Source organism: Kineococcus anabasis, from assembly GCF_054590795.1.
Genome location: NZ_BAAIHU010000007.1, coordinates 195061 through 308365, shown reverse-complemented (window position 1 = coordinate 308365; position 113305 = coordinate 195061). Strand labels below are relative to the sequence as shown.

Here is a 113305-nt window from a genome sequence, read left to right as displayed (position 1 = left end):
CCCCGCACCGCGCCAACCTCCTGAGCTGCCACCTGCGCGCCGTCGGCGTCGGGCTCGCCGGCGACCCCGGCGCCCCGTACTGGACCCTCGCCCTGGCCACCCCCCGCTGACCGGACGCTCCCGACGGCCCGCACCGGCGCCCGCGCCTACGATCGCCGGTGTGAGCCAGGAGCACAGCAGCGCGTTCGGCGAGGTCCGCCGCGGCACGGCGCGCCCGATCGTCCCCTACGGCACGCCCGTCCTGCACCGGCGCTGCGCGGAGGTCACCACCTTCGGCCCCGAGCTGCGCGGGCTCGTCGACGACATGTTCGCCAGCATGGCCGCCGCCGACGGGGTGGGGCTGGCCGCCAACCAGATCGGCGTCGACGCCCGCGTGTTCGTCGTCGACTGCCCCGACGACAGCGACGAGAACGTCGTCGCCCACGTCGTGAACCCCGTGCTGCACCTGCCCCGCGCGCTGCGCCGCCGCCTCGACCGCGACGAGGAGGGCTGCCTGTCCGTGCCGGGTGAGTTCACCGTGCTCGGCCGGCCCGCCCGCGCGGAGGTCACCGGTGTCGACGTCGAGGGCCGGCCCGTGCGCCTCGTGGGCACCGGCATGCTCGCCCGCTGCCTGCAGCACGAGGTCGACCACCTCGAGGGCACCGTCTACGTCGACCGGCTCCCCGAGGCCGAGCGCGTGCGCATCCTCACCGCCGCCGGCCTGCCCACCGCGATCCCCGGAGGAGAGCGCCCGTGACGGTCGTGCTGGGCATCGAGACCTCCTGCGACGAGACCGGCGCCGGGCTGGTCGCCGAGGGCCGCCTCCTCGGCGACGCCCTGTCCTCCTCCATGTCCGAGCACGCCCGCTTCGGCGGCGTCGTGCCCGAGATCGCCGCGCGCGCCCACCTGCACGCCATGGTGCCCGTCGTGCGGCAGGCCCTGGCCGCGGCGGGCCTGGGCCTGTCCGACGTCGGCGCGGTCGCCGTCACCGCAGGGCCGGGGCTCTCCACCGCCGTGCAGGTCGGCCTCGCCTCCGCCAAGGCGTTCGCCTTCGCGCTCGACGTGCCCCTGTACGGGGTGCACCACCTCGCCGGGCATGCCGCGGTGGACGTCCTGGAGCACGGCCCGCTGCCGCAGCGGTGCGTCGCGCTCGTCGTCTCCGGCGGGCACACCTCCCTGCTGCTGCTCGGCGACCTCGCCCGCGACCCGATCGTCCACCTCGGCGACACCACCGACGACGCCGCCGGGGAGGCGTTCGACAAGGTCGCGCGCATCCTCGGCCTGCCCTACCCGGGTGGGCCCTCCGTCGACCGCGCCGCCCGTGACGGCGATCCCCGCGCTATCGCCTTCCCCCGGCCCCTGACGCGCCCGTCGGACCCCCGCTACGGGTTCTCCTTCTCCGGCCTGAAGACGGCCGTCGCGCGCCGGGTCGAGGCGTACGGCGAGGGCGAGGTGCCGGTCGCCGACGTCGCCGCGTCCTTCCAGGAGGCCGTCGCGGACACCGTGACCCGCAAGGCCGTGGCCGCCTGCACCGACCACGGCGTGGACACCCTGCTCGTCGTGGGCGGTGTGGCGGCCAACTCGCGGGTCCGGGCCCTGGCCGAGGAGCGCTGTGCGGCCGCGGGCATCGAGCTGCGCATCCCGCCGATGCGGCTGTGCACCGACAACGGCGCGATGATCGCCGCGGTGGGGGACCTGCTGGTGCGGGCCGGGGCGCCCGCCTCGGACCTGCGCCTGGCGGCGGACCCGTCCGCGCCGCTGACGGGCGCGCTGCTCGCCGGCCCCTGGCGCTGAGGGGGGCGGCCGCGGGACCGTCCTTCAGCGCCCCGCCGACGCCCGCTTGTCCGAGTACATCCGCCCGTCCGCCTCGGCCAGCAGCGCCTCGGCGCCCGTGCCCGGCCCGCCCAGCGCCGTGCCCGCGCTCGTGCCCACCCGCACCGGGTGCCCGGCGACGGTGAACCCCCCCGCCAGCGCCGCGCGGATGCGCCCGACCAGCGCCGCCAGCGACGCCGCGTCCGCGCCCGCGGGCACCAGGACGGTGAACTCGTCCCCGCCGAGGCGGGCGACCGTGTCCTGCGGGCGCACACAGGCGCGCAGCCGCGCCGCCACCTGCACCAGCAGCTCGTCGCCTGCGGCGTGCCCGAGGCCGTCGTTGACCGCCTTGAAGCCGTTCAGGTCGCAGAACACCACGCCCACCTCCTGGCCGGTGGCGTCCTGCAGCGCCGCACCGAGCCGCGCGGTGAACGCCTTGCGGTTCAGCAGTCCAGTCAGCGCGTCGTGCTCGGCCTCGTACTGCAGCCGCGCCTGCTGCCGGCGGCGCTCGGTGATGTCGTGCAGGTGGACCACCACCGCGCCGATGGCCGGGTGGTCCGTGCGGTCCCGCAGCGAGGCGGACATCCAGCGCGGTGAGCCGTCGGCGGCCCGCAGCCGCAGCTCCACCCGCACCACGTCCCCACCGGCGGCGAGGCACCGTGCGAAGGCGGCCCGGGCCCCGTCGGCGTCCGCGGGGTCCAGCAGGTCGAGCACGCGCCGACCCAGCAGCTCCTCCGCCGGGACGCCCCGGTCCTCGGCGGCCGACGGGCTCGCGTAGGACAGCGTCCCGTCGCGCCGGACCGCCACGAACAGCTCCCGGGAGTCCTGCACGAGCGCGCGGAACCACGTCTCGGCGGCCCGCACGTCCGCCAGCAGCGCCCGCCGCTCGTCCTGGACGCGGGCCAGCGCCAGCAGCCACAGGAGGGAGAAGGCGCAGATCAGCAGGGTGATCCCGGGGGACCGCGCGGCGGGGACGGACGAGGGCAGCACCCCGGTCAGCAGCAGGGCCTGCTGGGCGGTGACCAGCACCGCCGCCGAGGCCGCCACCGGCCGCCAGGCGCGCCCGCCGCACTCGTCGATGTGCGGGGCCCCGACGCACAGGGCGGCCAGCGGCAGCAGGAACGGGGTGCCGCTGCAGGCGGTGACGACGGCGAACAGCGTCATCGCCCACGCCACCCGCAGGCCGAGGCGGCCCTCCGGGTCCGGCCCCGACACCAGCCGCTGCGCGCGGCTCTGCGCCGAGGCCCCCAGCAGCGCGCACGCGGCGACGAACACCCAGGCCGGCAGGACGAGGGTGCCCAGCCACGACAGCAGCGCCGCGACCGGCGTGGCCACGACCGACACCGCGGCCAGCGCGACGAGGGGGTGCGCGTCGGGCGCGAAGGGGGTGGCGGACCTGGCCGGGCGGGGGTGCGCGGCGGCCGGCTCCACGTCCCACCCCCCGTCCGTCCCCGCGCACGTCGTGCGCGCCTGCGCCCACCCCTGCGGTGTGCGTCCTCCGCAGGGACATCGGCCCCCGCCGGGGCCGTCTTGACGTCCACCGCGGGGTGCGCCCCGCGCGGCGGCGTTGCCCCGGCGCCCGCCGCCCCGGATGCTGGCACGGACAGCCACCCGGCCAGGAGGTCCCGTGCCCATCGACTACACCCGTCGCCCGACGCAGCCCGAGCCGGAGCCCGACGGCCCTCGCACGGGCCCCGGCGTCTCCCTCAGCAAGATCACCCTCACCAAGGCGGCGCCCGCCGTCTCCCTGACCAAGCAGGGCTCCACCGGCGGCGTCCTGCGCGTCAACCTCAACTGGACCGCCCGCCCGGCGGCCTCCGGCGGTGGCTTCCTGAGCAAGCTGAGGAGCGCTGCGGCCGGTGCGGTGGACCTCGACCTCGGTGCCCTCTACGAGTACTCCGACGGCAGCAAGGGCGCGGTGCAGGCCCTCGGCGGGGCGTTCGACGACCGCCGCCCGCAGCCCCTGGTGCGCCTCGACGGCGACGACCGCAGCGGCACCTCCACCGGCGGGGAGAACCTGCACGTCGACCTGCGCGACCCGCGCGCGATCCGCCGCGTCCTCGTCTACGCCTTCATCTACGAGGGCGTGCCGAACTGGGCCGCCGCCGACGCCGTCGTCACGCTCTTCCCCGCCGCCGGCCCCGAGGTCGAGGTGCGTCTCGACGAGCACGACCCCAGCTCCCCGATGTGCGCGGTGGTGCTGCTCTCCTCCGACGGCCGGGAGATCACCGTCCGGCGGGAGGTGCGCTACGTGCAGGGCGGGCAGCAGCAGCTCGACGAGGCCTACGGCTGGGGGATGCGCTGGCGCACCGGCCGCAAGTGAGGGCCCCCGCCGGGCGGGGCGGGCGGGTGAGAACCGGCTCCCGTGCTCAAGGGACGTCCCGCCCCTGACGACCCTTCACGGTGTGAGAACAGCCAGGGTGCGACCCGGGGCGCTCGTGGCGGCCGCCGCGGCGCCCCTCGTGGCGTACGCCGTCGTCTTCGCCGTCACCGGCTCCCACCTGGGGTGGGCGCGGGTGCTGTGGTGGGTCGGGCTGGCCGCCGTGGTCGCGCTGGCGGTGCTGCGGCCGCTGCGCCACGCCGAGGACCGCGCCGGGTGGATCGCCGTGGCCCTGGGGGTGGCCGCCTGGTTCGCCGGGGACCTCGCCGGCACCTACGGCGTGGCGCTGTCGGTGACGGGCCTGCCGTCCGTGGCCGACCTGGTGTTCTTCTCCATGTACCCGGTGCTGCTGGTGGGCGCCAGCCTCCTCTCCCACGGCGCCCACGACCTCCCCCGCGGGTCCGACTCGCCCCTGGACGGCAGCATCGCCGTGCTCGGGATCGCCGCCGTGGCCGTCTGCTTCGTCGTGGCGCCCGTGTGGGAGAACGTCGGTGCGGCCGCGACCACGATGCCGTTCGCGCTGGTGTACCCGGTCGCGGACCTCGCGCTGCTCGCGCAGTGCCTCATCGGCCTCGTCTGGGCGGGCGGCTACCGGCGCCGCGCGCTGGCCCTGCTGGCCACGGGCCTGCTCCTGATGGCAGCCGGCGACACCCGCTACCTCGTGCGGACCCTCAGCGACAGCGTCGGCAAGGACCTCACCTCCGACGTCCTGTGGGCCGCCGGCCTGCTGACCTTCGCCGCCGCCGGGCACCTCGTGCAGCGCCCCGGGCGCCCCCGCCGCGACACCACCCCGGTGCTGACCCTCGCCTCCGGCCTGATCGCCACCGCGGTCCTGCTCGCCGCGCACTTCGGGGGCGTGCCCACGGGTGCGGCCGTGCTGTCCGGGGTGGCCCTGTGCCTGTGCCTGGTGCGGCTCGTGGTCGCGCTGCGCGAGGCCCGCGCCCTGGCCAACGACCGGCGGCGCAGCCTGCAGGACGAGACCACGGGGCTGTCGACGTCCCGGGTCACCGAGGAGCGGATGGCGGTGCTGGTGGAGCGCCGGGTGCCGTTCGCGCTGGTCCTGCTCGACGTCTCCGGCTACAAGGAGCTGCGCCTGGCGCTGGGTCGCGACCTCGGCTCGGAGCTGCTCCTGCAGATCGCGCGCCGCCTGAGCGCGGGCGCCGCCGCCGGCGAGCTCGTGGCCCGCGCGGGGGAGGACGAGTTCAGCGTCCTCGTCCCGCTGGAGTCGCCCGACGCGACGGCCGGGGTGCGGCGCGCCGCGGAACTGGTGCGCTGCTTCGAGGACACGTTCGGCCTGGACGGGCTCAACGTCCACACCCGCGCGACCGCCGGGGTGGCGACCTTCCCCCGGGACGGGCGCTCGGCCGCGGAGCTCATGGCCGCGGTGGAGCTGAGCACCTCCCACGGCGCCGCCGGCGGCAAGGAGGTGTGCGCCTACTCGCAGACCATGGAGGACCAGGCCCGGGTGCGCCTGGCCCTGGCCGGGGAGATCGGGGAGGCCTTCGGCAGCGGCGAGGTCGTCGCCCACCTGCAGCCGCAGGTGCGCCTGGGTGACGGGCGGGTCGTGGGCGCGGAGGCGCTGGTGCGCTGGCAGCACCCCCGCCTGGGCGTGCTGACCCCGGACAAGTTCCTCCCCGCGATCGCGCACACCAACCTCATGCGCCGGGTCACGGACACGGTGCTGCGGCAGGCCGCGGCGCAGGCGGTGCAGTGGCGGCCGTGGGGGATGACGGTGGCCGTGAACCTGGCCCCGTCGGACCTGCTGGACCCCGAGCTGCCCGAGCGGGTGAGCCGCATCCTCCTGGAGACGGGCGCGTGCCCGCAGGAGCTGCGCCTGGAGGTCACCGAGGACGCGGTGATGGCGGACGCCGAGCGCATCGCGGAGATGCTGGCGGAGCTGCGCCGGCGCGGCCTGCGCATCGCGGTGGACGACTTCGGCCAGGGCCACTCGTCCCTGGCGCGCCTGCGGGACCTGCCCGTGGACGAGCTGAAGATCGACCGGGCGTTCCTGTGGCGCGTGGCGGACCCCTCGCCCGTGGAGACGGCCATCGTGCGCGCGGCCGTCGCGCTCGCCAAGGACCTGTCGCTGGAGGTGGTCGCCGAGGGGCTGGAGACGCCCGACGCGTGGCACCGGCTGCGCGACATGGGCTGCGACGCGGTGCAGGGCTACTGGGTGTCCCGGCCGCTGGCGCCGCAGGCGTTCGGGGACTTCCTCGCGGGCTGGCCGGAGCGCTCCCCCGTCGCGGGCGCCCACCTGCTGTCCTGACGCCCGGCGCCGCTGCGTGGTCGTCCGGCGTCCGCCCGGGGGGTTCCACGGCCGTTCCGCGTCCCTTCCGGTACGGGTTGCGGTCGCGCCCACTAGGGTCTGAGCCGCCGACGGTGGCGCCGCCACCGTCCGGTCCAGGACGTGCAGCGCAGCAACGCCGAGAGGACGCGGACGATGACCGACAGCCCTTCGCAGGCCATCCCGTCGCACGAGGGGCAGGCCGGCCACGCCCCCCACGCCGTCGCCCCCGACCCGGCCTTCGCCGCCGAGGCGGTCGCGACGGCCGGGTTGTACGAGGAGGCCGCGGCCGACCGCCTCGGCTTCTGGGCGCGGCAGGCCCGCGAGCTGCTGACGTGGGAGCAGGACTTCACCGAGACCCTCGACTGGTCCGGGGCCCCCTTCGCGAAGTGGTTCGTCGGGGGCCGCCTCAACGTCGCGCACAACTGCGCGGACCGCCACGTCGAGGCCGGCAACGGCGACCGCGTCGCGATCCACTTCGAGGGCGAGCCGGGCGACACCCGCGACATCACCTACGCCGAGCTCGCCCGGGACGTGCGCCGCGCCGCCAACGCGCTCACCGCCCTGGGCGTGCAGGCGGGCGACCGGGTGGCGATCTACCTGCCGATGATCCCCGAGGCGGTCGTGGCGATGCTGGCGTGCGCGCGCATCGGCGCCCCGCACGGCGTGGTCTTCGGCGGCTTCTCCGCCGACGCGCTGCGCAGCCGCATCGAAGACGCCGAGGCGAAGGTCGTCATCACCTGCGACGGCAGCTACCGCCGCGGCAAGGCCACCACCCTCAAGCCCGCCGTGGACGCGGCCCTGGCCAAGGGCGCGCCGAGCGTCACGAACGTCCTGGTGGTGCGGCGCAACTCCGAGCAGGTGGAGTGGACCGAGGGCCGCGACGTGTGGTGGCACGAGGCGCTGGGGGCGGCGTCCGACGAGCACGAGGCGCAGGCGTTCGACTCCGAGCACCCCCTGTACATCCTGTACACCTCCGGCACGACGGGGAAGCCCAAGGGCATCCTGCACACCACCGGCGGGTACCTGACGCAGGCGGCGTACACCTCCCGCAACGTCCTGGACCTCCAGCCCGGGCGGGACGTGTACTGGTGCACCGCCGACGTCGGCTGGGTCACCGGCCACAGCTACGTCGTGTACGGCCCGCTCGCCCTGGGTGCGACGCAGGTCGTGTACGAGGGCACGCCGGACACCCCCGACAAGGACCGCTGGTGGAGCATCGTCGCGAAGTACGGCGTGACGATCCTCTACACGGCGCCCACCGCGATCCGCACGTGCATGAAGTGGGGCGAGGAGTACCCCGCGCGCCACGACCTGTCCACGCTGCGCCTGCTGGGCAGCGTGGGGGAGAACATCAACCCCGAGGCGTGGTCCTGGTACCGCCGCGTCATCGGTGGCGGGAAGGCCCCGATCGTGGACACCTGGTGGCAGACGGAGACCGGCGGCCACATGATCTCCCCGCTGCCGGGGGTGACCACCTTGAAGCCGGGCTCGGCGCAGCAGCCGGTGCCGGGTGTCGTGGCGGACGTCGTGGACGACGCGGGCAACCCCGTCGCCAACGGCGAGTCCGGCTACCTGGTGATCACCGAGCCGTGGCCGTCGATGCTGCGCGGTCTGTGGGGCGACCCGCAGCGCTACAAGGACACGTACTGGTCGCGCTTCCCCGGCAAGTACTTCGCCGGTGACGGCGCCAAGCGCGACGAGGACGGCGACATCTGGCTGCTGGGCCGCGTCGACGACGTCATGAACGTCTCCGGGCACCGCCTGTCGACGGCGGAGATCGAGTCGGCGCTGGTGTCGCACCCGGCGGTCGCCGAGGCGGCCGTGGTGGGCGCCACCGACGAGACGACCGGGCAGGCCGTCGTGGCGTTCGTCATCCTGCGCGGGGGCCACGAGGAGGGACCGGGCACGGTCGCCGAGCTGCGCGACCACGTGGGTGCGGAGATCGGCCCGATCGCCAAGCCGAGGTCGATCATGATCGTGGCCGAGCTGCCGAAGACGCGCTCGGGCAAGATCATGCGCCGCCTGCTGCGGGACGTGGCGGAGAACCGCGCCACGGGTGACGTGACGACGCTGACGGACGCGAACGTCATGGACACGATCCGCGCGGGCATGACGAGGTCCACCGAGGACTGAGGCGCCGGCGGGCACGGGGCGGGGCGCGGCGGCGTGCCCGCCCCGGGTCCGCACCGGACCTGCACCGCGTCCGACGACCCGTCCCCCCGGGCGTGCACGCGGCTCGGGCAGGCTGGTGCGGTGCGCCTGACCCGGACCGTCCTGACCGCCGTCCCGGCCGCCGCCGTCGCGGCCGCCGCCGCCACCCTCGTGGCGCCCGGCTGGTTCGGCCTCGCGGCGACGCGGCCCTGGCTGTACGCGGCCGCCCTGCGCGTGCCGGTGCTGCTGGCCCTCGTGCTGGCCGCCGCCCTGGCCGCCCTGCTGGCGCTCGTGCTGCGCCGCCGCGCGGCGGGTGCGGCGGTGCGCGCCGTCGCCGCGGCTCTCGCGCTGGCCGCCGCCGCGTCGACGGTCGTGGTGCTCGGTCGCGGCGCGGGGGCCGGCTCCCTGCCCGCGCCACAGCCGGGGGACGTGACGGTCGTGGCCGCCAACACCCTCGTCTCCGGCGTGGAGGCTCAGGTCGTGGCGGACCTCGTGCTGCGCTCGGGCGCGGACGTCGTCGCGATGCCCGAGACCAGCCGGGAGCTCGCCCTGGCCGTGGCCGGTGCGGTCCGGCGCGGTGGCGGGCCCGTCATGCAGGTCCTCGACCGCCGGGAAGGGCGGTGGGGCACCCACTCCACCGCCCTGCTCGTCAGCGACCGGTGGGGGCAGTACCGCCAGCTGCCCCCGGAGGACCTGCCGATGCGGCTGGGTGCGGTGACGGCGCTGCCGGTGTCCGGGGACGGCCCGCCGCTGGCCGCGGTGCACCCGCTGGCGCCGCCGCCTCCGGAGACGCCCGAGGAGGAGGCCCGCGACATCATCGCGACGTGGCGGGCGGAGGGCCGCGCCGCCGTCGCGTGGTGCGCCGCGCACCCGGGTGCCCTGGTCGCCGGCGACTTCAACGCCACGCTGGACCACCCCTCCCTGTCCCGCCTCGGCGGCTGCGCCGACGTGTCCGCGGCCACGGGGACCGGGGCCCGCGGTACCTGGCACGCGCGCGTGCCGGCGCTGCTGGGCGCCCCCATCGACCACGTGCTCGCCGACTCCGCGCGCTGGCGGCCCGTGGCCAGCGAGGTGGTGGACCTACCGGGCAGCGACCACCGGGCCGTGGTGGCGCGGGTGCGCCCGGTGTGAGCGGGGCGCGGGTGCGCCCGGTGTGAGCGGGGCGGCGCTCCTACAGTGAGCGCATGGGGAGCTCCCACGGCCACGGCCACGGTCACGGCCACGGCGTCGCCACGGCGGCGGGGCGGCACCGCGGGCGCCTGCTCGTGGTGCTCGCCGTCACCGTCGCGGTGCTCGCCGTGGAGGTCGTCGGCGGTGTGCTGTCGGGGTCGCTGGCGCTGCTGGCCGACGCGGGGCACGTGCTCACCGACGCCGCGGGCCTGGCCCTGGCGCTGGTGGCGGTGCACCTGGCGCAGCGCCCGGCCACCGCTCGTCGCACGTGGGGCCTGGCCCGCGCGGAGGTGCTCGCCGCCGCGGCGAACGCCACGGTCCTCGGGGTCGTGGGCGTCCTGGTCGTCGTGGAGGCGGTGCACCGCCTGGCGGACCCGACCCCGGTGCACGCGGGGACGGTCCTGGTGTTCGGCGCGCTCGGCCTCGTCGGCAACGCGGTGGGCATCGTGCTGCTGGCGCGGGCGTCGCGGGAGAGCCTGAACGTGCGCGCGGCGTTCCTGGAGGTCGTCACCGACGCCGCGGCCAGCGCGGGGGTGCTCGTGTCCGCGGTGCTGCTGCACGTGACGGGCTGGCTGTGGCTGGACGCGGCGGTGGCGACGGCGATCGCGGTGCTGATCGTGCCGAGGGCGTGGCGGCTGCTGCGGGAGGCGGTGGACGTGCTCCTGGAGTCGGTGCCGCGGGGGCTGGACCTGGCGGAGGTCCGCGCGCACATCCTGCGGGTGCCGCACGTGGTGGACGTGCACGACCTGCACGCCTCGACGGTGACGTCGGGCCTGCCGGTGCTCTCGGTGCACGTCGGCGTGGAGGAGGGCTGCTTCCTGGACGGGCACGCGCCGCGGCTGCTGGACCAGCTGCAGCGGTGCATCGCGGAGCACTTCGACGTGGCGCACTCGACGATCCAGCTGGAGCCGGCGGGCCACGAGGGGCACGAGCGGCTGCTGCACGCCTGACCGTCCCGCCACGCTGCGTCGATGCCGGACCGGCGGTGGGTGAGGCCGGTGCGCCGCCCGGGTCCGGGTGGGCCGGGTGGTTCCCCCGCACGGGGCGACCCTGTGGGCAACCGGTCCCACGCAGGTCGTTGAGGGTCGTACCGTCTACCCGTCGCCCGCCGTCCCCCCGTCGGCAGGCGGCACGCACCGCCGCCGAGGCCCCCGTCGGCGGCGGTGCGCTGCACTCCCCCTCCTCCCCGTCCCGGCCAGATGACGCTCCGTGTCCGGGAGGGGCGTTCTGCGCTGGGGGGCCCTGGCCCCTATGGTCGTCCTCGCCGCTCCCGCCGAGGACGGCACGCAGCCAGCAGGAGCCCTGAGGAGCCCCCCATGAGCACCCCGACCCCCCGGCCCGGCATCCCGGGCGCCGAGCGCAGCATCGGCCAGCTCGTCGCCGACGCCAGCGCGGACATCTCGGACCTGGTGCGCCACGAGATCGCCCTGGCCAAGGCCGAGATCACCGCCGACGTGAAGAACGGCGCGCTGGGCGGCGCCCTGTTCGGCGCGGCCGCCTTCTTCGGCGCCATCGCCTTCATCATGCTGTGCATCGCCGCCGCCTTCGTCCTGGCGGTGTGGCTGCCGGAGTGGGCCGGGTTCCTCATCGTCGCCGTGGCGCTGCTCGCCGTCGCGGGCCTGCTCGCCCTCGTCGGCAAGGGCCGCATCTCCCGCGTCCGCCCGCCGGAGCGCACGATCCGCACCACCAAGGACACCGTCGCGATCCTCAAGGCCAGCGCCACCGGCGGGGGCGCGCCGCAGAACCCGGAGCAGCGTCAGCTGGACCGCGCCGGCCGCTCCTGAGCCCGGCCCCCCGTGCGCCCGGAGGACTCCGCGGACGCCTCGGCGGTCCTCGTCCACGGTCCCTGGCAGCACCGCTTCGTCGCCGCCCACGGGGCCCGCTTCCACGTCGTGGAGGCGGGTGAGGGGCCGCTGGTGGTCCTGCTGCACGGCTTCCCCCAGTTCTGGTGGGCGTGGCGCTGGCAGCTGTGCGACCTCGCCGACGCCGGCTACCGCGCCGTCGCCGTGGACCTGCGCGGCTTCGGCGCCTCGGACAAGCCGCCGCGCGGCTACGACACCCCCACCTCCGCCGGTGACGTGGCGGGCGTCGTGCGGGCGCTGGGGGAGACGCAGGCCTTCGTCGTCGGCCACGGCCTGGGCGGGCGCACGGCCTGGGCCATGCCCGCCCTGTACCCGCGGCTGACGCGCGGGGTGGGCGTGCTGGCCTGCGCCCACCCGCTGCTGTGGCGCGCGGCGCTGACCGGCTCGCTGCGCACGGCCGCGGGGCGGGGTGCGCTGGCCCTGTTCGCCGGGTGGCAGGTGCCGTCCCTGGGGGAGCGCCGGCTCGTGGCCGGCGACGCCGTGGACGAGGTGCTGGGTTCCTGGTCCGGGCCGGGGTGGCCCGACGAGGCGGCGCTGGAGCGCTACCGGGAGGCGGCGCGGGTGCCGTTCGTGGCGCACGCCGCGGGGGAGTACCACCGCTGGATCGCCCGCTCACCGCTCAGCGAGGAGGGACGCCGCTTCGCCGCGGCCCTGCGACGGGGCGTGGACTCCCCGGTGCTCCAGCTGCACGGCGAGCAGGACCCCACCCTGCCGGCGTCGGTGGTGCGGGCGGCGTCCGGCCTGGTCTCCGGCCCGCACCGGGTGCAGGAGATCCGCGGCGCCGGGCACTTCCTGCCCGAGGAGGCCTCCGACCACGTCAGCGCGGCGCTGCTGTCGTGGCTGGCCCGCTGGTGAGCCGGCCCGCTCAGCCGCCGGCGGCCTCGGAGGCCGCCTTCGTGCAGCCGCCGGTGGCGACGGGGCGCAGGGAGGGGTCGAGGGCCGCGAGCGCCTCCCCCATCTCGTCGGGCGTCAGCACGTAGCCGGTGTCGGGGTGCTCGACGGACCGGGCGAAGACCAGCCCGGCGACCTCGCCGGCCTCCGTGAGCATCGGGCCGCCGGAGTTGCCCGGCTCCACCGTCCCGTAGATCGCGTACACCTCGCGGACGACGTCGGCGCTGTCGTGGATGTCGCGGCCCGCGGCGTCGAGGATCTCCCGCACCCGCGCGGTGGCGAGGGTGTACGGCCCGTCGAGGGGGAAGCCGGCGACCACCCCGGGCGCGCCGCGCTCCAGGGTGGGCACCACCCGCAGCGCGGGGGCGTCCAGGCCCGCGACGTGCAGCACGGCCACGTCGCGGCCGGCGTCGAAGAGCACGACGCGCGCGCGGTGCCGCAGGCCGACGCCCTGGGGCTGCACGAGGGGCTCGGTGACGCCCGCGACGACGTGGGCGTTCGTCACGACCAGGGCGCTGTCGCCCTCCTGGCGCAGCACGAAGCCGCTGCCCTCCAGGCCGCGCGTGCAGGGCCGCGCCACACCGGTGACCTTCACGACGCTGCGCTGCGCCTCCCGCAGGCCCGGGGTCTGCGGGACCTGCGCGGCGGGCGGGTCCACGGGGCGGACCGTCTCCTCCTGCAGGGCCGTGAACACCCGCGGGAAACCCGTGTCGTCGGCGGAGGACCAGAACAGGTCGAGCACCTGGTAGGTGGACGGCGGCACGGCGGCCTCGACGGCGGCGACGACCCGGGAGCCGCCCACGGCGTCGGTGACGGCGGGCAGGGGGTAGCCGCGGGCGGCACCGGCGAGCACCCAGATCACCAGCACGGTCGTGACGGCGCCGGCGGTGGCGCCGAGGCCGGCGTCGGCGAGGCGCACGGGCTTCGAGCGCACCCCGCGGCGCAGCCGCACCCCGAGGCCGCCGGCGGCGAGCCTGCCGAGCAGCGCGAGGAGCACGACGCAGACGACGACGGCGAGGGTGCGGGTCGGGCCGGCCTCCCAGACGGCGAAGGCGCGCGGGGCGAGCAGGGCGCCGGCGGTGGCACCGGCGACGAGCCCGAGGAGGCCGAACGCGCCGACGACGAGACCCTCGCGGTAGCCGGCGGCGACCTGCGCCAGCAGCAGCGCGGCCAGCACGAGGTCCAGTGCGGTGGAGCCGGTCACGGGGCACCCCCGCCGGCGGCGAGCAGCGCGGCGTCCACGTCGGCGAGGGCGTCGGCGATCGGCACGGTGCGGGAGCGGTCCCAGGGACGCTCGAAGCCCCCGAGGGCCAGCACCCGGTGCAGCACCTCGGCGGTGAAACCCCACACGAGCAGCCCGCGCACCGCGAAGGCGGGGCCGGTGTAGCCGGAGGGGACGCGCACCTGGAAGCGGGCGGCGGGGTCGGTGAGCTCCGCGACGGGGACGACCTCCACGCGCGCGCACTCGGTGGGGTCGACGACCGCGACGGGCGAGGGGGTGCGCCACCACGCCAGGACGGGGGTCACCTCGTACCCGGAGACGGGGACGTGCACGGAGGGCAGGGTGCCGAGTACCTCCACCCCGGCCGGGTCCAGGCCGGTCTCCTCCGCGGCCTCGCGCAGCGCGGTGGCCGCGGGGCCGTCGTCGTCGGGGTCGGCGCCGCCGCCGGGGAAGGCGACCTGGCCGGAGTGCTTGCGCAGCCCCGCGGCGCGCTCGGTGAGCAGCAGCGCGGGGCCGTCGGGGCCGTCGGCCAGCAGCAGCAGGACCGCGGCGGGGCGGCGGGGGGCGGTGGGGTCCACCCGCACGGAGCGCGCGCCCCAGCCGGGTCCGCCGTCGCGCAGCCCGGGCAGGGCGGCGGTGAGGGGGGTGAGCCAGCGGGGCGGCCCGGCGCTCACCCGGCGCTCCCGGCGGTGCCGGTCCCACCGGCGGTGCCGGGGGTGCCGGTCCCACCGGCGGTGCCGGGGGTGTCGCGCACGAGGGCGGCGGCCCGGCGCGGGTCCGTCTCACCGGTCCCGTACGACGGGCACAGGGACGCCACGGGGCAGGCGCCGCAGGCGGGGCGGCGCGCGTGGCAGGTGCGGCGCCCGTGGAAGATCAGGCGGTGCGACAGGATCGTGTGGTCGCGGCGCGGGAACAGCGCGGCGAGGTCCTGCTCGACCTTCACGGGGTCCTCCCGGCTGGTGAGGCCCAGGCGGCGGGAGAGGCGTCCGACGTGGGTGTCGACGGTGAGGCCGGGGATGCCGAAGGCGTCGCCGAGGACGACGTTGGCGGTCTTGCGACCGACCCCGGGGAGCGTCACCAGGTCCTCCTGGCGCGGTGGCACCTCACCTGCGTAGTCCTCGACCAGCCGTGCGGCGAGCTTGAGGATCGCGTCCGACTTGGCGCGGAAGAACCCGGTGGGGCGCACCAGCTCCTCCAGCTCGGCCCGGTCCGCGGAGGCCAGCGCGGCCGCGTCGGGGTAGCGCGCGAACAGGGCGGGGGTGACCTGGTTGACCCGCTTGTCGGTGCACTGGGCGGACAGCACGGTCGCCACGAGCAGCTGCAGGGGGGTGCGGAACTCCAGCTCGCAGTGGGCGTCGGGGTAGCGCTCGGCCAGCAGCCGGTGGATGCGGCGCGCGCGCCGGGTGCGGGCCAGCGGGGTCTCGGCGGCCGCCGCGGGGGTGCCCGGCCGGGCCTGCGCCGGGAGGGGCGCGCGATGTGCGGGCACGGGGCGAGGGTACGTCGCCACCCGCCCCCCGGCACGGGGCGGGGAGCGGCCGGCACGAGGCCGGGTGCGGGCGGGGCGCGGGCGGGGTGCGGGCCCTCCGGTGGCGCTGCACCACGAGGGTGAGGCTGCCCCCGCCGGGTCAAGGCGCGCCGGTGGCGGGACGATCCCTGGTGCATGGTGAGCGGAGCGGGTGCGCAGGACGAGGTGGGGTCGGACCTGGTGGTCCTGGCGACCACCGGCGGGGGCGCGGAGCCCGCGCGCTCGCCGCGGCGGGAGCTGGAGGAGCTGTCCCTGCCGAGCCTGCGTGCGCGCCGGTGCGCGCTGCTGGCGGAGGCGGACGGCGCCGCCCGGTGGCAGCGGCTCGTGCGGGCGCGGCAGGACGTCGTGCTGGCCCTGGCCACGGGCCTGGAGGACCTGTCCGTGCCTCTGGAGGCGGCCTGCGCGGGTGGCCCCCTGGACGTGCACGCCGCCGCGGACCTCGCCGGGCACGGGCTGACGGAGCCGGGGCACGGCCTGCGCTCCCTGCTGCTGGCCGGTGCCCCCGCGGGCACCGCGCCGCCCGGGGGCCTGGAGGTGGAGCTGTCGCGGCTGCGGGAGGCCCGGCGGCGCCTGGCCGGGTACGAGGGGGCGCTGCGGGCGGAGCTGGCCGTGGTGACCGACGTGCTGGCGGAGCGCCGCACCGCGGCCCTGACGTCCGCCTGAGCATCCCCGCCCGGGCGCTCCGGGCGTCCGCCCGGGGTTCCTCCCGTCCCCGCCCGCGGCTCCCCCCGGGCCGGGTCGTGTGGTGTGCGGCACACTGACACCGGCCCCGTGGGCGGGTGCCGCCCGGTGCCGGACTGCTGGAAGGAAGCGCGACGTGGACGAGGAGCAGCGGGGCACCCCGCCCGGCGAGCGTGCCGGTGACCGGGGTGGTGACGTCGTCCGCCGCGCACCGCTGTTCGCGGCGCTGGACGACGAGGCCGCCGCGGAGCTGCTGTCCTCGATGGAGACGGTGCACCTGGACCGCGGGCAGGTCCTGTTCTCCGAGGGCGAGCCCGGGCACCGGGTGTACGTCATCCGCGAGGGCAAGATCAAGCTGGGCCGCAGCGCCCCGGACGGGCGGGAGAACCTGCTGGCCATCATGGGCCCGGGGGAGATGTTCGGGGAGCTGTCCCTCTTCGACCCGGGGCCGCGCACGAGCTCGGCGCGGGCGGTGGCGGAGACGGAGCTGCTGGCCCTGAGCCACGACGAGATGCTGGAGTGGCTTGCCCGCCGGCCCGAGGTCGCCCGGCACCTGCTGCAGGCGCTGGCGCAGCGGCTGCGCCGCACGAACGTCGCCCTGGCGGACCTGGTGTTCACGGACGTCCCGGGCCGGGTGGCGAAGGCGCTGCTGGACCTCTCGCGCCGCTTTGGCCGCCCGATCGGGGACGGGGTGCTCGTCGCGCACGACCTGACGCAGGAGGAGCTGGCGCAGCTCGTGGGCGCGTCGCGGGAGACGGTGAACAAGGCGCTGGCGGACTTCGCCTCGCGCGGCTGGCTGCGGCTGGAGGCCCGCGCGGTCGTCCTGCACGACGTGGAGCGCCTGACCCGCCGCGCCCGCTGACCGCCGCACGGGTGGTTCCTCCTCAGGGGAGGGGCCGGACGTGTCGATGCCGCAGGCATGAGCTCGACGTGGCAGGTCCCCCCGCTGGGCAGTCGTGAGGCGCGCCTCCTCGACGCCCGCATCAGCGGGGTGATGTGCCTCGTGGGCTCCACGATGGCGCTGACGGTGGTGGACTCGCCCTTCGTCGACGTCTTCGGCTGGTCGTGCGTCGTCCTCGGGGTGGTCACCCTGCTGGTGGCCCGCGACCTGCCCGCCGGTGTGCTCAGCGCCCTGACCCTCCCCGGTGTGGTCGGCATCGCCAACTACGCCGTGAACGGGCAGCAGACGAGCACCGCGACCGGCGGCGCCGTCCTGTTCGTGCAGCTGGTCCTGCAGCTGGGGCTGCTGCGCAGCCGCCGCGAGACGTGGGTGCAGCTGGTGGTCCTGCTCGCCGTCTACGCCGGTTTCCTCCTCGGTGCCGGGGCGGACGCGGCCGAGGTGGGCCAGGCGCTGGGCACGGTCGGGCTGAGCCTGGCGCTGCTGGCGCACGCGGTGACGTGGCTGCGCGCCCGCCTGGACTTCCTGCTGGTGGAGCTGCGGCTGCAGGCCACCGTGGACCCGCTGACGGGGGTGCTCAACCGCAACGGCCTGGCGCGCGCCGGGGAGGCCTGGCGGGCCGAGCACGGCGCCGCGGGGCAGCAGGCGGCGCTGCTGCTGCTGGACGTGGACCACTTCAAGAGGGTCAACGACACCGCCGGGCACGTGGCCGGTGACGCGGTCCTCGCCCGGCTGGGGGAGGTGCTGCGCGCGGGGGTGCCGAGGGGGGCGAACGTCGCCCGCCTGGGGGGCGAGGAGTTCCTCGTGGTGCTCCCGCGGGCGCGCGAGCGGCAGGCGCTGTTCGTGGCGGAGGAGCTGCGGGTGGCGGCCTCCAAGGCCGGGGGCGGGGACCTGCCCGCCTTCACGGTGAGCGTGGGGGTGGCCGCCGGGCACGTCGTCGACGACGTGGACGAGCTGTACCGCCGTGCCGACGGGGCGCTGTACCGGGCGAAGGCGAACGGCCGCGACCGCGTGGAGCTGTGCACGGGTGGGCCGGTGGCCGCGGAGGGGGGTGCGGCCGGCGCCGAGCCGGTGCCCGTCCCCGCCTGAGGAGCGCCGCACGGCCCGGCCGCGCCGACCGCCCTGGTACCGGTGCCGGTTCAGGTGCCGCGGATGCTCTCGTGGTGCCGGATCACCTCGGAGATGACGAAGGCGAGGAACTTCTCCGCGAAGGCGGGGTCGAGCTGGGCGTCGACGGCGAGCCGGCGCAGCCGCTCCATCTGCTGGGCCTCGCGCTCGGGGTCGGCGGGCGGCAGGGCGTGGGTGGCCTTGAGGACCCCGACGCGCTGGGTGAGCTTGAACCGCTCGGCGAGCAGGTGGACGAGGGCGGCGTCGAGGTTGTCGATGCTGTGCCGCAGCACCCCGAGCTCCCGCACGGCCGGGTGGTCGGCGGTGATCCCGCCGGTGGTGCCGGCTGCGTCCTGGGCCATGTGCTCCCTCCCCCGCCCGGTCCGCTGGAGCGGCCGGCGCCGGGCGAGCCTAGCAACGGGCCGGCCGCCTCCCCGGCGCCGTCCCGGGCTCAGGGCAGGGTGGCGCCGAGGTGCTCCAGCTGGGCGCGCACGGACCACGTCGCCGCCTGCAGCAGCTTGCCCTCCACGCCGGGGTAGACCCGCGCGAGGACGTCGGCGACGCTCGCCGCGCCGCCCTCCAGCGCCGCACGCACCTGCTCCAGCCGCTCCTCGCGGTGGGCGAGGTAGCGCCGCAGGACGTCCGCGGGGTCGGTGAGCACAGGGCCGTGGCCGGGCAGCAGCACGTCGAGGCCCGGCTGCTCGGGGGTGGGCGCGGCCAGGTCGGCGAGACGGTGCAGGGTGGTGAGGTGGTCGGTGAGGGAGCCGTCCTCCGCCAGGACGGTGGAGCCGCGCCCGAGCACGGTGTCGCCGGTGAGCAGGGCGCGGTCGGCGGGCACGGCGAAGCAGACGGAGTCCGCGGTGTGCCCGGGGGTGCGCAGGACGGTGAGCTGGAGACCTTCCACGTCCAGCGCCTCGCCGTCCGCCCAGCTCGCGGCGGGCACGACGTCGACCCCGGCGGAGGTGGCGAGCCGTTCCGCGGCCTCGGTGTGGTCGAGGTGGGAGTGGGTGAGCAGCACCACGGCCGGGCGGGCGCGGCGGCGGGCCAGGGCGGTGCGGATCGCCTGCAGGTGGTCCTCGTCGGCGGGGCCGGGGTCGACGACGACGGCGCGGGCGGAGCCGGGTTCGGACAGGACCCACGTGTTCGTGCCGTCGAGCGTCATGGGCCCGGGGTTGGGGGCGAGCACGCACGTGGCGCGGGGCGTCACCCTGCCCCCGCGCCACGGCGCCGGCGCGTCACCGTCCCGCTCCGGCGGGCGCGCGTCACCCTCCGGGCCCGTCGTCACGCGGGGCGCACCCGCACGACGAGCTCGACCTCCACGGGGGCGTCGAGGGGCAGCACGGTGACCCCGACGGCGCTGCGGGCGTGCACCCCGGCCTCGCCGAGGACGTCCGCGAGGAGCTGGCTGGCGCCGTTGACGACGGCGGGCTGGCCGGTGAAGGCGGGGTCGCTGGCGACGTAGCCGACGACCTTCACGACGCGCTCGACGAGGTCGAGGTCGCCGATCACGGCGGCCACGGCGGCCAGGGCGTTGAGGGCGCAGGTGCGGGCGAGCCCGGCGGCCTCGGCGGGCGGCACGAGCCCCGGCCCGTTCCCGACCTTGCCGCTGACGGGCAGCGACCCGCCCACGAGGGGCACCTGCCCGGACGTCCAGACGAGGTCGCCGTCGCGCACGGCGGGCACGTAGCTCGCCAGGGGAGCCGCCACCGGCGGCAGCTCCAGGCCCAGCTCCGCGAGGCGGGCGGCGACGCGGCCGGTGGCGGGGCTCACGCGGTGGGCCGCTTGAGGTAGGCGACGAGGCCGTTGCCGCCCGGGCCGGGGACGACCTGGACGAGCTCCCACCCGTCGGAGCCCCACTGGTCGAGGATCTGCTTGGTCGCGTGCACGATCAGCGGCACGGTCGCGTACTCCCACGTCGTCATGGGCGCCACCGTAGCCGTGCCCGCCCCGCGCGGTCCGGCACCTCGCGCCGCGCGCCCGGCCGGGGCGCGCGGCGGGACGCTCAGCCGGCGCGGGTGACGGGGCCGGCCACCGCGGCGGGGCGGCTGGCGGGTGCCCCGGTGACGGTCGTGGCGGCCTGCTCCAGGTGCTGGTCGCGGGCGACCTCCAGCAGCCGGCGCCAGGACTGCACGTTCGGCCTGCGCTTGAGGAGGGCGCGGCGCTCGCGCTCGGTCATGCCGCCCCAGACGCCGTACTCGACGCGGCTGTCCAGCGCGTCGGCCAGGCACTCGGTGCGGACGGGGCACCCCGCGCACACCGCCTTGGCCCTGTTCTGGGCGGAGCCCTGCACGAACAGCTCGTCGGCGGAGTTCGACGCACACGCGCCCCGGCCTGCCCACTCCAACGTCCACACCATCTCGGCGGTCCTTCCGCTCCACCGCCCACGGCCCGGCCTCTCGGCAGGGTCCCCCCACGGGCGGCGATCTGATATTTCCCCCAACACCCGGCGAGCGGGTGCGGTCCCAACGTAGACTCGGGCCCGACACCCCTCCCAGAGCACGTTGTGACGAACGCCCGTAGTCCCGAGTGACTAGTCCGGGCGGGGGCCGGAGCCCGCGGGAGGGCCCGTCGGGACCCCCGGCCGGTGGTGACCGTCCGGTTATCGGGTCGTGATGGTCCCGCGTGTGCGCCCCCGGTTCGTCCCCAGCGGGCGTGCGCGTTGTCTACCCTCCTGCTATGGCGAACCGCGGACCAGGCAACGCGCACCGTCCCGTCCTGCGTCTGCTGGGGGCCTTCGTCGCCGTCAGCACCGCTGCGGGCGTGCTCACGGCGGGGCTGGTCATGCCGGCCGTGGGGGCGACGGGCGCGGTGGCCCAGGAGGGCGTGAACGTCTTCGAGGACCTGCCCGTGGACCTCGGCGACGACACGCTGTCCCAGGCCACGACCATCCTGTACTCGGACGGCTCGGTCATGGCCCGGGTGTACGAGCAGAACCGCGTGGTGGTGCCGCTGGACGCGATCGCCCCGGTCATGCAGAAGGCGATCATCTCGATCGAGGACCACCGCTTCTACGAGCACGGCCCCGTGGACCTGGAGGGCATCGGCCGCGCGTTCGTCAGCAACCTCACCAGCGGCAGCACCTCCCAGGGCGCCTCCACGCTGACCCAGCAGTACGTCAAGAACGTCCTCGTGGAGCAGGCCGCCGCCAAGGGCGACAAGAAGGCCATCGCCGCGGCCATCACCTCCAAGGGCGCCGACGGCTACGCGCGCAAGCTGCGCGAGATGAAGATGGCCGTCGACGTCGAGGAGGAGATGTCGAAGGACGAGATCCTCACCGGCTACCTCAACATCACGTACTTCGCCAACCAGGTCTACGGCGTGGAGGCGGCCTCCCGCTTCTACTTCAACAAGCCCGCCCGGGACCTGCTGCTGCCCGAGGCGGCGCTGCTGGCGGGTCTGGTGCAGGACCCCAACGACCTGAACCCGCTGAAGCACCCCGACCGGGCCCTGCAGCGGCGCAACCTCGTCCTGAAGCGGATGCTGGAGCTCGGTCACATCCCGCAGGCCGAGCACGACGCGGCGGTGGCGGCCCCGCTGCCCACGCCGGAGTCGGTGCAGCGCAGCCAGCAGGGCTGCATGTCGGCGGGCAGCGCGGCCTACTTCTGCAACTACGTGACGGCCGTCGTCCGATCCGACCCGATGTACGGCAAGACCGCGGAGGACCGCGCCAAGCTGCTGCGCCGCGGGGGGCTGACGATCCGCACCACGCTGGACCGGCGGCTCCAGGACATCGCCAAGGCGGCCGTGGACGCCGGCGTGAACCCGGGGCAGGCGGCGCGCACGGCCACCTCGCTCGTGCAGCCGCGCACCGGGCAGATCCTCGCGATGGCGCAGAACACGACCTACTCCCCGGAGGAGGAGAAGATCGGGTTCACGGAGCTGAACTACAACGTCGACAAGGCCCACGGCGGCGCGGGCGGGTTCCAGGTGGGCTCGACCTTCAAGCCGTTCGTGCTGGCGGAGTGGCTGAAGTCCGGCAGGTCCCTGGACTCGATGGTGAACGCGCCGTCGAACAGCCTGGACCCGATGTCGGCGTTCACCGCCTGCGGGCAGAAGCTGCGGGGCGACCCCTACAAGTACAGCAACGCCGGCTCCGAGACGAACGTCACGGGCCGCATGTCCATCCGGGACGCCACCCGCAACTCCGTGAACACCGCCTACGTCAGCATGGTGAAGCAGCTCGACATCTGCCGGGTCGCCGAGACCGCGCAGTCCCTCGGGGTGTTCAAGGGCAGGGCCGCGCACAAGAACCAGGACAGGAGCACGCCGCTCACCACGGAGCTCGACAACGCCTTCCCCTCCTTCGTGCTCGGCACGCAGGAGGTCGCGCCCCTGGACATGGCCGGCGCGTACGCCGCGTTCGCCGCGGAGGGTCTGCACTGCAGGCCGGTCGCTCTGCTGGAGGTGCGCAACGCCAAGGGCGAGCCGCTGCCGGTGCCCGGCGCGGACTGCAAGCAGGCCCTGGAGCCGAACGTGGCGCGCAACGTGAACGAGGCCCTGCAGGGCACCTGGACGAGCGGCACCGCGAAGAACGTGCGGCGCATCGGCCGTCCCGTCGCGGGCAAGACGGGCACCACGAACGAGTCGAAGAACGTCTGGTTCAGCGGGTACACCCCGCACCTGGCCGCCTCGGTGTGGGTCGGTCACCACGAGGGCTACTCCAGCCTCAACCGCGAGCGCATCAACGGGAAGAGGTACCGCAACGTCTACGGCGCGACGATCCCCGCCCCGATCTGGGCGGACCTCGTCGGCAACGCCTCCAAGGTGCTGAACCTCCCGGCGGACGGGTTCGCGCCGGGCTCGGAGCAGAACCTGCGGGCCACCAACCCCGACGGGGCGACGCGCGTGCCGAACGTCTCCGGCCGCAGCGTGAGCGCCGCGCGGGCGACGCTGGAGGCCGCCGGCTTCTCGGTGGAGGTCTCCTCCAAGAGGGTCAACTCGGACAAGGTCCGCGCCGGCGCAGTCGTCAGCACCAGCCCCGGCGCCGGGCGCAGCGCGGACCCGGGCGACACGGTCACCATCGTCCGCAGCGCGGGCCCGGCCCCGAAGCCGAAGCCGAAGCCGTCCGCACCGGCGCCGAACCCGGCCCCGCCGGCCCCCGCCCCCGTGGCCCCGGCGCCGGCCCCGGCCGCGCCCGCGGGGGACGCCACCGCCGGCCCCGCCCCCGCGGGCTGAGACGCCGCGGGGCGGCACCCGCCCTCCGACGACGACAGGCCCCCACCGGCACGCGCCGGCGGGGGCCTGTCGTCGTCGGGGCGCGGCGCCCCGGCACGTCAGCCGCCCTGGAGCCGTGCCTTCACGGCCGCCGCGACCCGCCCGCCGTCGGCGCGCCCGGCGACGGTGCCGCGCACCGACTGCATCACCGCGCCCATGGCGCCCATCCCGGTCAGGCCCTCGCCCGTGGCGATCAGCACGGCGTCCTCCACGATCGAGCTCAGCTCCTCGTCGGAGAGCTGCGCGGGCAGGTAGCCCTCCAGCACACCCAGCTCGTCGCGCTCGCGCTGCGCGGACTCCGCGCGGCCCGCGCCGGCGAAGGCCTCCGCGGCCTCGCGGCGCTTCTTCGCCTCCCGCTGCAGGACCTTGAGGACCTCGTCGTCGGACAGCTCGCGGGCGGTCTTCCCGGCGACCTCCTCGCCCTTCACGGCGGTCAGCGCCATGCGCAGCGTGGCGGAGCGCAGCTCGTCGCGGGCGCGCATCGCGGCGGTCAGGTCGTTCTGGAGGGTGTCCTTCAGGGAGGTGCTCGGCATGTGCCGATCCTCGCACCGTCCGCCGCGCCCGCCCTTCGTGCACCCCGCCCCCCTCCGGGTCCGGGCGGTGCGCGGGGGTCTCGAGCCCGCCCTTCTCCGGGTCCGGGCGGTGCGCGCGGGGAGCAGGCGTGCCCGAACCCGGAGAAGGGCGGAACGGGCGGGCTGCCAGGATGTGCGGGTGCGCCAGTCCCTCGCCGTCCCCCTGCGCCTGCTGGGAGCCACCGCCGCCGTCGGTGCCGCCGGGTTCGCCTACGCCGCCGGCTACGAGGTGAACGCCTTCCGCCTGCGCCGCTTCGACGTGCCGGTCCTGCCCGCGGGCGCCGCCCCGATCAAGGTGCTGCACCTCTCGGACATCCACCTGCTGCCCACGCAGCGGCGCAAGCTCGACTGGCTGCGCGGCCTCGCGGAGCTGGAGCCGGACCTCGTCGTCGACACCGGCGACAACATCTCCTCCGCGCGCTCCATCGGCCCCCTGCTGGACGCCTTCGGGCCCCTGCTGCACCTGCCGGGCGTCTTCGTCATGGGGTCCAACGACTACTTCGCCCCCCGCCCCAAGAACTGGTCGCGGTACCTGTGGGCGCGCAGCGGCCCCAAGCACGTCGAGGGCACCCGCCTGCCCACGGGGGACCTCGCGCGCGGCCTCTCCGAGGCGGGCTGGGCGGACCTGACCAACGCCCGCGCCACCCGCCAGGTCGCCGGCCGCACCCTGGAGTTCGTCGGGGTGGACGACCCGCACCTGCGGTGGGACCGCTACGAGGAGGTCGCCGGCCCGGCCTCCCCGGGGGCCGACCTCACCATCGGCGTCGCCCACGCCCCCTACCGGCGCACCCTCGACGCGATGGTCGGCGACGGCTTCCCCCTCGTCCTCGCCGGCCACACCCACGGCGGGCAGCTGTGCGTACCCGGCTTCGGGGCGCTCGTCACCAACTGCGACCTGCCGCGCCAGCAGGCCAAGGGCCTGTCCCGGTGGAGCGCACCCGGCGGCCGCGAGGCGTGGCTGCACGTGTCCGCCGGGCTGGGCGCCTCGCCCTACGCGCCGATGCGCTTCGCCTGCCACCCCGAGGCCACCCTGCTCACCCTGGTGCCCGCCGCCGCGGGGTGACGCTGACGGGGCGGGGGACGAGGCGGGGTGATGTGGGGCGTCGGCAGCACCGCCCCGCGTCGGCTATCCTTGCGAGGCGCTCGCACGTCGGGCGTGATCGGGGTGTGGCGCAGCTTGGTAGCGCGCTTCGTTCGGGACGAAGAGGTCGCAGGTTCAAATCCTGTCACCCCGACCAGCAGGACCGCAGGCAAGAGGCCCTGGGCAGTCGCCCAGGGCCTCTTGCAAGTCTCTTGACGGGCCGCTGGGGTGTGACCTGTAGCGAGATGTGTAGCCATGCGAGCTGACTCGGGGCCGACGGCGGCCTCGGCAAAGCCGAAGAACAGGCTCAGAGCGCCCGTGGCTTCTTGCCACGTCCCCACGACTCAGGCGTGATTCTGAGCGCATGCTGCGCCCGATCTCCCGCGTCGACATCATTGCAGGGTGCGAGGTGGGCCAGCCGGCCTCAGGTCGGTGCGGCGGCGTATCCGCAGGTGCATCTCCGTCAGGGCGTTGATGTGGGGGCGGCTGCGCTGTTGAGCCGTGCGGGGGAGTGCCGATGGGTGGGCCGCGAACTTCCCCGCTGATCACCAGGTCGGCGGCGATGTCAGTGCAGGGCTGTCGCGCCGGCCATGTCGGCTCGTAGGAGGTCATAGCATCCGCAGGCACTGGCGTGGAGCTGGTCGCGGTCGCGGATGGTGAGGGTGCCGCGGATGTAGCGGATGCAGCCCTCGTCAGCGAGGGCTCTGGCGACCTGGCTGACCGAGGCCCGGCGCACGTTGAGCATCTGCGCCAGGAAGTGCTGGGTGAGATCGAAGGTCGGTCCGTCCATGCGGTCGGCGGTGGTGAGGAGCCAGCGGGCAGCGCGCTGGCGCACGGTGTGGGCGCGATTACAGGCGCTGTTGCGGGCGAGCTGGGTGAACATGACCTGGGTGTAGCGGCGCAGAGCCGCGTGCAGGGAGTCGTCGGTGGCCGCGGCCTCGTCGACGAGGTCGGCGTCCATGCTCAGCGCGTTGCCCTCGACCTGAACCATGGCCCGTTCTGTCGGGGTCTCGGCACCGAGCAGGACGGGAAGGCCGACCACCCCCTCGTGCCCCACGGTGGCCACCTCCACGACCTCCTCGTCCTCGAGCTCGGTGACGATGGACACCACGCCGAGGAGGGGGAAGTGGATGGTGCGCACAGGCTCGCCCGGTGCGTAGAGCACCGTCCCCAGGGTCAGCGGCACCTGGTGCAGGGAGGGGAGCAGTCGGTCGAGGCTTTCGGCGCTCAACGTGTCGAGGACGGCGTTGCGCCGAGCAGTCGGGGCATCGGACATGGGTCGTCTCCACAACAGCGTCCGACGATGCAGCCGAGAACAGCCTTGAACCAGGCACTGTCTTCGGGGGCTCCATCTCTGCTGATGGCGCCTCTCGCGTCGAGCGTCATCACTGTACGCCCGAAACGTCATCTCGCCCCTGCTCCCCACCGCGGATTCCGAGGGCGGCGAGCCTCGCGCGCACTCCGTCCCCTTCGGTGGACGAGGACGGACGCGGGACCTGCGCAGGCACTCGATCCGCGGGTCGATCGTGTGTTCGGTAGCGCGCATATGGAGTAGTCTGGACATCACCCGGGAGTGAGCAGCCACTGCCGGGGGCGTCCTGGCAGTCGGCAGCGGCGCTGTCGGTCTCTTTCTTCGGCGGCCTGGCGTGCGTGGCTCGCGCGGCGTGCTGGTGCGGAGGAGCTCTTCCTCTCGTGACTTGGAGCTGCAATGCCCGCCGAGGTCCCCCCTGCCCTTCCCCTCGCCGATGAGCTGGCGGGAGTCTTCGCGCGGATGTCGAACCTCCTGCTGTCCGAGGAGACGGTCGAGACCGCCCTGAGGTTGATCACCGCCTTGGCCGAGAGCACCCTGCCCGACACCATCGGGGCCGGCGTGAGCCTCATCGACGCACAGGGCCGCAAGACCTCCGCCGCGTCCTCGGACGCGCTGGTGGAGGAGGCCGACCGCCTGCAGTACGAGCTCAACGAAGGGCCGTGTCTGACCGCCTGGGCCCAGCGGGCCGTGGTGCGCGTCGACGACGTGGCGCTCGAGCAGCGCTGGGTGCGCTGGAGCGAGGCGGTGCAGTCCCTGCCGGTGCGTTCGGTCCTGAGCGCCCCGCTCCTCGCGGAGGACGTCCTCCTCGGCGCGATCAAGGTCTACGGGCAGCGTCCGGACGCCTACGACGAGCACTCCGAGCAGGTGCTGGCCATGTTCGGCACCCAGGCCGGGATCCTGATGGCCAACGTCAAGACCCTGGAGGACGCCCGCAAGCTGACCGAGCAGCTGAAGGACGCCCTGCGCACCCGGGACGCGATCAGCACCGCCAAGGGCATCCTCATCGCACGCGAGCACCTCGACGAGGACGGCGCCTTCGCCCGGCTGGTCAGCCTGTCCCAGCGGGAGGGGAAGAAACTGCGCGAGGTGGCCGAGACCCTCGTCCAGGCGGCCACGAGACGCAAGCGCTGAGCGGGTCAGCGATGCGCCGGGGGCACACCACCGACGATCAACGCAAGTCCCTGCAGACCGCCCTGCAACACAGCGGCCTGACGTTGGAGCAGCTGTGGCTGGCGTACTTCACCCTCGGTGGCGTCGCCGGCCTCGTGGAGGTCGAGGCCCACCTGCAAGGGCTCGTGGAGCTGCCCGCCGGGCAGGGCGACATGCTCGCCCACGCCCTCAACGAACACCTGGACGAGGTCCTGCTCGACCTGCGGGTGCCCTACAGCCGCGTGCTGCGCCCCCCGCCCCCGTCCTCCGGCCCGCTGGCGGCCCTGGCCGGTCTGCTCGACGGGATGACGCAGGCGCCACCCGAACGCCTGGTCGTGGAGGTCACCGCCGCCGGCGCCGCTCTCGGCGCCGGTGTCACCATCCACCTCGTCGACTACGGCCAGGATGTCCTGATCCCGCTCCGCTTCGATCCTGCTCACCCCGAGAGCATCCACGGCGGTCCTGCGGTGCCGGTGGGGTCCTCCCTGGCCGGGCAGGCCTTCCAGCGGGTGCGGTCCATCCCCAGCGAGGCCGACGGTCAGTCCCGGCTGTGGGTGCCGCTCCTGGACGGCACCGAACGCCTCGGAGTGCTGGAGTTCCGGTTCGCCGATCCCGCCGACCTGCACGACCCGCAGTTGCGGCAGGAGTGCCGCTGGCTGGGCCGGCTCGTCGGCCACCTCATCACCGCCACCACCGGATACGGCGATGCGTTCGACAGCCTGCGCCGCTGCCAGCCCCGCACCTCGGCGGCCGAGCTCATCTGGAACCTGCTGCCCCCGCTCACCGCGGCCACCGACCGCTGCGTCGTGGCCGGTCAGCTCGAACCCAGCGCCACCGTGGGTGGCGACGCCTTCGACTACGCCCTCTCCGAGAGCACCGCCCACCTGGCGATCTTCGACGCCACGGGGCACACCCTGGCCTCGGGCACGGTGGTCGCCGCCGCACTGGCCGCATCCCGCAGCGTGCGCCGCAACGGAGGTCGCATCCTCGAACAGGCCCGCGTCATCGAGGAGCTCGTCAGCAGCCAGTTCGCCGACCGGGGACTCTTCCTCACCGCCGTCCTGGCGGAGCTGGACCTGACCAGCGGACGGCTGCGCTACATCGTGGCCGGGCACCCCAAACCTCTCATCCTGCGGCAGGGCAGGGTCGTCAGAACCCTCACCGCCGGACACCGGCCCCTGTTCGGCGTCAACGACACCGCCGTCGCCGTCGGGGAGGAGACTCTGCAACCCGGTGACCAGATCGTCCTCTACACCGACGGAGTCACCGAGGCCCGCGACGAGAACGGCGACTTCTTCGGCTTCCAGCGCCTCACCACCTTCCTGCAGCGGGCCGCGGCCGCCACGTACCCACCCCCGGAGACCGTGCGCCGCCTCACCCGGGCCGTGATGGAGCACCAGCACGACCGCCTGCAGGACGACGCCACCGTCCTGCTGGCCTGCTGGCAGCCTCACGCCCCCCTCACAGAACCTCCGGCCGGCGATGCTTCCTCCGCCCGTGATACCGCAGCCGTACCCTCCAGCCAGCCATCCCACAGGACGCCGCTGCGTCATGAGATGGCTCCGGGGAAGACGATCGCCCCGCGCCCCGTGGACCGGCCGGTCACCGCCTCGCGGGCCGGGCCGGTCCTCCAGCAGGCGCTGCTCACCGCGCTCATGGGCGTCGTCGCCGACTTCTCCCGCCGCGCCAGGGACACCGTCGACGTCGACACGATCCTGCACGACCTGGTCGGTGCCGCAGCCCAACTGCTGGCCGTGACCGGCGCCGGGGTGAGCATCCGCGAAGGCCGAGACCTGAGGTACGTCCACGCCAGCACCCGCACCGTCCGGGCGGCGGAGCAGGACCAGTCCCTGCTCGAGCGGACACCTGCCCACGATGCCTGCACCAGCGCCGGCAGGATCATCGAGGAGGACCTCGCCGCCCGCCCCGAACGGTGGCCGCGGTTCGTCACCGACGCCCTCGCCCAGGGTCTGCACTCGGTGGCTTCCATTCCCCTTCAGGCCAGGCAACAGGTCTGGGGCGTCCTGACGCTCTACCGGGACGCCCCCGGCCCTCTGGAACCCGACGACCTGACCGCCGCGGAGATCCTGGCCGACCTCGCCTGCGGCTACGTCGTCATGGCCCACGACCGCGACGTCGCGGCGTCCGCGCAGCAGGAGGCCGCCCATGCAGCCACCCACGACCCGCTCACGGGCCTGCCCAACCGCGCCCTGCTGTACGACCGGATCACCCACGCCGTGGCCACCACCGCACGACGCGACAGCTCGCTGGCGCTGCTGTTCCTGGACCTGGACGACTTCAAGGACGTCAACGACGAGTACGGCCACGACATCGGTGACCGCCTGCTGGTGGAGATCGCCGCCCGCCTCAGCGCCGTGCTGCGCGCCGGGGACACCCTCGCCCGCCTCGGTGGGGACGAGTTCGTCATCATCTACGAAGGCCTGCACGCCGGCCCCGCCGGAAGCGTTGCACCGGACAGCCTCACCGCCGTCGTCGAGCGCATCAGACACGCCCTCCAGCGCCCTGTCGTCCTCGACGGGCACACCATCACCACCACCGCCAGCATCGGTGTCGCAACCCTCGGGGAGAACATCGACGACGCCCACGCACTGCTGCGGGCCGCCGACCACGCCATGTACCGCACGAAGCGGGCGAGCAAGGAGTCCATCGACGGCATCCCCGGCTGACAGGTCCACCTGATCAACGGTGCGAGGTGTCGGACGGTCCCCTGCGGACGACCTCTACCGACCGCAGGGTGCCGCGGCGTAGCTTGCCGCCATGAGTTCCGCGAAAGAGGGTTCCTCGCACGCACGAGCCGACCTGCTGGCCGCCGAAGCGGCTCAGCACATCGCAGCCCGGCACCTCCAGCGAGCCGAGGAGGAGGCTGCAGGTGATCCTGAGCAGCTCGACCGCATCGCCACGAGCCGCGATGACCTGGCCGACCAAGGTGATGAACTGGCTCGGGCCAGGGATGGTCTGGCGCGTCGGCGTGACGGGCGGGCCGGGGAGCGGGACCGGAACGAGGCGATGCGAGACACCACGGCCGTGCAGATCGAGCACTCCCTCGGCATCGAGGACGACATCGCCGCCGACATGCGCGCCCGTGCGGCCATCCAACGCGAATGGGCCGCCAGCGACCGCGCCGAAGCCCGCGAGGACCGCAGTCACGCCGCCCGCGATCGCGGCACCGCCCGCACGGCGCGACGACGTGCCGCAGCAGAACGCGAACAGGCCACCACTCCTCCGCTCGATCAGGAAACTCCTGAGCGCCCTTGATCATGAGCTGACGGGCGCTCGGCAGGCACAGCGTCGGGCGGCACGCGTACGAGGTGGGCGGTGCCACGGGGCCGGCCGGTACCGCGGCGGTGCCGTGGACGGTGCGATACCGGAACCTCGGCGAGGGCGGCGCCGTGCTGCGCGAGGTGAGCGCCTCCCACCTGTGGCACGTGCTGTCGGTGCCGGAACTCCTGGAGGAGCTGGCGGCCGCGGAACTGCCCGCCGAGGTCGGCCCTGCGGCCGTGGTGCGCGCCGTCCGGACCGGGTGATCGAGGTGCCACCGCACGCGGCGGCGTCGAGCGGGAGGACGGCGACACCCACCCCGTCGTGGACGTCTCCTCCGCCAGCCGCCCGTTCGGGACGGGCACCGGCCGCGTCGTCGACACCGAGCCCCGTCGAGCGCTTCCGCCGCCGCTACGGCGCGCAGGGGCCGTCCTGAGGGACACGACGGCGCCCACCGGTATCCGAAGACCTGTCGACCGCGGGTCCGGCCGGACACCATCTGACGTACCCCGGTCCCCACGTCCTGCTCATCCGCGCCGGTAGGGGTGGCCGGCTCTCGCCGGAGCTGCCGATGCCCGAGCCGGCGTCCCGGGTCCTCGTGGCCGCCGGCGCAAGGACGATGTCCGGGTCCCAGCTGTCCGTGCTCCGCGTTCGCAGGACGTGCGCCCTGCTCGGCTCCGTCGGTCCGTCAGCGAAGACGCGCACGTGTGATGGCTGTGGGAAGCAGCCCGTGCCGACCCCGCGCCGCCCCTCTGCTGTCCGGCGCCCGCCCATCTCGTCAGCGAGCACCGTGAGCACGTCCAGGTGCAGCTACCACCCGATACCGCCTCGCGGTGCGGACCCTCCGCGGACGAGCACCACCTGATGGTCAGCGAGAGCTGAGGCGGGTCCTGGAGGGCGGCGGTGTCCCACCTGTCCTGCTCTTCCCGCGTCCTACGTCCGGACCGTGCAGACGGGGGAGCTGGAACACCCCGGGTGTTCCAGCTGGTCGAGCAGCTCGACGTGCTGCCGTGGTGACGAGTCCATCGGTGCGAGGTCACCACGTCGACCTTCTGCAGCCGGATGTGTAGCCGGAGCGGTGCCGCAACACCTGAGATGCAGTGCGAGGCCTGCGCCGAGCGTCCGGGCGAGGAAGCCGGTCGGACGGTCCGCACGAGACGCGTGGAGATGCCTGACATGTTCGTCCGGCGGTTCGGGACGAGGAGGTCGCAGGTTCGAATCCTGTCACCCCGGCAGATGGGACAGCAGCTCAGAGGCCGGTTCCCCAGCACGGGGGACCGGCCTCCGGCGTGTGATCGGGGCGGGTGCGGCAGCGGAGCACAGCAGCGGGTCGGGCGAGGGACCCGCCCAGCCGCTCGGGCGCCGGCTCGGGGCGGGTGGCGCTGCTGAGCGATGTGCAGACCCTGGCCGGTGCCGTCGGCCCGCAGCCCGGCGGCGGCGAGCGTGGCGGGGGAGCGCTGGCGCAGTGGCTGTGCACCCGGACCGCCGCCTCCGGTGTCCCGCTGGCCATCGCCGACACCCGCGCCGATGCGCGGGTGCCGGAGCTGGCGCCGGTGGTCAGCGGGATGGTCGCCTCCTGCCCGGGTGTGCCGCTGAACGGGCAGGACGGGCACGTGGTGGGCGCGCTGTGCGTCTTCGACCCCGGCCCGCGCACCTGGTCCTGCGCCGACATCGGCCTGCTGGGTGATCTGGCCGCCGCCGCGGTCAGCGAGCTGGAGCTGTCCGCGCTGAACGTGGACCACGAGGCGGCGCGCCTGCGCTGGCAGCTGTCGATCAGCGCCGCCGGCGTCGGGGGTTTCGACCTGGACCTGGTCACCGGCCGGCTGGTGTGGGACGAGCGGCTGATCGAGCTGTTCGGCTACGAGCGAGGCGGTTTCGACGAGTTCCTGGAGGCGTTCAACTCCCGCGTGCACCCCGAGGACCTGCCGCGGGTCAGCCAGGCGGTGAGCGGGTGCATCGCGGCGTGCGGATCGCGCGGGTGCTCGAGTCGATGTCGGCGGCCTCCTACCTGCTGGACGCACGGTGGCGTTTCACCTACGTCAACGCCGAGGCGGAGCGGCTGCTCGGCCGCTCGCGCGAGGAGCTGATCGACGGGGTGGTGTGGGAGCTGTTCCCGGCCACCGCGGGTACCGTCTTCGAGAGGTCCTACCGCGGGGCCGTCGCCACGGGCGAGCCGGTGGCGTTCGAGGCGTACCACCCCCCGCCGCTCGACGGCTGGTACGAGATCCGCGCCTGGCCCGGTCCCGACGGGCTGTCGGTGTCCTTCCTGGAGATCACCGAGCGCCGCCACGCGCAGCAGGCGGCCGAGCAGGCCAACGCCCGCCTGGCCCTGCTGGCGGCGACCTCGCGACAGATGGCCGAGACGTTCGAGGCCGAGGCGGCCGCGGCCCGCCTGGCCGAGCTGGTCGTGCGCGCCCTGGGCGACGAGTCCCCGGCGCGCATCCTGGCCCGGACCGACCGGGCGATGGCCAACCTGCAGGTCGGCACCACCACCGCCACCGCCGCGCGCCTGGAGCAGTCCCCGGACGAGCGCGAGCGCGGGGTGACGCGGCTGCGCCGGTCCAGCGCGGGTCACCCCCCGGCGATGGTCGTCCACCCCGACGGCACCGTGACCCCGCTGCCGGGGCTGCACACCGACCTGCTGCTGGGGGTCCTGCCGGACGTCGAGCGCAGGGACGCCGAGGTCGTCGTGGACCGCGGCTCCACCGTGCTGCTCTGCACCGGCGGTCCGGTCGAGCGGCGCGATCAGCCCCTGACCGAGGGACTGGAGATGCTGCAGGCCGTGCCGGAGGAGCTGGCCGGGCCGGACGGAGAACTCGACACCCTCGTCGACGAGGTGCTGGCGCGGATGCTGCCACCGCACCCCGAGGACGACGTCGCCCTCATCGCCGTGCGCCTGCACCGCCAGGACCGCCCGCGCCCGGCCGAGGCCGGACCGCAGCGCGTTCCCCCGCACGTGCCCGCAGAACCCGACCTGCCCGCCTGACGGCATCCCCCGTGCCGGGCGGGACGCCGGGACCCACCGGACACGTCGAGGACGGGTGGCCGGTGCCCGCCGTGTCCGGCGTCACGGCAAGCTGGGCGCGTGACCACGTACCCCGCCCCGACATCGACGGCCGGTGCTGATCGGGCAGGGGCCGGCGCTTCCCCGGACCACGCCCCGGTGGCACCGCGGGTGGACCTGCCCAGCGTGGTCCACGACGCTCCCGCCGTCGTGCTCCTGGTCGACACCCGCACCGACGAGGTCGTCCACGTCGACGACCGCGCCCGCCGCCTGGCCCCGGGCGCGCGGCTGCCGCTGGACGTGGAGGCCTGGTCGAGCGCGGCCGGGCTGCGGGTGGTCCCCGGGCGGGCGGCCCGCGGCGCGCCGGGTACCGGCACCCCGACCCTGGCGCGGCTCGCCGCCGGCGACCCCACCACCGGACACCAGGTGGGCGCGGTGCTGCGGCCCGTCGACGACGGCGACCAGCGGGCCTGGTGGGCGATCGGGACGCCCCTGCAGGCGGCGCCGGAGGCGCTGCGGGACCGCTCGCTCGTCGTGCTGATGCCGATCCGCTCCCCGGACGCGGACGGCGAGGGCGCAGCGGACCGGCACCTGGACCGCTCGGTGCTGGCCGGCAGCGTGGCCATGACCGTCAGCGACCCCACCGCGGCGGACAACCCGCTCATCTGGGTGTCCCCCAGCTTCGAGCACGTCACCGGCTACACCCCCGCACAGGCCCTGGGCCGCAACTGCCGCTTCCTCCAGGGTTCCGACACCGACCCCGCCACCGTGGCGCGGCTCCGGGCGGGCATCGCCGCCGGGGAGACGGTGAGCGTGGTCCTGCTGAACTACCGCCAGGACGGGTCCGCCTTCCACAACCACCTCATCGTCTCCCCCGTCTTCGACGCCGGCGGCCACCTCACCCACCACGTCAGCGTGCAGAGCGACGTGACCCAGCAGGTCCTCACCGCCCACGAGCGCGACCAGGCCCGGGTCGCCGGTGGACGCGCCCGCGCGGCGCACGCCGCAGCCGAGCGGGCGCACGCCGCAGCCGAGAGCGCGCACCGCTACGCCCGGCTGGTCCTGACCCTCAGCGAGGCCCTGGCCACGGCGATCACCGTCGAGGACGTCGCCCGCACCGTCACCGACGTCGTGGCCGCACAGCTGGGCGCCGCCGGCGGGGGGCTGACGCTGGCCGACCCCGCCCGCACCCGCCTGGACTTCGTCTCGATGGAGGCGATGCCACCGGGTACCGACGCGGCGTGGGCCCGCATCGACTGGCAGGAGGACGCACCCCTGGCCCTGAGCGTGCGGACGCGCCGGGCGATCTTCCACCGCGACCACGACGCCCTGACCGCCGGGTACCCGGCCATCACCGGACACGCCGCGGTGCCGGCCACGGGGGCCACGGTCTACCTGCCCCTGATCGCCGCCGACGAGGTCATCGGCGCGGTGTTCCTCTACTGGGACCAGGTCCAGGACCTGTCCACCGCCCAGCGCGACGTGCTGGAGGCGCTGGGGCGCTACACCGCCCAGGCCGTGCAGCGCGCGAGCCTGTTCGCGCAGCGGCGCACCGCGGCGCAGGTGCTGCAGCAGTCCCTGCTGACCCACCTGCCGGAGCCGGACCACCTGGAGCTGCGCGCCCGCTACGTGCCCGCCGCGGTCGGGGAGCACGTCGGCGGCGACTGGTACGACGCCGTCGTCCTGCCCGACGGCTCCACCGTCCTGGTCATCGGCGACGTCACCGGTCACGACATCGTCGCCGCCGCGAGGATGGGGCAGCTGCGGGGACTGCTGCGCGCCTACGCCTTCGACCGGATGGAGCCACCGGCCGAGGTGGTCGCCCGCCTGGACCGCGCCCTGGTCGGCCTGCGCCAGGACGGGCTGGCCACCTTGGTCCTGGCCCGCATCGAGCAGAGCGGGGAGGACCGGCAGCAGGGGGTGCGGAGGTTGCGCTGGACCAACGCCGGTCACCCGCCGCCGATCCTGCTGCACGCCGACGGGACCACCGAGCTGCTGGAGAGCGATCCGGAACTGCTGGTGGGTCTGGTGCCCGACGCTCCGCGCAGCGACCACCGGTACGTGCTCCCACCGGACTCGACGCTGCTGATGTACACCGACGGCCTCATCGAGCACCGGGGTCGCTCCATCAGCGACGGCATCGCCGATCTGCGGCGGGTGCTGTCGGCCTGCTTCGGGCGGACCCTGCAGGAACTGCTGGACCACCTCGTGGCGGAACTGGTCGGGCGGTCTCCCGACGACGACTGCGCCGTGCTGGCCGTCCGCGCGCACAGGGAGGACCGACCCCGGCCCCGCGAGGCCGACCTGACGTGACCGGGGGGCGGGACCGGGCGGACCGGTGGACGGGTCGAGCACTCCCGCCGACACCCCCGGCACCCCCGCGGCCGGTGTGCCGACCGGAGGTGGTCGAGGTGCCGGGCCGGGCCTGCGCCGTGACGATGTCCGGATGTGCGACACGACGCCCCCGGCCCACCTGAGCCTCACCCCGCACATGGACTCCGCCCGCACGGCCCGTCGTTTCCTCGAGGACAACGACTGCCCGGTGCACCACTCCAGGGTGCTGGAGGAGGCGAAGCTGCTGACCACGGAGGTGGTCACCAACGCCGTCGCCCACGGCGGCCCCCCGATCACCGTGCGCCTGACGTGCGACGGAACCCCGGGCATGCTGGTCGCTGTCAGCGATGGCAGCCCCCACGTGCCCGTGCGGCGGGAGGCGGCACCGGAGGCGACGTCCGGCCGCGGCATCGCCCTGGTGGACCTGCTCAGCGACGCCTGGGGGGTCGAGGTCGGCGACGTCGGCAAGACGGTCTGGTTCCACCTACCCGCTGCAGCCGCGAGCTGAGCCTGCAACGCCCCTCGTCCCGCGCGCGGCACGACCTGGCCAGGGGTGGATCCGCATGTGCGTCAGCGTGTCCGCCGGGTCCTGGCCCGGTGCATCGCGGTGTCCGCAGCGGCCAGGAGCCTCTCGCCGCTGAGCGGTCGTGCGGCGGTGTCGGGTGAGGTGGCGATGCCCACGGTGACCCCGACCGCGGGCGCGCCGCCGCCGGCGTCGACGGCGGAGCGGGAGCCGGTCCGCGGGAGACCCTCCACCAGACGGGCACCGATCAGGGCGGCCTGCTCGGCGGTGGTGTCCTCGCACAGGACGGCGAACTCGTCGCCGCCCAGGCGTGCTGCCGTGTCCTCCGGCCGGACGATCGCACGCAGGTGCTGGGCGAAGGCGGCCAGCACCTCGTCGCCCACCGGTGCCCGTAGGTGTCGTTGACCTGCTTGAAGCCGTCGAGGTCCAGGTGGAGGACGGTCACCGGCTGGTGGTGGCGCTGCCCGCGGGCCCAGAGCACGGTGCAGCTCCTCGAGGAACCGAGCGCGGTTGGTCAGGCCGGTGAGCGCATCGTGGGTCGCCTGGTGCTGAAACTGCCGGCGCAGGCCCTCCTGCTCGCTGACGTCCTCCAGGTGCATGATCGCGTGGGAGGACGTGACGCCGGGGGCACCCTGTTCCGGCGCGATCGCCGATCGGTGGATGCGCGCTCGAGGATCCCCACGCGACCGGATGCGCCGCGCAACAGGGAGGTTGCGTGCGAAACTCCGGCGGTGTCCGGGACCCGACAGGCAGTGCGCCGGCGTCAGGGGCGGTAGGTGGCGTGGATGCTGGGGATCGCCGCATCCAGCGCCGTGCTCCCCGCGTTCTCCGGTCCGGCCCTGCGGATCGGTCCCGACGACTCCTCGGTCCCGACGACTCCTCGGGGCCGTCGTGGGCGGGCTGGGTTCTCCTGGCGTTGCTGGTTGCTCCTGGTCGCCACGACCGTGCGTCGGCACCCTCCGCACCGGAGGGTGATCCCTCCGGTGACCTGCGGGTCGCGCTCATCCGGCCGGGGTGCCGGTGGCGGAGAAACGCCGCAGGCGCAGGCTGTTGGTGACGACGAAGACGGAGGAGAGGGCCATCGCGGCACCGGCCAGCAGCGGGTTCATGAGCCCGGCGACGGCGAGCGGCAGGGCCGCGACGTTGTAGGCGAAGGCCCAGAACAGGTTTCCCCTGATGGTGGACAGGGTCCGCCGGGAGAGGCGGATGGCGTCGACGGCGGCGAGCAGGTCCCCGCGCACCAGGGTCAGGTCGGAGGCCTCGATGGCCACGTCGGTGCCGGTGCCCATCGCGATCCCGAGGTCGGCCCGCGCCAGGGCCGCGGCGTCGTTGACGCCGTCACCGACCATCGCCACGACCCGGCCCTCGGCCTGCAGGCGGCGCACCACCTCGACCTTGTCGCGGGGGAGGACCTCGGCGACGACGTCCTCGATGCCGACCTGGGCGGCCACGGCCCGGGCGGCGGGGGCGTTGTCCCCGGTCAGCAGGACGGGGTGCAGCCCCAGGCGGCGCAGCCCGGTGACCGCCGCGGCGCTGGTGGGCCTGAGGGTGTCGGCCACGACGAGGACGCCGCGGGCCCGCCCGTCCCAGCCCACCGCGATCGCGGTGCGCCCGGCGGCCTCGGCCTCCTCCAGCGCTGCGCGCAGGTCCGCGTCGAGGTGCTGGGACCACTGCTGCGCCAGCCAGGAGGCGCGACCGGCCACGACGGCGCGACCCTCCACGACACCGGCGACGCCGAGGCCCCCGGTGGAGGCGAAGGAGGTGACCTCGGGGAGTTTCCCGGAGGAGCCGGCCAGGCGGGTGCGGGCGCCGGCGGCGACGGCCGCGGCGACGGGGTGTTCCGAGGCCGCCTCCAGGGCACCGGCCAGGCGCAGCAGCTCCTGCTCGTCCACGCCGGTGGCGGGGTGGACCTGCAGCAGGCCCATGCGCCCGGTGGTGACGGTGCCGGTCTTGTCCAGCACGACGGTGTCGACGCGGCGGGTGGACTCCAGCACCTCCGGGCCCTTGATGAGGATGCCCAGCTGCGCGCCGCGGCCCGTCCCGACGAGCAGGGCGGTGGGGGTGGCCAGGCCCAGCGCGCAGGGGCAGGCGATGATCAGCACGGCCACGGCGGCGGTGAAGGCCGCCTCCGCGCCGGCGCCGGCGAGCAGCCACCCGGCCAGCGTGGCCAGGGCCAGGACGAGCACGACGGGGACGAAGACGCCCGAGACCCGGTCGGCCAGGCGCTGCACGGGCGCCTTGCCGGACTGGGCCTCCTCCACCAGCCGCGCCATCTGCGCCAGCTGGGTGTCGGCCCCGACCCGGGTGGCGCGCACCAGCAGGCGCCCACCGGCGTTGACGGTGGCGCCGGTGACGGCGTCCCCGACGCCGACCTCGACGGGCACGGGCTCACCGGTGAGCACGGAGGCGTCCACCGCGGAGGTGCCCTCCACGACGACGCCGTCGGTGGCGATCTTCTCGCCCGGGCGGACGACGAACACGTCGCCCACGACCAGGGCGCCGACGGCGATGCGCTCCTCGACGACACCGCCGGGGCCGTCGCGCAGGACGGCGACGTCCTTGGCGCCCATCGCCAGCAGCGCCTTGAGCGCGGCACCGGAGCGGCGCCTGGCGCGTGCCTCGGCGTAGCGCCCGGCGAGGATGAACACCGTGACGGCGGCGGCGACCTCGAGGTAGATCTCCCCGGCTCCCGACCCGGGTTCGGGCAGCAGCCGGAACTCCATGCGCATCCCCGGCATCCCGGCGTGACCGAGGAACAGGGCGTACAGCGACCAGCCGAAGGCGGCGAGCACCCCGATGCTGACGAGGGTGTCCATGGTGGCCGCGCCGTGGCGGGCGTTGACCCAGGCGGCGCGGTGGAAGGGCCAGGCCCCCCAGACCACGACGGGGGCGGCCAGGGTGAGGGCGAGCCACTGCCAGTTGGTGAACTGCAGCGCCGGGAGCATGGAGAGCACCAGCACCGGCAGGGCCAGGGCCGCGGAGACGAGCAGGCGCCGGCGCAGCGGGGCGGTCCCCGCCTCGTCGGTCTCCCCGGCCTCGTCCGTCTCCCCGGCAGCCGCGTCGGGGACACCCGCCGCGCGCGCGCCCGGGGGCGGCGGCGGTGGGGTGGCGGTGTAACCGGTGGCCTCCACCACGGCGATCGCGTCGGCGACGCCGGTGCCCGCGGGCAGCTGGACCCGGGCCTTCTCCGTGGCGTAGTTGACGCTGGCCACCACGCCGGGCATCCGGTTGAGCTTCTTCTCGACGCGCGCCGCGCACGAGGCGCACGTCATCCCGCCGACGGCCAGTTCGACCGTCTGCGGCGGGTGCACCGTCCGCGGTGGCGCGCCGGTCGCGGCGGCGGTCCCGCCGGTGCCCTCGGCGGAGCGTGCGTCGTTCTCGTTCACGATGGCCCTTCCGGAGGGTTCCGCCACCGCCCGCGGCGGCCGCGGTCGGCTGGAACGGGGGGTGGGTGGGTTCAGGGCGCGGGCCGGACGAGGGCGTAACCGGCCTCGTCGACGGCGGCGCGGACGGCCTCGGGGTCGAGGGGGGCGCCGGAGGTGACCTCCACGGTGGAGGTGCCCCCGGCGACCAGGGTGATCTCGACCCCGCGCACCCCGGGGAGGGCGCCGAGCTCCTCGGTGACGGCCGAGACGCAGTGCCCGCAGGTCATGCCGTCGACCGCGTAGCGGGTCCGCACGTCCCCGGCCCGCCCGGTCCCGGCGTCGGCAACGGCCTGCTCGGCGGCCGGGGAGGTCCCGCAGCCGCAGCCGCAGCCGCCGGTGCCCTGCTGGGAGGTGCTGCTGATGTCCTGCGAGCTCATGGTGTCCTCCTGGGATCACGTGGGGGAGAGGGCGGCCCCCGCCCGGGCGGACCCGGGTGGGGCGGGTGGGTTTCAGGAGCGGACGAGCCGCGCGATGGCGTCGGAGGCTTCCTTGACCTTCGCCCGGGCCTCGGGCCCGCCCTGGGCGGCCGCGGCGACGACGCAGTGCGCCAGGTGCTCCTCCAGCAGGCCGAGGGAGACCGACTGCAACGCCTTGGTCATGGCCGACACCTGGGTGAGGATGTCGATGCAGTACTGCTCCTCCTCCACCATCCGCTGCAGCCCGCGGGCCTGGCCCTCGATGCGGCGCAGCCGCTTGAGGTAGTCGTCCTTGCGGTGGATGTAGCCGTGCCCGGCGTGGGTCGCGGGGCCGTCCTCCGCGGCGGTCCCCTGCGGTTCCTCGGGTGTGTCGCCGGCAGTTCTGCCCCGGGTCGGGCACATGTCGCATCCTCCACGTCGTCGCGCTCGTGCACCCACCCTAAGCGCATACCCCCCGGGTGTATTCCGGAGAGCGCTCGGCAGTCGCCGTCCACCTCCGGCTGAAATACCCGCGGGGGGTATGTCGTTGGGGCAGGCGGACCGCGACCGACCCGGTCGCCGCCGAGAACCCCCGAGCACCGGAGCCGTCATGCCCGAGCAGCACCGCCTCCCCGTCCGCCCGGTGGCCCACGACCACCACGGCACCGGCGGGACCCACCACGGGAACCCGGACCACCTCCGGCACGGGAGCCACGGAGGTGCCGGGGAGCACCGGCGCCCGGGGAACCACGAACACCACGAGCACCACGGCGGCAGGGTGTCGTGGCGGACGGCGGCGCAGGCGACCCTGCACTGCCTCACCGGCTGCGCCGTCGGTGAGGTCCTGGGGATGGTCATCGGCACCGCGCTGGGCTGGGGCACGCTCGCCACCGTCGCCCTGGCCGTGGGCCTGGCCTTCGTCTTCGGCTACGCCCTGACCGTGCGCCCGCTGCTGCGCGCCGGCCTGGGCCTGCGGGCAGCCCTGAAGGTGGCGCTGGCCGCCGACACCGTCTCCATCGCCGTCATGGAGATCGTCGACAACGCCGCGATGGTCGCCATCCCCGGCGCGATGCACTCGGGGCTGGGGAGCTGGGTGTTCTGGGCCTCCCTCGCCGGCGCGCTGGCGCTCGCGTTCGTCGTCACCACCCCGGTCAACAGGTGGCTGATCGGGCGCGGCAGGGGCCACGCCCTCGTCCACGCCCACCACCGCTGACGCTCCCGGGTGTCCCGCTCCCCGGCCGGTGGATCTCCCCGGCGGGTGGGCGACGACGACGCCCCGGCACCTGCGCGGTGCCGGGGCGTCGCGTGCTCAGCGCGCCGGTTCCCCGTACGTGCGGCCGCCGTCGGTGGAGGTGAGCAGCGCCCCGGTGGTGACGGCGTCGACGCGCAGCAGTTCCCCCTCCCCCGAGGCGCCGAGGGCCTGGGGCCGGTCCCCGGTGCTGCCGCGCAGTTCCCAGGTGGCGCCCGCGTCGGTGCTGACGGCGGTGACCCCCTGCGGGGTGAGGCCGACGACGGTGCCGCCGGAGGCCCAGTCCACCAGCAGCAGCAGCGGGGCCCCCGCCACCGGAGCCCAGGACCGGCCGCCGTCACCGGAGCGCAGGGGGCCCTCCTCGGTGGTGGCCAGGACCGTCGTCCCCTCCGGGGAGGCGGCCAGGGAGTAGGGCGCGGCGGGGACCGCCACCTCCTGCCACGTCCTGCCGTCGGCGCTGGCGCGCAGGGTGCCGTCGAAACCCAGGACGCCGGCGCCGGAGACGGTCAGGGCGTGGAAGTCGGACCGCCCCTGGCGCGACAGCGGCGTCCAGGTGCGCCCGGCGTCGGTGGACTCCACCAGCCCCATCGGCTCGGGCAGGTCGCTGCCCGGGCCGGGGTGGCCGGAGGCGTAGAAGTGGTCCGGCCCCGCGATGGTGAAGCCCATGAGGTCGTCGGAGCCGCCCACCCGCACCGGCCCGGCGTCCTCGTAGCGGAAGAGCCCGTCGTGGGTCGCCAGGTAGACCAGCCCGTCGCCGGGGTTGACGCCCACACCGTGGACGTGGCTGCCGGGCAGGACGCCGTGGGCGCCGCCCGACACCCCGGGACCGGCGTGGCCGCCCCCGTGCGGGCTCGCCGCCGAACCGCCGGCGGGGGACCCGGGGACCCGGGAGTCCGCGGCACAGCCCGTCAGGGCGGCGGCGGTGAGCACGCCGCACACCGCCAGGCGGACGTTCCGGCCGGTGGTGGAGCGCCCGGTTCGCGCCCACCGGGGTGCGGTGGGGTGCCGCGCCCCGGCGGGGTGATCGCGCATGGTCCTCGCTCCGGTGGGCGCTCAGAGGTTCCGCAGCAGCCGCTGCATCTCGGCGATCTCGCGGGTCTGGTCCGCCTCGATGGTCGCCGCCAGCGCCTTGGCGTCGGGGTCGGCGCCCTCGGCCTGCTCGGTCCTGGCCATGTCGACGGCGCCCCGGTGGTGCTCGATCATGCCTTCGAGGAACATGCGGTCGAACTCGGCGCCGGAGGCGTCCTCCATCGCGCCCATCTCCTCCTCGCTCATCATCCCCGGCATGCCACCGCCGTGGGCGGAGTGCTCGCCGGCGGCCTCCACCGGCTCACCCCAGCTCTCCAGCCAGCCGCTCATCTGCTCGATCTCCGGGCCCTGCGCGGCGATGATCTCCAGGGCGAGGTCCTTCACCTGCTGGCTGCCGGCGCGCTCGGCGGCCAGGGAGGCCATCTCGACGGCGCCCTCGTGGTGGACGATCATGTCCTGCGCGAAGGCCGTGTCGACGTTGTTGTGCCCTGCGGCGGGGGCGCCGGGAGCCGCCTCGGTGGCGGGGGAACCGGCGGAGGCGCTGGGCGTGGCGGAGGAGCCCATCGAGCCCATGTCGTGGCCGCCGCTGCCGCTGTCACCGCCTCCGCAGGCGGCCAGGACGAGGGACAGGCCGGCGGCGGCGGTCAGGGCGCCCAGTCGCCGGGCCGTCGCGTGGGTGGTGCTGGTGGTGGTCATGGTCGGTGCTCCTTGTCAGGGGTGGTGCAGATCGAGGGCATGTCGGAGGAGGCACCCGCTGGAGGCGGTGCCGGTGTCGTCGACTGCTCCTAGGTCCGCACCACGCACAAGGCGAAGCGTGGCCAGGCCCACGGCGGTGGGCCGCGGTGGCGAAGGCTGGGCACCCAGGCCCGCCGGAGCCGGGGGTGCAGCGGGTGGCTGGGCCGGAAGGCCACCTGCTTCAGGGCGATGAGCAGCGCGATGCCCACCGCGGTCAGGAACAGCACGCACCCCGCCGTCGCGGAGTGCTCGTCCTGGTCCTGGCCCGCGGCCGCGGTGGCGCCGGCCCGGTCGGCGGACCCGGTCGCCGGTGCCGACGCGTGCGTCGCGCTCGCGCCGTGGCCCTGGTGCCCGCCGCCGGCGACCCCGTGGCCGCCGGCGTCGGTCGGGGGGGTGCTCATCGCGTGCGCGCCCTGGTGGTGCCCACCGGTCAGGGCGTGCATGCCGACCAGGCCCACGACGACCGCGACGAGCGCCAGGGTGTGCAGCAGCACGCGGCCCGCGGTGCGGGCCGGGCACGTGGAGCGCCGCGGGATCCGTGCAGCCGTGGTGCGCGCCACCGGTCACCTCCTCACCGCGTCACGTCGTACCCGCCGTGTCGTGCCGTCCGCGCCTGTTCCCGGCCGTCCGGTCCTCCCACCATAACGACACCCCCGGGGGGTACGTGCCCGGGAAGGGTGCGACCTCCCTCACCCGTCCGGGGTGCCGCCCCGGCCGGCGCCGTCAGGTGACCGTGTCCGGGCTCTCCCGGCGCAGGGTGGTCACGAGCCGGTCCCGGTGGTCAGGCGCCGGGCGAGTTCCCCGACCCGGGCGGCGATGTCGTCGCGGACCAGGCGCATGCGCTCGGCGCCCTCGATGCCGCGTGACGACGGCTCGTCCGTCTCCCACACCTCCACCGGGGTGCCGCCGGCGGCCTCCACGTGCGCCTCGGAGCCGAGGACGACGACGAGGTCGGCGCTGCGGACCATGTCGTCGGTGAGCTGCTTGGGCCGCTGGTCGGTGATGTCGACGCCGACCTCCTGCATCGTTTCGGCGGAGAGGGCGTTGAGGGCGCTGCCGGCGCGGGTGCCGGCGGAGTCGACCTCGACGGTGCCGGCGGCGGCCTCGCGCATGAGACCGGCGGCCATCTGGGACTTGCCGCCGTTCCTGACGCAGACGAACAGGACGCAGGGGGTGGTCACGGCTGGGAGCTCCTCGATCGGTTCGCGGACGGGGTGGGGGGTGCGCCGGTCGCAGGTGCCGGCGAGGGTGCTGCGGCGTTCCAGCAGCACGGTGTCGCGCCACCGCCCGGCGAGCGGGCCGTGGGTCATGCGGGCGATCCGCTCTCGACGGCCGACGACGCGGAAACCTGCGGCGGCGTGCAGGGCCAGGCTGGCGGTGTTCTCGGGGAAGACGCCGGCCTGCAGGGTCCAGATCCCGGCCGCCTCGGTGGAGGCGATGAGTTCCGCCAGCAGCAGGCGCCCGACGCCCCGGCCCCGGGCGGTGGGGGAGACGTAGACGGAGTGCTCCACGACCCCGGCGTAGACCGGGCGGGCGGAGACCGGGGAGACCGCGGCCCAGCCCAGGACCGTCCCCGACTCGTCCAGGGCGAGGAGGCGGTGCTCGCTCAGGTGCGCGGCGTCGAACGCCTCCCAGGCGGGCGCGGCCTCCTGGAAGGTGGCGTGGCCGGAGGCGATGCCGGCGGCGTAGACGTCGCGCACGTCCGGCCAGTTCCCGGGGGTCATCGGTGTCACGACCGGCTCGGGGGTTCCGGCGCGGTCCCGCTCCTCGGCGCTCACGCCGGTGGAGCGGTCGTGCTGCTCGTCAGGACCGCGGCGAGGGCGTTCAGCGCGGCGGGGACGACGGTGAAGTAGGCCCAGGTGCCGCGCTTCTCCCGGGTCAGGAGCCCGGCCTCGGTGAGCACCTTGAGGTGGTGGGAGACGGTGGGCTGGCTCAGGCCGAGGGGTTCGGTGAGGTCGCAGACGCACGCCTCGCCGCCCTCGTGGGCGGCGATGAGGGACAGCAGGCGCAGGCGGGCGGGGTCGGCGACGGCCTTGAGGGTGCGTGCGAGCACCACGGCGGCCTCGGCGCTGAGCGGGGCGCCGGTCAGGGGGGCGCAGCACGCCACCGCGGGGGCGGCCGGTTCGAGGGTCGGTGACGTGGCCATGCCGCCAGTATGCCAGCACATTTATCTCCGTCTATGTTGACGACGGTCGATATGGCGTGCCACAGTCGGCGCGCCCATTGCATCGACGTTCGTCAATGAAGAGGTGAGGGTGATGACCCCGACGGCAACGACCGGCCACGCCGTGGACAGCGCGCAGCAGGAGCCCGCCGCCGCGAGGAGCTGCTGCTCGCCGCAGGAGGCCGGTGGCTGCTGCGAACCCTCGGCGAAGGCGTCCTGCTGCGGTGGCAGCGCCACCCCGGGGGCCACGGCCACCCCGGTGGCCCTGTCCCCGACGTGCGGATGTCGCTGACCCGCACGTCCCCCGACCACCTACCCCGAGGAGGACCACGATGACCACCACACGACAGGCCGGACAGGACACCCGCGGCTCCGGCGTCGACGTCGTCGTCCTGGGCGCCGGTCCCGTCGGCCTGGCCGCCGCCGCCCACCTGCTGGAGCGCGGCCTGGAGCCCCTCGTCCTGGAGGCGGGGGAGCAGGTCGGCGCCGCGGTGGCGGCGTGGGGCCACATCCGGCTGTTCTCCCCGTGGCGCTACGACCTCGACGCGGCCGCGACGCGGCTGCTGGAGCCCACCGGCTGGACCGCGCCGGAGCCGACCGGGTTGCCCACCGGCGCCCAGCTCGTCGAGGACTACCTCCTGCCCCTCGCCGCGACCGAGCAGCTCGCACCGCGGATCCGCACCGGCTCCCGCGTGGTCGCCGTCACCCGGCAGGGGATGGACAAGACGCACGGCCTCGGCCGGGAGGGCCGTCCCTTCCTCGTGCGGACCGTCACCACCGACGGCGAGGTCGTCGACCACCTGGCCCGCGCCGTGATCGACGCCACCGGCACCTGGGAGCAGCGCAACCCCCTGGGTGCCGCCGGCCTGCCCGCGATCGGCGAGCACGCGGCCGCGGAGTTCCTGGCCGGGCCGCTGCCCGACGTGCTGGGCCGCGACCGCCAGACCTTCGCCGGGCGCCGCGTCCTCGTCGTCGGCGCCGGGCACTCCGCGACCAACACGCTGCTGAACCTGGTGCAGCTGGCCGAGCAGGAGCCCGGCACGCGCATTTCCCCGCGAGCGGGCGGTACCCCCACCTGGGCCGTGCGCGGGAACTCCGTGACCCGGGTCTACGGCGGCGGTGACGCCGACGGCCTGCCTGCTCGCGGCCTGCTCGGCTCGCGGCTGAGGACCGCGGTGGAGGCCGGGCGCATCGAGCTGCACACGGGCGTCACGATCACCGCCCTGCAGCCCGCCGAGGACGGTGTCACGGTCGTCGCGGACACCCCGACCGGGCGGCAGGAGCTGCGCGTCGACGTCATCGCCGCCGCCACCGGGTTCCGCCCCGACCTCGACGTGCTGCGCGAGCTGCGCCTCGACCTCGACCCCGGTCTCGAGGCACCCCGGCGGCTCGCTCCGCTGATCGACCCCGAGTTCCACTCCTGCGGCACCGTTCCCCCGCACGGCGCCGACGTCCTCGCCCACCCGGAGAAGGACTTCTACGTGGTGGGCATGAAGAGCTACGGCCGGGCCCCGACGTTCCTGCTCGCCACCGGCTACGAGCAGGTCCGCTCCGTCGCCGCCGCCCTGGCCGGGGACGCCGAAGCTGCCGCGGAGGTGCACCTGGACCTGCCGGGGACCGGGGTGTGCTCTGCCTCTGCCTCTGCCTCTGCCTCTGCCTCCGCCTCCGCGCCGGACCCGGACGCCGCCGTGGAGGTCGGCGGCCCCCTGCGCGCGGGTGGGGGAGTTCCCACCGGAACGCGCTCCTGCTGCTGAACGCCCGCACCTCCTCGCTCCCTCCCGCCGGCTCTCCCGGGCGGCGCAGCTGCTCGCCCCCCGGCGCAGGCGCCACGTGCGCCCCAGGGGCCGCACCGGTAGCGCTCGTCCAGGGGATTCACCGCCGTGCGGTGACACTGGGTGAGTAAATAGGTACAGGCTGCATGGACAGTGCGGGCTCCGTGCGGACGGGTGGCGGTGGGCATGACGGTGGCCGGCTCGACGCGGGTGCGGGTGGGGCTGCCCGTGGTGGTGCTGGTGTGGGCGGTCTACGCGGGCCTCCTGCTGCTGGTGCCCGATCGCTCCGGGGCCTCCGACGCCGCCGGCGGCGCGGGGCTGATGGTCTCGGCGCTGGTCTTCGCGGTCGTGGCGTGGCGTCGTGCAGCGAGGACCCGGGACCGGGCCGGACGGGGGTGGCGGCTGCTGGCGGCGGCCGGGGGTGCCTTCGCCGCGGGTCAGTGCGCCTGGGCGTACCAGCAGGTGCAGGGCTGGGCGGTGCCCTTCCCCTCGTGGGCCGAGGCCCTGTACCTGCTGGAGTTCCCCCTCATCGCGGCCGGGGTCCTGTACCTGGCGGACGGCTCGATGCGCGCGGTGTCCCGGGCGCGCACGGTCGTGGACGGTCTGCTGCTGGCCACCGCCCTGGTGATCATGTCCTGGGACGTGGCGCTGAGGCCGGTGTACCTGGAGCAGGCCAGCGCAGGGCGGGTGGCGCTGCTGGTGGGGCTGGCCTTCCCGCTGGCGCACGTGGTGGTGCTGTCCCTGATCGGCGCCGTGGCCGTGCGCATCAGCGCGCTCACCCGGGACCTGGGGTTCCTCGCGGCCGGCGTGCTCGCCTCGGCGCTGGCCTACGCCGCCTTCGGGTGGCTCAACGCGCAGGAGGACTACTTCACCGGCCACGTCGTCGACTCCGTCTGGGTCCTCGGCTACGGGCTGATGTGCCTGGCGGCGGGGGGCCCCCGGGCCGCGGCGCGGACGGTCGGGCGGTCCGCCGGCGCCGACGCGGAGGTGCCTCCCGACGAGGAGGGGACGGGTGAGCGGCAGGACGGTGCCCCGCCCGCGGGGCGGGGCGCGCGGGCGGCCGCGGCCCCGGCGGTCCTGCCGCTGCTGCTGGCGGCGGCGGCGGTGGCGGTCACGGCGGTGGAGCTGTTCTGGTGGGGGGACCTCGACCCGGCGCACACCTGGCTGGGGGTGTGCCTGGGGGTCATGCTGCTGTGCAGGCAGTGGCTGTCCCTGCGGGAGCACGCGCAGCTCAGCCGGAGCCTGGAGCAGCGGGTGGCCCTGCGCACCTCGGAGCTGGCGGCGCGCACCACGGACCTGGCCGCCCGCTCCAGGGAGCTCGCCGCCAGCCAGCAGCGGTACCAGTCGGTGCTGGACAGCGTCCACGAGGTGATCTTCCAGACGGACCTCCACGGCGGGGTCACGTTCCTGAGCCGTGCCTGGCAGGAGCTGACCGGGACGCCCGTCGGCCAGGCCCTGGGACGGCCCCTGGCCGACCTGGTGGACGCGCAGGACGCCTCCGCGGTCAACGAGGCGGTGGGGCGGGCGCTGATGTCCTCCGCCCCCGTGCAGGTGCAGCTGCGCCTGCTCCACCGCGACAGGGAGGCCTGCCGGGCCGAGGTGGGCATCCAGGTGGTCGGCGACGAGCAGGGCGCACCCGTGGGGCTGGCGGGCACCGTGCGCGACGTCGGGGACCGCCACCGGGCCGAGGAGGCCCTGCGGCACAGCGAACGGCGCTGGCGGCTGCTGCTGGAGTCCACCGGCGAGGGCATCTTCGGCATGGACCTCGACGGGCGCTGCACGTTCGTCAACACCGCCGCCGCGGCCATGGTGGGCCTGGAACCCGCCGAGCTGCTGGGGCGGGACGTGCACGAGCTGGTGCACCACAGCCACCCCGACGGCAGTCCCTACCCGCTCCCGGAGTGCCCGGTCCTGCCCGCGGTGCGGACGGGGCACGGCTGCCACCTGAGCGAGGAGGTGCTCTTCCGCGCCGACGGCAGCAGCTTCCTCGCGGAGGTCAACGCCCGTCCCGTCTACGGCGACGGCGAGGTCGAGGCGGCGGTGAAGACCGTCGTCGACATCACCAGCCGCCACGCCGCCCAGGAGGAGGTCCGCCACCGCGCGCTGCACGACGCCCTCACCGACCTGCCCAACCGCGCGCTGCTCGGTGACCGGCTGGAGCAGGCCATCGCCGGCACGCGCCGCAGCGGTGAGCCGACGGCGCTGATGGTGCTGGACCTCGACGGCTTCAAGGACGTCAACGACCGCTTCGGGCACCTGACCGGGGACGAGCTGCTCCGGGAGATCGCCGCCCGGCTCACCTCCCCGGGGCTGCTGCGAGGTCCTGACACCGTCGCCCGCCTCGGCGGTGACGAGTTCGCCGTCGTGCTGCCCGGCCTGCGCGAGGCCGCCGATGCCGTCACGGTCGCCCGCAAGGTCCTCGACGCGATCGGCCTGCCGATCCTGACCGGTGCCGGGCCGCTGGAGGTGGGCTGCAGCCTCGGCATCGCCCTCGCCCCCGACGACGCGTGCGACGGCCACACGCTCCTGCAGAGGGCGGACGTCGCGATGTACCTGGCCAAGGGCGCCGGGGGAGGGATGGCCCGCTACCACGCGGAGCACGACCAGGCCCGCCTGCACCGGCTCGAGCTCGCCGACGACCTGCGCGCCGCCGTGGACGCGGCCGAGCTGCACCTGCACTACCAGCCCGTCATCGACCTGCGGACCGGCGACGTCGACCACGTGGAGGCGCTGTGCCGCTGGCAGCACCCGAGCCGCGGGAACATCCCGGCCCAGACCTTCATCGACATCGCCGAGCAGAACGGTCTCATCACCGACCTCACCCGGCACGTCCTCGCGCTGGCGCACCAGCAGAGCCAGGCCTGGTGCGGCGCCGGGCTGCGGGTCCCGATCGCGGTCAACATCTCCGCCACCACCCTGCACGACACCGAGCTGCTGCAGGCCGCGTACGACTGGCACCACAGCGACCCTCCCGCCGGGCCCCTCGAGATCGAGGTCACCGAGAGCGCCGTCATGAGCCACCCGGCCCTGGCCATCGAGCAGCTCCAGCGGCTGGCGAGCCTGGGGGTCCGCGTCTCCATCGACGACTTCGGGACGGGCTACTCCTCCCTCGCGCACCTGCGCGACATGCCCGTGCACGCCGTGAAGATCGACCGCAGCTTCCTCGCCGGTGCGCCGCACGAGGCACCTCCCGGGCGGCCCGCCGGGAACCCCGGGGAGCAGGCCGAGGACCGGCGCAACCGCCGGGACCACGCGCTCGTGGAGTCGATCATCCAGCTCGGGCACACCCTGGACCTCACCGTCATCGCCGAGGGCGTGGAGAACGCCCGGACCGCCCAGCGCCTGCGGGAGCTGGGCTGCGACGAGGCGCAGGGGTACCACTTCGGCCGGCCGCAGGCCGCCCAGCAGCTCACCGCCACCCTCCGCGCCCTGCGCGCGAACTCCACCCCGTCCGGCTGAGGCGCGTGTCCGCGCGGGCGGCGGGTCCCGGGCGGGATCCAGGGGAGTTCCGCTGCCGGTGACCCGGCCGGCGCTCAGGCGGTGGTGGGCGCGCGCCCGGGCAGCAGTTCCCCGAGGAGCTGCTCGACGTGCCCGCGGATCTCGTCGCGGATGGGCCGCACCGCTTCCACGCCCTTGCCGGCGGGGTCCTCCAGCTCCCAGTCCAGGTACCGCGTGCCGGGGAAGTAGGGGCAGGCGTCGCCGCAGCCCATGGTGATGACGACGTCGGAGTCCTGCACCGCCTCGGGGGTGAGGATCTTCGGGGTCTGCGCGGAGATGTCGATGCCGACCTCGGCCATCGCCTCCACGGCGGAGGGGTTCACGGAGTCCTTGGGGGCGGAACCGGCCGAGCGGACCTCGACCGCGTCCCCGGCGAGGTGGCTGAGCCAGCCGGCGGCCATCTGGGAGCGGCCGGCGTTGTGGACGCAGACGAACAGGACGCTGGGCCTGGCGGAGGCGGTGTTCTCGGGCATCGGGAACCTCTCGGTGGATCGGGCGGACCGGTCGGGTGCTGCGCGCTCAGGCGCGGTCGGGAGGTACGTCGGCAGGCACGACGGCGTCCCCCGCGCTGTCCGGGGCGTCGGGGTAGAGGGCCAGCACGAGTGCCACGCCGACACCCGCGCCGAGGAGCTGGGCGGCGACGTAGCCGGGCGCGGAGCCCGGGGCGATGCCGGCGAAGGTGTCGGAGAAGACCCGCCCGATCGTGACGGCGGGGTTGGCGAAGGACGTGGAGCTGGTGAACCAGTACGCCGCGCCGATGTAGGAGGCCACGGCCGCGGCCGACAGCGCCGCACGCCCGGAGCGGGCGAGCGCGAAGACGACCGCGACGAGCCCGGCGGTGGCGACGACCTCGCCGATCAGGTGCCCGGTGGTGATGCGCTCCTCCGCCGAGACCTGCCACACCGCCAGGTCGAACATGGCGTTGGCCAGCCAGGAACCGGCGACGGCCCCGGCGACCTGCGCGACCGTGTAGGCGGCCACGTCGCGTCCCGGCAGGCCGGTTCCCGCGCGCCGGCCGAGGAACCAGTCGGCGGCGGAGACCACGGGGTTGAGGTGCGCCCCGGACACCGGCCCGAACAGCAGGATCAGGACGCCCAGGCCGAACACCGTGGCGAGGGCGTTCTCCAGCAGCTGCAACCCCACGTCGTCCGGGGAGAGGGTCTGGGCGGCGATCCCGGAGCCGACGACGACCGCGACGAGCAGCGCCGTGCCGACGGCCTCGGCGAGCAGGCGGCGGGCCAGCGGCGGACGCGCCGCGGTGCCGGGGACCCGCCGGGTGGCGGTGGGCCGCGGTGCGGCCATCAGCACGCCCTCCGGTCCACGTCGCCGTGGCTGGCCCCGGCCAGGCGCGCGGTCGCCGCGGCCAGCCCGTCGAGGGCGCCGGGCCGCAGGCGGTAGTAGGTGAACCGCCCGCACGGCTCGGTGTCCACCAGGCCCGCGTCCCGCAGCACCTTCAGGTGGTGCGAGACCAGCGTCTGCTTCGCGCCGAGGAGGTCCTGCAGGTGTGTGGTGCAGAGCTGCTCACCGGCGAGCAGGCCGAGGATCCGCCAGCGCACGGGATCGGCCACCACGTGCAGCAGTTCCCCGGTGTCCGGGACGGAGGCGGGGGGAGGGCCGAGATCGAGGCGCACCGGTGTCACGACCGCAGTGTGACATCAGTCCGAGCTGATCCGTCGAACGCGGCCGGGGTGGGCCGCCGGGCTCAGCGCCGCATGCGCGGGTCCTGCGAGGGGTCGGCGTACGCGGGAGGGCAGCCTCCCCCGACCGCCCCGGGACGCAGCTCGAAGTGCCAGGGCTCGTTCTCGTAGGTCCGGCACAGCCCGTACCGGGCCCCGTGCTCCGCCAGCCACCGCGCGGCACCGGTGGGCCCGACGTCGACGGCGTCCCCGGACACGTGCGCCGACGTCTCCGCGGTGGCGACCCACCGGGCGGCCTCCTCCTGCGATCCGTACCGGGACACCGCCTCCGCGCGGAGGCGGTCCTGGTACCGGGCGGAGCGCCAGCCGCTGTTGACGACCAGCCGGACGCCGTCGCCCGAGGCGTCCGCCGACGCCTCGCGCAGGGCCCGGAGCAGCGCGGGGTCGAGCGCGGCGACACCGGGGAACTCCTCGTCGGTCGCGGTCACGCCGTCGGGCAGGACGCCGTCGTCCTCGTCGACCACGCCGTCGTCCCGGGTGGCACGCCCGTCCCCGGCGAGGGGGGGCCGGCCGGCCAGGTGCGCCGGTGAGGCCGCCGGCCGGCCGGAGGCGGTCGTGGTCACCGCTCCGGTGCCGACGGTCGTGGTCACCGCTCCGGTGCCGACGGTCGCCGTCACCGCTCCGGCGACGACGGCCAGGCAGAGGACGGTGAGCGCGAGCGTCCTGCTGCTCGCCGGTGCTGCTGCTGCGGTTCGCGCCATGGTGCCAGTGGAGGCGGTGCCGTGTGGCCGGAGCGTATGGAGTTTCCGATACGGCGGCGATATGCGCCGTGCGTAGCATGACCGGCGTGCGCGTGCTGGTCGTCGAGGACGAGCCCCTCATGGCGGAGGCCGTCCGGGACGGGCTGCGGCTGGAGGCGATCGCGGCCGACGTCGCCGGCGACGGCGACACCGCCCTGGAGCTGCTGGACGTCAACGCCTACGACGTCGCCGTCCTGGACCGCGACGTCCCCGGCCCCTCCGGTGACGAGATCGCCGCGAGCATCGTCGCCTCCGGCAGCGGCACGCCCATCCTGATGCTCACCGCCGCCGACCGGCTCGACGACAAGGCGTCCGGGTTCGAGCTGGGCGCCGACGACTACCTCACCAAGCCGTTCGAGCTGCGGGAGCTCGTCCTCAGGATCAGGGCGCTGCACCGCAGGCGCGCCCACCACCGCCCGCCCGTCCAGGAGATCGCCGGGCTGCGGCTGGACCCGTTCCGCCGCGAGGTCCACCGCGACGGCCGCTACGTCGCGCTGACCAGGAAGCAGTTCGCGGTGCTCGAGGTCCTCGTCGCCGCCGGAGGCGGGGTCGTCAGCGCCGAGGAGCTCCTGCACCGGGCGTGGGACGAGAACGCCGACCCGTTCACCAACGCCGTGCGCATCACGGTCTCGGCCCTGCGCAAGCGGCTGGGCGAACCCCGGCTCATCGCCACCGTGCCCGGCGTCGGCTACCGCATCGGCACCGGCACCGGCACCGGCACCGGCACCGGACCGGACGACGGGGACGGCGGCGGCGGGCGTGCATAGGGCGCCCGGCCCGAGCGTCCGCCTGAGGCTCACCCTCAGCTACGCCGGTTTCCTCGTGGTCGCCGGAACCCTGCTGCTCGCGGTCGTCTGGGTGTTCCTGCTGCGCTACGTGCCCGACACCGTCCTCAGCTTCGCCAGCCCCTACGGGACCGTCCCGGGGATCTTCATCCCCAACCGCTCGGACCTCGTGCGCGCGTTCGCCCCGAGGGCGGCCGCGGCGATGGGGTTCCTGCTGGTGTTCGGCCTCGTCGGCGGGTGGGTCCTCGCCGGCCGGATGCTCGCCCCCCTGGCCCGCATCACCGACGCCACCCGCACGGCCGCGAAGGGCTCGCTGTCCCACCGGATCGCGCTGGGGGGCCGCCAGGACGAGTTCCGCGAGCTCGCCGACGCCTTCGACGCCATGCTCGCGCGCCTCGAGGCGCACGTCGCGCAGCAGCGGAGGTTCGCGGCCAACGCCTCCCACGAGCTGCGGACCCCGCTGGCGATCACGCAGACGCTCCTCGACGTGGCCCGCGAGGACCCGGGGCGCGACACCGGTGAGCTCGTCGAGCGCCTCCGCCTCGTCAACACCCGGGCGATCGAGCTCACCGAGGCCCTGCTCCTGCTGAGCCGCGCCGACGGGCGGAACTTCACCCGGGAGCACGTCGACCTGTCCCTGCTGGCCGAGGAGGCCGCCGAGACGCTGCTGTCCCTCGCGGAGGAGCGCCACGTCACCCTCGAGGTCGGCGGCGACATCACCCCCGTGACCGGCTCGCCGGCGCTGCTGCTGCAGCTGACCGTGAACCTCGTGCACAACGCCGTCGTCCACAACCTCCCCGGCGGCGGCACCGTCCGGGTCACCACCGGCGGCCACCCCGCGGCCGCGGTCCTCACGGTCGAGAACACGGGCGGGGAGGTGGCCCCGGAGCTGGTGCCGGTGCTCGCGGAACCGTTCCAGCGCGGTCCCGGGCGCGTCCGGGGCGACCACGGCGGTGTCGGTCTCGGCCTGGCGATCGTGCGGAGCATCGCCGAGGCGCACCGGGGGACCCTCACCCTCGCCCCGCGGCCCGGCGGCGGCCTCCGCGTCACGGTGCGGTTGCCCGCCGCCCGCTGACCGGGCCCGGTGCTCAAGGTGCACGGTCCGGGGGCCGATGTCCGTGCCATGGGTCACTTCCGCAACCTGAAGGTTGCCACCAAGCTCGTCACGGCCTTCGCGGCGGTGTGCGCACTGCTGCTCGTGGTCGTGGCGGTCGCCGTGACCCGCCTGGGCAGCGCCCAGGCCGACCTGGACTCGATGTACTCCTCCGGTCTGGCCTCGGTGGAGAGCGTGGGTCTCGTCGAGACCGCCTTCCAGACCAGCCGGCTGGACCTGACGAACCTCGCCCTCAGCGGCTCCGACGAGGACGAGGTGAAGGCGCAGGCCACCATGGCCGAGAACGACGCCGCCCTCGACGAGGCGTGGGCCTCCTACCTCGCCACCGACCCCAGCGCCCCCACCGCCGACCGCGATGCCGTCTGGGCCACGATCACCACGTGGCGCGCCGCCCGCGACGAGCTCGTCCCGCTCGCCGTCGCCGACGACGTCGCCGCCTTCGTGGCCCAGCGGACCGAGACCGCCAACCCCCCGGCGAAGGAGGCGGTCGAGCGGCTCGACGCGGTCGGGGCCGCGGAGTCCGACGCCGCGAAGGCCATGGCCGCCGAGGGCGCCGCCGACTACCGCTCGGCCGTGACGCTGATGCTGGCCCTGGCCGCCGCCGCGATCGCCGTCGCCGTCGCGCTGACCGTCCTCATCACCCGCTCCGTCGCCGGCCCCCTCGGCAAGGTCGTGGCCGTCGTGCAGGCCCTGGCCGAGGGCCGCCTCGACCAGCGCGTCGACGTCGACTCCCGCGACGAGGTCGGCGTCCTGGCCGCGGCGCTGAACACCACCGTGGAGCGCCTCGCCGGTGTCATGCGCGAGATCTCCGGTGACGCTTCGACGCTGGCGTCCTCCTCCGAGGAGCTGACCGCCGTCGCGACCCAGCTCGCCGCCGGGGCGGAGGAGTCCGCGACCCAGACGCAGGTCGTCTCCGCCGCCACCGAGCAGATCAGCGCCAACATCTCCACGGTCGCCGCCGCCGGCGAGGAGATGACCTCGGCGATCTCCGAGATCGCCGCCTCCACGGCCGAGGCGAGCCAGACCGCGGCCTCCGCCGTGGAGTCCGCCGCCACCGCCGGGGAGACCATCCAGCGCCTGGCCAGCTCCAGCCGCGAGATCGGCGACGTCGTCAAGCTCATCACCTCCATCGCCGAGCAGACGAACCTGCTGGCGCTCAACGCCACCATCGAGGCGGCGCGTGCCGGGGAGATGGGCAAGGGTTTCGCCGTCGTCGCCGGTGAGGTGAAGGAGCTGGCGCAGCAGACCGCCCGCGCCACCGAGGAGATCGTCGCCCGGGTCAACGCCACCCAGAGCGACGCCGCCGCCGCCGGCACCGCCATCGACGGCATCCGCGAGGTCATCGAGCGCATCGACGGCCTGCAGGCCACCATCGCCGCGGCGGTGGAGGAGCAGTCGGCCACCACCGCGGAGATGGTCCGCAACGTCACCGACGTCTCCACCGGCAGCCAGGAGATCTCCCGCAACGTCTCCGGCATCGCGGCCTCCGCCGAGGAGGCCACCACGGGCGCCTCGCACACCTCCAGCACGGCCGGCGAGGTCTCCCAGGTCGCCGCGCACCTCAAGCAGCTCGTCTCCGGCTTCCGCTTCTGAGCACCCGGCCGGCGCCGGCCGGAGGACGCCGCAGGCCCCGGGCAGCAGCCCGGGGCCTGCGGCGTCGCGCGGGGATCAGCGCCGGTCGGCGGTCTCCGCCGGCAGCTCCACGACCCGGGGCGCCGCGCGCGCGCCGGAACCCTCGCGGACGTCCACCGTCCCCGACCCCGCGAGCGCCGGCTCGCGCTCCTCCCCGACGGTGGGTTCCGCCTTGGGCCGGCCGCGGCGGTGGTCCCACACGTCGCGCAGGACGACCTGGATCATCCCCGCGACCGGGATGGCGAGCAGGGCGCCGAGGACCCCGGCGAGCTGCACCGCCAGGAGGATCGCCACCGTCACGGCGAGCGGGTTCAGGTCCACGGTGCGGGAGAGGATCATCGGCTGCAGCAGGTTGTTCTCCAGCTGCGAGTAGACGACGAAGAAGACCAGCACGACGATGCCGGCGTTCGTCGAGGTGAGGAAGGCCGCCGAGGTCCCGACGACCGCGCCGATCGGGGCGCCGACGAGGGGCACGAGGTCGGCGAGCGCCACGAACAGCGCGATGAGGCCGGCGAACGGCACGCCCATGACCTTCAGGACGACGTAGGTCAGCGTTCCGCAGATGACGCTGATGAGCAGGTTCCCCGTGAGGTAACCGGTGACGGAGTGCGCGCAGTCGGCGCCCACCCGGCGGATGCGCTCGGCCCGCGCGGGCTGGAACAGGGCCAGGGTCCCGCCGACGAGCTTGGGACCCTCCAGCACCATGAGGTAGGCCAGCAGGAAGATCGTGACCGCCCCGGCGAGCCCGGTCGCGACGCCCGAGAGGACACCGGCGGCGGGGGTCGTCAGGCCGGTCGCGAACGCGCGGATACGGTCCTGGTTGTCGCGGACGTAGTCCAGGGCGTTGGTGCGCTCCAGCAGGTCCCCGACCGGGCCGCGCCCGGCGCGCGCGTCGTCGAGGAGCTGGGGCAGCTGGCCGGCGAACCTGCTGCCCTCCTGGGCCAGCGGCACGGCGAACACGGTGCCGATGCCCGCCAGGACGCCGAGGACGACGAGGAAGACCAGCAGCGTCGCCAGGGAACGCCGGCGCCCGCCGAGGACCCGGCGCTGCACCCAGCCGACGAAGGGGTACAGGGCCACCGCGAAGAACGCGGCGATCACCATCCAGGTCAGCACCTGGCGGGTCTGCAGCACCACGTACAGCAGCAGGGCGGTGGCCAGCAGCAGGCCGATGGCCGTGAGGATCGTGCGGACGGTGCCCGAGGAGGGGGCCGTCTCGTCGGAGACGCCCGCGAGGAACTGGCTCCCCTGGGGAGCGGTGGAGGTCACGTCCTGCTTGTTCCCCGGGACGGCACGGCCATGCGCGCCCGGCGGTCCCCCCGGGTGCGCCCGCGCCGCGGCTCAGGAGCCGGTCTGCTCCTGCCCCGTCCCGCCGACGTGGGTGCCGGTGTCACCGGTCTCGCTGTCGGCGATGACGGACTCGGTGCTCGGCGCGTCGGCGTGGGTGTTGAGGCCGGTGGCGTCGGGGTCGTTGTCGGGGATGTCGTCGACCTGCTCGCTCATGCGCTGTCCTCTCCGGCGGTGGTCCTGACGTCAGTCTGCCGCAGGGCCGGGACGGCACGGTCGGCCACACCGGCCGGGAGTCCCGTGCGCGACTGCTCGTGCAGCTCGCGCACCAGCCCCTGCAGCCGCCGCTCCGAGGCCTCCACGGCGCGCAGGGCGATGCGCAGCGCCAGCTCCGCCGACACCGCGGCGGCGAGGTCCTCCAGCAGCAGCAGGTCCTCCGGCGACCACCGCCTCGGCACGACGTCCGCGGCGCAGAAGGCGCCCAGGGTGTGCCCGGCGTGGTGCAGGGGGAAACCGGCGTAGGCGCCGGCGCCCATCTCCACGACCGCGGCGTGCTCGCGGTAGCCGGGGTCGGCGCGCGCGTCGTAGAGGACGACGGGGCCGCCGAGGCGGACCACGTGGGCGCACAGGGAGTGCGTCAGCGGCGTCGTGCGCCGCGACGCCCAAGGCTCCGGCAGGCCGACCTCCGCCTGCACGACCTCCCGGTCGCCGGCGACGAAGGACACCATCGCCACCGGCACGCCCAGGACGCGGGCGGCCAGCCGGACCAGCCGCTCCAGGCCGTCGCCCGCCGCCGCACCGGCCGACGTCGCCTCGGCGACCGCCGCCAGGCGCAGCGCGTCCACCACCGGGTCCGGGGCCGGTTCCGCCGTCACGGGCACGCGGCCATCGTCCGCTCGGCCGTGCCGCCGGGCAAGGGTCGTGCGGGACCCGTCCTGCGTCCCGCCGGCCCCGCCGCGGGGCGCGGGGACGGCGGGAGGAGCGCGTGGGGCGCGTGTGCACCGGTTCGCGTGGACAAACCGTGATCACGTGCAGGTGAGGTGCCGGTCCGTGCCGTTCGCCGCCGGGACGGGACTACCGTGGGGACCGGCGTCGAGAACCGGCGCGGTGGCGGACGGCGTCGCCGCACCGGCAGCTCACGACCGCACTGCACCACGGGCGACGGGTGGCGGGCCATGCCGGACCAGGCGGCACTCCTGGGGGTGTTCGCGGACTTCGCGCGCCGCGCGACCGGTCCCTTCGACGTCGACGTCATCCTGCGGGAGCTGACGGAGGCCTCGCGCCGCGTCCTCGACGTGGCCGGGGCCGGGGTGGCCTACCGGGTGGACGGCCGCATGGAGTACGTCTACGCCGTCCCGGACCGCGTCGAGCGGGCCGAGCGCGCGCAGGCCGACCTGCAGGAGGGTCCCTGCCAGGAGAGCCGCCTCAGCGGTTCGCTCGTCGTGGTGGAGGACCTCGCCACCCGGACGGAGCGCTGGCCCCGGTTCGTCGAGCGCACCCTCGAGGTGGGCCTGCACGCGGCGGCCTCCGTGCCCCTCACCGCCCGCGACGACGTCTGGGGCGCGCTGACGCTGTACCGGGAGGGCCCCGGGCCGTTCGACCCCGCCGACCTGGCCGCGGCCCGGGTCCTGGCCGACGTGGCGTGCAGCTACGTGGTCATGGCCCACGACCGCGACGCGGTGCTGGCCGCACAGGAGCAGGCCGCGCACGCCGCGACGCACGACCCCCTCACCGGACTGCCCAACCGGGCCCTGCTGTACGACCGGCTCACCCACGCGGTGGCCACCGCCCAGCGCGCCGGGACGCCCCTGGCGGTGCTGTTCCTGGACCTGGACGGCTTCAAGGAGATCAACGACGCCCACGGGCACTCCGTGGGCGACCTGGTGCTGGCCGAGGTCGCCGTGCGGCTGTCCGCGACGCTGCGCGCGGGGGACACCCTGGCCCGGCTCGGCGGGGACGAGTTCGTCGTCGTCTGCGAGGGCCTGCACCCCGGCCCCGCCGGCAGCGTCGCCGGGGACGACCTGACGGCGGTCGTGGAGCGCGTCCGCGGCGCCCTCGCGGAGCCGCTCGACGTGGCCGGGCGCACACTGGGGGTGTCGGCCAGCGTCGGCGTCGCCACGGTCGGCGAGGGCACCGGTGAGGCGGAGTCCCTGCTGCGCGCCGCGGACCACGCCATGTACGAGGTGAAGCGGGCGTCCCGCGGCCGGGCCGGCTGAGCCGTGCCGGGGGAGCCGTGCCGGGGAGCCGAGGAGGAGCACGTGAACCGTCCACGCACCGCCGGGCCGGCCACGGGCGCCACGGCGCACCACCGGCACCGGGAGGGCGCGCGGTGATCGACGACGACGCCGTCCTCGCCGCCCACGACCGCCTCGCCGCCCTCGCCGCGTACGACCTGGACGACCCCCGCCTGCGCCGTCGCCTGGACGCCCTGGCCGAGCGCACCGCCGCAGAGCTGGGCCAGCCCGTCGGCCTGGTCACCCTCGTCCTGGACAGCGCGCAGGTCCTCGCGGGCGCCAGCGGCGTGCCCGACTGGCTGGAGAGGATCCGCGGGACCCCGGTCGAGTGGTCCTTCTGCGCCAACACCGTCGTCCACGGCGAGCCCTACCTCGTGCCCGACGCCGCCGCCGACCCCGTGCAGCGCCACAACCCCCTCGTCACCGTCGACGGCGTCGCAAGCTACGCCGGCTACCCCCTGACCAGCCCCGAGGGGCACGTCCTCGGGGCGCAGTGCGTGATCGGGAGCGACCCGCACGAATTCTCCCCCGCGGACGTGGAGGTCCTGCGGGCCGCCGCCGCCGAGGCCGTGACGATCCTGGAGGAGCACCGGCTCCCGGGCCGCGGCGTGCCCGCCGGCCGGCACCTGCCCGCCGGCCGGCACCTGCCCGCCGGCCGCCCGGCGCCTGCCGCCGAGCAGGGGTCCGCCACCGCGCCGGCCGCCGGGCGCGCGGAGCTCGTCGTGCGGGCCGAGCGCCGCCACGCCCACGTCCTCACCCGCACCGGGCCCGGTCCCGCCGCCGCGGAGCTGCTGTGCGCCGCGCTCCTCGACGTGCCGGGCGCCTGCGCCGACCACGTCGTGCTCGACGCGTTCAGCCCCTCCCGCGACGGCCTGCCGCCGGAGGTCGCGGACGCGCAGAAGCGGCTGCGGCGCCTGCAGGAGGAGAGGGACCACACGGACTCCGGCAGGGCCGTCCGCATCGAGCGGGACGACCCGGAGCAGGAGCGGCTGCTGCGCGCGTACGCCCCCTGGTCCGCTCACGTCGAGCTCCGCGTGGGCAGCACGGGGCGCACCCTGGTGGTCCTGCACGGCGCGGCGCGCGCGGCGCGGGCGGAGCTCACCGAGGAGGAGGCCGCCGGGCTGCGGCGGCGCCTCGACGGCGTGGCCGACGTGGAGCTGCTGGCCGACGCGGAGGAGCGCGAACGCGCCCGCGCCGAGGGTGAGCGCCTGGCCCGGCGCGAGGAGCGCCGCCGGCGCCTGCGCGCCTGGTGGGGGCGCCTGACCTCCCCGGGCCGCGGGCACCCCCCGGAGCGCTGAGGGGCACCGCCCGCAGCGCCGGGGGGACGCCGGCCGGAGCGCCGGGGGGCGCCGCCCCGGCCGGGCCGCCGCGTGCCCGCCGGGTGAGGATGGGCCCGTGACGGACCACGACCAGCTCCAGCTCACCGGCACCCGCGTCGTCGGCCTGCCGTCCGGCCGGGTGCGCGTCCTGGAGCGGGACGGGGTCCTGCGCGCGCGGGGCCTGCGCTACGCCACGGCCCGCCGCTTCTCCCCGCCCGTGCCGGTGCCGCCGTGGGAGGGGGTGCTCGACGCCACCGAGCGCGGCGCGGTGTGCCCGCAGGTGGACCTCGGGGTCAGCGAGCAGTTCGGCCCGGTGCGCGAGGAGACCCGCGCCGACGAGGACTGCCTGACGGTGACCGTCACCGCCCCGGCGGGCCCGCCGGACGACGGCCGCTCCCGGCCGGTGATGGTGTGGATCCACGGCGGCGCCTACCTCGTGGGCGACGGCGACGGCATCTACGACCCGACGGCGCTGGTCGCGGAGAACGACGTCGTCGTCGTCACCGTGAACTACCGGCTCGGCATCCTCGGCTACCTCGGCATCGAGGGGGTGGCGCCGGCGAACCTGGGCCTGCTCGACCAGCTGGAGGCGCTGCGCTGGGTGCGGCGGGAGATCGCCGGCTTCGGCGGCGACCCGGGGCAGGTCACCGTCTTCGGGGAGTCCGCCGGCGGCGACGCGGTGTTCTGCCTGCTCCTCGCCGACGGCGCCGAGGGGCTGTTCCGGCACGCCGTCGTGCAGAGCGCGCCGCTCGGCCTGCGCACCGGGCGCAGCCCCATGACCGCCGCGATGGGTGCCGCCGCCCGCCGCGCCCTGCCCCCCGACCCGCAGCGCGCGCCCGTGGCGGACCTGCTGCGGGCCCAGGAGGCGGCGCTGCGGGCAGCGTCGAGGTTCCGGCAGGCCGGGCTGGCGTTCGGCCCCGCGTTCGGCGAGGCGCCCCTGCCCGCCGAGACCGACGTGCCGCAGCGGCTGCGGCGCGCGGCGGCGGCCGGGACCGACCTGCTCGCGGGCTGGACCGCCGACGACGCCCTGCCGTTCGTGGACGTGGAGACCCGCATCAGCGGGCCCCTGCGCAGGCTCCCCGGCGGGGACCTGCTGCGCCGCGGGCTCGGCAGGGCCGTCACCGGCGCCGTCTTCAGCGGCCCCACCCGGCGTCTCGTGCGGCGCTACCGCGCCGCGGGCGGGCGGGCGCAGACGTACGCCTTCGAGTGGGCCCCGCCCGGCAGCCGCTTCGGTGCCTGCCACGCCATCGAGCTGCCGTTCCTGTTCGGCAGCCCGCAGCTGTGGCGCTCCACCCCGATGCTCGGGGACGACCCGGCCGCGGCGCTGGACAGGATCGGGCCGCGGATGCGCCGGCTGTGGGCGGGGACCGCCCGCCACGGCCTCGACCCGGCGGGCCCGCGGCACCACGTGATCCGCTGAGGGGCCGGCCGCCGCCCCCGCACGCTCAGGCCCGCGCGGGCCCGAGCTGTGCCGCGGTCTCCCGCAGGACGTGCCGGGCGAAGTCCTCCCCGGGCAGCGGCCGGGCGAAGAACCAGCCCTGCCCGTGCCCGATCCCCAGGTCCGCGAGGCGGGTGCGCTGCTCGGCGGTCTCCACGCCCTCGGCCAGGACCGTGAGGTTCAGCCGCGCCGCCAGGCCCACCACGCCCTCCAGCAGCGGGGACTCGGCGTCGTCGATGAGCGGCGCGGTGATGCAGCGGTCCAGCTTCAGCGTGCTCACCGGGTACCGCAGCAGGTAGTCCAGCGAGGCGTACCCCGCCCCGAAGTCGTCCAGGGACAGGCCCACCCCCGCGGCCACCAGCGAGCGGAACGCCTCCGCGATCGCCGGGTCGTCCGGCAGGTGCTCGTGCTCGGTGATCTCCAGGTGCAGCCGCGAGGCGGGCAGCTCCGCCTCCGCCAGGGCGTCCAGCACCGTCAGCGCCAGCGCCGGGTCGCACGTGCTGGAGCGGCCCAGGTTCACGCTCACCGACAGCGGCGGCAGGCCCCACCCGTCCCAGCGCCCCAGCTCCGCCAGGGCGGTGCGCAGCACCACGCGGTCCACCTCGGCCCCCAGGCCGTGGTCCTCCGCCGCGGACAGGAAGTCGTCGGGCATGACCCGCCCGCGCTGCGGGTGCTCCCAGCGCACCAGGGCCTCGCACGAGAGGACCCGGCCCGTGCCCATGTCCACCAGCGGCTGGTAGACGACGCCGAGGCGGCCGACCCGCTCGGGGTCCTCCCCGGCCAGGACCGCGCGCAGGTCCTCCACGAGGGCGCGCCGGCCGAGGACCTGCCGGCGCAGCTCGTCGGTGAACACGGCGGTGCCGTCCCCGCCCGCGGCCTTGACGGAGTACATCGCCACGTCGGCGTCGGCCAGCAGCTGCAGCAGCGTCGAGCACTCCCGCACCGGCACGATGCCCATGGAGGCGTGGACGTGCAGCGGACGCCCGGCCAGCGTGAACGGCACGCCGAACACCGCGCGCAGCACCTCCTCGGGCGTGGCCGCGCCGGGTCCGGTGGCGCACAGCAGGACGAACTCGTCGCCGCCGGTGCGGCCGACCGCGTCCGCCGGGCCCACCGCCTGCACCAGGCGCCGGGACACCTCCAGGACCAACGCGTCGCCGTCGTCGTGGCCGTAGGTGTCGTTGACGTGCTTGAAGTCGTCGACGTCGAGGACGCACAGCACCCAGCCGGGGCCGTCGCCGGCGCGCTGCCGGCGGGTGGCGAACGACTCGGCCAGGCCGCGGCGGTTGAGCAGGTCCGTCAGGGGGTCCCGGGCCGCGCGGCGCTCGGTGACGCGCAGGGCGAGGATGCCGCGCACCAGACCCAGGGCCGACACCAGCCCACCGGCCAGCAGGTACGCCCACGTCGGCAGCGTCACGGCGCGGGTCTCCCCGAGCAGCCACAGCGCCGGCGGCAGGGCCACCAGGGGCAGCAGCGCCAGCATCTGCGCGGAGGCCTGCCGGCGCTGCCCGAGGGAGGCGGTCTCGAACGCGGTCGCCATGGACGGGTGGGCCGCCGCCAGCGCCATGAGCGCCATGAGCGCCATGCCCAGGGGTGTGGGGAAGTCCTGGGAGGAGCCCGACCAGCGGTCGAGCACGCCCTCCAGCAGCGAGTGGGCGATCGCCACGACACCGCACAGCTGCAGCATCGCCGTGGCGGGGCTGGCGGCGGCGGAGACGATGACGAACCGCAGGACCACCCCCAGGAGCAGCAGGTAGACGGCCATGGCGACGTCCTGCGCGGAGACGGCGCCGCCGCGCAGGCCCGGCAGCAGCGCCTGGACCACGACCAGGGCGACCACCGCGGCGAGCATCGCGCTGTCCAGCCACGCCGAGGTGGACCGGTCGCGGTCGGTCCGGGGGCGGCGCAGCACGTCCAGCAGCACCCAGCCGATCACGAGGGCCCCGCCGACGCGGGAGGCGATCGTGCAGGCCCGGGCCAGCTCCCCGGTCCCGGCGCCGGCCACCGCCAGGAGGTTGCCGGTGGTCGCCAGGGCGAGGGTGGTGGCCATCAGCGCCCACGGCTGCCACGTGCGGGGGCGGTGCACGCGCGGCCCGAGGGCCATCAGCACGGCGGGGGCCAGGCCGAGCAGCGCGGCCGGGAGCGGGGGCAGCAGCAGCTGCCCGGCCGCCCACGCGAGGAGGACCGCGACGGCGGCCGGGAAGAACCGGCTCCCACCCGTCGCGGCCTGCCGGGCGTCGCCGCCCGTCCACCTCTGCCCGGTCACAGGAGAGGGGTCGGGAGGTTGCGTGGCGCACTTGACCGGTCACGGGGCGGGCCCACCCCTCCGGCCCAGTGGCGGCTGGCGCTGCGGTGCCGCTGCGGTGCCGCTGCGGTGCCGCTGCGGTGTCGCGGCTGGGCCGCTGCCGGGGGCCGGTGTGTGGCAGGCTCGGGAGGTGGTCGACGACGCTGCGCTGGCGGAGGTGCGCCTCCTGGGCCTGCCGGTGGCGCTGCGCGCGCGCTTCGTCCGGCACACCGAGGGCCTGCTGCGGGAGCTGTCGCTCGTCCAGATCGGGGCGCAGCAGGCGCTGGACGCGTCCCTGCCGCGCCGGCTGCTGGAGCTGGCGGACGAGGTGCGCACGACCTACGCGCCGTTCCAGGCGCGCCCGGCTGCGGAGCTGGAGGCGGCCGAGGCGGCGGGGCTGGAGTCCTGCGACCTCACCTACACCCTCCCCCGGGAGGCCGGGGGTTTCCTGCGGCACCTGTCGGCGGTGCTGGAGGAGGCGGACGAGTTCTGCCGCGCCGAGACGCACCTGCTGACCCTGCCGCCGCCGCCGGACGTCGTGGCGTACCGCCGGTGGGTGTTCGGCGAGTTCACCCGGCAGCTCGCGGGCGAGCCGCCGCAGCCGTGGACGGGCGGCCGCGAGGGCTCCGAGTCCTCCCGGGTGCCGTCCCCCACGCCGTCCGCCGGGATCCCCGCGCCGCCCTCCGGCGGGCCGCACCCGGGGGAGGGGACGGCGCCGGCCGGGGAGCTGGTGGCCGCTCCTCTCGCGATGGAGCCGCTGGCGGGGGCGGTGTCGGCGGCGCGCCGCCACGTGCGCGAGGCGCTGCGGCGGATGGGCGCGCCGGAGCTGGAGGAGTCGGCCGAGCTGGGTGTGTCGGAGCTGGTGACGAACGCGCTGCTGCACGCCCGGACCTCCTTCGCGGTGGCGGTGCGCAGGACGCCGGCGGGCCGCGTGCGCATCGAGGTGGCCGACTCCTCGGCCGTCCCCCTGCAGCCGCGCAACCTGGGCCCGGCGGCGACGACGGGGCGCGGCCTGCGGCTGGTGGGCGCGGTGTCGGCCGACTGGGGTGTGGACCCGGTGGCCGGTGGGGGGCCGGGGAAGCTCGTGTGGTTCGAGCCGCGCGAAACGCAGGAGGACGAGGGGGAGGCGGACGCGGGCCTGTTCGACTGGTCGCAGGACATCGCCGAGCTGTCCTGATCCCGCGACCGTCCGCCATCGCACGACTACTCGCTGGCCGGTCGGTGCGCTGGAGGGATGACCTCGTTGCACCGAACGGTGAACGTTCACCGTTGCGGACGGTCGTGATGACCTACTGGACGTGATCATGTCCGGGTGTCCGGCGATGGTCCGGGCGCGCTCCACGAGAGGAGACCCGGTGGTCGACGGCCCGCGCGACGAAGCCGTGCCCGGCCGTGCCGCCGGTGCGCCCCCCACCGCCGCGGAGGCCGGTGCCGCGACGCGGGAACGGCTGACCGCCGCCGCGCTCACGGTGTTCGCGAGCCGCGGGTACCGCTGCGGCAGCATCAACGACATCGCCGCCCTGGCGGGGGTGACGCGGCAGGGGCTGCTCCACCACCACCCCACCAAGGAGGCCCTGCTGCTGGCCCTCCTGGAGCGCATCGACGCCGACGCCGACGCCGAGGCCGACGCGGAGGCGGTGGCACCGGCGGGTGACCCGTTGCGCCTGGCCATGGCGGTGCCGGACCCCTCCGGGCGGGGCCGCTCCCTGGTGCAGTTCCGCCACGTCCTCGCCGCGGAGGTGAGCGGGGACGAGGCACACCCCGCGCGGGAGTGGGTCGTGCGGCGTCGCGAGCGGGCCGTCGCGGCCCTCGCCCGGGCCGTCGAGGAGGCCGTCCGTGCCGGTGCGGTCGCGGCCGGGACCGACCCGCTGGCCGCCGCCACGGTGCTGCTGGCGCTGCGGGAGGGCCTGGAGACGCTGTGGCTGGCGGACCCGTCGTCCGTGTCGCCCGAAGGGCTGGTGGACGCGCTCGCGGGTCTCGTGCCGGGCGGGCCTCCCGCGGGCCCGGTTTTCGACAGTTAGCTACCTACCAGTCGGCAGGTAGGTGGCATACCCTGCTCCCCGTCACCACGACAGACGGGAACTCCATGAGCACCACCCCCGCCGCCCCCGTGTTCCCGCGACGACGGGCCACACCCGGCACCGCGTCGGGAACGGTCACCCACCGTCCGGGGCGGACCCCCCGGCGTCCTGGGCGCAGCTGAGCGACCGTGTCGACCCGGAACCCGCGCACCCGTCCGTGCATCGTTGCACCGGGTGCCCGCCCACCGGTCGCCGGTGGTGCTCGGTGAGCCCGGACACCGAACGCCGCGGGGCGGGCACCGTCGCGGCCCCCGGCCGCCCGGCCCCCGAGCCGGACGGCGGCACGGTCGGTGAGCTCGCCGTCCCCGCCTGCGTCGTCGACGCCGCCACCCCCGCGCTCGACGTCGACGGCATGTTCCGCCTCGACCCCTCCCTGCGCAGCGTCCTCGTCGACGGCCCGGACGGCATCCGCCTCGTGGACCGCACCTGGTTCGCCCTGACCATGGCCGGCAGGCTCGGGTTCGGGCGCGGCCTGCACGCCCGCCGCACCATCGGGGAGCTGCAGATCCCGCCCTGCCTCGTCCTCGACGCCCGCGTGCCGGTCGCCCGCGCCGCCGAGCTGCTCCTCGGCCGCCCCGTCCCCCGGCGCGCCGGGCAGGCGGACGCGGGCGTCCACGACGACGTGGTCGTCGTCGGCCCCGGCCGGGACCCCGGCGTGGTCCCCGTCGCGGCCGTCTTCGAGCGCCTCGCCGCCCACCACGCCCACCAGGCCCTGCACGACCCCCTCACCGGCCTGCCCAACCGCTCGTACCTCGTGCGCAGGCTGCGCGAGGCCGGGCGGGACCGGGAGCCCGCCACGCTCCTGCACCTCGACCTCGACGGGTTCCGGGAGCTCAACGACACCCACGGCCACGCCGCCGGGGACGAGGTGCTGCGGCACGTCGCCCGCAGGCTGCACGAGGCCTGCCGCGACGCCGACCTCGTCGTGCGCCTCGGCGGTGACGCCTTCGCGGTCCTGGTGTGCCAGGAGATGACCACGGCGGAGAGCCGGGCGCTGGCGCAGCGGCTGCTGGAGGAGGTGGCGACCCCCTTCACCCTGTCCGCCGACGGGACCGGCGCGGCACCCGTGCGCCTGCCCGGGATGGGGGCGGGCATCGGCGTGGCGCACACCGACGGCCTGCCCGGGCCCCCGGAGGACGGTGCGCTGGAGGAGCTGCTCGCCCGCGCGGACTTCGCGGTGTACCGGGCCAAGGGGCGCGGTCCCGGCCGCGTGGAGCACTTCGACCCCGTCTCCGACGCCTCCGGCGAGCCCGGGGTGCCCTCGCTGCGGGCCCTGCGCGCGCAGCGCGGGGCCGCCCGGCGCCTGCGCGCGGCGGTGCGCGAGGAGCGCCTGGAGCTGCACTACCAGCCCCTCGTGGAACTGCCCTCGGGGCGGGTGGTCGGCGCGGAGGCCCTCGTGCGCTGGGACGACCCCGAGCGGGGGCCGGTGCCGCCCTCGGAGTTCGTCCCCCTCGCCGAGCGCAGCGGGCTCGTCCACGAGCTGGGGCGCTGGGTGCTGCACGCGGCGTGCGCGGAGGCGGCGGGCTGGCGCGGGTCCGCCGCGGGGGCCTCGGTCGCCGTCAACGTCTCGGCCGTGCAGCTCGCCGAGCCCACCCTCGTCCACGACGTCACCGCCGCGCTGGAGCGCTCGGGGCTGCAGCCGCACCGGCTGTGCCTGGAGGTCACGGAGACGGCGGCCATCGCCGACCTGGAGGAGGCGGCCCGGCGCCTCGGCGAGCTGCGGGACCTCGGGGTGCGGCTGGCGCTCGACGACTTCTGCACCGGCCACTCCTCCCTCACGATGCTGCGCGTCCTGCCGGTGCACACCGTGAAGATCGACCGCTCGTTCGTCGAGCGGGTCGCCGGCAGCACCGGCGACGCGGTCCTCGTGCGGCTGCTGGTCGACGCCGCGCACAGCCTGGGGCACCGGGTCTGCGCCGAGGGCGTGGAGTCGGAGGAGCAGGCCCGCCAGCTCGTCGCGCTCGGCTGCGACCTGGCGCAGGGCTGGCTGTTCGGGCGGCCCGCGCCGCCGTCGCAGGGCTGGATGCGGGGGCCGGGCGCACCGGCCGGCGGGCGGGAGCTGCACCGTCCCGGCTCCGGCGGCCCCGCCCTGCCGCCGGGCGACGGGGACCGGCTCGTCCTCGTCACCGACGTCGAGCGCACCATCCGGTACGTCTCGGCGTCCTGCGCGCCGCTGCTCGGGTGGGTTCCCGGGGACCTCGTCGGCACCTCGATCCGGGACCACGTCCACGCCGAGGACCTGACCCGCCTGCACGGCGGCGAGCAGCTGCGGGCCCGGGGGGTCCCCAGCACCGCCACGTTCCGGGTGCGCCACGCCGACGGTGGCCACCGCTGGTTCCGGTGCACCTCGCAGTGGACGGGCGGCGACGGGGGACGGGGGCCGGAGGTGCTGACGCTCTGCCACGACGTGACGGACGCCGTGGAGGCCGGGCGGGCCCTGACCGCCAGCGAGGAACGCTTCCGCCTCCTCTTCGAGGAGGGGCTGGAGGGGATGGTCCTCGCCGACCTCGACGGGCGCGTCGTGCGCGTGAACCAGGCCTTCGCGGACCTGCTCGGCTCGGCGCCGGAGGCCCTGCGGGGCCGCCTGCTGCACGACCTCCTCCACCCCGGGGAGCGTTCCCGCGTGGCGGAGCTCCTCGCGCCGCACCCGGGTGCGCCGCGGCTGCGCGCCCGCTACCTGCACTCCGGCGGCCCCGAGGTGCCGGTGGAGCTGCGTGCCTCGCTGCTCGGCGGGGACGACGGCGCCGCGGACCGCCTCCTCCTGCACGTCGTGCCGGCCCCGGCCTGAGCGGCGGGCGCGCGCCCCGGGCCTGAGCGGCGGGCGCGCGCCCCGCGGGAGCCGCGGTCGTCAGCCCGCGTGCCGCTGCGGCAGCGTGAAGTGCACGCTCGTGCCGCCGCCGGGCTCCCCGGCCGCCCAGATCCGGCCGCCGTGGCGCTCCACGATCCGCCGGCAGGTCGCCAGCCCGATCCCCGGGCGCGCCGTGCCGCCCGCCTCCAGGCTCGCGAAGACGTCGAAGACCCGGTCGCGGTCGGCCGGCGGGATGCCGTCGCCGTTGTCCGCGACGGTGAACACCCACCGATCCTCGCTGAGCTCGGCGCTGACCCGGATGCGGCAGGACCGCTGCGGGGAGCGGTACCGCAGCGCGCTGGAGAGGAGGTGCCGCAGGAGCTGCTGCAGCAGCACCGGGTCGCAGTACACCCGCGGCAGGCCGTCGCTGACGACCCGGGCGCCCGCCGCGCGGATCCGGCCGTGCAGGTCCAGGACGGCGTCGTCGAGGACCTCCCGGAACTCCACCAGCTCCCGGCGGGTCGGCGCGGCCCCGACGTGCGCGTAGGACAGCAGCGCGGACGTGAGGTCCTGCATCCGCCGCACCCCCCGCAGCGCGGCGTCCAGCCACTCGCGGGCCTGCTCGTCGAGCCGGTCGTCGCCGGCGTCCGCGAGCAGGTCCAGGTACCCGGCGACGCTCTGCAGCGGCGAGGTGAGGTCGTGGCTGGCGAGCGCGGCGAAGCGTTCCAGGTCGGTGTTGGACCGCTGGAGCTCCTTGACGGCGCCGGCGAGCTGGTGGCCGCGCTCGCTGAGCTGGTCGTGCGCCGCGCGCAGCGCCGCCTCCCGCGCCCGGTCCACGGTGACGTCGGTCAGCGCCAGCACGGCGCCGAGCGGGGTGCCGTCCGCACGGCTGAGCGCCCGCCCGGAGCAGACGGCCACGGTGGCGGGCCCCTCGGCGGTGGAGAGGACGACCTCCTCGCCGCTGACCGGTCCCTCGTGCAGCACGCGGTGCAGCGGCTCGCGCAGGGCCCGGTGCACGGGCCGGCGGGCGCCTGCCCCGGCCGGGGCGGCGGTCGCAGCGGCGGTCGCGCTCCACTGCCGCGCGGTGCGGTTGGCCGCCCGCACGCGCCCGTCCGGGCCGGTGACGAGGACGCCGACGTCGAGGGCCTCCAGCGCGGCCTCGGCGAGCTCGCGGCCCAGCTCGGCCTCGCGCCGGGCGGCACGCTCGGCGTGCAGCTCGCGACGCAGCTCGGCGGCGCTCGCACCGGCCCCGGTGGGACGGTCCTGCGCCCCGGCGGCAGGCCGCGCCGTCCCACCACCGCTCATGCCGCTCCAGTCGCTCGCCTCCCGGCCGGGACGAGGTTCCCGGGTCGTGGCACCTCCTCCTGCACCTCGGCGGGTGGGTGGCGCCCCTTGAGGGTTTGCGCGCAGGACCACCCGGACGGGCGGCGCAGCGGCCGGGCGGGGGCGGCAGCCGGGCGGGGTCGGCGGCCGGTCCGGGTCAGCGGCCGAGGCGGCGGCCCGCGCGGTAGCCGCGGGCCAGGTGCCGGCGGGTGCGGGAGCGGGGCCGGCGCGCGGGCGGGTCCTGCCCGGTGAGGACCGCGGCCAGGCCGGCGGCCAGCTGCACGGAGACGCGCAGCAGCAGCAGCGCCACCCGCACGGTGGTGACCAGCAGCAGCCAGCCGAACCGCAGCAGCCCGCGCACCACGTCGCCCACGTCCACCTCCCGGCGCCCATCCTCGGCGGAAACCCGCGCCCGGGTCCACCTGCGCGTTCCGCCCCGTGCTGCGGGCCCCGCTGCCATCCTGGCGCGCGTGGACCAGGAACCGGCCGGGCAGGTGCGCGTGCGGACCGGTGGGAGCGGGCCGGGCGCGCCCGGCGGCACCCCGGGCCCCGCCTCGCCGTCGCACGCCGTCCCGCTCCGGCGAGCCGCCCCGGCCGCGCTGGCCACAGGTGCCCTCGGGGCGGTGTGCGGCGCGGTGGCGAAGGTGGGCGACGGTGTGCCGTGGCTGGGTCCCGTCGCGGACGGGGCCGCCGTGTGGCTGCTCGCCGTGGCGCTGCTGGTGCGCTCGGCGCCGGGCACCGCGCAGGCCGTCGTGCGGCCCGTGGTGTTCTGCGCCGCGATGGTGCTGGGGTACTACGCCTGGACGGCGCACGTCCTGGGGTACCCGGTGGGCACCTACCCGCGGCGGTGGCTGGCGGTGGCGTTCTCCGCGGTGCCGCTGGCGGCGCTGGTGCTGCGCTGGACGTTCACCCGCCGTGGCGTGCTGCCGGGCCTGGCGCTGGCGCTGGCCGCGGGCTGGGTGCTGGCCGGTGGGCACGTGCGCCGCCTGTGGCTGGCCCTGGACGGCGTGCCGTGGCCGGCCGGCTCCGCGGGGCTGCCCGTCGCCGCGTTCGAGGTGCTCGTCGCGGGGGTGCTGGCCGCCGTGCTGCCGGCGCACCACCGCACCCGTGTCGTGGCCGTGCTGCTCACCGTCCCGGCGGCGGTGTGCTGGGTCCTGTGGCGGGTGGACGACCGCCTGCTGTCCCTCGTGGCCTGAGGGTTTCCGGGGCCCGGGGCCGTTCCCGCGGTCCCGCAAGGTTTCCAGCCCGGACCTGGCCGGGCCCGCCGGGCGGCGCCAGGATCCTGCGGTGCCCACCGTCCTCGTCTCCGGTCCCGTGTCGTGGAACCTCCTGGTCCACCTGGACCGCCTGCCCGACCCGCGCCCGCACACCGTCTTCGCCCGCCGTCACCACGAGGGTCTCGGCGGGACCTCCGCGGGCAAGGCGCTGAACCTGCGCGGCCTGGGTGCGGACGTGACGCTGCTGACGCTCCTGGGCCGCGACCCCGACGGGGAGCGCGTGCTGGGGGAGCTGCGCGGCGCGGGGGTCCGGGTCCTGGCCCGGCGCAGCGTCAACGGCACGGAGCGGCACGTGAACCTCCTGGACGCCGACGGCCGCCGCGTGTCGGTGTACCTGACCCTGCCCGAGGCCGAGGAGCAGGCCGATGCCGAGGCCGGGGAGCAGGCCGGCGCGGGGACCGCGGCCGGGCTCGGCGCCGCGGAGGCCGACGCCCTCGCCGCGGCCGACGCCGTGGTCGTGGACCTCGCCGACCACAGCCGCCGGGTGCTGCGGGCCGCGCGCGCGGCGGGCGTGGGCGTCTGGTGCGACCTGCACGACTACGACGGCAGCAGCTCCTTCCACGAGGAGTTCCTCGCCGCCGCCGACCACGTGTTCCTCAGCGACGAGCGGATGCCGGACCCGGAGGGTTTCCTGCGCGCCCAGGTCGCCGCGGGCAAGCGCCTCGTCGTGTGCACGCAGGGCGCGCGCGGGGCCCTGGCGCTGGAGCGCGGCGGGGAGCCGGTGCACGTCCCCGCGCACCCCGTCGCGGAGGTCGTGGACACCAACGGCGCGGGGGACGCCTTCTTCTCCGGTTTCCTCCTCGCCTCCCTGCGGGGGGAGCCCCTGGCGCGGTGCCTGGAGGACGCGGCGGCCACGGCCGCGGCGTGCGTGCGCTCGACGTCCCTGGCCGGCGAGCTGACCACGGCGGGCCCGCGGCGGTAGCGTGCGGCGGTGACGGGCGACGGGGACGACGACGAGGCCGCCGTCGGGCGCCTGCGGGCCCTGCTGAGGTTCCGGACCGTCTCCACCGCGGACCCCGCCGCGACGGACCTGGCGCAGTTCGACGCCCTCCTCGCCGCGCTGCCCGTCCTGTACCCGCGGGCGCACGGGGTGCTGGAGCGCCGCCTGCTCGCCGGGCGCACCGCGCTGTACCGCTGGCCGGGACGCCGGGAGGGCGACCCGGCCGTGCTGATGGCCCACTACGACGTGGTGCCCGCCGGCGAGGACGGCTGGGAGCACCCGCCGTTCGCGGGCGAGGTGGCGGGCGAGGGGGAGGCGCGGGCGGTCTGGGGCCGCGGCGCGATCGACATGAAAGGTGTTCTCGGGGCGCTGCTGGAGGCCGCCGACCGCCTCGCGGCGGAGGGTTTCCGGCCCCGGCACGACGTGTACCTCGACGTGGGCCACGACGAGGAGATCGCCGGGAACGGCGCGCCCGCCGTCGTGGCGGACCTGCGGGAGCGGGGGATCCGGCCGCGCCTGGTGCTCGACGAGGGCGGCGCCGTCGTCGAGGGGGTCCTGCCGGGCGTGCAGGTGCCGATGGCCGTCGTCGGGGTGGCGGAGAAGGGCAGCGCCACCGTCGTCCTGCGCGCCCGGGAACCCGGCGGGCACGCCGCGATGCCGCCGCGCACGACGGCCACGGCCCGGCTGGCGCGCGCCGTCGTCCGCCTCGACCGCCACCCGCACCCGGCCCGGATGAGCGCCCCGCTGCGGCAGATGCTGCGCACCGTCGCCCCGCACTCCCGGCAGCCGTACCGGTGGGCGTACGAGCACCTGCACCTCACCGGTGTCCCCCTCGCGTGGGGTCTGGGCCGGCGCGGGGACGTCGGCGGTGCGTTCGTCCGGACGACGCAGGCCGTCACCCAGCTCCGGGGTTCCCCGGCCCCGAACGTGCTGCCCGAGGAGGCCGCGGCCGTCGTCAACGTGCGGGTCCTGCCGGGTTCCGGCGTCGCCGGGGCCGTCCGGCACCTCACCCGCGCCGTGCGGGACCCGGGTGTCTCGGTCGAGGTGGTGCAGGCCTCCGAGCCGTCGCCGCTGTCGCCCGCGCACGGGGAGGCGTGGGAGACGCTGGGCGCCGCGATCGCCGCCGCCTACCCCGGGGTCCCGGTGGTGCCGTACGTGATGCTCCAGGCCAGCGACAGCCGGCACTTCTCCGCGGTCAGCGGGCACGTCTACCGGTTCATGCCGTTCGACCTGACCGCCGCCGAGCGCGCCACGCTGCACGCCCCGGGGGAGCGGATCCGGGTGTCGACGTACCACCGCGCGGTGGGTTTCTACACCGACCTGCTGCGGAGGCTGTGAGGAGCGCGGTACCGGTGGCGCGCGCGGTGGCGGCTGACAGGATCGCGGCGTGACCTCCCCGTCCGGCGGTTCCGCGCCCGGCCCGCACCCGCGTCCCCTGCCCGTCGAGGCCCCGCCGCTGGAGGGTGCGGTCATGATGCGCCAGGACTGGTGCGACGTGGCGTTCCTGCACTGGGCGGTGGACCCGGAGCGCGTCGCGCCGCACCTGCCGCCCGGCACGGTGCCCGACGTCCTCGACGGGCGCTCCCACGTCGGGCTCATCCCGTTCCGGCTCGTGGGCCTGGGAGCCGCGCGCGGCCCGGCCGTGCCGTGGCTGGGCACGTTCTGGGAGACGAACGTGCGGCTGTACTCCCGGGACGCCGCGGGGCGGCGCGGGGTGGTGTTCGCGAGCCTGGACGCCGCGCGCCTCGGGTCGGTCCTCGGGGCCCGGGCGGTGTTCGGCCTGCCGTACCGGTGGTCGCGGATGCGCGGCGCGGAACGGGTGCGCGAGGGGGCGCGGGAGCTGGTGTGGACGGCCCGCACCCGCTGGCCCGGCCCGCGCGGGGCGCGCAGCCGGGTCGCGGTGCGGGTGGGGGAGGCGCTCCCCGCGGACGCGCCGGAGGCGGGGCTCGGGCACTTCGTCACGGCCCGGTTCGGGTTGCACGTGGCGCACGCCGGGCGGACGTGGTGGGTGGCGAACGAGCACGAGCCGTGGCCGCTGCGGCGCGCGGAGGTGCTGGACCTGGACGACGTGGGGGTACCGCCCGCTCGCGGGGGACTGCTCGGCGCGGCCGGTTTCGGGGACCTCGCCGCGCGCCCGCCGGACTCGGTGCTGTTCGCGCACCGCGTGACGACGCGGTTCACGTTCCCGCGCGCCCTGCCACGGAGCTGAGGCCGGCCGCGGCAACCCCGCCCGGCGGGGTTCCCGGGCGGGCGGGGGTCCTCAGGCGGGCGGCGGGGCGGTGCTCTCGCGCACGACGAGCTCGGTGGCCAGGTCGATGCGCAGGTTGGTGGGCACCTCGCCGCGGGCGAGGCTGAGCACCATCCGGGTGGCGGTGGCGGCCATCTCCCGCAGGGGCTGGCGGACGGTGGTGAGGGGCGGGTCGATCCACCCGGTGAGGGGCAGGTCGTCGTAGCCCACGACCGAGAGGTCCTGCGGGACGCGCAGCCCGAGCTCGCGGGCGCTGCGCAGGACGCCGAGGGCCTGGTAGTCGCTGCCGGCGAAGACGGCCGTGGGGCGGTCGGGGAGGGTGAGCAGGTCGCGGCCGTGGGCGTAGCCGCCCCCGGCGTGGAAGTTGCCGTACCGCACGAGCGCGGGGTCCACCGCGATGCCCGCCTCGTCCAGCGCGGAGCGGTAGCCGTCGATGCGGGCGCGGCTGCACAGCACGTCCGAGGGGCCGGAGACCACGGCGATGCGCCGGTGCCCGAGGCCGAGCAGGTGCCGGGTCGCCACGAGCCCGCCGTTCCAGTTCGCCGAGCCGACGGTGGGCACGTCGGGGGAGGGCTCGCCGGCGGTGTCGACCACGACGAACGGGATGGACCGGGCCACGAGCTGGCGGCGCTGGACGGGGTCCACCCCCGACAGCACGAGGATCATGCCGAGGGGCCGGCGGGCGAGGACGTCGTCGAGCCACTCCTGGCGGGGGCGGTGGGCGCCGCCGAGCTCGGAGAGGACCAGGGCGACGCGCTCGGGGGCGGCGACGGCCTCGACGCCCTTGATGATCTCCTCGCCCCACGCCGACAGCTCGTGGAAGACGAGCTCGACGAGGCGGGGACCGGTGGGGTTGCGCCCGCGGCGGCGCTGGTAGCCGGCGCGGTCGATGGCCGCCTCGACGCGGGCGCGGGTGGCGGCGGCGACGTCGGTGCGCCCGTTCAGGACCTTGGAGACGGTGGCCACGGACACGCCCGTCTCCGCGGCGATGGCGGAGATGGTGGACCGCGCGGCTGCGGATTCGCCCGGGCGCGTGGTGTCGGTCGTCATGAGCGGTCTCCACGGCATCTCAGGGCTCGAAATTTTCGAGACAAGGTAGCAGTGCCCGTCCGGATCCGACCGGAAGTTCCCGGAACCTTCCGGAGGTCGGGACGCCCGGCGGCCGACAGATGACACAACGATGCACCAGCCGCAAAGGATTGCAAGGGCTTGACCTGCGGCGATGACGTGCCTATGGTCACCGCCTGTATCGACGTACCAGTCGAAACTTTCGATTCCCACAGCGGTGTGGGGTGGAGGTGCGCATGGAGCGGCCCACGACGGCGGAGCCGCGGGACGCGGCGCGGCACGGCACGGCACCGGTCGGCCCCGGCACCGCCGGCGACGCCGCGGCGGTGGCGCTGGGGGCGCAGGCACCGCCGGTGCGACAGCCGAGGCAGACCTGGGGTCAGGCCCTGCGGCGGGACTGGCGCCTGTACTCCCTCGTCCTGCTGCCGCTGCTGTTCTTCCTGGTCTTCCGCTACCTGCCCATGATCGGCAACGTCATCGCCTTCCGGCGCTTCCGCCCCGGCGGCAGCATCCTGGGCGACGAGTGGGTGGGCCTGCGCTACGTCGAGCTGTTCATCAACGACCCGGCGTTCTGGAACGTCTTCAGGAACACCCTGGTCCTGGGGTCGCTCACGCTGCTCGTCGTCTTCCCCATGCCGATCGTCCTGGCGCTGCTGCTCAACGAGCTGCGCTCGCGCCGGTTCAAGCGGTTCGTCCAGACCGTCTCGTACCTGCCGCACTTCATGTCGATCGTCATCGTCGCCGGCATGGTGCTGCAGATCATGTCCGTGCAGGGCACCGTCAACCAGATCATCGGTGCCCTCGGTGCCGACCCGGTCCCGTTCATGCAGCGCCCGGAGTGGTTCCGCGAGATCTACATCGGCTCCGAGGTCTGGCAGACCGTCGGGTGGGGGACGATCCTCTACCTCGCCGCCCTGACCCAGATCGACGAGAACCTCTACGAGGCCGCGCGCATCGACGGCGCCAACCGCTGGAAGCAGACCTGGCACGTCACGCTGCCGGGCATCCGGCCCACCATGATCACGCTCCTGATCCTCAACATCGGCACCTTCATGGCCGTCGGCTTCGAGAAGGTGCTGCTGCTGCAGAACCCGCTGGTGTACCCGACGGGCGACGTGATCTCCACGTACCTGTACCGGGTGGGCATCCTGTCCAGCAACTTCTCCTACGCCGCCGCGATCGGCCTCTTCGAGGCGGTCATCGGCCTGACCCTCATCCTGTCCGCCAACGCGATCTCGCGCCGAGCAGCGGGGACGAGCCTGTGGTGACCACCGACCCGACCACCCTCCCCCGCCGGCCGGCGCGCACCCCGGCGGCCCGGGGCATCCAGGACTCCAGGGGCTACCGCGCCTTCCGGGTCGTCAACGCGGCGTTCCTGCTGGGCGTCGTGTTCGTGACGCTGTACCCCTTCGTCAACATCGTCGCCCAGTCCTTCTCCTCCGAGGGCGCCATCTCCTCCGGGAGCGTCAACCTCGTCCCGCGCGGGTTCAACGTCGACACCTACCGCGTGGTCATGGGCGACGCCATGTTATGGACGAACTACAGGAACACCGTCGTCTACACCGTGGTGGCGACCGCGATCTCCATGGTCCTCACCACCACCTTCGCCTACGCGATCTCCAAGAAGCACCTCAAGGGCCGCAACCTGCTCATCGGCATCGCGGTCTTCACGATGTTCTTCAACGGCGGCCTCATCCCCAACTACGTGCTCATCAACGAGCTGGGGATGAAGAACACCCTCTGGGCGATCGTCCTGCCCAACGCGATCAGCGTGTTCAACCTGCTGGTCATGAAGGCGTTCTTCGAGAACCTGCCCGAGGAGCTGGAGGAGGCCGCCGCGATCGACGGCCTCACGACGTACGGGATCTTCTTCCGCATCGTGCTGCCGCTGAGCAAGGCGGTCCTGGCGACCATGGTGCTCTTCTACGCGGTGTCCTTCTGGAACTCCTGGTTCAGCGCCTTCCTGTACATGGACAGGGCGGAGCTGTACCCGGTCACCGTCTACCTGCGAAACATGATCGCCGGGGCCACCACGGCCACCTCCGTGGGCGGCGTCGCCCAGGGCGACCTGTCGCAGGTCGCCGCCAACATCCAGGCCGTGACGATGGTCCTCACCGTGCTGCCGATCGTCACCCTCTACCCGTTCATCCAGAAGTACTTCGTGTCGGGCGTGATGCTCGGCGCGGTCAAGGGCTGACCGCGCACCGGCCGGAACCCGGCCGCCCGCAGGCCCGGCCCCAGGTCCACCAGTCCTCCCGCGTCCCCGGGCGGCGACCGGAGAAGTTCGAGAAGGGAACAGCATGTCCACCACACGCAGGAGAACCCTCAGCGCGGCGGCCGCCGCGGTCCTGGTCATCGGCCTCGGCGCCTGCTCGGGGGGCGACAGCGGCCAGGAGGCCGAGGAGGTCGTCTCGGAGAAGAAGACCGGCGCCATGGCCGACTACGGGGTGGGCGACACCTTCGTCGCCACCGAGCCGGTGACCTTCTCGCTGCTCTACCGCGACCACCCGAACTACCCGAACAACCCGGAGTGGCTCTTCTACGAGACGCTGCAGGAGAAGAACAAGGTCACCCTGGAGACCACGCTCGCGCCCCTGAGCGACTGGGAGCAGCGGCGCAGCCTCGTCATCGGCGCCGGCGACGCCCCCGACTTCATCCCGGTGACCTACCCCGGCCAGGAGGCCGCCTACGTCGCCTCCGGCGCCATCCTGCCGGTCAGCGACTACATCGACCTCCTGCCCAACTTCAAGGACAAGGTCGAGAAGTGGGGCCTGGAGGACGAGCTGGAGTCCCTGAAGCAGGAGGACGGCAAGTTCTACCTGCTGCCCGGCCTGCTGGAGAGCCTGCGCCCCGACTACACCGTCGGCATCCGCACCGACGTCCTGCAGCAGGTCGGCCTGCCACAGCCCACGAGCTGGGACGAGCTGCGCGAGGCGCTGCGGGCGATCAAGCAGAAGTTCCCGCAGTCCACCCCGTTCTCCGACCGCTGGCAGGGCGAGGCGTTGCTCAACTACGCCGCCCCCGCCTTCGGCACCGAGGCCGGCTGGGGCTACGGCGACGGCGTCACCTGGGACGAGTCGGCCGGGGAGTTCGTCTACACGGGCTCCACGGACGAGTACAAGGCCATGGTGGAGTACTTCAGCAGCCTGGTCGAGGAGGGTCTGCTGGACCCCGAGAGCTTCACCCAGACCGACGAGCAGGCCCTCGCGAAGCTCGCCAACCAGCAGTCCTACGTGATCAGCACCAACTCGCAGGAGATCCTCAGCGCCCGCAAGGCGCTGGACGCGAGCGTGGGCGCCGGGAAGTACGGCCTGTCCAAGATCCTCCAGCCGTCCGGTCCCGCCGGGGACGTCGTCGGCGGCACCCGCCTGGAGAACGGCCTGATGGTCTCCTCGAAGGCCAAGGAGAACGACGACTTCGTCGCGATGATGCAGTTCATCGACTGGCTGTACTACTCCGACGAGGGCCTGGAGTTCTCCAAGTGGGGCGTGGAGGGCACCACGTACACCGACGAGGGCGGCAAGCGGGCCCCCGCCGCGGACGTCACCTTCACCGGCCTCAACCCCGGCGCCCCGAAGCAGATGCAGAAGGACTTCGGCTTCTTCAACGGCGTGTACCTGTTCGCCTCCGGCTCCACCCAGGAGCTCGTCAACTCCAACCTCTACGAGGAGGAGGCCGCCTGGCAGGAGGCCATGACGGCCAAGGACCGGGTGGAGGTCCCGCCGCCCTTCCCGTTCAACGAGGTCGAGCGGGAGCAGGTGTCGCTCTACCAGACCACTCTCACGGACCTGACGACGCAGGCCACCCTGCAGTTCATCACCGGTCAGCGCGACATCGCCGAGTGGGACGCCTACCTCGCGCAGCTGGAGGCGGCCAACGTCGACGCGTACCTGAAGGTCGTCAACGACGCCCAGAAGCGGTTCGCCGAGAAGAACGGCTGACCCGCCCCGGACGGCCCGGACGCACCCGCACCCGCGGAGGCGGCCGGGCCGTCCCCGTCCCTGCCCGGCGCGAGCCACGACAGCACGAGGACCAGCGATGACCCTCCCGCAGACCCGGCGCATCCCCTACGGCGGCGACCACAACCCCGAGCAGTGGCCCGAGGACGTCTGGGCGCAGGACCACGCCGCCTTCGACCTCGCCCGCATCGACACCCTCACCGTCGGCGTCTTCGTGTGGGCCCTCACCCAGCCCGCCGAGGACGTCTACGACCTGGGCGTCCTGGAGCGCATCCTCGACCGGGCGCACGCCGAGGGTCGCCAGGTGTGCCTCGCCACCGGGACCGGCGCGCTGCCGCCGTGGCTGGCCCACCGCCACCCGGAGGTGTGCCGCACCGACTTCGAGGGCCGCCGCCACGTCTACGGCCAGCGGCACAACGCCTGCCCCAGCTCCCCGGCCTACCGCAGGCTCGCCGCGGCCCTCGCCGGCGAGGTGGCCCGCCGCTTCGGCGACCACCCCGCCGTGATCGCCTGGCACGTCAACAACGAGTACGGCGGGGCGTGCTGGTGCGAGCTGTGCGCCGCGGGGTTCCGGGAGTGGCTGCGCGAGCGCCACGGAACCCTGGAACGGCTCAACGAGGCGTGGAACACGACCTTCTGGTCCCACCGGTTCACGGACTGGGCGCAGATCGTCCCGCCGAACGCGCTGTCAGAGCACTGGCGCGGGCCCGACCACACGGCCTTCCAGGGCATCACGCTGGACTACCTGCGCTTCACCACCGACGCGATGCTGCGCACGTACCGCGAGGAGAAGGCCGCGATCCGGGAGCACTCCGCGCTGCCCGTGACGACGAACTTCATGGGCATGTACCGCCCGCTGGACTACCACCGGTGGGCCGCGGACCTCGACTTCGCCTCGTGGGACAACTACCCGCCCGACGACCGCTCCGCCTCCCGGACGGCCCTCACCCACGACCTGATGAGGGGCCTGAAGGACGGGCAGCCCTTCTGGCTCATGGAGCAGACCCCCACCGTCACCGCCTGCCGCGACGTCAACCCCGTCAAGCGACCCGGGATCATGCGGCTGTGGTCCTGGCAGGCCGTCGCCCACGGCGCCGACGCCGTCCTGTTCTTCCAGATGCGCGCCTCCCGCGGCGCCAGCGAGAAGTACCACGGCGCCGTCCTCAACCACGCCGGCCGCACCGACACCCGCTCCTTCCGGGAGGTCGCGCAGCTCGGGGCGGAGCTGGAGCGCACGGGGGACAGGCTCCTGGGCGGGCGCACCCCCGCCCGGGTCGCGCTGCTGTTCGACTGGGACTCCTGGTGGGCCGTGGAGATCTCCGACGGGCCGAACCGGCACGTGCGGTACCAGGCCACCGCGATCGCCTACCACCGCGCCCTCTGGGAGGCCGGTGCCCAGGTCGACGTCGTGCCCGTCACCGCCGACCTGTCCCGCTACGACGTCGTCGTCGCCCCCCTCCTGCACGTCCTGAAGGGCGACCTCGCCCGGCGGCTGGAGGAGGTCGTCGAGCGCGGCGGCACCCTCGTCACCACGGTCCTGTCCGGGCGGGTCGACGAGGACGACAACGCCTTCCTCGCCGACGTGCCCGGCCCGCTGGCGGACCTGCTCGGGATCCGCGTGGACGAGACCGACGCCCGGGCGCCGGACGTCGTCAACCCCGTCCGCCTGGCGATCCCCGGCGACCCGGGCGCGGAGCTCGTCAGCGAGGCCACCCTCGTGTTCGACCTCGTGCTGCCGCAGGGGGCCGAGGTCGTCGGCACCTACGGCGCGGACTTCTACGCCGGCACCGCCGCCGTCACCCGGAACACCCTCGGCACGGGGGAGGCCGCGGGGGAGGCCTGGTACGTCGGTACCTGCCTCGACCAGGCCGGGCTCGACCGGGTGCTGCGCCACGTGCTGCACCGCCACGGCCTCCTCGGTCCCTTCGCCGACGTCCCCGGCCTGGAGCACACCGTCCGCGAGGTGGACGGGCGGCGCTACGAGTTCCTCCTGCACCACGGCGACACCCGCGTGGAGGTGCCCGCCGCGACGAGCGGTGTCGACCTGCTCACCGGGCGCCGCGTCGTCGCGGGCGAGACGCTGGTGCTCGACCCCACCGACGTGCTGGTCGTCGAAGTGTCCTGACCGGTCGGCTCCTCAGCGGAACAGGTCCAGGGGCACCGCGCCCGCGAGGGCCGCATACCCGGCGGGGTTGAGGTGCAGGTGGTCCCCGCCGTCGTAGGCCGGCAGCAGCCGGTCCGGTGCGGCGGGGTCCCGCACGGCGGCGTCGAGGTCGAGCACGGCGTCGAAACGGCCGCCCTCCCGCACCCAGGTGTTCACCTCGTGCCGCGCCGCCGCCCGCAGTCCCGCCGGGTCGTCGTACCCCTCGTGCCCGCCGAACGGTGCGGTGGTCGCGCCGGCGACGCGGATGCCGCGGGCACGGGCCCGCAGCACGACCTGCTCGTAGGCCGCCACCAGGTCCGCGGCGACGGCACGCTGCGCGGCGGGCGTCGCCTCCGCCGTCCCGAGGTCGTTGACGCCCTCGAACAGCACCAGCCAGCGCACCCGGCCCAGGGCGAGGACGTCGCGGTCCAGCCGCGCCAGGGCGGCCGGGCCCACACCGTGCGCCAGCACCCGGTTCCCGCCCGCCGCCTGGTTCAGCACCGCGAGGTCCCTCCCCTGCGCCCGCAACCGCGCGGCCAGCAGATCCGGCCACCGGTCGTTGCCGTCCGTCGTGGACCCGCGCCCGTCGGTCAGGGAGTCCCCGAGCAGGACCAGCGCACCGGCCGGTTCCTCCCGGAACACCTCCAGCCCGCCCAGCAGGTACCAGTGCTCCACCGGGACCGCGCCCGGCAGTTCCTCCGCCCCGGTGTGGTCGCCGGCCAGCAGGTGCGAGGTCGTCCGGGAACCGGGGTGGGACGTGACCTGTTCCGAGGCGATCCCGTCGGCCAGGTACAGCGTCACGCTCACGTCCGTGCCCGCCGGGACCGCCAGGTCGACGGGGTCGGACACCACCGGAGCGCCCACCGGAACCGTCGTGGAGGCCCGCCCGCCGAACGTCACGGCCCGGGACGTCCCCGGGAGCACCGCCCGGGCACCCGACCCGCCGTCGGGCAGCGCGAGCGCCGCGCGGGTGAGGGGCAGCGGGGCCCCGCCGAACGCGTTGGACAGCCGCAGGCGCAGGCGGGAGCCGCCCAGCGTGGTGCGGACCGTCTGGCGCAGCGTGGTGTCCGCGAAGGTCCGTCCCGGCCGCGCGAACGGTGCGGGGGGCAGGTTCTCCGGTTCGGCGGCCTGCGGCGCGGCCACCCACGTGTGCACCCAGCGGTCGGCGTCCTCCAGCGGCATGCCCGGATCCTGCCAGAGTTCCCGGCCGGACCCGGGAGGGGTTTCCGGCGGGGTTCACCGGCGGTCCGGGAGCGCCCCGGGGACCGGCTACCGTGGGCGCCGTGACGCGAGCTGCCCGGGAGTTCGGCGAGGGCCCGCTGTCGCACGTCACCGGGGTCGTGCACTGGTTCGTCGTGGTGGAACTGCTGCTCGTGCTCACCACCGCACCCGGCCTCGCCGCGGCGCTGCTGCTGGCGCCCGAGGCGAGCAACCTGCCGCTGTACGCCGCCAGCGCCCTGCCGGTGGGACCGGCGCTGGCCGCCGCCGTGTTCGCGTGGCGCCGGTTCCTCACCGAGCGCGACACCTCCCCGGCGCGGCACTTCCTGCGCGGTTACCGCCTCGGTGCCGCCGACGCGCTGCGCACCTGGGTGCCCGCGCTCGCGGTGCTCACCGTGCTGGCGGTCAACGTGGCGTACCGCGGCACGATCGGGCTGGCCGCGGCGTTCACCCCCGGCTACGTCGTCCTCGGCGCGCTGGTGCTGCTGTGGGCGGTGCGCACCACCGTCGTCGCGGCCGTGTTCGCGTTCCGGTGGCGCGACGCCGCGCGGATCTCCGTGCTGACCCTCGTGGCCCGGCCGCTGCCGACCCTGGGGCTGCTGTCGCTGCTCGTGCTGTGCACCGGGATCGCGTGGGTGACGTTCGACGCGGTCGTCGTGCTGCTGGCGTCGGTGCTGACGTTCTGCCTGGTGCGCAACGAGCAGCCGGTGCTGGCGCACGTCCGGGAGCGCTTCGTCGCGGAGCCCTGACCGCTCCCACCCGCCCCGCCCTCCCGCCCTGCCCGCCCACCTGCCCGCCCATCTGCCCGCCCGTCTCCGGGTTTCGGCGCTCGGCGCGCCCCTCCTGCCCGCCCATCTCCGGGTTCGGGCGGTCCGCAGGGCCGCTGCGGTCGCCGAAACCCGGAGATGGGCGGGAGCAGAGGGGGACGTCCCGGGTGTCGCTCAGCGGTGCGGCTCAGCGGTGGATCGTCCGCCCGTGGGCGTCGGGCACCCCGGACTTGCGCAGGAAGTACGTGTTCACCTGGTCCCGCCACTCCCGCGCGCAGCGCAGCTGCTCCGCCAGGCGCTCCGCGACCCGGGCGAACACCGCCTCGTCCACCCGGCCCCGCACCCGCTCCCAGGCGCCGGCCATCTCCTCCACCCGTTCCGCGCCGCGGAAGTGCGTGTCGTAGACGTGCTGCACCACGGTGGTCCCGTCGTGCAGGACGTGCCCGTACGGCACGTGGTGGAAGAACAGCAGCAGCTCGTCCGGGCAGGTCTCCAGCGACTCGTACACGTCGCACCACGGCGCGGGGTACTGCCCCGTGTAGCCGGTGCCGGTGGCGCGGGTGCGGTCCACGCCGATCCCGTCGCGGTCGGCGAAGTGGTAGGTGCCCCAGGGGGTGTACTCGTACCCGTCGACATCGGGGCCGTAGTGGTGGCCGGGGCGCACCATGAAGCCGACGCCGAGGGGGGCGGTGTAGTCCTCGTAGGTGCGCCACGAGCCGTCGAGCACCTCGTGCACCACCGCGGCGACCTGCGGATCGGCGCCGAAGGTCAGGGCGATCCACTCGTCCAGCACCGCGAGGGGGTCGAGGTCCGGGCCCCAGGCCAGGCGCCCGAACGCGTACAGGTTCGCCTGCGCCAGGGGGTGCCCCGTCCAGAACTCGTCCGTGCCGACGTTGGACACGGCGACCAGCCCCGCGGCGCGCGATCCCGGCCCGCGCCCGGCGGCGACGTCGGCGACGTCCGGCCCGCTCCCGCCCCAGGGCCGGAACCCGAGCAGCTCCGACCACTGGGTGCCCAGGTAGCAGGCGTGCTGTTGCTGGCCGGTGTACTCCTGCGTCACCTGCAGCTCCACCGCCACCCGGGTGCGCGGCATCGCGGCGATGACGGGGGAGACGGGCTCGCGCACCTGGAAGTCCAGCGGGCCGTACTTCACCTGCAGCACCACGTTGGCGTCGAAGCGCCCGTCGAGGGGGGCGAAGTGGTCGTGGGCGGCGCGGGCGCGGTCCGTGGAGCGGTCCCGCCAGTCCTGGCGGTGGTCGTACACGAACGCCCGCCAGAACACCGTGCCGCCGTGCGGGGCGACGGCGCGGGCCAGCAGGTTCGCCCCGTCGGCGTGGTCCCGGCCGTACGCGAACGGCCCGGGCTGGCCCTCGGAGTCGGCCTTGACGACGAACCCGCCGAAGTCGGGGATCCGTTCCCACACCCGGCCGGCCGCCTGCGCCCACCAGCGCCGCACGTCCTCCTCGAGCGGGTCGGAGGTGCCGAGCCCGCCGACGGTGATCGGCGCGGCGAAGGACACCGACAGGTGCACCCGGATCCCGTAGGGCCGGAAGACCTCCGCCAGGCGCGCCACGTCGTCCAGGCCGTCGGTGAGCAGGCGCGCCTCGGTGGCGTGGACGTTGACGTTGTTGACGGCGACGCGGTTGACGCCGGTGGAGGCGAGCAGCCGGGCGTACGCCTCCACGCGGGTCAGGTCCTCGCGCAGCCGCCCGTCGGCCCAGAAGATCGACCCCCCGGAGTAGCCGCGCTCCACGTGGCCCATGACGGGGTGCACGACGAGGTTGTCCCAGTGGTCGAGCATCCGGAGCGGCTGCACCGGCTCGTGCACCTCGTCGCGGGGGCCCTCGGTGGCGGCGCGGGGGCGCAGCAGCGCGTACGCGCCGTACAGCAGGCCCGGCGCGGCGGTGGCCACGACGACGACGGTGCCGCCGGCCTCCAGCAGCCGGAAACCCTCCGCGGACAGCGGTGTGGTCCGCGCCGCGTCCCGGGCGAGTTCGGCGGGCAGGGCGCCGTCGGGCAGGGCCGCCAGCCCGGAGGGCGTCGCGAGGACGACGGTGGCACCGGCGGCGGCGCCGGGTTCCGCGACCACCCGGCCGCCGTGCCGGGCGGTGGCCCGCCGCAGCTCGCCGGCGACCGTGGCCAGGACCGGCGCGTCGTGCAGGTCGGGGGCCAGCAGCGCCACCGTCCCGGTGCCGAGGGGGGCCAGGGCCGCGTCGGGCAGCCAGGCCGGGGAGACGTCGGTCGTCATGGGATCACCTGCATCGCGTCGGGGTCGGCCCGCCGGCGCGCGCGGACCGCCGGCGCCGGCGCCCGCCGAGCCTAGGAACGCCGCGCCCGGGGTGGCAACCGTTTGCCATCCGTTGCCACGGGGCGGTCGGGCGGCGAGGATGGCGGCCCGCCGGCGGATCGACGGCGCACCCGTCGGCGTGACGAGCAGGAGGACCCCATCACCGAGCGCCCCGTCACGCTGCGGGACGTCGCCGCCGCCAGCGGGGTCGCCGTGTCCACCGCCTCCCGGGCGCTGACCCGCCCGGGACGGGTGAACGCCGCGACCGCCGCGCGTGTGCTCGCGGCGGCCGAGCGCCTCGGCTACGCCGCGAGCCCCCCGGCGCGTGCGCTCAGCTCCGGGCGCACCGGCACCGTCGCGCTCCTCGTCCCCGACCTCGGCAACCCGTTCGCGTTCGGCATCGTGCGCGGCATGCAGGCCCGGCTGCGCGAGGGCGGCTACGTGCACGTGCTGGTCGACACCGAGGAGTCCGCCGACGCGGAGGAGCGCGCCCTGCGCCGCCTGCGCAGCGGGACCGACGGGGTGGTGCTCGCCGCGCCCCGGGTCGCCGAGGAGCGGCTGCTGGCCTGGTCCCGGGAGGTCCCCCTCGTGGCGGTCAACCGCTCGCTGCCCGGTGCGCACGTCGTCGTCGACACCCCGGGCGGCGTCGTGCAGGCGCTGGACCACCTCGTCTCCCTCGGGCACCGGCACGTCGCCTACGCCGCCGGGCCGCGCACCTCCTGGTCGGACCGGCGGCGCCGCTCCGCGCTGCGCACCGCCGCGCGCCGGCTCGGGGTGGACCTGACGGCGCTGGGGCCCTACGCGCCGCGGCGGGAGGCGGGTGCCGCCGCGGCCGACGCCCTCCTGCGCTGCGGGGCGACGGGGCTGCTGGCCTTCAACGACCTGCTGGCGTTCGGGGTGCTGGACCGGCTGGCGGACCGGTCGGTGCAGGTGCCCGGCGAGGTGAGCGTGGTGGGTTGCGACGACGTGTTCGGCGCGGACCTCGTGCGCCCGTCGCTGACCACGGTCGCCGTCCCGCTGGAGCGCGCCGGGTACCACGCCGCCGACCTGCTGCTGGCGCGGCTGGAGGGACCGCCCCCCTCGGCGGGGGTCCTGCTGCCCACCCACCTGGTGGTGCGGGGTTCCTCCGGGCCGGCGCCCGGTCCGTGACGGGTGTCCGCCCCCGCCGCGCCGCCCGGGGCGGGACCGCCCGTGACAGGATCGCCGCGTGAGCGATCACGACCCCGAGGGCACCCCCACCCACCTCGCCGGCGACCCGGCCGTCCCGCCGGGCGCCACCCCCGCGGCCGACGCACCCGCCGGCCCGCAGGTCCCGCCGCAGGACGTCCCGCGCTGGGAACAGCGGTTCCGCGCCGGGCGCACCGGCCTGCCGGAGTGGGCGGAGCTGGCACCGCACCGCACCGTCGTGGAGGCCACCGTCGGCGGGGTGCTGGAGGCGCACTGCTGGGACGCGGCCACCGGTGAGCTGACGCAGGCGACCTCCCGGCCGGAGGGCACCTCGCACGTCACGATCGACCCCTCCGGGGAGTGGGTCTGGTGGTTCGACGACACCGCCGGTGACGAGCACGGCGTGTGGCGCCGCCAGCCCTGGGGCACCGGCCCCCAGATCCCGACGGAGGACCCCCTCGGCCTGCTGCCCGCGTACTCGGCCGGGCTCGCCCTGGGCCGCACCGGGATCGTCGTCGTGGGCCGCAACGACGACGCCTACGGCACCCGCGTGGAGGTCCTCGTCCCCGGCGGCGCGCCCGGCCTGCTCTACGAGCACCGCGAGGACGCCTGGGTCGCGGACCTGTCCGCCGACGACGCCCTCGTCGCGATCGCGCACAGCGAGCACGGGGACTCCCGCCACCACGCCGTGCGGGTGCTGCGCGTCGCCGACGGCACCGCGGTGGCGGAGAAGTGGGACGGGGAGGGCAAGGGCCTGAACCCCCTGGGTTTCGCCCCCGCCCGCGCCGACGGCTCCGCCGACCCGCGGCTGCTGCTGCTGCACGAGCGCCGCGGGAGGGGCGAGCTGCTGGTGTGGGACGTCGCGGCGGACACCGAGCAGGAGGTGCCGCTGGACGTGCCCGGTGAGGTGGCGGGCGCGGAGTGGACCCGCGACGGCACCGGCCTGGTCGTCCTCGTCGACTCCGAGGCCCGCACCCTGCTGCACCGCGTGGACCTCGCGACGGGCGCCGTGGAGCGGATCGGCCCGCGGGAGGGCACCGTGTGGGCCGCCACCGCCCGCCCCGACGGCGACGTGTGGCTGGCGTGGTCCTCGGCCGCGCAGCCCTCCGCGGTGCGCGACCTCGCGGGGGAGGTGCTGCTGCGCCCCACCGGTCCGCTCGCGCCGCCCTCGGTCCCCGTGGAGGACGTGTGGGTGGACGGGGAGGGCGGGCGCGTGCACGCGCTGCTGCGCCGCCCCGAGGGCGCGGGCGGCCCGCTGCCGCTGGTGGTGGAGGTCCACGGCGGGCCCACCCACCACGACACCGACTCCTTCCGCGCGTACGCCTCGGCGTGGGTGGACTCCGGTTTCGCGGTGGTGCAGGTGAACTACCGCGGCTCCACCGGGTACGGCTCGGCGTGGCGCGACGCGCTGGAGCAGCGGATCGGGCACACCGAGCTCGCCGACGTCGCCGCGGTCACCGACCACCTCGTCGCCACCGGCGTCGCCGACCCGGAGCGCCTCGTGCTGGCGGGCGCCTCCTGGGGCGGGTACCTCACGCTGCTGGGGCTCGGCACGCAGCCGGAGCGCTGGGCCCTGGGCCTGGCGGGGGTGCCGGTCGCGGACTACGTCGCCGCCTACGAGGACGAGATGGAGGGGCTGAAGTCGTTCGACCGGTCCCTGTTCGGCGGCTCCCCGCAGGAGGTGCCGGAGAAGTACCGGGACTCCTCGCCGCTGACGTACGTGGACGCGGTGCGGGCGCCGGTGCTGGTCCTGGCGGGGGAGAACGACCCGCGCTGCCCCATCCGGCAGATCGAGAACTACGTCGGGGCCCTGGCGCGGCGGGGCGCGGTGCACGAGGTGTACCGCTACGACGCGGGGCACGGCTCCCTCGTGGACGACGAGCGGGTGCGGCAGATGCGGGTGGAGCTGGACTTCGTGCGCCGGCACCTGCCCTGACCCGGCTGGGCCCTGACCCGGCTGGGCCCTGACCCCGGGCGCGCTCCACCCTGGGCGGGCAGCCACCCCCGCGGAACGTCCCCGGCCCGGTGAGCGTCCCAGGACCGTGACCGCCCGCGCCCTGCCCACCGCCCTGCTCCTCGGCCTCGCCCTCACCGCCTGCGGCCAGGAGCCCAGCGGGGTGCGGGCCGCTCCCGCGCCGCCGCCGTCCACCCTCCCCGGGCCGGCCCCGCAGCGGGAACCGGTCGGGCTGGTGCCCGACGACCACGACGGTCCGCTCGGCATCCTGGGCACGGTGACGCAGGAGCCGGGGCAGCCGGCCTACCTGTGCCTGGGTGCGCAGCCGGCCATCGCCCCGCTGCGCTGCGGCGGGATGCAGGTCGCCGGGTGGGACTGGGCAGCGGTCCCGGCGGGCTCGTGGTCGGAGGAGATGGGCGTCACCCGCGGCACGTACGTCCTCGTGGGCACCGTGCGGGGTGAGACGTTCACCCTCACCGACCGTCCCCGTCCCGAGGCCGACGCCGCGCAGGTGCTGCCCCCGGTGCCGCCGCAGGAGTGGGACTTCACCTCCCCCTGCCCGCCGCCGCCCGGCGGGTGGGCGCCGCCGGAGCCCGCGCGGACCACGGACGCCACGCTGCAGGAGGCGTTCACCCGTGCGCAGGCGCAGGAGGGGTACGGCGGCGGCTGGATCGACCAGCGGGTCCCGCAGGCCGAGCTGGAGGCCGGGGGCGGCAACGACCCCCTGCGCATGGTGCTGAACGTCACCACCACCGGCGACGGGGCGGCGCTGGAGGCGGCGGTGCGCGAGGTGTGGGGCGGCGCGCTGTGCGTCAGCCGCGCCCACCGCACCGAGGCGGACCTGCGGCGGATCCAGGAGGAGCTCCACGGCGTCCCGGGGCTGGACGACCGCGGCTCCGGCTCGGACGTGCGCACCGGTCAGCTGTACGTCGAGACGCCCGTCGCGCGCGCCTCGGTGCAGCGCGAGCTCGACGCCCGGTTCGGCGAGGGCGCGGTGGTGCTCAGCGGGATGCTGCGACCCGTGCGGGGGTAGCGGGCTCCAGCGGCACCCGGCCGGTGCGGTCCAGCCGGTGCGCGTGCACCGCCACGGCCAGGCCGGCCACCGTCAGCACGGTCGCGACGACCATGGGGGAGCGGTAGCCGAACCCCAGGTCGATGACGAGCCCGCCGAGGAAGGCGCCGAGGGCGTTGCCGATGTTGAACCCGGCCTGCTGCGCGGCGGCCACCATGCCCGCCCCGCCCCCGGCCGCGACGATCGCGCGGGTCTGGATGGCGGTGGCCATGGAGAAGCCGACGAAGCCGAAACCGAACACCGCGACGGCCGTGGCGGGGCGGGAGGTCCCGAGCGCGGCGAACGCGGCGAACACCACGGCCTGCCCCGTCAGGCCCAGGAACAGGGTGCGCGGCACCGACCAGTCCGCCAGCCGGCCACCGAGGAGGTTGCCCGCCGTCGCGCCGAGGCCGAACAGCACCAGCAGCCACGACACGCTGCCGGGGGAGTAGCCGGCGACGTTCGTCACGATCGGTGCGATGTAGCTGAGCACGGTGAACAGGCCGCTGAACCCGATCACGGTCACCGCCAGGGTCAGCCACACCTGCGTGCGGCCGAACGCGGACAGCTCGGTGCGCAGGCTCTCGCCGGAGGCGGGCACGTCCGGCACGAGCGCGGCGCAGGCGAGGACCGTGAGCACCCCGATGACGGCGACGAGCGCGAACGTCGTGCGCCAGCCGAGCTCCTGCCCGACGGCCGTGCCGAGCGGGACGCCCACGACGTTGGCCACGGTCAGGCCGCTGATGCACAGCGCCATGGCCTGCCCCTCCTTGCCGGGGGGTGCCAGGTGCCGGGCGACGACGGCGCTCGCGCCGAAGAACGCCCCGTGCGACAGGGCGCTGAGCGCGCGGGCGACCACGAGCAGCTCGAACGTGGGGGCCAGCACGGTGGCGACGTGCCCCGCGGTGAACAGCACCATGAGGCCGATGAGCAGGCGCCGGCGGGAGAAGCGGTGCGCCAGGGCAGTCAGGGTGGGGGCGCCGGCGACCACGCCGAGGGCGTAGGCGGTGATGGTCCAGCCCGCCGTCGGGATGGACACGCCGAAGTCGGCGGCCATCTCCGGCAGCAGGCCCATGGCGACGAACTCGGTGGTGCCGATGGCGAAGGCGCCCAGGGCGAGGGCGAGGAGGGCGACGGGCACGGGAACTCCGGCGGGTCGGTGCGGGCGGGGACGGGTGCTGCTCCCGCTCCGTCGCGGTGCTTCCCTCCCCAGCTTGGCACCCGCGGCGCCTCCGGTCGAACCGCTCGCGGCGTGTGGTGGAACTCCCCTGGGTGGGGACGTTCACACCGCACGCCGCGGGCGTGCCGGTTCAGACCATCGGGGCCCGGTCCTCCCTGGTGATGCGCCCGGCGCGGCGGTGTTCCCGGTACTCGCGCAGCTCCTGCTTCACGACGGGGGCCAGCAGGTACAGCCCGACGATGTTGACCAGGGCGCAGATGAAGAGCATCGCGTCGGCGAGGTCGAGCACCTGGCCGAAGGTCAGGACGGTGCCGATGACGGTGAAGAGCACGTAGACGACCTTGAAGGTCAGCTCGCTGCCGCGGGAGCGGCCGAACAGCGTCGTCCACGCCTTCTGCGAGTAGTAGCTCCAGGTGATGAGCGTGGAGAAGGCGAACAGGGCCACGGCGACCGCCAGGACGATCGGGAACCAGGAGACCACCGAGGCGAAGGCGTCGGAGGTGAGGACCACGCCGTCGGCGCTGGTGCTGCCGGTGCTCGCCACCTCGGCGCGCGCGTCCAGCCAGCTCTGCGGCTGCACGATGACGATGGTCAGCGCCGTCATGGTGCAGATGACGACGGTGTCGATGAACGGCTCCAGGAGGGCGACGAAGCCCTCGGTGACGGGGTGGCGGGTCTTCACCGCGGAGTGGGCCGTCGCGGCGGAGCCGATGCCCGCCTCGTTGGAGAAGGCTGCGCGCTGGAACCCGACGATGAGCGCGCCGACCGCGCCGCCCGCGACGCCCTGCGGGGAGAAGGCCTGCGTGACGATCGTCGCGACGGCCCCGGGGAGGGATGTGACGTGGGTGAGGATGACGACGAGGCACCCCGCGATGTAGATGATCGCCATGGCGGGGACGAGCCGCGCGGTCACCGCCCCGATGGACTTGATGCCGCCGATGATGACGGCGCCGACGAGGACGGCGAGGACGATGCCGAAGATCAGCGCGGCGGCATCGCTGCCGAGGGGGCCGTCGTCGCCGCCGGTGACGTTGCGCACCTGGGCGAAGGTCTGGTTGGCCTGGAACATGTTGCCGCCGGCGACGCCGAAGAAGAACAGGGCGACGGCGAAGATGCCGGTGAGGACCTTCCCGGCGGTGGTGCCGAGCCGCTTGAACGCCACCGGCAGGTACTTGAACGGGCCGCCGGTCACCGTCCCGTCCTCGTGGATCTCGCGGTACTTCACGCCGAGGGTGCACTCCACGAACTTCGTGCACATGCTGAGCAGGCCCGCGAGGATCATCCAGAACGTCGCGCCGGGGCCGCCGAGGGTCACGGCCACGGCCACGCCCGCGATGTTGCCGAGGCCGACCGTGCCCGACACGGCGCTGGTGAGGGCCTGGAAGTGGGGGACCTCGCCGGGGGCGTCCGCCTCGGAGTAGCGGCCTCGCGCGAGGTCGGTGCCGTGCTTGAAGCCGCGGACCTGGATGCCCCTGAAGTAGATCGTGAAGATGATGCCGGCCAGGATCAGCCAGCCCACGATGAGCGGGAACGTCGCCCCGCCGACGGTGACGGTGTAGAAGACGACGGAGCTGATCGCCGTCGCGACGGGCGCGAAGACGGAGTCGATGGCGTTCTCGACGTTGGCGAGGGCACCGCTGTCCGGTACGGCGGCGGTGGCGAGTGCAGCGGCTGTGGACATGCCCGGAAGGCAAGGCCCCGGAGGCGGTGTGGTCCAGCTCACACGGCGACCCGGCGGTGATCGTGACCGGAACGTGACGGGATACCGCTCCCCGCCCGTGCCCTCACACCTCCGTGACGCGCCCCGCCTCGACGTGCAGGCGCCTCGTCGTCGTCACCGCGTCCAGCATCCGCCGGTCGTGCGTCACCAGCAGCAGCGTCCCCGGGTAGGACGCCAGGGCCTCCTCGAGCTGCTCGATCGCGGGCAGGTCCAGGTGGTTCGTGGGCTCGTCCAGCACCAGCAGGTTCACCCCGCGCCCCTGCAGCAGCGCCAGCGCCGCGCGGGTCCGCTCGCCGGGGGACAGCTCCGCCGCGGGCCGGTGCACGTGCGCCGCGCCGAGGCCGAACTTCGCCAGCAGCGTCCGCACGTCGGCCGTCGGCATGTCGGGCACCGCGTCGGCGAACGCGCGCGCCAGCGGGTCGGGGCCGAGGAACAGCCCGCGCGCCTGGTCGACCTCCCCGACCACCACGCCCGGCCCGAGCGAGGCGTGCCCGGTGTCCGGTGCCAGCCGGCCGAGCAGCGTCGCCAGCAGCGTCGACTTGCCCGAGCCGTTCGGCCCGGTGACGGCCACCCGGTCGGCCCGGTCGACCTGGAGGTCCACGGGCCCCAGCGTGAAACCGCCCCGGCGCACCACGGCCTGCCGCAGCGTCGCCACGACCGCCCCCGCGCGGGGTGCGGCGGCGATGCTCATCTGCAGCTGCCACTCCTTGCGGGGTTCCTCCACGACGTCCAGCCGCTCGATGAGCCGCTCGGTCTGCCGAGCCTTGGCGGCCTGCTTCTCCGTGGCCTCCGTGCGGAACTTGCGGCCGATCTTGTCGTTGTCCTTGGCCTTGCGGCGGGCGTTCTTGACGCCCTTCTCCATCCAGGCGCGCTGGGACTGCGCGCGCGCCTGGAGCCCGGCGCGGGTGTCGGCGTACTCCTCGTACTCCTCGCGCGCGTGGCGGCGCTGCACCTCCCGCTCCTCCAGGTAGGCGTCGTAGCCGCCGCCGACGACCCGCACGAGCTGCTGGGCCAGGTCCAGCTCCACGACCCGGTCCACGGTCCGGGCGAGGAACTCCCGGTCGTGGCTGACGACGACGGTCCCGGGGCGCAGGCCCGTCACGAACCGCTCCAGCCGGGCCAGGCCGTCCAGGTCGAGGTCGTTGGTGGGCTCGTCGAGGAGGAACACGTCGAACCGGCTGAGCAGCAGCGCCGCCAGGCCCGCCCGCGCGGCCTGCCCGCCGGACAGCGCCGTCATCGGCAGCTCCAGCGACACCTCCAGCCCCAGGTCCGCGGCGACCTCCGCGGCGCGCTCCTCCAGGTCCGCCCCGCCCAGGGCCAGCCAGCGCTCCAGGGCCTCCGCGTAGGCGTCGTCCGCGCCGGGCGCGCCCGTGGCCAGCCCCTCCGCGGCGGTGTCCATCGCACCCTGCGCGGCCGTGACGCCGGTGCGGCGGGCCAGGTAGGCGGTGACGGACTCCCCGGCGCGGCGCTCCGGTTCCTGCGGCAGGTACCCCACGGCCGCGGTGGGCGGGCTGAGCGACACCGATCCCGACTGCGGGGTGTCGATCCCCGCGAGCAGCCGCAGCAGCGTCGACTTGCCGGCGCCGTTGGCCCCGACGAGCCCGACCACGTCCCCCGGTGCCACGACGAGGTCGAGGCCGGAGAACAGGGTGCGGTCCCCGTGTCCGGCGGCGAGGTCCTTGGCGACGAGGGTGGCGCTCACCCGCCCATCGTCGCAGGGCGGCGCGGGGGGTTCCCGCGGCCGGTGCCGCCGCGACCGTGGGACGATCGCGGCGTGGCAGGCAGCAGCCCCGGCGGGGCCCGCACCCTGGAGCGCGGTCTGGCGCTGCTGGACCACGTGGCCGCCGGGCACCGCCGCCTGGAGGAGATCGCCGCCGCCGCGGGGCTGAGCCGTTCCGCGGCCCACCGGATGCTCAGCTCCCTCGTGGCGGCGGGCTTCCTCAGCCAGGACCCCGAGCGCGGCTACCGGCTCGGCCTGAAGCTGCTGGAGCTGGGCGCGCGGGCGGAGCGGGCGATCGGCGTGCCCGAGGCGGTGCAGGCGGTGCTGGTCTCGATCGCCGACGCCACCCGCGACGCCACCCACCTCGGGGTGCTCGCCGGCCCGGACGTGCTGTACCTGGCCAAGGCCCGCGGCCACCGGGGCATCGAGATGGCCTCCCGGCCGGGGGTGCGGTTGCGGGCGCAGAACACCGCCATCGGCAAGGCGCTGCTCGCGGCGCTGCCGGACGGGGACGCCCTGCGCGCGTTCGACCCGGCGGCCGCGGCGACGGAGCGCTCGATCACCTCCCCGGAGCGGTTCCTCGCCGAGCTCGCCGCCGTGCGGGGGCGCGGGTTCGCCGTGGAGGTGGAGGAGAACCAGCTCGGCATCGGCTGCGTGGCGGTCGCGGTGCCGGACCTGGGCGGGTCGGTGGTCGCCGCCGCGTCCGTCGCCGCGCCGACGGTGCACCTGCCGCCGGGGCGGGTGGAGGAGCTGGCGCGGCTGCTGCACGAGCGGCGCGCGGAGCTGACGGCCCGGCTGCCGGCGGGTTTCGAGCGGTCCTGGGGCTGAGCCCCGCTGCTCAGCGGGCCAGCCACCCCCCGTCCACGGGCAGCACGACGCCGTGGACGTAGTCGGCCGCGTCGGAGCACAGGAACGTCACCGCACCCGCGAGGTCCTCGGGGCGGCCCCAGCGCCCGGCGGGGATCCGCACGCCGATCTGCTCGCTGCGGGCGGCGTCGGCGAGCAGCGCCTCGTTCATGTCGGTGTCCACGTACCCCGGCGCGACGGCGTTGACGTTGACCCCGCGACCGGCCCACTCGTTGCACAGCGCCTTGGTGAGCTGGGCGACCGCGCCCTTGGAGGCGGCGTAGGCGGGCACGCGCAGGCCTCCCTGGAAGCTCAGCAGGGACGCCATGTTGACGATCTTGCCGGAGCCGCGCTGCAGCATGGGCGCGCCGAAGAGCTGGCAGAGCTGGAACAGCGCCCGGGTGTTCACGGCCATCACCGCGTCGAAGTCGGCCAGCGGGAACTCCGTGCTGTCGTGGCGCACCTGGGTCCCGGCGTTGTTGACGAGGACGTGCACGGGGCCGTCCGCGAGGACCTGCTGCGCGGCCCGCGCCACGGAGGCCTCGTCGTGCAGGTCCACGGCCGCGGCGGCGGCCTCCACGCCGGCCGCGGCCGCGTCGGCGGCGAGCTCGGCGGGTACGGAGTCGTTGCGCTGCAGGCAGACCACGTGCGCGCCCGCGCTCACGAGGCCGCGCGCCACGGCCAGGCCGATGCCGCGGGAGGCGCCGGTGACCACGGCCCGCCGCCCGGCGAGGGAGAACGGGGAGGGGGTCGTGCTCACGGGGGTGCTCACGAGGCGCCCCGTGCCCGCGGCGCCTCGTCGGGGCTGACGAGGACCTTCAGCACCGCCCCCGCCGACATCGCCACCCCGAACGCCAGGTCGGTGTCCTCCAGCGCGAAGACCTCCACCGGGACCCGGTCCAGCCCCAGGACGCCGGACTCCAGCAGGTCCACGGCCCGCTCGACGTCGGCGCGCGTGTAGACCCGCACCCCGACGAGGGTGAGCTCCGCGAACCCCACCGCCTGCAGGTCCACCTCGACGGGGCGCTTGTAGACCCCGACGAGCACGACGGTGCCCTGCACGCGCGCCGCCCGCGGCAGCAGCGCCGCCACGGCGGGGTGCGCCGCGGAGTCGAACACCACGTCGGCGCCGTCCCCGCCGGTGGCGGCCAGGACGGAGGCCAGGGGGTCGGCGGGGTCGGCGACGGCGAAGCCCAGGGCGGTGGCCACGGCGCGCCGGGGCGCGGAGGGCTCGGCCACGAGGACCTGCGCGCCGGCGTGCCGGGCGACGAGGGCGGTGAGCACCCCGATGGGTCCGGCCCCGAACACCGCGACGCGCTCGCCGCCGCGCAGGCCGGCGCGGGCGACGGCGTGCACGGCCACCGCGAGCGGCTCGGCCAGGGCGGCCTCCCGGACCGGCACGTGCGGGCCGACCGGCACGAGGCGGTCGGCGGGCAGCGCCACGAGCTCGGCGAGGGAGCCGGGCGCGTCGATGCCGTACAGCCCGAGGTGCCGGCAGACGTGGGAGGAGCCGGACGTGCAGGGCCGGCAGGTCCCGCAGGTGATGAGCGGCTCGACGACGACGCGGGTGCCGGCGGCGGGACCACCGGGCGCTGCGGTCACCACCGTGCCGACGGTCTCGTGGCCCATCACCAGCGGCGCCGCGGCACGCGGGTGGGTGCCGTGCAGGATGGAGAAGTCGCTGCCGCACAGCCCGGTCAGCTCGGTGCGCACGAGCGCCCAGCCGTCGGGGACCTGCGGCACGGGCACCCGGCGGGCCTCCACCCGGTCCGGGCCCGTCCACACCGCGGCGCGCATCGTGCCCTCCGGTGCGCCGTCCCGGGGGGTGTCCACGGCGCTCACCGGGCCACCTCCTGCCGTGCGGCGCGGGGGGCGGCCAGGTCGGCGGCGTTGAGGACGTCGGGGCAGGGGCGGCCGAGCAGGACGTCGAGGGCGTTGGCGGCCGTGCGGCGCTTCAGCTCGGCCTCGGACTCCTCGCTGTACCAGGCCGCGTGCGGGGTCAGCACGACGCCGTCCAGCCCGAGCAGCTCGCTGTCCGGTGGCAGGGGCTCGGTCTCGAACACGTCGAGACCGGCCCCGGCGAGGTGCCCGGCGCGCAGGGCCGCCACGAGCGCGGCGGTGTCCACCACGCCGCCGCGGCAGGTGTTGACGAGCAGCGCGCCGGGCCGCAGGCGGGCCAGGAACGCGGCGTCGACGAGGTGGTGGGTACCCGGGGTGAGGGGGACGTGCAGGGAGAGCACGTCCGAGCGGGCCAGCAGCTCCTCCAGCGCCACGACGTCCACGCCGTCGGCGGTGACGGTGCCGGGGGTGTGCAGGGGGTCCGAGCCGAGCACCCCGAACCCGGCCCCGCGGGCCTTGCGCGCGGTCGCCGCCCCGATGCGGCCGAGGCCGAGGACGCCGAAGGTGCGGGTCGCCACGCGGTGCAGCGGCCGGGCGGGCTCGATCGTGCGCGCGCCGGCGCGGACGGCGCGGTCGAGGCGGGTGGTCCCGCGGGCCAGGTCGAGGGCCAGGGCCAGGGCGTGGTCGCTGACGTCCTCGGTGCCGTAGTCGGGGACGTTGCACACCGCGACCCCGCGCGCGCCGGCCGCGGGCACGTCCACGGTGTCGACGCCGACGCCGTAGCGGCTGACCACCCTCAGGCGGGGCAGGGCGTCGAGGACGGCGGCGGTGACGGGGGCGTACTGCACGAGGACGCCGTCGGCGTCCGCGGCCGCCTCCACCACGTCGGCCTCCGTGCGGCAGGCGGCGTGGACCAGCTCGACCCCGTCCGCCGCGGCCAGCTCCCGCTCGACGGCGAGGGACTCGTGGTCGAGGTCGGTGATGACGATCCGCACGTGATCCTCCGCAGCGTTTCCCGATAATCGGGATGGCATCCCGAATATCGGAGACGCTAGCGCCTCCGTCCACCAGGGGGAAGGTGGTCCACGACCTCGCCCCCCGCGCCGGCGCCCCCACGGCCGCCCCGCACCCGCCGCGCCAGCACCAGGGCCGTCGCACACGCCGCCAGCAGCGGCACCACACCGCAGAACGCCATCCCCACCCGGGGCCCGGCCGCCTCGGTGAGCCAGCCCACCAGCGGCGCGCCGATCGGGGTGCCGCCGATGAAGACCAGCAGGTACAGCCCCATCACCCGCCCCCGCAGCTCCGGCTCCACCCACAGCTGCACCGAGGAGTTCGCCATCGCCTGGAACGCGAGGTTCGCGAACCCCATCCCGGCCAGCACCACGAGGAACACCGGCACCCCCGGCACGAACGCCGCGCCCGCCTGCGCCGCACCGAACACCGCTCCCGCCAGGACCACCGTGCGCAGCCGCACCGTCGGGCGGCCCGCCGCGAACAGCGCACCGGCGATCGAGCCCAGCGCGAGGGCGATGTTGAACGCCCCGTACAGCGCCGGCCCACCGCCGAACTCGTCCCTCGCCATCGCCGTCAGCACCACGGGGAAGTTCAGCCCGAACGTGCCCACCACGGCCACCAGCGCCAGCGTCCACGCCACGTGCGGGCGGCCCGCGACGTACCGCAGCGCCGAGCGCAGCTGACCCGGTGCGCGGGACGCGACCGCCGCCGGTGTCAGCTCCCGCGGCCGGATCGCGGCGAGCGCCAGCAGCGGGCACAGGAAGCAGGCGGAGGTCGCGGCGAACGCCCAGCCCAGGCCCACCCCGCCGATGAGGGCCGCCGCCACCGCGGGTCCCACCAGCCGCGAGGCCTGGAACACCGCGGAGTTCATCGCGATCGCGGCGCGCAGGTGCTCGCGCGGCACGACCTCCCCGACGAACACCTGCCGGGTGGGGTTGTCCACGACGAACACCAGCCCCGAGGCGAACGTCAGCGCGTACACCAGGGACACCGAGATCCGGCCGGTCAGGGTGAGCGCCGCCAGCGCCGCGGTGAGCAGCACGTTGAGCGACTGCGTCACGGCCAGCGTGCGGCGCTTGGGCCAGCGGTCCGCGAGCATCCCGCCGTGCATGCCGAGCAGCAGCATCGGAAGGAACTGCAGCGCCATCACCACGCCCACGGCCGCGGCGCTGCCGGTGAGCTCCAGCACCAGCCAGTCCTGCGCGATCTGCAGCATCCAGAAACCGGCGTTCGCGACACCCTGCCCGGCGATCAGGACGCGGTAGTTGCGGGTGCGCAGCGCCGCGAACGTCGCCGACGGGGCGCGGGCCGCGGACCGTCCGCCCGTGCCCACCGTGGCACCGCCCACGAGCCGCCCTCCGCCGATCTGCGTCCCGTCCCGGTCGCGTCCACGGCGAGTCTTCCCCGCCGCGGCGCTATCGTGCGCGGTGATCTAGGAACTATCAGTGATGCCGTCACGTGATGGGAGTCCGGCACGTACGACACGAGCTGGCTGCGCAGCTTCCTGGCGGTCGCGCAGACCCGGAGCTTCACGCAGGCCGGCGCCCGCCTCGGCGTGCGCCAGTCCACGGTGAGCCAGCACGTCCGCAAGCTGGAGCGCGCCACCGGCCGGGTGCTGCTGGAGCGCGACACGCACGCGGTGTCCGTCACCCCCGACGGCGAGGCGATGATCGGTTTCGCGCGCGCCATCCTCGCCGCGCACGAGCGGGCCGCCGGCTACTTCTCCGGCGAGAGGCCGCAGGGCCGGCTGCGGATCGGGATGTCCGACGACCTCGCGCTGACCCGGCTGCCGCAGATCCTGCGGGACTTCCGCCAGGAGAACCCGCTCGTCGACCTGGACCTGACGGTCGACCAGAGCGGCACCCTGCACCGGCGCCTCGCCGGTGACCGCCTGGACCTGTTCATCGGCAAGCGGCCGGTCGGGGAGGGCTCCGGGCAGCTCGTCCGCCGGGAGCGGCTGGTGTGGGTGGGGACCGCCGCCACCCGGCTGGACCCGGTGCGGCCCGTCCCGCTCGTGGTGTACCCCGCGCCGAGCATCAGCCGCCAGGCGATGCAGGAGGCCCTGGAGCGGGCGGACACCCCTTACCGCAGCGCATGCCTGTGCCGGGGCGTCAACGGGCTCATCGCCGCCGTGGTCGCCGGGATCGGCGTCTCCGCGATGGCCGCCGCCCTCGTGCCCCCGCAGCTCACCCCGCTGGGCCCGCAGCACCGCCTGCCGGAGCTGGGGCACATGGACCTGGTGCTGCTGACGAACCCGCGCACGGCGGAGCGGCCCGCCTCCCGCGCGCTGGCCGCGGCGGTGCTGGCCAGCGGCGTGGCGGGGTTGCAGCGCTGAGGAACGCGCCGGTCAGCCCTGTGCGGGCGTCCCCTCGTCCTCCTCCGGCTCGAACGTGCTGGGCTCGCCGGTGGCGCCGATCCCCACGCCCGTCTCCGGGTTCGGGATGCCGTGCTGCTCCTGGTCCTTCGCGTCCTCACGTCCGGTCATGGCCCCAGCCTGCTCCCCGCGCCGGGCGGGCACCACCGGAGACGGCCGCGGGACCGGGTGCGCTCTCAGGCCGTGAGCTCCCGCGCGATGAGCTCCGCGATCTGCGCGGTGTTCAGCGCCGCGCCCTTGCGGAGGTTGTCGCCGCAGACGAACAGGTCGAGGGTGTTGGGGAAGTCCAGCGCCTGCCGCAGCCGGCCCACGACCGTGGGGTCACCGCCGACCGTGGCCGCCGGGGTGGGGAACACCCCCGCCGCGGCGTCGTCGCGCACGTCGACGCTGGGCGCGGCCTCCAGGGCGGCGCGCGCCTCCTCCACCGTGATCTCCTCGGCGAAGGTGGCGTGCACGGCCAGGGAGTGGGTGGTCTGCACGGGAACCCGCACGCAGGTGGCGGAAACCTTCAGGTCCGGGATCCCGAGGATCTTGCGGGACTCGTTGCGGACCTTCAGCTCCTCGCTGGTCCAGCCGCCGTCCTTCACCGAGCCGGCGACCGGCACGACGTTGAGCGCCAGGGGAGCGGGGAACGGGGAGGGCCCGTCGCCCAGCTTCGCCGCGACGGCCTCCGCGACGTCCCCGGCGCGCGAGCCCAGGGTGCGGTTCCCCGCGACGACCTCCAGCTCGTCGTACAGGCGGTCCACGCCGGGCTGACCCGCGCCGGAGGCCGCCTGGTAGGAGGCGACGACCAGTTCGGTGAGGCGCCAGCGGGCGTGCAGCGCGCCGAGCGCGTCCATCATCGTCAGGGTCGTGCAGTTGGGGTTCGAGATGATCCCCTTGGGGCGGACGCGGGCGGCGTCGCCGTTCACCTCCGGCACGACGAGCGGCACATCGGGGTCCATGCGGAACGCCCCGGAGTTGTCCACGGCGACCGCGCCGCGCTCGACGGCGATCGGCGCCCACTGCGCGGACACCTCGTCGGGCACGTCGAACATGGCGACGTCCACGCCGTCGAAGACCTCGGGGGTGAGGGCCTGCACGACGACGTCCTCGCCGCGCACGCGCAGCACCTTGCCGGCGGAGCGCGCCGAGGCGACGAGGCGGATCTCGCCCCAGACGTCCTCGCGCTCGGTGAGGATGCCGAGCATCACGGAGCCGACGGCGCCGGTGGCGCCGACGACCGCGAGGGTGGGCCTGCCGCCGCGGGCCTGCGCGCCGCTGGGGTCCCGTTCGTCCGCGGGGTTGCTGTCGTTGGTGCTCATCGCCCGGTACCTCCGTAGACCGTCGCTTCGCTCTCGCCGTCCAGCTCGAAGGCCGTGTGGACGGCGCGCACGGCGTCGTCCAGCTCCTCGGCCCGCGTCACGACGGAGATGCGGATCTCCGACGTGCTGATCATCTCCATGTTGATCCTGCGCTCGCCCAGCGCCTTGAAGAACCTCGCCGACACCCCCGGGTGCGAGCGCATCCCGACGCCGACGAGCGAGAGCTTGCCGATCTGGTCGTCGTACTCCAGGCGCTCAAAGCCGATGTCGCCCTTCACCCGGTCCAGGGCGGCGACGGCGGTGGTGCCCTCGGCCTTGGGCAGGGTGAAGGAGACGTCCGTGCGGCCGGTCGCGGCCACCGAGACGTTCTGCACGATCATGTCGATGTTCACCTCGGCCGCGGCGACGGCCTCGAAGATCTGCGCGGCCGTGCCGGGGGTGTCGGGCACGCCGACCACGGTGATCTTCGCTTCGCTCCGGTCGTGCGCGACGCCCGAGATGATCGGCTGCTCCACGGTGCCCTCCTGGCTGGACTGCGGGTTCGAGGTCAGGATCGAGGGGACGGGCCCGTCGGTCACCCAGGTGCCCTCGTGGTGGCTGAAGGACGACCGCACGTGGATCGGCAGGTCGAAGTTCCTGGCGTACTCGACGCAGCGCAGCATGAGGATCTTCGCGCCGTTCGCCGCCATCTCCAGCATCTCCTCGCTGGAGATGCGGTCGATCTTGCGGGCGGTCGGGACGATGCGCGGGTCGGCGGTGTAGACGCCGTCGACGTCGGTGTAGATCTCGCACACGTCGGCCTTGAGGGCGGCGGCGAGCGCCACGGCCGTGGTGTCGGAACCGCCGCGCCCGAGGGTGGTGATGTCCTTGGTGTCCTGGCTGACGCCCTGGAACCCGGCGACGATCGCGATGGCGCCCTCGTCGAGCGCGGTCCGGATGCGGCCCGGGGTCACGTCGATGATGCGGGCCCTGCCGTGGGCGGAGTCGGTGATGACGCCCGCCTGGCTGCCGGTGAAGGAGCGCGCCTGGAGCCCGAGGTTGCTGATCGCCATGGCGAGCACGGCCATGGAGATGCGCTCGCCGGAGGTGAGCAGCATGTCCAGCTCGCGCGCCGGCGGCATGGGGGAGACCTTCTTGGCGAGGTCGATGAGGTCGTCGGTGGTGTCGCCCATCGCGGAGACCACCACGACCACGTCGTGGCCGGCGCGCCGGGTGTCGGCGATCCGCCGGGCGACGCGCTTGATGCCGTCGGCGTCCGCGACCGAGGAACCGCCGTACTTCTGAACCACGAGAGCCACGGGAGGCGATCCTACCGAGCGCCCACGGCAACTCCGACCAATTTTCGGGGTGGACGAGTCCGAACGAGACAAGACAGGAAAATTTCCTGTATCAACCCGGTTCTGCGGAGGTCAGTGCGCGTGCAGAGCGTCGAACTCGGCACCCGCGGCGACATCGGGGTCCACGTCCAGGCGCAGGTGGCCCAGCAGCGACTGCAGGGTGCGCAACGCGGAGGACGCCCGCGGGCCCCAGCTCGAGAGGTAGGAGAACTGCCACCACCACAGCGCCTCCTCCACCCGGCCCGCCTGGTGGTGGCGCAACCCGTGCACGAGGTCCGCCGCGACGCTGGCGAGGTCGTCCGACAGCGAGCCCGGCACCAGCCGCGCGTCCGTCAGCGGGTCGACGACGTCCGCGTACTCGTCGAGGCCGTCCAGGACGTTCGCCAGCCCGGTGCGGACGGGGTCGATGTCCGGGTCCGGCCCGGAGTCCGGCTCGAAGCGATCCACCGGCACGATGTCGCCGATCGCCCCCAGCCGCGCACCCGTCAGCAGCACCTGGCTCACGGCCAGCAGCAGCACCGAGATCGCGGTGTCGTTCATGCGGCCCGTCGCGACCTCCGTCACGGCGTCCAGGTACCCCTGGGCCTCCAGCGCGGTCGTGCCCGCGACGGCCAGCGTTTCCAGGTCCTGCTCAGGCATCGAGAGTCCTCCGGCCGGCGAATGCTCTTCCGAGCGTAACCTCGTCGGCGTACTCCAGGTCGCCGCCCACCGGCAGGCCCGAGGCCAGCCGTGTGACCCGCAGGCCCATCGGGCGCAGCAGCCGCGACAGGTACGTCGCCGTCGCCTCGCCCTCCAGGTTGGGGTCCGTGGCGATGATGATCTCGGTGACCTCGCCGTCCGTGAGGCGCCCCAGCAGCTCCCGCATGCGCAGGTCGTCCGGGCCGACGCCCTCCATCGGGCTGATCGCGCCGCCGAGCACGTGGTAGCGGCCCCGGAACTCCCGGGTGCGCTCGATGGCGACGATGTCCTTGGGTTCCTCCACCACGCAGACCACCGTCGTGTCGCGCCTGGGGTCGCGGCACACCCGGCACAGCGCCTCCTCCGCGACGTTGCCGCAGACCTCGCAGAAGCGGACCCGCGACTTCACCTCGGTCAGCACCTGCGCCAGCCGCCGCACGTCCGCGGGATCGGCCTGCAGGACGTGGAAGGCGATGCGCTGCGCGCTCTTGGGGCCGACCCCGGGGAGCCGGCCCAGCTCGTCGATGAGGTCCTGGACCACTCCCTCGTACACGTGTGCAGCTTAGGTGCTGGTGCCGACAGCGCCCGCCGGAGCGCACCGGCCGCGACGGGTGCGGGGCGGGACCGCGCGGCGGCCTCAGCCGTCGCTGGAGATCACCCGGCCGCCGAGGAGCTGCTCCACCACGGCGGCACCCATCAGCGGGGAGTCCGCCGCGTCGGCGTCGGCGTCGTCGCGGCTCGGCTCGTCGTCCTCAGGGCGGGGTGCCCGCGCCGTCCGCCCGGCCGGCGCGGGCTGCGCCGCGGGGGCGGACGCGGGCGGCCCGGCCGGGGGCACCGGCTGCGGTCCGCCGGCGGGCGCCGGCCGCGGCTCCGCGGTGGGCGCCGGCCGGGACCGCGGGGGCTGTGCCCCGGGGGCGCGTGCCGGCGTCGGCCAGGCGCCCGGCGCCGGCTGCGGTGCGGGCGCCGGGGTGGTGCGCACGGGTTCGCGCCCCGAGGCGCCGGGGTCGTCGCCGCGGGCGCGTCGCGGCGCGCTCAGCTGCTCCTCCCCGGGGTCCTCGACGGGCTCGTCCGGCCACGGCACGTCGTCGTCGGGCCCGGCCAGCACGGGCACCGGCTCCACGGGGCGCCCCGCCGCCCCGGCGGGACCGGCGCCCCCCGGGTGCGCCGCCGCCGGGACCTGCGCGGCCGGACCGGTGGGCGTGCCGCCCGCGGGTGCCTGCGGCGCGGAGGCCGTGGGTGCCTGCTCGCGCGCGGACGGGGAGGGGCGCGGTGCCCCCCGCTCGGGCCGGCCGCCGCGCGCCGGTGCGCGCACGGCGGGGCCGGGGACGGGCGCGCCGTCGGCGGCGACCGCGTCCACCCGGCAGTCGATCCCCGCCGCGTCCAGCAGGGCCTCGCGGACGAACTCCGGGTGGTTGCCGCGCGCGAACGCCGCGGCCCGGCCCGCCGTCGTGAACTGCAGGGTCAGCACGCCGTCGCGGCAGGCGACGACCGTGGCCTCCTCCGAGACGAGCGTCCACGTCACGCGCTTGAGCCGGGAGAGCCGGGCCAGCACGTCCGTCCACAGCCGCCGGACGACCTCCACGTCGCCGCCGGGGGAGCCGGCGGCGGCCGCGCCGGGGTGCGCACCACCGGGCGGGGGGGCCGGCGTCCGGGCCGGGGCCTGCACGGGTCCGGGGGCCGCCGGGTGCGGGGGGGCCGGTGCCTGCGGCGGGGGCCCACCGGGAACCCGCGCCTGCGGCCAGGCCCCGGCCCGCTCCGGCGCGGGAGCGGCCTGCTCCGGGACGGGGCGCTCCGGCGCGGTCGCGGCCTCCTCCACCACCGCGGCGGCCGCCGGGGCGGGCGCGAGCGGCTCGGCGGGTGCGGCGGCAGGGGCCGGCCCGGGTGGGCGGACGGGCGCCGGGGCGTCCACCGCGGTGGGGGGTGCGAGCGGCTCGGCGGGTGCCGGGGCGCGCGGGGGCACCAGGGCGGGGGTCGCGGCGACGGCGCCCGCGGCGAGGCGGCGCTCCAGCCGGTCCACGCGGCTGCCCAGTCCCTCCGCGCCGTCCGCGCCCGGCAGCAGCAGGCGGGCGCACAGCAGCTCCAGCTGCAGGCGCGGGGAGGTCGCCCCCGTCATCTCCGCCAGGCCCGCGTTCACGACGTCCGCGGCGCGGGACAGCTCCGAGCGCCCGAAGTGCGCCGCCTGGCCGCGCAGCCGGTCCATCTGGTCCTCCGGCACCCCCAGGACCGCGCCGGCCTCCTCCGGGACGGCGGCGGTGATGACGAGGTCGCGCAGGCGCTGCAGGAGGTCGTCGGCGAAGCGGCGCGGCTCCTGCCCGGAGTCCACCACCCGCTCCACGACGCGGAACACCGTCGCGGCGTCGTCGGCGGCCAGCGCCTCCACGACGTCGTCCAGGAGCGAGGCGTGCGTGTAGCCGAGCAGCGACACCGCCCGGTCGTACGTCAGGCCCTCCTCGCCGGCGCCGGCGATGAGCTGGTCCAGCACGGACAGGGAGTCCCGGACCGAGCCCGCGCCCGCGCGCACGACCAGCGGCAGGACGCCCTTGCCGACGGGCACCTCCTCGCGGGTGCACAGCTCCTCCAGGTACGCGGAGAGCTGCGACGGGGGCACGAGCCGGAAGGGGTAGTGGTGCGTGCGGGAGCGGATCGTGGTGAGGACCTTCTCCGGGTCCGTCGTGGCGAAGACGAACTTCACGTGCGGCGGCGGCTCCTCGACGAGCTTGAGCAGGGCGTTGAAGCCCTGCGGGCTCACCATGTGCGCCTCGTCGATGATGTAGACCTTGAAGCGGTCGCGCGCCGGCGCGAAGGACGCGCGCTCGCGCAGGTCCCGGGCGTCGTCCACGCCGCCGTGGCTGGCGGCGTCGATCTCCACGACGTCGATGCTGCCGGGGCCGCCGCGGGCGAGGTCCCGGCACGAGTCGCACACCCCGCACGGCGTCGCGGTCGGCCCCCCGGCGCAGTTCAGGCAGCGCGCCAGGATGCGTGCGCTGGTCGTCTTGCCGCAGCCGCGCGGGCCCGAGAAGAGGTAGGCGTGGGTGATCCGGCCCTTGCCCAGCGCCGCGGTCAGGGGCCCCGTCACGTGCTCCTGACCGATGACCTCGGCGAAGGACTCCGGGCGGTAGCGGCGGTACAGGGCGGTGGACACCCGCAGAGGCTAGCCCGGCGACCCGACACCCGGAACGCTCACGGGCGGGGTCGTGCGCAGGGGTGTGAGGGACTCCCCGCGCACCTACCAGAGCCTCCCTACCCTTGCTGCCTTCCGGCCCTGGGGGGGTTCAGCAGGATGGCACCACGCGGGGAGCCGCGCCCACTGTAGACCGCCCCCGCCGCCCGCGGCCAACCGCCCGCTGCCCGGCGCCCGCCCGCGAGCCGGGGCGGGACCGGCGCGCAAACGGCACCCGGAACGGGGTAGGCTCCTCCACGGAGGATTCGCCTAGTGGCCTATGGCGCACGCTTGGAAAGCGTGTTGGGTTAACGCCCTCAGGGGTTCAAATCCCCTATCCTCCGCCCCGAGGGGCCCGCACCGGATCCGGTGCGGGCCCCTTCTCGTGCGCCCCGCGGGTCCCCCGGCGGCCGGCCGCGCCCGGCGGCCCGCACCGACCGACACGGGTGAACCTTTCGTGGAGCAGGCCTGTGCGCGCCCGCCCCGCTCCTACACTGCGCAGGGTGATCTTCAAGGCCGTCGGCGACGGGCGCCCCTACCCCGACCACGGGTACGTGCGTCCCGGTCAGTGGGCGGACATCGCGCCCCGGCAGGTGCGTCTCGACGAGCTCGTGACGACCAAGCGCACCCTCGACCTCGACGCGCTGCTCGCCGACGACTCCACCTTCTTCGGCGACCTGTTCGCCCACGTCGTGCAGTGGCGCGGCGAGCTGTACCTGGAGGACGGCCTGCACCGGGCGCTGCGCTCGGCGCTGCACCAGCGGCACGTGCTCCACGCGCGCGTGCTGGTCCTGCCGGACTGAGCGGGCACCACCGGGTGCCGGGGGACACCGGCCGCAGCGCTGCGGCCGGTGGGATGGAGGCGAGGGGAACGTGCAGAACAGCAGGGGCGGTGCCGGGCCCGGGGCGGACGGCGAACCGGACGAGCGGACCCAGGAGCAACCGGTCCGGGACGGGCAGGAGGGCCCGGACGACGCGTGGGACGACGACTCCTGGGACCCGCAGGGCCACGACGACGGCTGGGAGGAGCAGCAGGAGCTCCAGCGCCGTGCGCGGCTGCGCCGGGTCCGGCGCCAGCGCGCCGTGTTCGCGCTCGTGGTCCTCGCCGTCTTCGCGCTCGGCGCCGCCGCGGCGCTGGTCGCCACCGGCCGCTGGAGCCCGTTCGGGGAGCAGGCGCAGGCGCGCCCGACGTGCACCACCCCCGCCGCGCCGGCCCCCGCCGCGCCCGCGGACGTGCGGGTGGAGGTGCTGAACTCCACGGACCGGCGCGGCCTGGCCGCCACCGTGGCGGAGGAGCTGCGCGGGCGCGGGTTCACCGTGACCCGGGTGGGCAACAGCGACGGCGGACCGGTGCCGGAGCCCGCGGCCGTGCGCCACGCGCCCGCCGCCGCGCCCGCCGCCCGCGCGGTCGCCGCGCGCCTGGGTGGTGCGGTGCTCGTGGAGGACCCGGCGGCCGTGGACGTCGTGCTGGTCCTGGGCGAGGGTTACCAGCAGCTCGCCCCCGAGGACGCCCTCGCGCCGCTGCCGCCACCGCCCGCACCCGCCTGCGCGGCACCGCGTCCGGCGGCCTGAACCGCACCCCGGCCCCGGACGGACAGGAGCCCCGCACCGGACGGTGCGGGGCTCCTGTCCCACGGCGGTGGCGGTGGGATTTGAACCCACGGAGGAGTTGCCCCCTCACACGCTTTCGAGGCGTGCTCCTTAGGCCGCTCGGACACGCCACCGCGGGAAACGATACACGGAGCTCCACCCCGCCGGTCCGGCCACCGCCCGCGTCAGCCGCGGTGCCCGCCGAAGAAGTCGCGCAGCAGCACGGCGCACTCCTCGCCCAGCACGTCCCCCACCACCTCCACGCGGTGGTTCAGGCGCCGGTCCCGGACCACGTCGCGCAGGGAACCGGCGGCACCGGCCGCGGGGTCCCACGCCCCGAACACGAGCCGGTCGGCCCGCGAGAGGACCAGCGCCCCGGCGCACATCGTGCACGGTTCCAGGGTGACGACCAGGGTGCAGCCGGACAGCCGCCACTGCCCGCGCCGCGCGCCCGCCGCGCGCAGGGCGAGGACCTCCGCGTGTGCGGTGGGGTCGGCGTCGGCCTCCCGGGCGTTGCGCCCGGTGCCGAGGACGGTGCCGGTCGCGTCCTCCACGACGACGGCGCCCACGGGGACGTCGCCGCCCGCCGCGCAGCCGCGCGCCTGCTCGATCGCCAGGCGCATCCACCCCTCGTACCGGGCGGGGACCGCCAGGCCCCTCAGCGCAGCGACTCCATCACCTCGGCGCAGCCGAGCAGTTCGCCGACCTCCACGAGGGCGGCCGCGGGGTCGTCGCCGCGCTCGGCGAGCTCGAGGAGCTGCGCCGCCGGGCAGCCGAGGTCGGCCAGCAGCGCGGGATCGCCCGCCCAGGCGGGGGTGCCGTCCGGAACCGCGGCGGCCGGTCGCGACCCCCCGTCCTCGTCGTCCCCGTCCTCCTCGTCCTGCACCGCCGGGACGGCCGGCACGACGAGGTCCGCGTCGAGGGCGTCCTCGGAGAACAGGGGCGCGTACACGCCGGAACCGGCTGCGGGGGCGTCGGAGACGAAGAACCGCACCTCGCCCCCCGCGTCGGCGCGGACGAGGCCGAACCACTCGTCCTCGCTCTCGACGACCGCCAGGACGGGCCGGTCCCCGACGGCCGCGCCGCGCAGGACGTCGGCGAGCTCGTCCAGCGAACCCGTCGCGACGTCGACGTCGCGGGCGCGCCACCCGGAGGAGTCGGAGGCCAGGACGGCGGTGAAGTACGGCACGGGTCCATCGTGGCACCTGCCCGCGGCGCGGTGCAGGAAGGGCGCGGGGAACCCGTGAGGGTGTCGCCGCGGGAGCGGCGGGGCACGGAGTAGGTTCCGCCCATGCGCCTGCACGTCGTCGACCACCCCCTCGTCGCGCACAAGCTGACGGTCCTGCGGGACGAGCGGACGGACTCGCCGACGTTCCGGCGCCTGGCCGACGAGCTCGTGACGCTGCTCGCCTACGAGGCGACGCGGGAGGTCCGCACCGAGCCGTGGCCCATCCGCACGCCGGTCCAGGCCACCACGGGCGTGCGGCTGAGCGCGCCGAAGCCGCTGGTGGTGCCGATCCTGCGCGCGGGGCTGGGGATGCTCGACGGGATGGTGCGGCTGCTGCCGACGGCGGAGGTCGGGTTCCTCGGGATGATCCGCGACGAGGAGACCCTGCAGGCCACGACGTACGCGACGCGGCTGCCGGAGGACCTCTCCGGCCGGCAGTGCTTCGCGCTGGACCCGATGCTGGCCACCGGGGGAACCCTCGTGGCCGCGATCGGCTACCTCCTGCAGCGCGGTGCCGTGGACGTGACCGCGCTGTGCCTGCTGGCCGCGCCGGAGGGGGTGGAGGTGGTGCGCCGGGCGTTCGAGGGTGAAGCGCGCGTGACCATCGTGACGGCGGCCGTCGACGAGCGGCTGAACGAGAACGGCTACATCGTCCCCGGGCTCGGCGACGCGGGCGACCGTCTCTACGGCGTCGTGTGAGCGGGCCGGGCCGTCCCGCCACGCACGTCACGATCTGAAACCGCCGGGTACTCGGCGTGACGACGAAGATCGGGCATGCTGGCCTGGTGTGCCTGCGCACGCACGCCGGGCGACCGGGTGCCGGGGGCGCGCTGTGGTGCCACGACCAGGACCGTCACTCGGGGAGGCAAGAAGGATGAAGATCAACTGGCGCAAGATCGCATGGTGGTTCCTGATCATCTTCGTGATCTACGCGGTCTACAAGTCGCCGGACCAGGCCGCGGGCGTGGTGCGCAACCTGGGCGACTGGATCGGCACGGCCGTGCGCAGCATCGGCAGCTTCTTCGACGGCGTCCTGCAGGGCTGAGAGGTCCCGTGACGGCGCACAAGGCACCCGAACCCTGGTCCGGCGGGGCACCGGGGGAGGGCTCCGGCGGGGGCGGGGACGACGGGCTCGTCGACCCCGCCGTGGGCAGGTCCGACGTCCTGCCCGTCCCCGGCGTGCCCGAGCCGCTGAGCAGGTACCTGCTGCCCACCGAGCGGCTCGTGGTGGCCGTGCGCAGGCACCCCGCCCAGCTCATCGAGCCCGTGGCCAGCGTCGTCGCCGGCTTCGCGCTGCTGCTCGTGGCGGACTCGGTGCTGCCGGCGGCCCTGCCCTACGTGCGCGACGTGCTGTTCGTGGCGTGGTTCGTGCTCCTGGGCAGGACGGTGTGGCGGTTCCTGGAGTGGCGCGCGGACTGGTTCATCGCCACCGACCGCCGGGTCCTGCTGCGCTACGGCGTGGTGCAGCGCAAGGTCGCCATGATGCCCGTCAGCAAGGTGACCGACATGAGCTACAACCAGTCCCTGCTGGGACGGCTGCTGCACTACGGCGAGTTCGTGATGGAGTCCGCCGGGCAGGACCAGGCCCTGCGGGTGGTGAAGTGGCTGCCCGTGCCGGACCGGCTGTACCTGAGCATCTGCGCCGAGATCTTCGGTTCCGGGAGCATGCCGCCCGTGCTGCCCGTCCCGGGTCGCAAGCGGGCCCGGCGCGTGCAGCGCTGAACCCGCCGCGCGCGGGCAGCCGAACCGCTCGCGCGCGGCGGGTGGACGCAGGGAGGGGCGCCGGTCCGACGAGGACCGGCGCCCCTCCC

102 protein-coding genes, 3 tRNA genes, 1 other RNA gene and 1 pseudogene (1 of these 107 cut by a window edge) are annotated in these 113305 nt (G+C 75.6%); 57 read left to right on the top strand and 50 right to left on the bottom strand.

All coding sequences use genetic code 11. From position 1 onward, the window contains the following. The 3 genes in view from ACYQBY_RS12225 to tsaD are tightly spaced (at most 50 nt apart) and all read left to right on the top strand, a layout consistent with a single transcriptional unit that may run on beyond the window. On the top strand, positions 1–110 hold the end of the coding sequence (locus ACYQBY_RS12225) for a CAP domain-containing protein (RefSeq protein WP_459644124.1). 382 nt of this gene lie to the left of the window's left edge; 110 of the gene's 492 nt are visible here — the last part of the coding sequence; its start codon lies off the left edge, out of view; its stop codon occupies positions 108–110. Positions 111–160: 50 nt separating this feature from the next. Beyond that, positions 161–736, top strand: a complete 576-nt coding sequence (gene def, locus ACYQBY_RS12220) for a peptide deformylase (protein WP_459644123.1) — start codon at positions 161–163, stop codon at positions 734–736. Continuing rightward, positions 733–1773 (top strand): tRNA (adenosine(37)-N6)-threonylcarbamoyltransferase complex transferase subunit TsaD, encoded by a 1041-nt coding sequence (tsaD, locus tag ACYQBY_RS12215; RefSeq protein ID WP_459644122.1) that lies wholly within the window; start codon positions 733–735, stop codon positions 1771–1773. The genes def and tsaD overlap by 4 nt, the downstream gene beginning before the upstream one ends. 24 nt (positions 1774–1797) lie before the next feature. On the opposite strand, the gene ACYQBY_RS12210 is transcribed toward tsaD, so the two are convergent. After that, entirely contained in the window at positions 1798–3222 is a 1425-nt protein-coding gene (locus ACYQBY_RS12210) for a diguanylate cyclase domain-containing protein (protein ID WP_459644121.1), read from the bottom strand. 196 nt (positions 3223–3418) lie between these two features. Here ACYQBY_RS12210 and ACYQBY_RS12205 point away from each other — a divergent pair, with 196 nt between their 5' ends. The 7 genes from ACYQBY_RS12205 (at position 3419) to ACYQBY_RS12175 (ending at position 12496) form a co-directional block, all read left to right on the top strand. Then, positions 3419–4114, top strand: coding sequence for a TerD family protein (locus tag ACYQBY_RS12205; protein ID WP_459644120.1), 696 nt, complete (start codon positions 3419–3421; stop codon positions 4112–4114). A gap of 82 nt (positions 4115–4196) precedes the next feature. Then, positions 4197–6437 carry a putative bifunctional diguanylate cyclase/phosphodiesterase gene (locus ACYQBY_RS12200; RefSeq protein ID WP_459644119.1) on the top strand — a complete coding sequence of 747 codons (2241 nt, stop codon included), beginning with the start codon at positions 4197–4199 and terminating at the stop codon, positions 6435–6437. A 174-nt stretch (positions 6438–6611) separates the two neighbouring features. Beyond that, on the top strand, positions 6612–8591 hold the full coding sequence (gene acs, locus ACYQBY_RS12195; RefSeq protein WP_459644118.1) for an acetate--CoA ligase: 1980 nt from the start codon (positions 6612–6614) through the stop codon (positions 8589–8591). Between the two features lie 120 nt (positions 8592–8711). After that, positions 8712–9740 (top strand): endonuclease/exonuclease/phosphatase family protein, encoded by a 1029-nt coding sequence (locus ACYQBY_RS12190; RefSeq protein ID WP_459644117.1) that lies wholly within the window; start codon positions 8712–8714, stop codon positions 9738–9740. A gap of 53 nt (positions 9741–9793) precedes the next feature. Continuing rightward, positions 9794–10729, top strand: coding sequence for a cation diffusion facilitator family transporter (locus ACYQBY_RS12185; protein WP_459644116.1), 936 nt, complete (start codon positions 9794–9796; stop codon positions 10727–10729). Positions 10730–11095: 366 nt separating this feature from the next. Next, positions 11096–11563 carry a phage holin family protein gene (locus ACYQBY_RS12180; RefSeq protein WP_459644115.1) on the top strand — a complete coding sequence of 156 codons (468 nt, stop codon included), beginning with the start codon at positions 11096–11098 and terminating at the stop codon, positions 11561–11563. Between the two features lie 12 nt (positions 11564–11575). Continuing rightward, a complete protein-coding gene (locus ACYQBY_RS12175) occupies positions 11576–12496 on the top strand; it encodes an alpha/beta fold hydrolase (protein ID WP_459644114.1) in 921 nt (306 codons plus the stop codon). Positions 12497–12506: 10 nt separating this feature from the next. Here the strand turns inward: ACYQBY_RS12175 and ACYQBY_RS12170 are convergent, their stop codons facing one another. The 3 genes from ACYQBY_RS12170 to nth are packed head-to-tail and all read right to left on the bottom strand — an operon-like array spanning position 12507 to position 15240. After that, positions 12507–13736: a MarP family serine protease gene (locus ACYQBY_RS12170; protein ID WP_459644113.1), complete on the bottom strand. Its 1230-nt coding sequence runs from the start codon at positions 13734–13736 to the stop codon at positions 12507–12509. After that, entirely contained in the window at positions 13733–14428 is a 696-nt protein-coding gene (locus ACYQBY_RS12165) for an NUDIX hydrolase (protein ID WP_459644112.1), read from the bottom strand. Before ACYQBY_RS12165 ends, ACYQBY_RS12170 begins: the two co-directional genes overlap by 4 nt. Then, positions 14425–15240 carry an endonuclease III gene (gene nth, locus ACYQBY_RS12160; RefSeq protein ID WP_459644111.1) on the bottom strand — a complete coding sequence of 272 codons (816 nt, stop codon included), beginning with the start codon at positions 15238–15240 and terminating at the stop codon, positions 14425–14427. Before nth ends, ACYQBY_RS12165 begins: the two co-directional genes overlap by 4 nt. A gap of 177 nt (positions 15241–15417) precedes the next feature. Between nth and ACYQBY_RS12155 the strand changes: the two genes are divergently transcribed. From ACYQBY_RS12155 to ACYQBY_RS12145, 3 genes are all read left to right on the top strand, one after another. Then, positions 15418–15942: a hypothetical protein gene (locus ACYQBY_RS12155; protein ID WP_459644110.1), complete on the top strand. Its 525-nt coding sequence runs from the start codon at positions 15418–15420 to the stop codon at positions 15940–15942. A gap of 154 nt (positions 15943–16096) precedes the next feature. Continuing rightward, complete coding sequence (locus ACYQBY_RS12150; protein WP_459644109.1) at positions 16097–16822, top strand: Crp/Fnr family transcriptional regulator; 726 nt, start codon at positions 16097–16099, stop codon at positions 16820–16822. Positions 16823–16879: 57 nt separating this feature from the next. Beyond that, positions 16880–17947 (top strand): GGDEF domain-containing protein, encoded by a 1068-nt coding sequence (locus tag ACYQBY_RS12145; protein ID WP_459644108.1) that lies wholly within the window; start codon positions 16880–16882, stop codon positions 17945–17947. Between the two features lie 50 nt (positions 17948–17997). Here the strand turns inward: ACYQBY_RS12145 and ACYQBY_RS12140 are convergent, their stop codons facing one another. From ACYQBY_RS12140 to ACYQBY_RS12120, 5 genes are all read right to left on the bottom strand, one after another. Beyond that, positions 17998–18327 (bottom strand): chorismate mutase, encoded by a 330-nt coding sequence (locus tag ACYQBY_RS12140; RefSeq protein ID WP_459644107.1) that lies wholly within the window; start codon positions 18325–18327, stop codon positions 17998–18000. An 89-nt stretch (positions 18328–18416) separates the two neighbouring features. After that, a complete protein-coding gene (locus tag ACYQBY_RS12135; RefSeq protein WP_459644106.1) occupies positions 18417–19172 on the bottom strand; it encodes an MBL fold metallo-hydrolase in 756 nt (251 codons plus the stop codon). Between the two features lie 74 nt (positions 19173–19246). After that, positions 19247–19735 carry a RidA family protein gene (locus ACYQBY_RS12130; RefSeq protein WP_459644105.1) on the bottom strand — a complete coding sequence of 163 codons (489 nt, stop codon included), beginning with the start codon at positions 19733–19735 and terminating at the stop codon, positions 19247–19249. Next, positions 19732–19887, bottom strand: a complete 156-nt coding sequence (locus ACYQBY_RS12125; RefSeq protein WP_459644104.1) for a DUF4177 domain-containing protein — start codon at positions 19885–19887, stop codon at positions 19732–19734. Before ACYQBY_RS12125 ends, ACYQBY_RS12130 begins: the two co-directional genes overlap by 4 nt. 80 nt (positions 19888–19967) lie before the next feature. Next, on the bottom strand, positions 19968–20321 hold the full coding sequence (locus tag ACYQBY_RS12120; protein WP_459644103.1) for a WhiB family transcriptional regulator: 354 nt from the start codon (positions 20319–20321) through the stop codon (positions 19968–19970). A 320-nt stretch (positions 20322–20641) separates the two neighbouring features. Between ACYQBY_RS12120 and ACYQBY_RS12115 the strand changes: the two genes are divergently transcribed. Next, positions 20642–23140: a penicillin-binding protein gene (locus ACYQBY_RS12115; RefSeq protein ID WP_459644102.1), complete on the top strand. Its 2499-nt coding sequence runs from the start codon at positions 20642–20644 to the stop codon at positions 23138–23140. 98 nt (positions 23141–23238) lie between these two features. Here ACYQBY_RS12115 and ACYQBY_RS12110 read toward each other — a convergent pair whose 3' ends face one another. Then, entirely contained in the window at positions 23239–23712 is a 474-nt protein-coding gene (locus ACYQBY_RS12110; RefSeq protein WP_459644101.1) for a GatB/YqeY domain-containing protein, read from the bottom strand. Positions 23713–23890: 178 nt separating this feature from the next. Between ACYQBY_RS12110 and ACYQBY_RS12105 the strand changes: the two genes are divergently transcribed. Both ACYQBY_RS12105 and ACYQBY_RS12100 read left to right on the top strand, forming a co-directional pair. Beyond that, positions 23891–24814: a metallophosphoesterase gene (locus ACYQBY_RS12105; protein WP_459644100.1), complete on the top strand. Its 924-nt coding sequence runs from the start codon at positions 23891–23893 to the stop codon at positions 24812–24814. Positions 24815–24912: 98 nt separating this feature from the next. Continuing rightward, positions 24913–24989: transfer RNA gene (locus ACYQBY_RS12100), tRNA-Pro, on the top strand. Between the two features lie 408 nt (positions 24990–25397). Here ACYQBY_RS12100 and ACYQBY_RS12095 read toward each other — a convergent pair. After that, a complete protein-coding gene (locus ACYQBY_RS12095) occupies positions 25398–26108 on the bottom strand; it encodes a Crp/Fnr family transcriptional regulator (RefSeq protein ID WP_459644099.1) in 711 nt (236 codons plus the stop codon). 495 nt (positions 26109–26603) lie between these two features. Here ACYQBY_RS12095 and ACYQBY_RS12090 point away from each other — a divergent pair, with 495 nt between their 5' ends. From ACYQBY_RS12090 to ACYQBY_RS12055, 8 genes are all read left to right on the top strand, one after another. Continuing rightward, positions 26604–27275, top strand: a complete 672-nt coding sequence (locus ACYQBY_RS12090; protein ID WP_459644098.1) for an ANTAR domain-containing protein — start codon at positions 26604–26606, stop codon at positions 27273–27275. 11 nt (positions 27276–27286) lie between these two features. Beyond that, on the top strand, positions 27287–29980 hold the full coding sequence (locus tag ACYQBY_RS12085; RefSeq protein ID WP_459644097.1) for a diguanylate cyclase domain-containing protein: 2694 nt from the start codon (positions 27287–27289) through the stop codon (positions 29978–29980). Between the two features lie 91 nt (positions 29981–30071). Continuing rightward, positions 30072–30569, top strand: a complete 498-nt coding sequence (locus ACYQBY_RS12080; protein WP_459644096.1) for a hypothetical protein — start codon at positions 30072–30074, stop codon at positions 30567–30569. A gap of 53 nt (positions 30570–30622) precedes the next feature. Further along, entirely contained in the window at positions 30623–30838 is a 216-nt protein-coding gene (locus tag ACYQBY_RS12075) for a hypothetical protein (protein ID WP_459644095.1), read from the top strand. 1110 nt (positions 30839–31948) lie between these two features. Then, the gene (locus ACYQBY_RS12070) at positions 31949–32659 is read left to right on the top strand and encodes a GAF domain-containing protein (RefSeq protein WP_459644094.1); all 711 of its coding nucleotides are present in this window, start codon (positions 31949–31951) and stop codon (positions 32657–32659) included. After that, on the top strand, positions 32551–33558 hold the full coding sequence (locus tag ACYQBY_RS12065) for a PP2C family protein-serine/threonine phosphatase (RefSeq protein ID WP_459644093.1): 1008 nt from the start codon (positions 32551–32553) through the stop codon (positions 33556–33558). Before ACYQBY_RS12070 ends, ACYQBY_RS12065 begins: the two co-directional genes overlap by 109 nt. 177 nt (positions 33559–33735) lie before the next feature. Continuing rightward, the gene (locus ACYQBY_RS12060) at positions 33736–35889 is read left to right on the top strand and encodes a SpoIIE family protein phosphatase (RefSeq protein ID WP_459644092.1); all 2154 of its coding nucleotides are present in this window, start codon (positions 33736–33738) and stop codon (positions 35887–35889) included. A 133-nt stretch (positions 35890–36022) separates the two neighbouring features. Further along, on the top strand, positions 36023–36418 hold the full coding sequence (locus ACYQBY_RS12055) for an ATP-binding protein (protein ID WP_459644091.1): 396 nt from the start codon (positions 36023–36025) through the stop codon (positions 36416–36418). Positions 36419–36480: 62 nt separating this feature from the next. On the opposite strand, the pseudogene ACYQBY_RS12050 reads toward ACYQBY_RS12055, so the two are convergent. The 4 genes and pseudogenes from ACYQBY_RS12050 to ACYQBY_RS12035 form a co-directional block, all read right to left on the bottom strand. Then, positions 36481–36878: pseudogene (locus ACYQBY_RS12050) on the bottom strand (GGDEF domain-containing protein). A gap of 556 nt (positions 36879–37434) precedes the next feature. Continuing rightward, positions 37435–39705 carry a heavy metal translocating P-type ATPase gene (locus tag ACYQBY_RS12045; protein WP_459644392.1) on the bottom strand — a complete coding sequence of 757 codons (2271 nt, stop codon included), beginning with the start codon at positions 39703–39705 and terminating at the stop codon, positions 37435–37437. A gap of 185 nt (positions 39706–39890) precedes the next feature. Further along, complete coding sequence (locus tag ACYQBY_RS12040) at positions 39891–40235, bottom strand: heavy-metal-associated domain-containing protein (RefSeq protein WP_459644090.1); 345 nt, start codon at positions 40233–40235, stop codon at positions 39891–39893. 72 nt (positions 40236–40307) lie between these two features. Continuing rightward, positions 40308–40676, bottom strand: coding sequence for a metal-sensitive transcriptional regulator (locus ACYQBY_RS12035; protein ID WP_459644089.1), 369 nt, complete (start codon positions 40674–40676; stop codon positions 40308–40310). 187 nt (positions 40677–40863) lie between these two features. On the opposite strand from ACYQBY_RS12035, the gene ACYQBY_RS12030 reads away from it, so the two are divergent. Beyond that, positions 40864–41466, top strand: coding sequence for a DUF4396 domain-containing protein (locus ACYQBY_RS12030; protein ID WP_459644088.1), 603 nt, complete (start codon positions 40864–40866; stop codon positions 41464–41466). Between the two features lie 96 nt (positions 41467–41562). On the opposite strand, the gene ACYQBY_RS12025 is transcribed toward ACYQBY_RS12030, so the two are convergent. The 5 genes from ACYQBY_RS12025 to ACYQBY_RS12005 form a co-directional block, all read right to left on the bottom strand. After that, a complete protein-coding gene (locus tag ACYQBY_RS12025) occupies positions 41563–42534 on the bottom strand; it encodes a F510_1955 family glycosylhydrolase (RefSeq protein WP_459644087.1) in 972 nt (323 codons plus the stop codon). A 21-nt stretch (positions 42535–42555) separates the two neighbouring features. Beyond that, entirely contained in the window at positions 42556–43227 is a 672-nt protein-coding gene (locus ACYQBY_RS12020; protein WP_459644086.1) for a DUF305 domain-containing protein, read from the bottom strand. Positions 43228–43316: 89 nt separating this feature from the next. Next, a complete protein-coding gene (locus tag ACYQBY_RS12015) occupies positions 43317–43826 on the bottom strand; it encodes a hypothetical protein (RefSeq protein WP_459644085.1) in 510 nt (169 codons plus the stop codon). 201 nt (positions 43827–44027) lie between these two features. After that, complete coding sequence (locus ACYQBY_RS12010; protein ID WP_459644084.1) at positions 44028–45044, bottom strand: GNAT family N-acetyltransferase; 1017 nt, start codon at positions 45042–45044, stop codon at positions 44028–44030. After that, entirely contained in the window at positions 45041–45412 is a 372-nt protein-coding gene (locus ACYQBY_RS12005; RefSeq protein WP_459644083.1) for an ArsR/SmtB family transcription factor, read from the bottom strand. Before ACYQBY_RS12005 ends, ACYQBY_RS12010 begins: the two co-directional genes overlap by 4 nt. A 112-nt stretch (positions 45413–45524) precedes the next feature. Between ACYQBY_RS12005 and ACYQBY_RS12000 the strand changes: the two genes are divergently transcribed. The 3 genes from ACYQBY_RS12000 (at position 45525) to ACYQBY_RS11990 (ending at position 50661) form a co-directional block, all read left to right on the top strand. Continuing rightward, positions 45525–45722, top strand: coding sequence for a hypothetical protein (locus tag ACYQBY_RS12000; RefSeq protein ID WP_459644082.1), 198 nt, complete (start codon positions 45525–45527; stop codon positions 45720–45722). Positions 45723–45762: 40 nt separating this feature from the next. Continuing rightward, a complete protein-coding gene (locus ACYQBY_RS11995) occupies positions 45763–47184 on the top strand; it encodes an FAD-dependent oxidoreductase (protein ID WP_459644081.1) in 1422 nt (473 codons plus the stop codon). A gap of 204 nt (positions 47185–47388) precedes the next feature. Beyond that, on the top strand, positions 47389–50661 hold the full coding sequence (locus ACYQBY_RS11990; protein WP_459644080.1) for a putative bifunctional diguanylate cyclase/phosphodiesterase: 3273 nt from the start codon (positions 47389–47391) through the stop codon (positions 50659–50661). A gap of 74 nt (positions 50662–50735) precedes the next feature. Here the strand turns inward: ACYQBY_RS11990 and ACYQBY_RS11985 are convergent, their stop codons facing one another. From ACYQBY_RS11985 to ACYQBY_RS11970, 4 genes are all read right to left on the bottom strand, one after another. After that, positions 50736–51173 carry an arsenate reductase ArsC gene (locus tag ACYQBY_RS11985; protein WP_459644079.1) on the bottom strand — a complete coding sequence of 146 codons (438 nt, stop codon included), beginning with the start codon at positions 51171–51173 and terminating at the stop codon, positions 50736–50738. A gap of 46 nt (positions 51174–51219) precedes the next feature. Beyond that, on the bottom strand, positions 51220–52002 hold the full coding sequence (locus ACYQBY_RS11980) for an aquaporin (protein ID WP_459644078.1): 783 nt from the start codon (positions 52000–52002) through the stop codon (positions 51220–51222). Next, on the bottom strand, positions 52002–52331 hold the full coding sequence (locus ACYQBY_RS11975) for an ArsR/SmtB family transcription factor (RefSeq protein WP_459644391.1): 330 nt from the start codon (positions 52329–52331) through the stop codon (positions 52002–52004). The genes ACYQBY_RS11980 and ACYQBY_RS11975 overlap by 1 nt, the downstream gene beginning before the upstream one ends. Before the next feature lie 71 nt (positions 52332–52402). Further along, positions 52403–53098 (bottom strand): M15 family metallopeptidase, encoded by a 696-nt coding sequence (locus ACYQBY_RS11970; protein ID WP_459644077.1) that lies wholly within the window; start codon positions 53096–53098, stop codon positions 52403–52405. 86 nt (positions 53099–53184) lie between these two features. On the opposite strand from ACYQBY_RS11970, the gene ACYQBY_RS11965 reads away from it, so the two are divergent. The 3 genes from ACYQBY_RS11965 to ACYQBY_RS11955 are packed head-to-tail and all read left to right on the top strand — an operon-like array spanning position 53185 to position 56629. Then, positions 53185–53904 carry a response regulator transcription factor gene (locus ACYQBY_RS11965; RefSeq protein ID WP_459644076.1) on the top strand — a complete coding sequence of 240 codons (720 nt, stop codon included), beginning with the start codon at positions 53185–53187 and terminating at the stop codon, positions 53902–53904. Further along, positions 53897–54997, top strand: a complete 1101-nt coding sequence (locus ACYQBY_RS11960; protein WP_459644075.1) for a sensor histidine kinase — start codon at positions 53897–53899, stop codon at positions 54995–54997. The genes ACYQBY_RS11965 and ACYQBY_RS11960 overlap by 8 nt, the downstream gene beginning before the upstream one ends. A gap of 48 nt (positions 54998–55045) precedes the next feature. Next, on the top strand, positions 55046–56629 hold the full coding sequence (locus ACYQBY_RS11955; protein WP_459644074.1) for a methyl-accepting chemotaxis protein: 1584 nt from the start codon (positions 55046–55048) through the stop codon (positions 56627–56629). Positions 56630–56704: 75 nt separating this feature from the next. On the opposite strand, the gene ACYQBY_RS11950 is transcribed toward ACYQBY_RS11955, so the two are convergent. The 3 genes from ACYQBY_RS11950 to ACYQBY_RS11940 form a co-directional block, all read right to left on the bottom strand. Then, positions 56705–57937: an AI-2E family transporter gene (locus tag ACYQBY_RS11950; RefSeq protein WP_459644073.1), complete on the bottom strand. Its 1233-nt coding sequence runs from the start codon at positions 57935–57937 to the stop codon at positions 56705–56707. Positions 57938–58009: 72 nt separating this feature from the next. Then, entirely contained in the window at positions 58010–58171 is a 162-nt protein-coding gene (locus ACYQBY_RS11945) for a hypothetical protein (RefSeq protein WP_459644072.1), read from the bottom strand. Beyond that, entirely contained in the window at positions 58168–58836 is a 669-nt protein-coding gene (locus ACYQBY_RS11940) for a GAF domain-containing protein (RefSeq protein WP_459644071.1), read from the bottom strand. The genes ACYQBY_RS11945 and ACYQBY_RS11940 overlap by 4 nt, the downstream gene beginning before the upstream one ends. Positions 58837–59130: 294 nt before the next feature. Here ACYQBY_RS11940 and ACYQBY_RS11935 point away from each other — a divergent pair, with 294 nt between their 5' ends. The 3 genes from ACYQBY_RS11935 to ACYQBY_RS11925 all read left to right on the top strand — a co-directional run bounded on the left by ACYQBY_RS11935 (position 59131) and on the right by ACYQBY_RS11925 (position 62928). After that, positions 59131–60171 (top strand): diguanylate cyclase domain-containing protein, encoded by a 1041-nt coding sequence (locus ACYQBY_RS11935; RefSeq protein WP_459644070.1) that lies wholly within the window; start codon positions 59131–59133, stop codon positions 60169–60171. A gap of 113 nt (positions 60172–60284) precedes the next feature. Then, entirely contained in the window at positions 60285–61487 is a 1203-nt protein-coding gene (locus ACYQBY_RS11930) for a GAF domain-containing protein (RefSeq protein WP_459644069.1), read from the top strand. Between the two features lie 97 nt (positions 61488–61584). Then, positions 61585–62928, top strand: coding sequence for a carboxylesterase family protein (locus ACYQBY_RS11925; protein ID WP_459644068.1), 1344 nt, complete (start codon positions 61585–61587; stop codon positions 62926–62928). Positions 62929–62953: 25 nt separating this feature from the next. Here ACYQBY_RS11925 and ACYQBY_RS11920 read toward each other — a convergent pair whose 3' ends face one another. Continuing rightward, complete coding sequence (locus ACYQBY_RS11920) at positions 62954–65212, bottom strand: putative bifunctional diguanylate cyclase/phosphodiesterase (RefSeq protein WP_459644067.1); 2259 nt, start codon at positions 65210–65212, stop codon at positions 62954–62956. Between the two features lie 169 nt (positions 65213–65381). Here ACYQBY_RS11920 and ACYQBY_RS11915 point away from each other — a divergent pair, with 169 nt between their 5' ends. The 3 genes from ACYQBY_RS11915 to ACYQBY_RS11905 all read left to right on the top strand — a co-directional run bounded on the left by ACYQBY_RS11915 (position 65382) and on the right by ACYQBY_RS11905 (position 70099). Further along, positions 65382–66407, top strand: a complete 1026-nt coding sequence (locus ACYQBY_RS11915; protein WP_459644066.1) for an ATP-binding protein — start codon at positions 65382–65384, stop codon at positions 66405–66407. A gap of 178 nt (positions 66408–66585) precedes the next feature. Next, positions 66586–67251 (top strand): TetR/AcrR family transcriptional regulator, encoded by a 666-nt coding sequence (locus ACYQBY_RS11910; protein ID WP_459644065.1) that lies wholly within the window; start codon positions 66586–66588, stop codon positions 67249–67251. A 265-nt stretch (positions 67252–67516) separates the two neighbouring features. Continuing rightward, positions 67517–70099 (top strand): EAL domain-containing protein, encoded by a 2583-nt coding sequence (locus tag ACYQBY_RS11905; protein WP_459644064.1) that lies wholly within the window; start codon positions 67517–67519, stop codon positions 70097–70099. Between the two features lie 60 nt (positions 70100–70159). Here ACYQBY_RS11905 and ACYQBY_RS11900 read toward each other — a convergent pair whose 3' ends face one another. Continuing rightward, positions 70160–71404: a sensor histidine kinase gene (locus ACYQBY_RS11900; protein WP_459644063.1), complete on the bottom strand. Its 1245-nt coding sequence runs from the start codon at positions 71402–71404 to the stop codon at positions 70160–70162. Between the two features lie 175 nt (positions 71405–71579). Further along, positions 71580–71801: a hypothetical protein gene (locus ACYQBY_RS11895; protein ID WP_459644062.1), complete on the bottom strand. Its 222-nt coding sequence runs from the start codon at positions 71799–71801 to the stop codon at positions 71580–71582. 91 nt (positions 71802–71892) lie between these two features. Between ACYQBY_RS11895 and ACYQBY_RS11890 the strand changes: the two genes are divergently transcribed. The 4 genes from ACYQBY_RS11890 (at position 71893) to ACYQBY_RS11875 (ending at position 75848) form a co-directional block, all read left to right on the top strand. Beyond that, positions 71893–72618, top strand: a complete 726-nt coding sequence (locus ACYQBY_RS11890) for a hypothetical protein (RefSeq protein WP_459644061.1) — start codon at positions 71893–71895, stop codon at positions 72616–72618. Positions 72619–72709: 91 nt separating this feature from the next. After that, positions 72710–73621: a carbohydrate kinase family protein gene (locus tag ACYQBY_RS11885; protein ID WP_459644060.1), complete on the top strand. Its 912-nt coding sequence runs from the start codon at positions 72710–72712 to the stop codon at positions 73619–73621. Between the two features lie 9 nt (positions 73622–73630). Next, positions 73631–74977, top strand: a complete 1347-nt coding sequence (locus ACYQBY_RS11880; RefSeq protein WP_459644059.1) for a M20/M25/M40 family metallo-hydrolase — start codon at positions 73631–73633, stop codon at positions 74975–74977. A 49-nt stretch (positions 74978–75026) separates the two neighbouring features. Beyond that, positions 75027–75848, top strand: coding sequence for a YqjF family protein (locus tag ACYQBY_RS11875; protein ID WP_459644058.1), 822 nt, complete (start codon positions 75027–75029; stop codon positions 75846–75848). Between the two features lie 51 nt (positions 75849–75899). Here ACYQBY_RS11875 and ACYQBY_RS11870 read toward each other — a convergent pair whose 3' ends face one another. Further along, entirely contained in the window at positions 75900–76937 is a 1038-nt protein-coding gene (locus ACYQBY_RS11870) for a LacI family DNA-binding transcriptional regulator (protein ID WP_459644057.1), read from the bottom strand. Positions 76938–77191: 254 nt separating this feature from the next. On the opposite strand from ACYQBY_RS11870, the gene ACYQBY_RS11865 reads away from it, so the two are divergent. From ACYQBY_RS11865 to ACYQBY_RS11850, 4 genes are all read left to right on the top strand, one after another. Next, entirely contained in the window at positions 77192–78223 is a 1032-nt protein-coding gene (locus tag ACYQBY_RS11865) for an ABC transporter permease (protein WP_459644056.1), read from the top strand. Then, on the top strand, positions 78217–79152 hold the full coding sequence (locus tag ACYQBY_RS11860) for a carbohydrate ABC transporter permease (protein ID WP_459644055.1): 936 nt from the start codon (positions 78217–78219) through the stop codon (positions 79150–79152). Before ACYQBY_RS11865 ends, ACYQBY_RS11860 begins: the two co-directional genes overlap by 7 nt. Positions 79153–79255: 103 nt before the next feature. Continuing rightward, on the top strand, positions 79256–80896 hold the full coding sequence (locus ACYQBY_RS11855; protein WP_459644054.1) for an ABC transporter substrate-binding protein: 1641 nt from the start codon (positions 79256–79258) through the stop codon (positions 80894–80896). Between the two features lie 97 nt (positions 80897–80993). Beyond that, complete coding sequence (locus ACYQBY_RS11850) at positions 80994–83039, top strand: beta-galactosidase (RefSeq protein WP_459644053.1); 2046 nt, start codon at positions 80994–80996, stop codon at positions 83037–83039. 12 nt (positions 83040–83051) lie between these two features. Here ACYQBY_RS11850 and ACYQBY_RS11845 read toward each other — a convergent pair whose 3' ends face one another. After that, the gene (locus ACYQBY_RS11845; protein WP_459644052.1) at positions 83052–84239 is read right to left on the bottom strand and encodes an SGNH/GDSL hydrolase family protein; all 1188 of its coding nucleotides are present in this window, start codon (positions 84237–84239) and stop codon (positions 83052–83054) included. Positions 84240–84340: 101 nt separating this feature from the next. On the opposite strand from ACYQBY_RS11845, the gene ACYQBY_RS11840 reads away from it, so the two are divergent. Next, positions 84341–85024, top strand: a complete 684-nt coding sequence (locus ACYQBY_RS11840; protein ID WP_459644051.1) for a glycosyl transferase — start codon at positions 84341–84343, stop codon at positions 85022–85024. 205 nt (positions 85025–85229) lie between these two features. Here ACYQBY_RS11840 and ACYQBY_RS11835 read toward each other — a convergent pair whose 3' ends face one another. Then, entirely contained in the window at positions 85230–87290 is a 2061-nt protein-coding gene (locus ACYQBY_RS11835) for an alpha-glucuronidase (RefSeq protein WP_459644050.1), read from the bottom strand. Between the two features lie 198 nt (positions 87291–87488). Here ACYQBY_RS11835 and ACYQBY_RS11830 point away from each other — a divergent pair, with 198 nt between their 5' ends. The 3 genes from ACYQBY_RS11830 to ACYQBY_RS11820 all read left to right on the top strand — a co-directional run bounded on the left by ACYQBY_RS11830 (position 87489) and on the right by ACYQBY_RS11820 (position 91483). Continuing rightward, positions 87489–88478 carry a LacI family DNA-binding transcriptional regulator gene (locus ACYQBY_RS11830; protein ID WP_459644390.1) on the top strand — a complete coding sequence of 330 codons (990 nt, stop codon included), beginning with the start codon at positions 87489–87491 and terminating at the stop codon, positions 88476–88478. Positions 88479–88536: 58 nt separating this feature from the next. Continuing rightward, positions 88537–90432, top strand: coding sequence for a prolyl oligopeptidase family serine peptidase (locus tag ACYQBY_RS11825; RefSeq protein ID WP_459644049.1), 1896 nt, complete (start codon positions 88537–88539; stop codon positions 90430–90432). 106 nt (positions 90433–90538) lie between these two features. Continuing rightward, positions 90539–91483 carry a hypothetical protein gene (locus ACYQBY_RS11820; RefSeq protein WP_459644048.1) on the top strand — a complete coding sequence of 315 codons (945 nt, stop codon included), beginning with the start codon at positions 90539–90541 and terminating at the stop codon, positions 91481–91483. Here ACYQBY_RS11820 and ACYQBY_RS11815 read toward each other — a convergent pair. The 3 genes from ACYQBY_RS11815 to ACYQBY_RS11805 form a co-directional block, all read right to left on the bottom strand. Continuing rightward, a complete protein-coding gene (locus ACYQBY_RS11815; protein ID WP_459644047.1) occupies positions 91452–92642 on the bottom strand; it encodes an MFS transporter in 1191 nt (396 codons plus the stop codon). The genes ACYQBY_RS11820 and ACYQBY_RS11815 overlap by 32 nt on opposite strands. Positions 92643–92811: 169 nt before the next feature. Next, the gene (locus tag ACYQBY_RS11810) at positions 92812–94362 is read right to left on the bottom strand and encodes an alanine/glycine:cation symporter family protein (RefSeq protein WP_459644046.1); all 1551 of its coding nucleotides are present in this window, start codon (positions 94360–94362) and stop codon (positions 92812–92814) included. A 103-nt stretch (positions 94363–94465) separates the two neighbouring features. Further along, the gene (locus ACYQBY_RS11805; RefSeq protein WP_459644045.1) at positions 94466–96103 is read right to left on the bottom strand and encodes an ABC-F family ATP-binding cassette domain-containing protein; all 1638 of its coding nucleotides are present in this window, start codon (positions 96101–96103) and stop codon (positions 94466–94468) included. Positions 96104–96175: 72 nt separating this feature from the next. On the opposite strand from ACYQBY_RS11805, the gene ACYQBY_RS11800 reads away from it, so the two are divergent. Beyond that, positions 96176–96949, top strand: coding sequence for an IclR family transcriptional regulator (locus tag ACYQBY_RS11800; RefSeq protein WP_459644044.1), 774 nt, complete (start codon positions 96176–96178; stop codon positions 96947–96949). 10 nt (positions 96950–96959) lie between these two features. On the opposite strand, the gene ACYQBY_RS11795 is transcribed toward ACYQBY_RS11800, so the two are convergent. From ACYQBY_RS11795 to ACYQBY_RS11780, 4 genes are read right to left on the bottom strand one after another with little or no spacing between them, the layout of a single operon-like run. Continuing rightward, positions 96960–97739 (bottom strand): SDR family oxidoreductase, encoded by a 780-nt coding sequence (locus ACYQBY_RS11795; protein WP_459644043.1) that lies wholly within the window; start codon positions 97737–97739, stop codon positions 96960–96962. Continuing rightward, on the bottom strand, positions 97736–98809 hold the full coding sequence (locus tag ACYQBY_RS11790; protein ID WP_459644042.1) for a zinc-dependent alcohol dehydrogenase: 1074 nt from the start codon (positions 98807–98809) through the stop codon (positions 97736–97738). Before ACYQBY_RS11790 ends, ACYQBY_RS11795 begins: the two co-directional genes overlap by 4 nt. Further along, complete coding sequence (locus ACYQBY_RS11785; protein WP_459644041.1) at positions 98806–99801, bottom strand: C-terminal binding protein; 996 nt, start codon at positions 99799–99801, stop codon at positions 98806–98808. Before ACYQBY_RS11785 ends, ACYQBY_RS11790 begins: the two co-directional genes overlap by 4 nt. 56 nt (positions 99802–99857) lie before the next feature. Then, positions 99858–101171: an MFS transporter gene (locus ACYQBY_RS11780; protein WP_459644040.1), complete on the bottom strand. Its 1314-nt coding sequence runs from the start codon at positions 101169–101171 to the stop codon at positions 99858–99860. Between the two features lie 144 nt (positions 101172–101315). On the opposite strand from ACYQBY_RS11780, the gene ACYQBY_RS11775 reads away from it, so the two are divergent. Continuing rightward, positions 101316–102158 (top strand): LysR family transcriptional regulator, encoded by an 843-nt coding sequence (locus ACYQBY_RS11775; protein ID WP_459644389.1) that lies wholly within the window; start codon positions 101316–101318, stop codon positions 102156–102158. A 12-nt stretch (positions 102159–102170) separates the two neighbouring features. Here ACYQBY_RS11775 and ACYQBY_RS11770 read toward each other — a convergent pair whose 3' ends face one another. The 7 genes from ACYQBY_RS11770 to ffs all read right to left on the bottom strand — a co-directional run bounded on the left by ACYQBY_RS11770 (position 102171) and on the right by ffs (position 108819). Continuing rightward, the gene (locus tag ACYQBY_RS11770) at positions 102171–102308 is read right to left on the bottom strand and encodes a hypothetical protein (RefSeq protein ID WP_459644039.1); all 138 of its coding nucleotides are present in this window, start codon (positions 102306–102308) and stop codon (positions 102171–102173) included. Between the two features lie 65 nt (positions 102309–102373). Beyond that, complete coding sequence (locus ACYQBY_RS11765; protein ID WP_459644038.1) at positions 102374–103501, bottom strand: aspartate-semialdehyde dehydrogenase; 1128 nt, start codon at positions 103499–103501, stop codon at positions 102374–102376. Further along, entirely contained in the window at positions 103498–104799 is a 1302-nt protein-coding gene (locus tag ACYQBY_RS11760) for an aspartate kinase (RefSeq protein ID WP_459644037.1), read from the bottom strand. Before ACYQBY_RS11760 ends, ACYQBY_RS11765 begins: the two co-directional genes overlap by 4 nt. Positions 104800–104910: 111 nt before the next feature. Further along, positions 104911–105477, bottom strand: a complete 567-nt coding sequence (locus ACYQBY_RS11755; protein WP_459644036.1) for a DUF5063 domain-containing protein — start codon at positions 105475–105477, stop codon at positions 104911–104913. Next, the gene (recR, locus tag ACYQBY_RS11750; RefSeq protein WP_459644035.1) at positions 105470–106069 is read right to left on the bottom strand and encodes a recombination mediator RecR; all 600 of its coding nucleotides are present in this window, start codon (positions 106067–106069) and stop codon (positions 105470–105472) included. Before recR ends, ACYQBY_RS11755 begins: the two co-directional genes overlap by 8 nt. Before the next feature lie 84 nt (positions 106070–106153). Further along, positions 106154–108658, bottom strand: a complete 2505-nt coding sequence (locus ACYQBY_RS11745) for a DNA polymerase III subunit gamma and tau (RefSeq protein WP_459644034.1) — start codon at positions 108656–108658, stop codon at positions 106154–106156. A 64-nt stretch (positions 108659–108722) separates the two neighbouring features. Further along, an RNA gene (ffs, locus tag ACYQBY_RS11740) (signal recognition particle sRNA small type) lies at positions 108723–108819 on the bottom strand. A gap of 116 nt (positions 108820–108935) precedes the next feature. Here ffs and ACYQBY_RS11735 point away from each other — a divergent pair. The 3 genes from ACYQBY_RS11735 (at position 108936) to ACYQBY_RS11725 (ending at position 110248) form a co-directional block, all read left to right on the top strand. After that, positions 108936–109020: transfer RNA gene (locus ACYQBY_RS11735), tRNA-Ser, on the top strand. A gap of 159 nt (positions 109021–109179) precedes the next feature. Then, the gene (locus ACYQBY_RS11730) at positions 109180–109479 is read left to right on the top strand and encodes a type II toxin-antitoxin system VapB family antitoxin (protein WP_459644033.1); all 300 of its coding nucleotides are present in this window, start codon (positions 109180–109182) and stop codon (positions 109477–109479) included. A gap of 70 nt (positions 109480–109549) precedes the next feature. Further along, positions 109550–110248: a LytR C-terminal domain-containing protein gene (locus ACYQBY_RS11725; protein WP_459644032.1), complete on the top strand. Its 699-nt coding sequence runs from the start codon at positions 109550–109552 to the stop codon at positions 110246–110248. A 65-nt stretch (positions 110249–110313) separates the two neighbouring features. Here the strand turns inward: ACYQBY_RS11725 and ACYQBY_RS11720 are convergent. From ACYQBY_RS11720 to ACYQBY_RS11710, 3 genes are all read right to left on the bottom strand, one after another. Continuing rightward, positions 110314–110400, bottom strand: a tRNA-Ser gene (locus ACYQBY_RS11720). A gap of 51 nt (positions 110401–110451) precedes the next feature. Continuing rightward, positions 110452–110889 carry a tRNA adenosine(34) deaminase TadA gene (gene tadA / locus ACYQBY_RS11715; protein ID WP_459644031.1) on the bottom strand — a complete coding sequence of 146 codons (438 nt, stop codon included), beginning with the start codon at positions 110887–110889 and terminating at the stop codon, positions 110452–110454. A gap of 35 nt (positions 110890–110924) precedes the next feature. After that, positions 110925–111455, bottom strand: a complete 531-nt coding sequence (locus tag ACYQBY_RS11710) for a tRNA adenosine deaminase-associated protein (protein ID WP_459644030.1) — start codon at positions 111453–111455, stop codon at positions 110925–110927. A gap of 102 nt (positions 111456–111557) precedes the next feature. Between ACYQBY_RS11710 and upp the strand changes: the two genes are divergently transcribed. The 3 genes from upp (at position 111558) to ACYQBY_RS11695 (ending at position 113216) form a co-directional block, all read left to right on the top strand. Next, on the top strand, positions 111558–112193 hold the full coding sequence (upp, locus tag ACYQBY_RS11705) for a uracil phosphoribosyltransferase (protein WP_459644029.1): 636 nt from the start codon (positions 111558–111560) through the stop codon (positions 112191–112193). A gap of 175 nt (positions 112194–112368) precedes the next feature. Beyond that, positions 112369–112539 (top strand): hypothetical protein, encoded by a 171-nt coding sequence (locus ACYQBY_RS11700; RefSeq protein ID WP_459644028.1) that lies wholly within the window; start codon positions 112369–112371, stop codon positions 112537–112539. Positions 112540–112547: 8 nt separating this feature from the next. After that, positions 112548–113216: a PH domain-containing protein gene (locus ACYQBY_RS11695; RefSeq protein ID WP_459644027.1), complete on the top strand. Its 669-nt coding sequence runs from the start codon at positions 112548–112550 to the stop codon at positions 113214–113216. Positions 113217–113305: the final 89 nt, after the last annotated feature.

Excerpts from the sequence above, each read along its gene's own strand:
- acs (WP_459644118.1), top strand. The coding sequence starts at position 6,612 with ATGACCGACAGCCCTTCGCAGGCCATCCCGTCGCACGAGGGGCAGGCC.
- ACYQBY_RS12185 (WP_459644116.1), top strand. The coding sequence starts at position 9,794 with ATGGGGAGCTCCCACGGCCACGGCCACGGTCACGGCCACGGCGTCGCC.
- ACYQBY_RS12180 (WP_459644115.1), top strand. The coding sequence starts at position 11,096 with ATGAGCACCCCGACCCCCCGGCCCGGCATCCCGGGCGCCGAGCGCAGC.
- ACYQBY_RS12145 (WP_459644108.1), top strand. The coding sequence starts at position 16,880 with ATGAGCTCGACGTGGCAGGTCCCCCCGCTGGGCAGTCGTGAGGCGCGC.
- ACYQBY_RS12140 (WP_459644107.1), bottom strand. The coding sequence starts at position 18,327 with ATGGCCCAGGACGCAGCCGGCACCACCGGCGGGATCACCGCCGACCAC.
- ACYQBY_RS12125 (WP_459644104.1), bottom strand. The coding sequence starts at position 19,887 with ATGACGACGTGGGAGTACGCGACCGTGCCGCTGATCGTGCACGCGACC.
- ACYQBY_RS12120 (WP_459644103.1), bottom strand. The coding sequence starts at position 20,321 with ATGGTGTGGACGTTGGAGTGGGCAGGCCGGGGCGCGTGTGCGTCGAAC.
- ACYQBY_RS12115 (WP_459644102.1), top strand. The coding sequence starts at position 20,642 with ATGGCGAACCGCGGACCAGGCAACGCGCACCGTCCCGTCCTGCGTCTG.
- ACYQBY_RS12110 (WP_459644101.1), bottom strand. The coding sequence starts at position 23,712 with ATGCCGAGCACCTCCCTGAAGGACACCCTCCAGAACGACCTGACCGCC.
- ACYQBY_RS12095 (WP_459644099.1), bottom strand. The coding sequence starts at position 26,108 with ATGTCCGATGCCCCGACTGCTCGGCGCAACGCCGTCCTCGACACGTTG.
- ACYQBY_RS12090 (WP_459644098.1), top strand. The coding sequence starts at position 26,604 with ATGTCGAACCTCCTGCTGTCCGAGGAGACGGTCGAGACCGCCCTGAGG.
- ACYQBY_RS12085 (WP_459644097.1), top strand. The coding sequence starts at position 27,287 with ATGCGCCGGGGGCACACCACCGACGATCAACGCAAGTCCCTGCAGACC.
- ACYQBY_RS12080 (WP_459644096.1), top strand. The coding sequence starts at position 30,072 with ATGAGTTCCGCGAAAGAGGGTTCCTCGCACGCACGAGCCGACCTGCTG.
- ACYQBY_RS12055 (WP_459644091.1), top strand. The coding sequence starts at position 36,023 with ATGTGCGACACGACGCCCCCGGCCCACCTGAGCCTCACCCCGCACATG.
- ACYQBY_RS12045 (WP_459644392.1), bottom strand. The coding sequence starts at position 39,705 with ATGACGTGCGCCTCGTGCGCGGCGCGCGTCGAGAAGAAGCTCAACCGG.
- ACYQBY_RS12040 (WP_459644090.1), bottom strand. The coding sequence starts at position 40,235 with ATGAGCTCGCAGGACATCAGCAGCACCTCCCAGCAGGGCACCGGCGGC.
- ACYQBY_RS12035 (WP_459644089.1), bottom strand. The coding sequence starts at position 40,676 with ATGTGCCCGACCCGGGGCAGAACTGCCGGCGACACACCCGAGGAACCG.
- ACYQBY_RS12030 (WP_459644088.1), top strand. The coding sequence starts at position 40,864 with ATGCCCGAGCAGCACCGCCTCCCCGTCCGCCCGGTGGCCCACGACCAC.
- ACYQBY_RS12025 (WP_459644087.1), bottom strand. The coding sequence starts at position 42,534 with ATGCGCGATCACCCCGCCGGGGCGCGGCACCCCACCGCACCCCGGTGG.
- ACYQBY_RS12020 (WP_459644086.1), bottom strand. The coding sequence starts at position 43,227 with ATGACCACCACCAGCACCACCCACGCGACGGCCCGGCGACTGGGCGCC.
- ACYQBY_RS12005 (WP_459644083.1), bottom strand. The coding sequence starts at position 45,412 with ATGGCCACGTCACCGACCCTCGAACCGGCCGCCCCCGCGGTGGCGTGC.
- ACYQBY_RS12000 (WP_459644082.1), top strand. The coding sequence starts at position 45,525 with ATGACCCCGACGGCAACGACCGGCCACGCCGTGGACAGCGCGCAGCAG.
- ACYQBY_RS11995 (WP_459644081.1), top strand. The coding sequence starts at position 45,763 with ATGACCACCACACGACAGGCCGGACAGGACACCCGCGGCTCCGGCGTC.
- ACYQBY_RS11990 (WP_459644080.1), top strand. The coding sequence starts at position 47,389 with ATGACGGTGGCCGGCTCGACGCGGGTGCGGGTGGGGCTGCCCGTGGTG.
- ACYQBY_RS11985 (WP_459644079.1), bottom strand. The coding sequence starts at position 51,173 with ATGCCCGAGAACACCGCCTCCGCCAGGCCCAGCGTCCTGTTCGTCTGC.
- ACYQBY_RS11980 (WP_459644078.1), bottom strand. The coding sequence starts at position 52,002 with ATGGCCGCACCGCGGCCCACCGCCACCCGGCGGGTCCCCGGCACCGCG.
- ACYQBY_RS11970 (WP_459644077.1), bottom strand. The coding sequence starts at position 53,098 with ATGGCGCGAACCGCAGCAGCAGCACCGGCGAGCAGCAGGACGCTCGCG.
- ACYQBY_RS11955 (WP_459644074.1), top strand. The coding sequence starts at position 55,046 with ATGGGTCACTTCCGCAACCTGAAGGTTGCCACCAAGCTCGTCACGGCC.
- ACYQBY_RS11945 (WP_459644072.1), bottom strand. The coding sequence starts at position 58,171 with ATGAGCGAGCAGGTCGACGACATCCCCGACAACGACCCCGACGCCACC.
- ACYQBY_RS11935 (WP_459644070.1), top strand. The coding sequence starts at position 59,131 with ATGCCGGACCAGGCGGCACTCCTGGGGGTGTTCGCGGACTTCGCGCGC.
- ACYQBY_RS11900 (WP_459644063.1), bottom strand. The coding sequence starts at position 71,404 with ATGAGCGGTGGTGGGACGGCGCGGCCTGCCGCCGGGGCGCAGGACCGT.
- ACYQBY_RS11870 (WP_459644057.1), bottom strand. The coding sequence starts at position 76,937 with ATGACGACCGACACCACGCGCCCGGGCGAATCCGCAGCCGCGCGGTCC.
- ACYQBY_RS11865 (WP_459644056.1), top strand. The coding sequence starts at position 77,192 with ATGGAGCGGCCCACGACGGCGGAGCCGCGGGACGCGGCGCGGCACGGC.
- ACYQBY_RS11855 (WP_459644054.1), top strand. The coding sequence starts at position 79,256 with ATGTCCACCACACGCAGGAGAACCCTCAGCGCGGCGGCCGCCGCGGTC.
- ACYQBY_RS11850 (WP_459644053.1), top strand. The coding sequence starts at position 80,994 with ATGACCCTCCCGCAGACCCGGCGCATCCCCTACGGCGGCGACCACAAC.
- ACYQBY_RS11845 (WP_459644052.1), bottom strand. The coding sequence starts at position 84,239 with ATGCCGCTGGAGGACGCCGACCGCTGGGTGCACACGTGGGTGGCCGCG.
- ACYQBY_RS11835 (WP_459644050.1), bottom strand. The coding sequence starts at position 87,290 with ATGACGACCGACGTCTCCCCGGCCTGGCTGCCCGACGCGGCCCTGGCC.
- ACYQBY_RS11810 (WP_459644046.1), bottom strand. The coding sequence starts at position 94,362 with ATGTCCACAGCCGCTGCACTCGCCACCGCCGCCGTACCGGACAGCGGT.
- ACYQBY_RS11770 (WP_459644039.1), bottom strand. The coding sequence starts at position 102,308 with ATGACCGGACGTGAGGACGCGAAGGACCAGGAGCAGCACGGCATCCCG.
- ACYQBY_RS11765 (WP_459644038.1), bottom strand. The coding sequence starts at position 103,501 with ATGAGCACCAACGACAGCAACCCCGCGGACGAACGGGACCCCAGCGGC.
- ACYQBY_RS11755 (WP_459644036.1), bottom strand. The coding sequence starts at position 105,477 with ATGCCTGAGCAGGACCTGGAAACGCTGGCCGTCGCGGGCACGACCGCG.
- tadA (WP_459644031.1), bottom strand. The coding sequence starts at position 110,889 with ATGCGCCTGGCGATCGAGCAGGCGCGCGGCTGCGCGGCGGGCGGCGAC.
- upp (WP_459644029.1), top strand. The coding sequence starts at position 111,558 with ATGCGCCTGCACGTCGTCGACCACCCCCTCGTCGCGCACAAGCTGACG.
- ACYQBY_RS11700 (WP_459644028.1), top strand. The coding sequence starts at position 112,369 with ATGAAGATCAACTGGCGCAAGATCGCATGGTGGTTCCTGATCATCTTC.